Raw genomic sequence first — 89,288 nt, forward strand, 5'->3', positions numbered from 1 at the left:
TTCTTTTTCTCTTCCCGTCCGGGCGACTTGTCAGTCGTTGTTCCCGGTCAGTGGAGGCGCATTATAGGGAGTTCTCAGAAGGCCGCAACCCCTAAAATACAAATAATTTACCGACCGCTGAATCTTTCATCAAATGATGTTTAAAGCGACAATTCCTGGATACTTCTGAAGCCATATGCCTGTAAAACAGGCAGCAAACTTTGTGCCTCTGCAGTCATCGCCATGCAGTAGGCGACACACTCGATTTCCACATCGGCTTTTCTTTCAGGAATTGGCACATGAGAAGTTTCAATTAACCAATGCGCGCGCCTCGCAATCGCAGAACCCGAGTCGATCATACGCGTACCATCAGGCAAAACCTGTGACAGCTCTTGCGAAAGCAACGGGAAATGCGTGCAACCTAAGACCACCGTGTCTGGCGGTTCACGTAAGCGCAACCAAGGATGCAGGATTTTCTTCAACGCCGCTAACGAAACCTCTTCACCATGCAGCTTCGCTTCCGCAAGTTCTACCAGTTCCGCCGAACCCAGCATCAGAATCTGACAATCCGTCGCAAAGCGTGCGACCAGATCATGCGTATAAGGACGCTGAACTGTCGCACGGGTCGCCAGCAATCCGACCACACCATTACGCGTTAATTTAGCTGCAGGTTTGATTGCCGGGACAACCCCGACAACAGGACAACTGAATTTGGCGCGTAATGCGGGGAGAGAAACGGTGCTCGCAGTGTTGCAGGCGATGACAATAATAGAAAGGGGATGGCGTTTCGCAACAGCGGTGACAATCTCCACCACGCGCTCAACGATAAACTCTTCGGATTTCTCGCCGTAGGGGAAAGCCACATTGTCGAAGGCATATATATAGTGCAGGTCCGGCAACATCTGCCGGACCTCATCATAAACCGACAACCCGCCGACGCCAGAATCGAAAACCAGCACCGTCGGGCGGTCAGGAACTTGTGTTGTATCAGAAGGTATAGCTTCCAGTAAGGTTGTACTCACGTCCTGGTGTTTCGTAGCCATAAACCGTCTCGTAATCTTTATCAAAGAGGTTGGCAATTCTACCACGAACCGTCAGATGTGACGTTACCGGATATGACACAGCAAGATCCCAAAGACTCACACCACCCAGGCGTACATTTTCATTGGTGTTGTAATTCTTATCGTATCGTTCACCCAAATACTGATAATTGAGCGACCAGTCAAAATCAGCTACAGTCCAGTCGAGCTGATATTTCGCCTGTTGTTTAGCACGGCGTAATAAAATCTCGTTGGTCTCAGCATTGCGGGGATCTAAATATTCCAATGTGACCTGATGCCTCAACGGACCCGTATCGAAAGACCCGGTCCATTCAACACCCTTAATTGTTGCCTTATCGATATTGTAATAACCGAATTGCTGATTGTCGTAACTGATCATCTGATCGATGTCATTACGATAAGCAGACAAACGCCAGTTCAATGGTCCGGTCAGGCCTTCCAGCCCACCTTCCCATTCTTTACTTTCTTCAGGCTTAAGATCGGCATTACCGCCAAAACTGCCATATAACTGTCCCAGATTAGGCGCTTTAAACGCTGTTCCGTAAGACGCAATCAAACGGTAGCCGTCAATAAACTCCCAGGCAGCACTACTTTGCCAGGTGCCATGCGAACCAAACTGTGAATTATCATCATTACGCACTGCGCCTTCAAAAGTGAAATCGCTCACTTTTTGCTGAGCTGTCGCGTACACACCCGTGTTTCGTTGGGTATAGCCATCGGTAATATAGTTGGTGCCTGGCTGAGTACTGAGTTTCTGCCAGTCAGCGCCAGCGCTGAGAGTTCCCTGCCCTACCTGGAAGGTGTTTCCCCATTGCAGGTTGTATTGATCTGAATCGTCCAGCGTTGCAGAAGCGGAATAAGGACCATATTTCGGGTCATAATTGTAGTCTTTAGTATTGCTATAGCTTCCGCTGATTTGCGTCGAATAGATCCCTTGCTGGAAGCGCAACCCGGTATCGTAAGTCCGGCTGTACAACTGGCGTGTGTCAGGCAGCGCATCACTGTGTGCCGGATCTGCGTAACTGTATGTTCCGTCATAGGCCGTGCGGTTATCAAAACCGTATGCGCGGGCAAAACCGCTGAACTGGTCGTTGAACTGATGCTCAAGACCTGCCCAGAGCGTCTTACTCATGAAGCCATCACGATCAGGTTGACGCGGATCACCGTAATTATCCGGCAGATTCGCCACCACATCGGTACCTTTTGTATAGGTATAGTTCCCCGCTACCGTCAGAACAGTATTCTCACCGAGTTTCTGCTGCGTTGAGCCGTCATAAGCCTGATAGCCGTTTGAACCAATACCGGCTGTCAATGTCGTGCCTAATTTATCACGCGTGGTAATGATGTTAACCACACCCCCAATGGCATCGGAGCCATAAACTGCCGAGCGTGGGCCACGAATAAACTCAATACGCTGAACCAGAGAAATGGGAATCTGGCTGATATCCACCGCGCCGGAAATACCTGCCTGGTTAAGACGCACACCATCCATCAGCACCAATGTGTGGCTGGCATTCGTTCCGCGAACAAATAATGAGGTCTGCTGGCCCATTCCACCGTTCTGGGCAATATCCACGCCCGGTAAACGACGCAAAACATCAGCCACAGATTTTGACTGCCACCGGTCGATATCTGCGCGCGTGACGATATCCGTCGGCGCGAGTACTGAGGAAACGGGCTGTGGAAAACGGTTCGCGGTAACAACCAGGTCATCACCACTGTTTGTGGAAGTGCTGTCTTGCGCCCACCCTGAAAAAGCCGTGACAGATAATGCCGTCAGCAGCACATGCTTTTTAATTGTCATGAATCGAGCATCCAAACTTAATTGGCGGATGCCGCAGAGGATCACCGACGGTATTTCGCGACGACGATGATTAATGCGACGTAACATCGGCAGGTCTTCGGACTTAGGATTTGCAGGCTAATTAATTACGTCGTAATTAATTAAAAAATACCCGCACCGGGCGATGACTTCCCATCTCCTCTTCTCTCTTGTCTTTATATAAAGAGGGAAAGAGAAAGAAGAAACAGTGTCTGCATAATAAAGAATGCTATCGCCGTGATTTCCCCATACCGCTGCGCGCCAGTTCCGGATTCACACCGGATTCCCTTTTAACTCAGTCAATGAGGCCGAAGCGCAATCCTACGATCAACCCATTTGGAAATCCAGACATCCGTAACGTCAGGTATGTTTTACCGGAAGAAATGCAACAAAGGTGGACATAGGAGTGACTTTCCCTACAATCCCCGCAAAGTTTGTTCATTTACTTCCTGTTAGACGAGATAACCGATGACGCCTGAAAACCTGCCCATTGAACACTATGACGACCAGTTGGCGGAAAAGACCGCACGTCTCACGGCGATGATGTCGCCTTATAATGCGCCGCAGCCTGACGTTTTCCGTTCTCCTGTCAGCCATTATCGTATGCGCGCCGAATTCCGCGTCTGGCACGATGAAGGCGACCTGTACCACATCATGTTTGATCAGCAGACCAAAGCCCGTGTGCGTGTGGACCAGTTCCCGACCGCCAGCGAACTGATTAACCGCCTGATGCCTAAGCTTATTGCGGCCATCAAACAAGATCCGGCATTGCGCCGCAAGATCTTCCAGATCGACTATCTGTCGACCCGCAGTGGCAAAATCATTGCCTCGCTGCTTTACCATCGTAAGCTTGATGACGAATGGCAGCAGGCTGCTACCGCCTTGCGCGACCAGTTGCGCGCTGACGGGTTTGACATCCAGCTGATTGGCCGTGCAGCCAAAACTAAAATCATGCTCGATCAGGATTATGTCGACGAAGTCCTTCCGGTGGCGGGCCGCGATATGATTTACCGTCAGGTGGAAAACAGTTTCACCCAGCCAAACGCTGAGATGAACATTCAGATGCTGGAATGGGCGCTGAAGGCCACGGAAAACTCGACCGGCGATTTGCTGGAACTTTACTGTGGTAACGGCAACTTCTCGCTGGCTCTGGCACGCAACTTCCGCCGCGTTCTGGCGACAGAAATCGCCAAACCTTCCGTCATAGCCGCGCAATTCAACATTGCGGCGAACCATATTGATAACGTGCAGATTATCCGCATGGCGGCCGAAGATTTCACACAGGCGCTGAATGGCGTACGCGAATTCCGCCGTTTGCAGGATATTGATTTAAGCGGGTATGAATGCAACACCATTTTTGTCGACCCGCCGCGCAGCGGACTGGATGACGAAACTGTAAAAATGGTGGCAGGCTATGACCGTATTCTTTATATCTCCTGCAATCCGGAAACACTGTGCGCGAATCTGGAAACACTGAGCAAGACGCACCGCGTGACACGTCTGGCGTTGTTTGATCAGTTCCCGTATACGCACCATATGGAATCTGGCGTACTGCTGGAAAAAATCTGACAGCGGATGAAAAAAAACGGGCACCTTTTGAGTGCCCGTTTTTATTTCAGTCCGTTATCCACGATACTACAAATAGACCCGGAGATATTCTGACAGACACAGGATCGCCATTGCCTGTCCGTAAGGCATCGAGGTCAGCGCGATTTCACGATAGAAATCGAGATCATTCCCCATCGCCGTTCCGAATGACGTTTGCGTCAGCTCCCCTGCCGGGTTGATGTGTTTGATCACCCCCTGAATGGCTTTCTCCGCCACCGGCGCATAAGACGCATTGATATAGCGTTTACGCACGGCTTTCAAAATGCCATAGGCGAAACCGGCGGTCGCTGAGCTTTCAAGATAAGATTGCGGGTCATCAAGCAGCGTATGCCATAGACCGCTGTCATCCTGACATTTCGCCAGCGCACTGACCTGGCTTTCCAGCACCTGCAATAAATAACGGCGGGTTGCGTTGTTTTCCGGCAAATCCACCAGCTCGAGGAATTCCGGAATAGCAATCGTCAGCCAGCTGTTACCGCGCGCCCAACGGGCCTGGGCAAAGTTATGATGCCCGTCAAATGTCCAGCCGTGGAACCACAGACCGGTCTCGCGATCCATCAGATATTGCACGTGCATCAGGAACTGATACGTCGCTTCTTCGACAAACTCCGGACGATCCAGCAATTTGCCGATTTTCGCCAGCGGCAGCACGCTCATCATCAGCGTGTCATCCCACATTTGCTGGTGATTTTCGTTGTTATAAACGATGTGCTGCATCGCGCCTTTATCGGTGCGCGGCATTTCATACATCACCCATTCCGCCCAGCGCTCCAGATAGGGACGCCATGCCGCATTGCCGGTTTCCTCGTAGCGATACGCCAGCGTCAGGAACGGGCTCATGGTATTGACGTTTTTGGTCGGCGTGCCTTCCGCCAGACGCGCGGTAAACCAGTCGTCGATCACCGCACGCATTTTTTCGTCACCAGTCTGCTGATAATACTGATAGATACCGTAAAGCCCGATGCCGTGCGTCCACTCCCAGCCTGCCCAGCCTTTGGTATCAATCACGCGGCCATCGTCGAGGCGTAACAAGAATTCACCGGTTTTATCTTCGATATTCACCAGATTGTTGGTCACGTTGTGGATCAGCGATTTCAGTTCCCCGCGAGAAATGAAATGTTCCGGCTGTCGCAGCAAGGCACTGTGTTTAACTTCAAAAACTTTCATGGCGTTCTCCTGTGAATTCAAAATTTATAAACGTCCCTGGACCGGCATTTCAGCGGTATTTTCACGGGTCAGCTTTTCGGGAGGCGGGTTATTGCGATGCAGATAACCGATGTTGTTATTGCCCCACAGAGATTCGTATTTCATTCCTGTCAGCATTTCGACCGTAGCCCGGTCTTCCGGCGTAATTTGCTCCGGTACGATACGGTTAGCATCACGCATTTTCTGCGTTTCGCGGGTCAGCACACCGTGCGTTTTCTGATTAAGACGGAAGAACAGGGAGATGGTGAAACCGATACTGAGCATCAGCAATGACCCGATCACCAGTACACCAAGAATGGTATGACCGACTGCCGGAACCTGCTGACTTTGCCCGGAAACGAACCCGGCAAGTTGCAAGATAATCCCTACCAGCATCACCGCACCGGCCTGTGATGCTTTGCGGGTCAGCGTCATCACGCCGGCGAAAATCCCTTCGCGGCGCTGACCGGTAATGGTTTCATCAACGTCAGCGATATAGGTGTAGATATTCCACGGCACGTAGTTGATCCCGCCACGGCCAAGACCGGCCAGCGCGGAAATCAGCAGCAGTAATGACATCGAATCATTCATACCGGTGTAATACAGCACGCCGTACGAGATAGCGGCCAGCCCGAACAGGGAAACAGCCAGACGATAAGATGGTGCAGGACCAAAGCGGATACACAGCGGGATCATGCCAATTACCGCCACGAATTGCAGAATGGCCATCATGCCCATCAGGTTGGAGGCAATTGCAGCACTTTGCATCAGCACGAACACGACGTAATAGGTGAAGACGGCATTAAACACGTCCTGCGCGATATACCCGCCAAGGTATAACCCCAGATGTTGACGGAAAATCTTGATGCGCAGCGTCGAGGATAATTCCACTTTCAGACGTTTCAGGCTTTGCGCCAGCGTCAGTTGCTGACGTTCGCGCTCAATTTTCTTCGTGGCTTCAGATTTGAGCTCTTCCGGTCTTTCCCAGGTAAAGAAATACACCAGTGTCAGAACGAATGCGCAAATTACCGCAAAGACCAGGCTCGAATAGAAGAAGGAAATGGCATTATCTTTGCCGAAATGCTGCAACAGAATCCCCGGCAGGAAGGCCGCCAGAATCGCTGACAACTGTGCCAGAGCGATACGGGCGCCGGAAAATTTAGTTTTCTGTTTGAAATCATCGGTCATTTCCGGCACCAGTGTTTCATACGGCACCAGAATCATGGTGTAGACGATATCGAACAGCAGATAGGTCAGCAGATAATAGACATATCCCATGTCTCCCACCCACATGAAACTGTAGCTGAACACACAAGGAATACCGAGCAGGATGAAGAACTTGCGGCGGCCAAAACGCTTGCCGAGCCAGGTGTTGCCGAAGTTATCAGTGAGATACCCCATCAGCGGGCTCAGCACCGCATCGGCTACGCGCGCGGTGGCAAAAATAAAGGTCGCTTCAATGGGCGAAAGACCGCAAAACGTGGTGTAAAAATAGAGTAGCCACGCCGCAGTCAGAGCTGTCGTACCCGCCCCGAGAAAATCGCCTGACCCGTAAGCGATGTAATTAAAGAATCCGATTTTACGTGTTTTCATTGCCGTGTTGCCTCTGTTAAATCACCTATAGGCGTAGGCTGAATGCGAACGAAAATACTTCGTCCGGCCATGATTCAAATTAACGAGGAGCAGGAATGAAAACCTTTTGGTTTTTGCCACTCAAACGGACTTTATGGCAAAGAAATGAAGAAGTGGGCGATCAATATCTAAATATTGAACATAGGTTTGATATTAATGAAATGACAGTTCATTAAACGGACTGGATATAAAAAAAGGCAATCCGCAGATTGCCTCGTTGGCTTATGAGGAAGGACTACTGAGCGGAAGACTTACGTTTTTTCAGCTTCAGACCTATCCAGAAGATCAGTGCCACACAAATCAGCGACGGCAGGAAGTTTGAGCCCAGTTCAGGGTATTCCGCGCGCACGATGGTGCTGTACAGCAACAGACCCAGCAGGAAGCAGGCCGCGGCCAGAACCGGTAACCCTTTCGGCATTTCACCGCGGTGGTAACGAACGTGCAGGCAATACACCGCTAACACCAGCGAAATGATCGGGAAGATCGAAAACGTTACGACAGAACTGAATAACGCATCAAACGTGCCATTAATTGACAGCCCGGCAATCAAAGCCAAAACCAGAGTGCCATTATCCTGGTTCGGTTGTTCGGTCATCTTCTTTACCTCGGGTCATATTAGTGAGGGGGGTCACAGCCGTCCGTTCCTGCTGACGGCGATACCAGTAATATGCGCCTTTGGAAATCATCCGCAGCTGCAACACCAGGCGTTCCTCCAGCTGGCGTCGCTGTGCAATATCCACATCCAGCGCTTCCGCCCCGGCGTTGAAAACGATGATCACCATGGCCTCAGCCTGCGCTTCAGTAAAACTGCGCGGCATATGGTTTTCGAGTTGCAGATAGTCGGCAAGTTCCGCAATAAAATGCTGAATTTCACGGGCGACGGCGGCACGAAACGCCGATGACGTACCGGAGCGTTCACGTAACAACAGGCGGAATGCGTTGGGATTGTTACCGATGAATTCCATAAACGTGGAGACGGATGTGCGGATCACGCTGCCCCCTTTCGCAATGCGCTGGCGTGCCTGGCGCATCAGCTGACGCAGCATCAGACCACTTTCATCAACCATTGTCAGACCCAGTTCATCCACATCGCGAAAGTGCCGGTAAAAGGAGGTTGGCGCAATGCCTGCCTCGCGGGAAACCTCACGCAGACTCAGACTGGCAAAGCTACGCTCGGCACTAAGCTGGCTAAAAGCCGCCTCAATCAGTGAGCGGCGCGTGCGCTCTTTTTGTTGTGCTCTTACGCCCATAACCTTCATCCGGATAGTATTCTTCTTTTTGATTATTCGCCCGATATCGCTTCACTATACCAAAAATTTTAACGGTCGGAGCCAAAGATACAACAGCATAAAGTGGGTCAGAATGTTGCTGCATTACCATTAAATGACAACTGCATGTGGGGTAAATAGGTGTAATATGTTACTTTCTCGTTGTGATTTTGTATAAAAATAGGTTTCGAACCATGCCACAGCACTCACATTTTGATGCCATCATCATTGGCTCAGGCCCTGGCGGAGAAGGCGCCGCGATGGGACTGGTTAAACAAGGCGCCCGGGTTGCTGTCATCGAACGCTATAACAACGTCGGTGGCGGATGTACTCACTGGGGAACCATCCCTTCCAAAGCATTACGCCACGCCGTCAGCAGAATCATCGAATTTAACCAAAACCCGCTCTACAGTGATAACTCCCGCACTATGAGTTCGAGTTTCCCGGACATCCTGCGTCACGCCGATTCGGTTATTAATCAGCAAACACGTATGCGCCAGGGTTTCTATGAGAGAAACCAATGCCAGCTGTTTTCCGGAGATGCCAGTTTTGTGGATGCCAACACCATCAGCATCCGCTATGCCGATAACACACACGAACAAATTACCGCTGATAACATCGTGATTGCCTGCGGTTCGCGTCCTTACCGCCCTGCCAATGTCGATTTTGGTCATCCGCGCATTTACGACAGCGATCTCATTCTTGAACTGAGCCATGAGCCACGCCACGTGATTATCTACGGAGCGGGTGTAATCGGCTGCGAATATGCGTCGATCTTCCGCGGTCTTAACGTCAAAGTGGACTTAATCAACACCCGTGACCGCTTGCTGTCTTTCCTCGATCAGGAAATGTCAGACGCCCTGTCCTATCACTTCTGGAATAATGGTGTGGTTATCCGCCACAATGAAGAGTTCGAGATGATCGAAGGCGTGGAAGACGGTGTGATCATGCACCTTAAATCCGGTAAAAAAGTGAAAGCTGATGCACTGCTGTATGCCAACGGGCGCACAGGTAACACCGATAAACTGGGTCTGGAGAACATTGGTCTGGAAGCTGACAGCCGCGGGCTGCTGAAAGTGAACAGCATGTATCAGACTGCGCTGTCACATATTTATGCGGTCGGTGACGTCATTGGCTATCCAAGCCTGGCATCAGCGGCTTACGATCAGGGACGTATCGCCGCGCAGGCCATGATTCAGGGCGAAGCGAAAGTCCACCTTATAGAAAACATTCCGACAGGTATTTACACCATTCCTGAAATCAGTTCCGTGGGTAAAACCGAACAGGAACTGACAGCGATGAAAGTGCCCTACGAAGTGGGCCGCGCACAGTTTAAACATCTGGCACGCGCACAAATTGCAGGCATGAACGTGGGTAGTCTGAAGCTCCTGTTCCACCGTGATACCAAAGAAATTCTGGGAATTCACTGCTTTGGTGAACGCGCCGCCGAGATTATTCACATCGGTCAGGCCATCATGGAACAGAAAGGTGAAGGGAATACTATCGAGTATTTCGTTAATACCACCTTCAACTATCCGACCATGGCAGAGGCCTATCGCGTTGCGGCACTGAACGGCTTAAACCGCCTGTTTTAAGACTGCGGTTCGGTCCATGTAAGGCTGCATGTGCTCTTTGATGGCTTCCGCCAACTGCTCGTAACGCCCGCGCAGTGGCGAACCGGGACGATATACCAGCGCGATGGTGCGTCGTGGTTCCGGTTTGTCACACATCAGATACGTCACGCCGTCACGGCTGCGCTCATTGGGCACAGCCAGTGATGGCAGCAAGGTAATCCCGCTTCCCGCCGCCACCATATTGCGCAGCGTTTCCAGACTGGTTGCCCGGAAATGGGTATCTTCATCCGCGCCTGCCTGGAAGCAGAAACCGAGCGCCTGATCACGCAGGCAGTGCCCGTCTTCCAGCATCAGCAGTTTTTCACCGGCCAGATCGGCCATCGCCACACGATCGCGAGATGCCCATGGATGATCGTCGTAGATCGCCAGCCTCATCGGCTCATCAAACAGCGGCACTTCAATAAACGCTTCGCTCTCTTTCACCAGCGCCAGAATGGCACAGTCGAGTTTTCCGCTGTCCAGCTGAGCCAGTAACTGATGGGTTTGCGCTTCGTGCAGATACATTTCCAGCTTCGGGAAGGTTTTGTGCAGCGAAGGAATAATCTGGGGCAGCAAATAAGGCCCGACGGTCGGGATCAGCCCGATATGCATCGGCCCGGACATCGCTTCACCCTGTTGGCTCGCCATCTCTTTCAGAACTTTCACTTCACGTAACACCGTGCGCGCCTGATCCACCAGCAACAAACCGGCTTGTGTAAACAACACTTTGCGGCTGGTTCTTTCAAGCAACATAACGCCAAGTTCATCTTCCAGTTTACGAATCTGACCGCTTAACGTCGGCTGACTGACATGGCATGAATCTGCTGCGCGGCGAAAGTGACGGAACTCCGCCAGCGCTACCAGATACTCTAGATCGCGAATGTTCATTTTTCCTCCAGTCCCTAAAAGGCAATGAGATAGCTGTTAACGATAGATAAGATAGCAATCAACGATTATATCTATCAACCATTATTGTGAATAATGCCTCCCAGCGAAACGGCAATGCCGAAAATATTTTGTATTTTATTGATTAATTAAGAGGTTATTCATGTTTGCAAGCCAGGAAGGGAAACACGTACCGCACGTTACTTTTCACACCCGACAGGGCGACCAGTGGGTAGATCTCAGCAGCGAGCAGCTGTTTAAAAATAAAACAGTGATTGTGTTTTCATTACCGGGAGCCTTCACCCCGACCTGCTCTTCAAGCCATCTTCCACGTTACAACGAACTGGCTCCGGTCTTTAAAAACCACGGCGTCGACAGCATTCTGTGCGTTTCCGTGAATGACACCTTCGTGATGAACGCCTGGAAAGCCGAACAAAACGCGTCCAACATCACTTTCATTCCGGACGGTAACGGTGAATTCACCAAAGGCATGGACATGCTGGTTGAGAAAGCGGATTTAGGCTTCGGCCCGCGTTCATGGCGTTATTCCATGCTGGTGCGCAATGGTGTAGTCGAAAAAATGTTCGTTGAGCCAAACAAACCGGGTGACCCGTTTGAAGTGTCTGATGCAGACACCATGCTCAAATATCTGGCACCAGAATTTAAAGTACAAGAATCCGTGTCCGTATTCACCAAACCGGGCTGTCCGTTCTGTGCGAAAGCCAAACAAATGTTGCAGGAACGCGGCATTCAGTACGAAGAAATTGTATTAGGTAAAGACGCGACCACCGTCAGTCTGCGCGCCGTGACAGGGCGGGCGACAGTGCCGCAAGTCTTTATCGGTGGACGCCACATTGGGGGAAGTGACGACCTGGAGGTTTACCTCCATTCAGAAACAGAAGCGTTGTGCGAAGTCGCACAATAAGCGTCGGGAAACCAAACAGTAAAATCAGGCGGACTTCGGTCCGCCTTTTTTATTTTACGCTAAACGCGCTTTCGCATCGGCAATCGCCTGCGCGACCTGCTGCGGAGAAACGCCACCTTTGGCGGCACGTTTGTCGAGACAGGATTGCAGTTCAAGGATCGCGTAAACGTCATCGCCAATCACATTGCTGAATTTCTGCAAATCAGCCAGCGGCAATTCTTCCAGCGCCTTCCCCTGATTAATCGCTTCGACCACCGCTTCACCCACAATATGGTGTGCTTCGCGGAACGGCACGCCTTTGGCAACCAGATAGTCTGCCAGTTCGGTGGAATTGGCGTAGCCTTGCTGTGCAGCTTCTTTCGCACGCGGGCGTTTCACCTGAATGCCGTCCAGCACCAGCGACGCCATATTCAGGCAATCCATCCAGGTGTCGAGCGCATCGAACAGCCCTTCTTTGTCTTCCTGCATGTCTTTGTTGTACGCCAGCGGCAGGCCCTTCATGGTCATCATCATGCCAGTCAGTGCGCCTTGTACGCGGCCACATTTGCCGCGGATCAGCTCCAGCGCATCCGGGTTTTTTTTCTGCGGCATCAGGGAAGAACCTGACGTCACGCGATCGGACAAATCAATAAACGCCGCTTCGCCGGTGTTAAAGAAGATCAGGTCTTCGGCAAAACGGGAAAGGTGAACCATACTGATGGCCGCGTTGGACAGCAGTTCAAGAACATGATCACGGTCAGAAACGCTGTCGAGGCTGTTACGGGTCGCAGAAGCAAAACCTAACCAGCCCGCCAGCTGTTCGCGATCCATCGGATATGCCGTACCGGCCAGTGCGCCACAGCCCAGCGGGCTGACGTCCAGACGGGTCAGGGTATCTTTCAGACGGCTTTCGTCACGCGCCAGCATTTCAACATACGCCATGCACCAGTGCGCAAAGGTCACCGGCTGAGCGCGCTGCAGATGGGTGTAACCCGGCATCACCGCGTCCTGATTGGCTTCGGCGGTGGCGACCAGCGCCTGCTGTAAATGATGCAATGCATCGCCCAGTTCAACCACCTGCGCTTTACACCACAGTTTGATGTCGGTCGCGACCTGATCGTTACGGCTGCGGCCGGTATGCAGTTTCTTGCCAAGATTACCGACTTTGTCGATCAGTTTACCTTCGACCCAGCTATGAATATCTTCGGCGTCGCTGGCTAAAATAGCGCGGGGATTGGCACGGACTTCTTCCAGCAGCACGGTCAGCGCCTCTTCCAGCTGGATTTGCTCGTCAGCGGTTAATACGTTGACGGTCACCAGCGCTTTGGACCAGGCTACTGAGCCCACGATGTCCTGCTCTGCCAGCCGGTAATCGAAACGCAGTGAGTCATTGAGTTCTTTAAACCGCTGATCCGCTGCCTGAGTAAAACGTCCGCCCCAAAGTGCCATTTTCCTGCTCCTGAATTTTTTATGCAAAAGGGCGCACTATGCTGCGCCCTTGAAAAGGGTATACCGAATGCGCCGCCGGTGCGTTACGCCAGAATACGTGTGCCGATGGCGACGCCGTTAAACAGTGCCGGTAATTGTTCGGCATGACGCCAGCTGGCAATATCAACCGGACGTCCCAGAGAACGGGCGGCGTCCAGCGCAGCGTGAACTTTGACGATCATGCCATCGGTGATAATACCCTGCGCGATAAGCTGCTCGGCTTTCTCTGCGCTCATTTCCGGAATACGCTGACCTTTGCCGTCAAGAATGCCACTGACATCAGACAGCAGGATCAGATCCGCGCCCAGCGTGGCCGCCAGTGCAGTCGCAGCCTGATCAGCGTTAACGTTCATCAGCTCGCCGTTTGCGGTGATGCCGATAGAACTGACAATCGGCAGGTAGCCTGCGCCGTGCAGCGTGTTAATCAGCGCCGGGTTACCCGCTTCGGCTTTACCGACGAAGCCCAGTGATTCATCCAGTTGTGTAACGCTGACAGTACCGCCGTCTGCCAGAGACAGGCCAACGGCGTTGATATGATTTTTAACCGCCCACGCCAGCAGGGTTTTGTTAGCGCTGCCAGCAAGTGCGCCGGTGATAATGTCAATCTGATCAGCCGGAGTCACACGCAGACCGGCTTTTTTCACCACCGGCAGATTCAGCTTTTTCATCAGCTCGTCAACCAGGCAGCCGCCACCGTGAACAATAACCAGCGGGCGGTGATATTCCTGACGATAAGCCACTACCGCCATGAACAGGCGCTCGAGCGCTTCTTCATTGTCCAGCAACACACCACCTAATTTTATGACTAACGGATTCATAGCTGTTCGCGCCCCGACCGGTTGAGAATGTTAATTAATAACAATATATTTAATTTAATCTAACACCCCTGCGCGTCTGAATAAACGCTCAGGGGCGGTTGTTTTTTGTTTGCTGACAATCTGACGAAGTGTTAAAGCAGTGATTGTGTTTCCGGGAAGCCGAAACGGATATTCATGCACTGAACCGCCTGCGCGGACGCGCCTTTAAGCACATTATCCTCCGTCGCCACCACAATCAGATGTTCGCCTTTCACCGCAAAACCGATATCGCAAAACGGCAGGCCAACCACGTCTTTCAGCGCCGGAACGCCTTTGGTGTACAAACGCACCAGCGGTTTATCGTGATAGGCATTATGGAAGGCTTCCGCCACGTCCTGCTCCGTGACACCCGCGTTCAGACGGCAGGTGATAGTCGCCAGGATACCGCGCGGGAAGTTGCCCAGATGCGGCGTGAAAATCACCGGCACGCCAAGATGCTCGGCAATTTCTGGCTGATGACGGTGGCTGAAAAGTTTGTATGGCTGAAGGCTGACTTCGCAGAAGCTGTTGCCGAGCGTGGCTTTACGGCCTGCACCACTAACACCGCTGGTGGCGTTGATCACCGGCCACTGGCTGTCATTGAGCAAACCATTTTCGATAAGGGGTTTAAGCGCCAGCTGCGAAGCGGTCGGGTAACAGCCCGGAACGGCGATCAGCTGTGCATCTTTTAATTTGTCAGCCTGCCATTCGGCCAGGCCGTACACGGCTTTATCGAGCAGGTCGAGATGCTGATGCTCAAAACCGTAGAATTCGGTATAAAACTCAGGTTTGCTGACGCGAAAAGCACCGGATAGATCAAACACTACGCAGCCCGCCGCCAGAAACTGTGGCGCTAAATCGTGGCTGACTTCATGCGCGGTCGCCAGAAATACCACATCGACACCTTTCGCGGCTTCCGCCACGTCAGTCAGTGGCGAAACAGGCAAATCGACGATGCCTTTTAATTGAGGATGCAAATCAGAAAGTAATTTTCCTGCATCTGCACTTTGCGCTGAAACCGTTAAACCGGTTATGTTCATATGTGGGTGGCGATTCAGGTAAGCAGCGAGTTCGGCTCCGGCATAACCTGTGGCACCAACAATCAGCGTATTTAACATAGGGCTTGTTCACCTTCTCAATTTTTGGGTAGGGGCCGGATGAATTTTTTCCGGTTTCCTTACGCGCTGGCTTATTGTATTTTTATTCACAATTATTGCATGAATATGAATACTACCCTAACTAAAGGCTGTCAACAGTGAAGATGAAATTACCTCCTTTTATTGAGCTCTACCGGGCGTTAATCGCCACCCCTTCCATCAGCGCCACAGACGCTGCACTGGACCAGAGCAATGAGACGTTAATCAATCTACTGGCAGGCTGGTTCGGTGATTTAGGCTTCAAAGTCGAAGTGCAACCCGTGCCAGGAACACGCCATAAATTCAACATGTTAGCCAGTAGCGGTGACGGTGCAGGCGGGTTGCTGCTGGCGGGTCATACCGATACCGTTCCGTTCGATGACGGCCGCTGGACACGTGATCCTTTCACCCTGACCGAGCATGAAAATAAGCTCTATGGTTTAGGGACTGCCGACATGAAAGGTTTCTTCGCGTTCATCCTCGATTCATTGCGTGATGTCGATCTGACCAAACTGACTAAACCGCTGTATATTTTGGCGACCGCCGATGAAGAAACCACGATGGCCGGTGCCAGCTATTTCTCTAAAAATGCCAAAATTCGCCCTGATTGCGCGATCATCGGTGAACCCACTTCGCTCAAGCCGGTTCGTGCGCATAAGGGGCATCTGTCGAATGCAATCCGCATCACCGGTCAGTCCGGCCATTCCAGTGATCCGTCCCGCGGCGTGAACGCTATTGAACTGATGCACGAATCGATTACCCATTTAATGACGCTGCGCAATACGCTGAAAAGCCGTTACAACCACAGTGGTTTCGTGATCCCGTACCCGACCATGAACTTTGGTTATATCAACGGCGGCGACGCACCAAACCGTATTTGTGCCTGTTGTGAAATGCACATGGATATCCGCCCGCTGCCGGGTCTGACGCTGACCGACATTGATGGTCTGTTGAACGAGGCACTGGCCCCCGTCAGCGAACGCTGGCCGGGACGTATTGTGATTGAAGAACTGCATCCACCGATCCCGGGCTATGAATGTCCGCCGGATCACCCGCTGGTGCAGGTGGTCGAGAAATTACTGGGCGTGGAAACGGAAATCGTTAACTACTGCACCGAAGCGCCGTTTATTCAGGAACTGTGCCCGACGCTGGTGCTCGGACCTGGTTCTATCGATCAGGCGCATCAGCCAGATGAATATATTGATACTGCGTTCATTAAACCGACTCGTGAGCTGATTTCTCAGGTTGTTCATCATTTCTGTTATCACTGATACTGAATGAAGGATTGATGAAGAAACAATCAGGGCGCTCACGGGCGCCCTTTGATACTGTACAAAAGGTGGATTAGCCAAACTGATATCGCCGCTGTTGTAATTAAATTTCAGCGACATCGCCAAAAAGACCATTTTTCACGTGAGTGTTCAGGGGTTTTTGGGTTAAAACATGTGCTGCATTTAAAAAGTATGGCCAGGTTGGCAGGGTGAACGGGGCAAGAATGCCTGACGGGTGAAAGTTATTTACAGAATATAAAAATTAAACGAGAGAACGGGTCAGAGGTAATATGAACGAACAATATTCCGCAATGCGAAGTAATGTCAGTACTTTAGGTAAATTGCTGGGCGACACGATCAAAGATACGTTGGGAGAGCATATCCTGGATCGTGTTGAGAAAATCCGTAAGCTGTCGAAATCCTCCCGTGCCGGAAATGACGCGGATCGACAGGAGTTACTGTCAACGTTGCAAAACCTCTCAAACGATGAGCTGTTGCCTGTTGCCCGTGCTTTTAGCCAGTTTCTGAATTTAGCCAACGTGGCTGAACAATATCACAGCATTTCGCCGCACGGCGAAGCGGCCAGCAATCCTGAAGCGCTGGCGCAATTGTTCGATCGTCTGAAATCCAAAAACCTCTCTGAGCAGCAGTTACGGGATGCCGTTGACCAGCTTTCTATCGAACTGGTGCTGACCGCGCACCCGACAGAAATCGCCCGTCGTACGTTGATCCACAAACTGGTGGAAGTGAATAACTGCCTCAAGCAGCTCGACCATAACGATCTGGCCGATTACGAGCGCAAACAAATCATGCGCCGCCTGCGTCAGTTAATCGCGCAATCATGGCATACCGATGAAATCCGCAAAAACCGCCCTTCTCCGGTGGATGAAGCCAAATGGGGTTTTGCGGTAGTCGAAAACAGCCTGTGGGAAGGCGTGCCGGCTTTTCTGCGCGAACTGAACGAACAGCTGGAAACCTCACTGGATTACAAAATGCCAGTGGAAGCCGTGCCGGTTCGCTTCACCTCCTGGATGGGTGGCGACCGCGACGGTAACCCGAACGTAACCGCCGATATCACCCGTCACGTGCTGTTGCTGAGCCGCTGGAAAGCGACTGATCTGTTCCTGCGTGATATCGCGGTGCTGGTGTCAGAACTGTCGATGACCGAATGCACACCGGAACTGCGTGAACTGGCTGGCGGTGCGGACATCATCGAACCTTACCGCGAAATCATGAAACAGCTCCGTTCGCAGCTGACCAATACTCAGGTGTATCTGGAAGCCCGTCTGAAAGGCGAGCGTGTTGCACGTCCTCACGATTTGCTGGTGAAAAATGACCAGCTGTGGGCGCCGCTTTACGCCTGCTACCAGTCATTGCAGGCCTGCAACATGGGCATTATTGCCAACGGCCAGTTGCTGGATACACTGCGCCGCGTGCGCTGCTTCGGCGTGCCGCTGGTGCGTATCGACGTGCGTCAGGAAAGCACCCGCCACACCGACGCTATCGCCGAAATTACCCGTTATCTGGGGCTTGGCGATTACGAAAGCTGGTCAGAATCCGACAAACAGGCTTTCCTGATCCGCGAACTGAACTCAAAACGTCCGCTGGTGCCACGTCACTGGGAACCGAGCGCCAACACCAAAGAAGTGCTCGATACCTGTCAGGTGATTGCCGAAGCGCCGGAAGGCTCGATTGCAGCGTATGTCATCTCGATGGCGCGCACGCCGTCTGATGTGCTGGCCGTACACCTGCTGCTCAAAGAAGCCGGTTGTCCGTTCCCGATGCCCGTTGCGCCGCTGTTCGAAACGCTCGACGACCTGAACAATGCCGACGATGTCATGAAGCAATTGCTGAGCATCGACTGGTATCGCGGTTTCATTCAGGGCAAACAGATGGTGATGATTGGCTATTCCGACTCCGCAAAAGACGCGGGCGTGATGGCCGCATCGTGGGCGCAATATCGTGCGCAGGATGCTCTGATCAAAACCTGCGAGAAAGCCGGAATTGCCCTGACACTGTTCCACGGACGTGGCGGTTCTATCGGCCGTGGCGGCGCACCGGCACAGGCAGCGTTATTGTCTCAGCCTCCGGGCAGCCTGAAAGGTGGCCTGCGCGTTACCGAACAAGGCGAGATGATCCGCTTCAAGTTCGGTCTGCCGGAAGTCACTATCAGCAGTCTGGCGCTGTACACCTCTGCAATTCTGGAAGCCAACCTGCTGCCACCGCCTGAGCCGAAACAAGCCTGGGTGGATATCATGGAACAACTGTCTGACGTGTCCTGCAAAATGTACCGTGGCTACGTTCGCGAAAATAAAGACTTCGTGCCTTACTTCCGCGCCGCAACGCCGGAACAGGAACTGGCCAAACTGCCTCTGGGTTCACGCCCGGCGAAACGTAAAGCCAGTGGTGGCGTCGAAAGCCTTCGTGCCATCCCGTGGATTTTCGCCTGGACGCAAAACCGCCTGATGCTGCCAGCCTGGCTGGGTGCCGGTGCCGGTTTGCAGGCTGTGGTTGATGACGGAAAACGCGACGAGCTGGAAACCATGTGCCGCGACTGGCCGTTCTTCTCCACGCGAATCGGTATGCTGGAAATGGTGTTTGCGAAAGCTGACCTGTGGCTGGCGGAATACTACGATCATCGTCTGGTCGGGAAAGAATTGTGGCCGCTCGGTCAGCAGTTGCGCGATCAGCTGGCAAGCGACATCAAAGTCATTCTGGCGATTTCTAACGACGATCATCTGATGGAAGATTTGCCGTGGATTGCAGAATCCATCGCACTGCGAAACGTCTACACTGACCCGCTGAACGTCTTGCAGGCTGAATTGCTGCACCGTTCCCGCGAGCTGGAAAAAGACGGCAAGCAGGATGCCAACGTCGAACAGGCGCTGATGGTGACGATTGCCGGTGTGGCAGCGGGTATGCGTAATACCGGCTAGTTTTCGCTGACATCAGCCCAAGAAAAACCCGCGAATTCGCGGGTTTTTTGTATTCAGTGTCGGGCAAAAAGATTAAGCGCGAACCGGCACGGCGATGTCTGGACGCACACCCAGCGTGTGGCAAATCGCGTAACTCATTTCTGCACGGTTCAGGGTGTAGAAATGGAAGTCCTTCACGCCTTCGCGGCTGAGGATTTTCACCATGTCCATCGCGATATTGGCACCGACCATTTTGCGGGTTTCGGCGTCGTCATCCAGCCCTTCAAACTGGCTGTTCATCCAGTGCGGTACACGCACATTGGTCATCGTCGCAAAGCGGGTCAGCTGTTTGAAGTTAGACACCGGCAGGATGCCAGGCACGATTTCCACGTCAATCCCCTGACCGGCGCAGCGGTCGCGGAAACGCAGGTAACTTTCCACATCAAAGAAAAACTGCGTGATGGCGCGGTTCGCACCGGCATCGATTTTACGTTTCAGGTTAATCAGATCTGACTGCGCGCTTTTGGCCTCAGGATGCACTTCCGGATAGGCCGCGACGGAAATATCAAAGTCGCCCACTTCTTTCAGCAGATGCACCAAATCGGTGGCGTACATTTCCGGCTTGCCGCCGCCAGCCGGCAAATCGCCACGCAGAGCCACAATGTGGCGGATGCCACTGTCCCAGTAATCCCGTGCGATCTGACGCAGTTCATCGCGGCTGGCATCGATACAGGTCAGGTGAGGTGCCGCTTCCAGACCGGTACGTTCTTTAATGCCTTTGATGATGCTGTGCGTACGATCACGCTCGCCGGAGTTCGCGCCGTAAGTCACTGAGACAAACTTAGGCTTGAGGCTGCTGAGACGATCAATAGAGCTCCACAACGTATCTTCCATCTCGCTGGTACGAGGCGGGAAAAATTCGAAAGAAACGTTAATCTGACCCTGTAATTCAGCCAGATTCTGATTCAGCGCTTCGCGCTGGTTTGCGTGGAAAAAGCTCATAAACACTACCTCATGGATCACTGCGTTTTGATTATGGTTCGTTATAATGGACGTTTGGACGTCTAAACGTATAGATAGAAAATGACGGAAAGAGAACAAAGTGTCAACGTTAAAATGATGGCAGGGGATGATTAATCTTCACGCAAACTGAAAGAATTTCACGTTGCGAAAATGAGGCTGGGGGGAAGCTGAGGAAAGTTAGAGGTTTTTTACGCCTTCCCCTCATGGGAGAGGAAGGCGTAAGGAATTACAGAAGTTGCGTCAGACGATTAAGATCAGATTGCAACGCACCTGCGGTCACGTCACGCCCTGCACCCGGTCCGCGGATCACCAGCGGATTATCACGATACCAGCGACTTTCGATAGCGAACACGTTATCGCACGGCAGTAATGCGGCCAGAGGATGGTCGTCACGCACCGCTTCAACACCAACACGGGCTTTGCCATTGGCATCGAAACGGGCCACGTAGCGCAGCACCAGGCCCATTTCACGGGCAGCTTCCAGACGTTGCAGCATTTGCTGGTTCAGCGCCTCACCGTCTTCAAAAAACTGATCTACGGAACCGTTCGCGCAACTTTCCGGCACCAGCGATTCCACGCGAACCTGCGTCGGTTCGATGTCATAACCCGCTTCGCGCGCCAGGATCACCAGCTTGCGCATGACGTCCTGACCGGATAAATCATCGCGCGGATCCGGCTCAGTCAGCCCCTGCTGCCAGGCTAAATCCACCAGTTCGGTGAACGGCAGCGTGCCGTCAAATTGCAGGAACAGCCAGGACAATGTTCCCGAGAAAATGCCGCTGATGGCCAGAATGCTGTCGCCGCTGTCGCGTAAATCACGCACCGTATGATTAACCGGCAAACCAGCGCCGACAGTGGCGTTATACAACCAGTGGCTGTCAGTTTTGGAAAATGCATCGCGGATCTGACGGTATTTATTCGTGTCCGACGCGCCTGCCTGTTTGTTGGCACTGATGACATGGAAACCGTAGCTGGCGAAATCCAGATACTGATCGGCCAGTTCAGCGCTGGCGGTGACATCCAGAACCACTAAATCGTCATAAGGATGCGCGCGCATCCACAGGAACAGCGATTCTTCGTCATGCGCCTGCGATTCATCATCAAAGAAGGCCAGCGCACGGCTGGCATCCAGCCCTTCATAATTAAGCAGACTGCGCTTGCTGTCGACCACACCGGCCAGCACAAACTCGAAACCGCTGCGGGCAGAAATATTCTTTTGTTCACGGGCGAACAGTTCCAGCCAGCGTGAACCGATATTGCCTTTACCAAACAGCATCAGACCGATTTGCTTTTCAGCACGGAACAACGTTTTGTGCAGCCCCTGAATCAGGTGCGCGGTCGGGCCGATACGCAGTACAGCCACCAGACTGATACCGTCTTCGGCCTGCCAGATAAACTCCACTGGCTGATCTTTCATTTCCTGATAAAAACGGTGGCTGTGCAGCGGATTCTTGCACACGCCCGCCCCGACCAGCGCCACCAGCGCCAGCCCTTCACGCAGGGTCAGACGCGCCGGAAGGGCCGCCTCTTCGAGAATCTGCAACGCGCTGCCCGCCACTTCAGAGGTGTAGCAAAGTTGCAGCAGATTACGGTCAGGATGAATGCCGGTACACAGCGGTTTGATCTGCGCACGTTTAAGCAGCAGCTCAACATCTTTTTGTGCCAGACCAAAATCGTGGCCGGAAGGAATGACCATTTCGATCAGACAAATATCATCATGGCTGGTGACAATTTTCGCGCCGGTACCGGAAGCCAGCACGCGTTCAATACGCGTTGAGCCCTGCTCCGGCTGGTAACTGCAACGCAGTTGCAAATCAATATCGCTGCCGGAAACCGGCTGAAGGGTACGGGTGTGCAGAACCGGTGCCGCCAGACGCGCCAGTTCACTGGCTTCATCGAGACGCAATAACGGCAGCAGGCAGGCATCTTTCACTTTGCGCGGGTCGGCGCTGTAGACACCGGCCACATCACTCCAGATGGTCACACGGCTGGCATTAGCCAGTGCGCCAATCTGGGTGGCGGAATAGTCACTGCCGTTACGGCCAAGCAGTACGGTTTCACCCGCGTCACTGCGGGCGATAAAGCCGGTCACCACCAGATATTGCTGAGGATGCTGCGCGAGAAGTTGTTGCAGCAGCGGATACGAACGGCCTTCATCAACCTGAGGTTGCGCAGCGCGTTCAGCCCGCAGGAATTCACGGGCATCCAGCCAGGCGGCCGGTAATTCCAGCTTACACAGCACTGCAGACATCAGACGTGCAGACCAGACTTCGCCGTGCCCGACGACTTCAGCATAAATTGCATCGGTCATTTTGCCGTCAAGCAAAACAGCCAGACGTTCGAGATCATGAATAAAAGAAGCAATAAGCGGTTCGGCCATTTCCGGCGGCAACAGACCGGTTATCAAATCACTCTGATAACGGCGCAAAGCCTGCTGAACCTGATGCGCAGAAATTCTGTCTGTCTGGCTGAGCTTCAGCCAGCTGATCAGCTGGTTGGTTGTGCTGCCTGCTGCCGACACCACCATCATGTCGCCCGGCTTCGCATACTCGGCCATAATGCCAGCGACACGCAGATAACACTTCACGTCGGCCAGACTGCTACCACCAAATTTGTGCAACTGACGACTTCCCGCCGGCGCTGCAACCGCTATTGCATTCATACTTACCTCGTTGCCACTGACTGGAATGCATTTTCCAGATCAGCAATCAAATCTTCGCTGTCTTCAAGACCTACAGAAATACGGAGCAAGCTGTCAGAAATCCCGGCGGCTTTGCGCGCTTCCGGCGCCATGCCAGCATGTGTCATGGTCGCGGTATGAGAAATCAGGCTTTCGACGCCTCCCAGTGATTCTGCGAGGGTAAATAACTTCAATTCTTTCAGGAAATGGCGCAACTGAGCTTCATCTCCGTTAAATTCAAAACTGATCATGGCACCAAAGCCACGTTGCTGGCGGCAGGCAATTTCATGTCCCTGGTTTTCCGGCAGCGACGGATGATACAGCTTTTTGACCTGCAATTGTTTTTGTAAATAAGCAACAATTGCCAGTGCATTTTCCTGTTGCTGTTTCACGCGAACCGTTAACGTGCGCAAACCGCGCAATAACAGATAGCTGTCAAAGGCCGCAGCGGTAACGCCAATGTTGTTCGCCCACCAGGCGAGTTCTGTCGCATGTTCTGCGGTCTTAGATATTACCGTACCGGCGACCACATCAGAATGCCCGTTCAGATATTTAGTACATGAATGGACGACTAAATCCGCACCAAGCTGCAATGGATTTTGCAACGCCGGACTCAGGAAGGTGTTGTCCACCACTGTCAGGGCACCGGCGGCGCGGGACGCGTCGCAAATCGCCTGAATATCCACCACACGCAGCAAAGGATTGCTCGGCGTTTCAATCAGCACCAGCTTCGGTTTTTCTTTCAGCGCATCGGCCAGCGCCTGTGGATCACCCTGATCCACAAACAGCACGCGATACGCGCCACGTTTGCTCAGGCTGTCGAACAAACGGTAACTGCCGCCGTAGCAGTCGTGCGGCGCAACCAGTAAATCGCCAGGTTTCAGAAAGACCGTACACACCAGATGAATGGCTGACATACCGCTGCTGGTCAGAACCGCACCGGCGCCGCCTTCCAGATCAGCCAGCGCACGCTGGACAACATCCCGTGACGGATTGCCGCGACGTGAATAGTCATGGGCTCTTGGCTGGTTGAAATCTTCAAAGTTATAGGTACTGGAAAGGTAGATTGGCGGAACTACACAACCATATTGCTGATCATTGTTCAGGCCACTGCCCACGGCAATGGTGGCTTGCTTGTGCGTCATAATCGTTTCTTCCTGACGAATTGCGAAGGATGAGGATATAAAGAGTAACGTCCGGATTTATAGACGTCAATACATCTGGACATCTAAACTTCTTTGCGTATAGATTGAGCAACAGCGCAATACCCGCTAAAATTATGGCGTTAATGAAGATGTCAGGCAGATCTGTCGTGCCGGGAGACGTAAGCTCAAGGTAACAAAATGAACAGTGCCGCAGGGAAAAACGTGAAATGTCCCTGTTAAATTCCGACATTTACTTAGTGAGAACAGTGAAAATCGGGCATAATCACGCGGTTTTCAGAATTTTATTTTTTGATAAATTTAAGGTGTCCCATGGCTGAGTGGAACGGCGAATATGTCAGCCCTTACGCTGAACACGGTAAGAAAAGCGAACAAGTTAAGAAAATCACGGTATCCATTCCGCTGAAAGTCCTCAAAATTCTCACCGATGAACGCACCCGTCGCCAGGTAAACAACCTGCGTCACGCGACCAACAGTGAATTATTGTGTGAGGCTTTTCTGCACGCCTTCACCGGTCAGCCTTTGCCGAATGACGAAGACCTGCGTAAAGAACGCAGTGACGAAATACCGGAAGCGGCGAAGATCCTGATGCGTGAACTGGGTGTGGATCCTGATACCTGGGAATACTGATCGCAGCATCGCAAACAAAGATGTGCTGAAAGACCGTGCGGCTCCCGTCGCGCGTTTTTTCAGTATCTGCGCGAAGAAAGAGAGTGCGGGAACGGGCATTTTATCTGGCGGGACGTCAAACGACAGGTAACAAAAAAGGCGCCAAAGGCGCCTTTTTTTGCTCTCAAGCGAAGCTTATTTGCTGCCTGGAACGCTGAAACGCTTGTTGAAGCGGTCAACGCGACCACCGGTAGCCACTTCACGTTGCTTACCAGTGTAGAACGGGTGGCATTCGCCACAAACGTCCAGGTTCAGATCGTGACCCACAGTTGAGTGAGTTTTGATAACGTTACCGCATGAGCAAGTTGCAGTAACTTCTACATATTTAGGGTGAATACCTTGTTTCATGGAAAACCTCTTCTTAAGGCCGCGTCGCTATCCAACCCTGTTCTGTCAGACACCACGCGTAGTGGATGATAGGCTTTGAGTACGAAATGCACCAAAGGCGGCGAATCATACAGAATCTCTGACAACCGCGCAATCATGTTCATGCATTTCGAAAGACACAGTGTACACTATCTCGTCATTTTTTTATAGTCTGGACCCCCAATGCCTGTTGCCCACGTTGCTTTACCCGTCCCGCTCGCCCGTACTTTCGACTATCTGTTGCCGCCTGATATGCAGGTTTCAAAGGGTTGCCGGGTCAGTGTGCCTTTCGGAAAACGCGACGCCATTGGCATCGTCACTCAGGTCAGCGACTTCAGCGAATTTGGCCTGGAGAAACTGAAACCGGTGCGGGAAGTCCTCGACAGTTCCAGCCTGTTTACCCCTGATCTGTGGCGCATCTTGTTTTGGGCCGCCGACTATTACCATTACCCGATCGGCGAAGTGCTGTTCCATGCGCTGCCGGTATTGTTACGTCAGGGGAAAGCCGCTGAGCTTACACCGCTGTGGCAATGGTTCGCCACCGAGGAGGGGCGCGCGACGCCGCTCGACAGTCTCAAACGTGCGCCAAAACAACAGCAGGCGATGGCAGCACTGATGCAAAAACCGTTGTATCGTCATCAGGTTGCCGATCTTGATCTTACCGATACGGCCCTGCAGGCATTACGAGCCAAAGGGCTGACGGATTTACGCAGTATTGCGCCCGCCACGCACGACTGGCGCCAGGATTTCTCGGTGATCGGCGAACGTTTACGACTCAATACCGAGCAGGCCACCGCCGTCGGCGCGATCCGCAGTGAAGATCAGCAATTTTCCGCCTGGTTGCTGGCCGGTGTAACCGGCTCAGGTAAAACCGAAGTGTATCTGAGCGTGCTGGAAAACATTCTGGCGCAGGGTCGGCAGGCGCTGGTGATGGTGCCGGAAATCGGCCTGACGCCGCAAACCATCGCACGTTTTCGCGAACGTTTCAGTGCGCCGGTGGATGTGCTGCACTCCGGCCTGAACGACAGCGAACGCCTCGCCGTCTGGCTGCGGGCGCGCAATGGCGAAGCGGGCATCGTCATTGGCACCCGTTCATCGCTGTTTACACCGTTTGCGCGCCTCGGCGTCATTATCATTGATGAAGAACACGACAGTTCTTATAAGCAGCAGGAAGGCTGGCGCTATCACGCCCGCGATCTGGCGGTGTACCGCGCTCACGCTGAAAATATCCCGATTATTATGGGCTCGGCAACCCCGGCGCTGGAAACGCTGCACAATGTTGAACTGGGGAAATATCGTCAGCTCAAACTGACCAAACGTGCCGGAAATGCCAAACTCGCCCGTCAGAATTTGCTGGATTTAAAAGGGTTGCAGCTGAAAGTCGGGCTGTCTCAACCGCTGATCCAGAAAATGCAGGAACATCTGAAAGCCGATAATCAGGTCATGCTGTTCCTCAACCGCCGCGGCTATGCGCCTGCCCTGCTTTGCCATGAGTGTGGCTGGATAGCCGAATGTCAGCGCTGTGACCACTATTACACTCTGCACCAGAATCAGCGTCAGTTACGCTGCCACCATTGTGACAGTCAGCGCGCCGTGCCGCATCAGTGTCCGCATTGCGGCTCAACACAACTGGTCTCGGTCGGCGTCGGTACAGAACAGCTGGAAAACGAACTGGCGCCGTTGTTCCCGGATACGCCAATCACGCGCATTGACCGCGATACCACCAGCCGGAAAGGTTCGCTGGAACAGCATCTGAATGAAGTCCATCGTGGCGGCGCACGTATTCTTATCGGCACACAAATGCTGGCAAAAGGGCACCACTTCCCTGACGTTACGCTGGTGTCATTGCTGGATGTCGACGGCGCGCTGTTCTCGGCAGATTTCCGTTCTGCCGAGCGCTTTGCCCAGCTTTATACGCAGGTTTCAGGCCGCGCCGGACGTGCAGGCAAACAGGGTGAAGTCGTATTGCAAACTCACCATCCCGAACATCCGCTATTACAGGTGCTGTTGCAGCAGGGCTACGACGAGTTCGCCAGACAGACCCTGGCGGAGCGCAAAAGCGTCTTCCTTCCTCCTTATACCAGCCACATTATGATCCGCTCGGAAGACCACGATAATCAGCAATCTGCGCTGTTCCTTCAGCAGTTACGTAATCTGCTCGAATCCAGTCCGCTGAAAGATGATTCGCTGTGGATCCTGGGGCCGGTTCCTGCCTTACAAGCCAAACGCAGCGGACGTTTCCGCTGGCAGCTTTTATTGCAGCATCCTTCACGGCGCGTTTTGCAGCATCTGATCAAAAGCTCTCAGCCGCTGATTTCAAGTCTGCCGCAAGCCAAAAAAGTGAAATGGACACTGGATGTCGATCCGATTGACAGCTGATTCCAAAAGCGAATTTGCGTGAATAGTCAGGTTTTTTGCGTGATGCATCGAAAAAAGCATCTGGGTCACACTTTTAATGCAAATTAGGTAACAAATCCTACTCACATTCTGTTTAGAATGTGATGAGCTACACATCATGCGTAGCCAGGTGAGGAATGTTGATGTTGTTGTCTCAGTTTGATGCTGTTGCAAGGAGAGAGACGTTGGAGCACAAGAAAGAATTACCCGCCGCAACAATGAAAGATGTGGCTGAACAGGCAGGCGTTTCAACAGCAACCGTATCCCGTGCATTAATGAATCCGGAGAAAGTCTCCGCCGCGACTCGCCAGAAAGTTGATCAGGCCGTCATGGCCGTCGGTTATTCTCCTCATGCCCTGGCCCGCAACCTGAAGCGTAATGAATCACGCACTATTTTGGTGATCGTCCCCGACATCTGCGATCCGTTTTTCGCCGATCTGATCCAGGGGATCGAGCGCACGGCCGCCGAAAGCGGTTATCTGGTGTTGATCGGTGATTGTGCTCAGCAAAATCAGCAAGAGAAAACCTTTATCAATCTGATCATTACCAAGCAAATTGACGGAATGCTGCTGCTCGGCTCTGATTTACCTTTCGATGCCAGCAAAGAAGAACAACGCAATCTGCCGCCGATGGTGATGGCTAATGAATTTGCGCCGGAACTTGAACTGCCGACGGTCCACATTGATAACCTGACGGCCGCGTTCGAAGCTGTGCATTACCTTCTCAAGCTGGGGCATCAGCGTATTGCCTGCATCGCCGGGCCAAAGCATATGCCATTGTGCCAGTACCGTTCACAAGGTTATGTGCAGGCGCTGCGCCGCAACGGACTGAGCGTCGAGAGCAAGCTGACCATTCATGGTGATTTCAGCTATGAATCGGGGGCGCAAGCCGTCACCGAGTTGATGGCTCTGCCCGTGCCGCCGACGGCGATTTTCTGCCACAACGATGTGATGGCGATTGGTGCCATGTTTCAGGCCAAAAAAATGGGTCTGCGCATTCCGCAGGATTTGTCGGTTGTCGGCTTCGATGACATCAAGGCCAGCCAGTATACCGATCCTCCGCTGACGACCGTTGCACAGCCGAGATTCCAGCTTGGCCGTCAGGCCATGTTATTATTACTTGAGCAGTTACAGGGAAATCCGGTACAAAACGGTTCGCTGCTGCTTGATAGCGAGCTGGTGGTGCGGGAAAGCACTGCGGCCCCAAAAGCGTGAGTCCGATTTTATGCTGTTCAACAGTTTTAATTTCAGTAAATGTTCAGGGTTGAGTAACATGACGCACTTCTTCATTCATCACGACACAGCGAAACGATAGTGGCACAAAGAGACTATGTAAGCCGTGGGCGCTCAGGAGCGCGGCGGAAAAGTACCAGCCGGAGTAAAAAACGCAGTTCCACAACGATCTCCAAAACCATGGTGGTGTTAGCCGTTGCGGTACTGGTGGTGTTTGTCGGTGGCCTCTATTTTATTGCGCACAATAAACATGAAGAAGCGACAGTGTTGCCGACGCACGCTGTCCGTCCGGGTAATGGATTGCCACCTAAGCCAGAAGAACGCTGGCGCTACATTAAAGAACTGGAAAACCGCCAGATGGGCGTCACCACGCCGACAGAACCGACGGCGGGCGGACAGGTCGAATCCAAAACACAACTGACGCCTGAACAGCGCCAGCTTCTCGAACAGATGCAGGCCGATATGCGCCAGACACCAACACAGTTGTCTGAAGTGCCGTATAACGACCCGAATCAGGCCACGCAGGCACCGGCGCATACTCAACGTCAGGTTCAGCAACAGCAGCCGACGTACGCGCAGCAGCAACCGGTAACTCAGCCGCGCCAGGTTCAGCCACAGCCAACGTATACGCCGCAAACGCAGCCGGTACGTGCGCCTCAGGCCCAGGTGCAAACGCAACCCGTTCAGCCAAAACCGAAGCCGCAAGTGAAAGAGCCGGTGAAAGAAGCACCGAAACCGCAACAGCCAGCCACCATTACCCAGGCTGAGCCGGAAAAACCGAAAGCACAGGAAAAAACCCAGCGCTTTGTGGTTCAGTGCGGTTCGTTCAAAGGATCTGAGCAGGCGGAATCCCAGCGCGCCAAACTGGCATTCGAAGGTTTTGAAGGCCGGATCACTACCGGCGGTGGCTGGAGTCGCGTCGTCATCGGCCCGTACAACAGCCGTTCTGGTGCTGACAGCACACTATCGCGCCTCAAAGGCGCTGGCATCTCCGGTTGCATTCCCGTCGCAACCGGGGGTTGAAAACCCGTAATCCTTCCCCAATCTATACTTTCAATATGCCCCGTAAGTTTGTGAGACACGTTCAGTGTCCCGCAAACCTGCGGGGATCTTTTCCGTCTGCAACGAGGAACCGCTCGTGACAACAATTGTAAGTGTACGCCGCAACGGCAAGGTCGTTATCGGTGGTGATGGCCAGGCCACATTGGGAAATACCGTCATGAAGGGCAACGTCAAAAAAGTACGTCGCCTGTATAACGACAAAGTGATCGCGGGCTTTGCTGGCGGCACGGCTGATGCCTTCACGCTGTTTGAGCTGTTCGAACGCAAACTGGAAATGCACCAGGGTCATCTGGTGAAAGCCGCCGTTGAACTGGCAAAAGACTGGCGTACCGACCGTATGTTACGCCGTCTGGAAGCCCTTCTGGCCGTGGCCGATGAAAATGCCTCGCTTATCATCAGCGGTAACGGTGACGTTATCCAGCCTGAAAACGATCTGATTGCCATTGGTTCCGGTGGCCCGTATGCCCAGGCCGCTGCACGCGCATTGCTGGAAAACTCCGAGCTTGAAGCGCGCGACATCGTCGAAAAATCGCTGAGCATCGCCGGTGACATCTGCATCTACACCAACCAATTCCACACTATCGAAGAATTATCTTCTAAAGCGTAAGGATCGAAATTATGTCTGAGATGACCCCGCGCGAGATCGTCAGCGAGTTAGACAGTTACATCATTGGCCAGGATAAAGCGAAACGCGCCGTGGCTATTGCTTTGCGTAACCGCTGGCGCCGGATGCAGCTTGATGAAGCGCTGCGCCACGAAGTCACCCCGAAAAATATTCTGATGATCGGTCCGACCGGTGTCGGTAAAACCGAAATTGCCCGCCGTCTGGCGAAGCTGGCTAACGCACCGTTCATTAAAGTAGAAGCGACTAAATTCACGGAAGTCGGTTACGTCGGTAAAGAAGTGGATTCCATTATCCGCGACCTGACCGATTCCGCCGTAAAAATGGTGCGCCTGCAATCTATTGAGAAAAACCGTTATCGTGCTGAAGAACTGGCCGAAGAACGTATTCTGGATGTGCTGATCCCGCCAGCGAAAAACAACTGGGGACAACCTGACGAAGCGCAGGAACCTTCTGCTGCACGCCAGAACTTCCGCAAAAAACTGCGTGAAGGCCAGCTCGACGACAAAGAGATTGAAATCAGCCTGGCATCCGGCCCGATGGGCGTGGAAATCATGTCCCCTCCGGGTATGGAAGAAATGACCAATCAGTTGCAGTCGATGTTCCAGAGCATGGGTGCTCAGAAACAGAAACCGCGCAAACTGAAAATCAAAGAAGCGCTGAAGCTGCTGATCGAAGAAGAAGCCGCGAAACTGGTGAACCCGGAAGATCTGAAAGAACAGGCGATCGAGGCCGTTGAGCAACACGGCATCGTGTTTATCGATGAGATCGACAAAATCTGTAAACGTGGCGGCCAGAGTTCAGGCCCGGACGTCTCCCGCGAAGGTGTTCAGCGTGACCTGCTGCCTCTGGTGGAAGGCTGTACGGTGTCTACCAAGCATGGCATGGTGAAAACCGATCACATTCTGTTTATCGCTTCCGGCGCATTCCAGACGGCCAGCCCGTCAGACCTGATCCCTGAGTTGCAGGGTCGTCTGCCTATTCGTGTGGAACTGCAGGCGCTGTCGACTGAAGACTTCGAACGCATACTGACCGAGCCAAGTGCTTCGCTGACTCATCAGTACAAAGCATTGATGGCGACCGAAGGCGTAACCATTGATTTCACCGCTGACGGTATCCGCCGTATTGCGGAAGCCGCATGGCAGGTGAACGAAACCACCGAGAACATAGGTGCGCGTCGTCTGCATACCGTTCTGGAGCGTCTGATGGAAGATATCTCTTACGATGCCAGCGAAAGCAACGGTATCTCCATAAACATTGATGCAGATTATGTTAGAAGCCACCTTGACCAGCTGGTAGCTGATGAAGATCTGAGCCGTTTTATCTTATAATTTGCTCATACGTTCCGAAAGTGATCTTCAGGGAGGCGTTTGCCTCCCTGATTTTTTTAGATTTCGGACTGATTCTTCACCTGAGAAATCACCTATGAGCACAATCACGCCTTTCACTCCGACAACACCCGCCCGCGCCTGGCTCGAAAGCCTGCGCCCGAAAACCTTGCCACTGGCGTTTGCTTCTATCGTTATGGGTTCTGCCATTGCCAGCCTGCAAGGCGTTTTCCATCCGCTCATTGCGCTACTGGCGCTGCTGACTGCGGGCTGTTTGCAAATTTTGTCAAATCTGGCGAATGACTATGGCGATGCAGAGAAAGGCAGTGACACGCCGGAACGCGTCGGGCCCTTACGCGGCATGCAAAAGGGCCTGATTACCGCCGGGCAGATGAAGCGCGCGATTATCCTGACCATCGCGCTGACCATTATCTGCGGTACTGCGCTTATTGCCGTGGCCTGCCATAAGCCCAGTGACGTGGTCGGGTTTCTGATCCTCGGCTTGCTATCGATTGGCGCCGCCATTACCTATACCGTCGGCACACGACCTTATGGCTACATGGGACTTGGCGATATTTCCGTGCTGATCTTCTTCGGCTGGATCAGTGTCGCAGGGACGTTTTATTTACAGGCAGGCTATTTCGACTGGATCGTAATGCTTCCGGCGACAGCGACAGGTTTGCTGTCCACCGCGGTACTCAATATCAATAATTTGCGCGATATCGAAACCGACAGCGCCAACGGCAAGAATACCCTGGCGGTTCGCCTCGGGCCGGTTAACGCACGCCGCTATCACGCCATCATTCTGACCGCCGCCGTGCTGTGTCTGGTGATTTTCTCCGCCCTGCACCTGCCTCGCTGGACCGGCTGGCTGTTTATCCTGGCGCTCCCAATGCTGGCAAAACATCTGATGCGGGTGATGAAATCGACAACATCCACTGAAGTCCGCCCGTTGCTGGAACATATGGTAAAAACCGCGTTGCTGACTAACGTCTTGTTTGCAGTGGGTCTGTTGCTCAATTGAGTAAAGTTGGCCTGATGTGCGTTTATCAGGTCACTTTTCACATTTAACAATTGATGATTTTGCCAACATCCGCCGGAAAGGGATATACTGAACACTCATGCAGCAACCAGATGAAATCCTATGAAATACGATACTTCCGAACTTTGCGACATCTACCATGAAGAAGTGAATGTCGTTGAACCCTTGTTCTCCAACTTTGGCGGCCGTACTTCATTTGGCGGGCAAATCACCACCGTGAAATGCTTCGAAGATAATGGCTTGCTTTATGACCTGCTGGAAGAAAATGGCCGTGGCCGTGTATTAGTGATCGATGGTGGCGGTTCTGTTCGTCGCGCACTGCTGGATGCCGGACTGGCACGCCTTGCATTGCAAAACGAATGGGAAGGCATCGTGATTTACGGTGCTGTCCGTCAGGTTGATGATCTCGAAGAGCTGGATCTGGGTATCCAGGCGATGGCGGCTATCCCGGCTGGCGCAGGCAGTGAAGGGATTGGCGAAAGCGACATTCGTGTCAATTTCGGCGGCGTCACCTTCTTCTCCGGCGACCATCTTTATGCCGATAATACCGGTATCGTGCTGTCCGAAGACCCGCTCGATATTGAGTGATTTCCTTCTGAGCACAACAAAAAAGGACGCCTTGGCGTCCTTTTTTATTTGGAATATGAAGTAATTAAACTTCTTCCATTTTTCCCAACAATGCACGCAGACGATCCTGCCATACGTGTTGTTCTTCTTTCAGCTGCGCATTTTCACGCACCAGAGACTCATGGTTGCCGCTGGCCTGCTGAACTTCCTGAGACAGGGTGTTGTTCTGCTCTTTCAGTTCTTCGATTTCCATCTGCAACAGAGTAATGGTATCAATCGCTTGCTGAACTTTAGCTTCTAATTTCTCAAATACTTCAAATGACATTTTTCGGTCCCCTTATGTTCGCAAGGCGCACATCTTATGTTCTGCCGCATCGTCCGGACACGGCTCAAAGATTCCTGCACTCCGTCGATTTTTATAACGAATTCATCAGAGAATTGCGCAAAACCAGCGTGTGTCTTAACGGGTGATTGTATGTAGCCAGCTTTGTTCTGTCTACCCGCAACCCCTTTATCCACGCAGTCTGTTGCAATTTAACAGCGCCGGGTATCAGGAAATGCTTAAAAAGCAGCGTCACACACCAGAAATACTGTTTAATGCCGAATAACCTTAGCCGCTGCGCGGGAAGGCATGTTGATGTTCGTTTGTCACAAATGGCGGCTGAAAATGTTAAATCATGGACTTTTTGCGCTGCATCAAGTTCCAGCAATACGCGAAATCGCTCATTTTTATGACGCGACACACAAAATTTGATTTCGCTATTTCTCGTTTATGCTCGTTAACGATAAATTCACATTACGTTCTCATTTAATGATGAACGCCCAAATCCGATTACGTTCACAAACGACATAACAGAAAAATTATAACTAACCATTAACATCATCCTTAGCAGGATCAAACTATGAGCCAAACCATGAGTTCCACATTAAAAGGTCAGTGCATCGCTGAGTTTCTGGGTACCGGGCTTATCATTTTCTTTGGTGCGGGCTGTGTCGCAGCAATGAAACTTGCCGGGGCAACCTTTGGCCAGTGGGAAATCAGTATTATCTGGGGTCTGGGTGTGGCAATGGCCATCTACCTGACTGCCGCCATCTCCGGCGCACACCTGAATCCGGCCGTGACCGTCGCACTTTGTTTGTTTGCAAACTTTGAAGGACGCAAAGTTCTGCCTTACATCATTGCGCAGGTCGCGGGGGCTTTCTGCGCCGCCGCACTGGTCTACGGCCTTTACTACAACCTGTTCTTCGATTTTGAGCAAAGCCACAACATGGTGCGCGGCAGCGTCGAAAGTCTGGATCTGGCCGGTATTTTCTCTACCTATCCAAACCCGCACATCAGCGTATTGCAGGCGTTTCTGGTAGAAACGGTGATTACGGCCATTCTGATGGCGCTGATCCTCGGCCTGACCGATGACGGCAACGGCATTCCACGTGGTCCGCTGGCGCCATTGCTGATCGGTATCCTGATCGCGGTTATCGGTGCCTCCATGGGGCCACTGACCGGATTCGCCCTGAACCCGGCACGTGACTTTGGTCCGAAAGTCTTCGCCTACTTCGCTGGCTGGGGCAAGGTTGCCTTCACCGGCGCGCGCGATATTCCTTATTTCCTGGTGCCGATTTTTGGCCCGCTGCTCGGTGCTTCTCTGGGTGCCATCGCGTATAAAGCGCTGATCGGCCGCCATTTGCCAAATCAGATTAATGAGCCGGCAGAAGAAAAAGCACCTCAGCCATCCAAACAGCGTAAGGCCTGATCGGCTAAACTGTTCCACAGCTTACTCATTCGCAGGATGAATATTATGTCAGCAGATACGACTCACGAAAAAAAATACATTGTTGCACTCGACCAGGGTACAACCAGTTCACGCGCGGTAGTGCTGGATCACGATGCCAATATCGTCAGCGTGTCACAACGCGAATTCACCCAGATCTACCCTAAGTCAGGCTGGGTTGAGCACGACCCGATGGAAATCTGGTCTTCGCAAAGCTCGGTGCTGGTGGAAGTGCTGGCGAAAGCCGACATTAACTCCGATCAGATTGCCGGTATCGGTATCACCAACCAGCGCGAAACCACCATCGTGTGGGAAAAAGAAACTGGCAAGCCAATCTATAACGCGATTGTCTGGCAATGTCGCCGAACTGCTGACATCTGCGAAAAACTGAAAAAAGACGGTCTGGAAGAATACATTCGCCATAACACCGGCCTGGTTATCGACCCTTACTTCTCCGGCACCAAACTGAAGTGGATCCTCGACAACGTTGAAGGCTCTCGCGAACGCGCTAAACGCGGCGAACTGCTGTTCGGCACCGTCGACACCTGGTTGGTCTGGAAAATGACGCAGGGACGTGTTCACGTGACGGATTACACCAACGCTTCGCGTACCATGCTGTTCAACATCCATGATCTGCAATGGGATGACCGCATGCTGGAAGTGCTGGATATTCCACGTGAAATGCTGCCGGAAGTTCGCTCTTCTTCTGAGATTTACGGCCAGACCAACATTGGTGGTAAAGGCGGTACGCGTATTCCTATCGCTGGCATCGCAGGTGACCAGCAGGCGGCGCTCTATGGTCAGCTGTGTGTACAACCTGGTATGGCGAAAAACACCTACGGCACTGGCTGCTTCCTGCTGATGAATACCGGTACTGAAGCGGTCGCCTCTAAAAATGGCCTGCTGACCACCATCGCCTGCGGCCCGCGCGGCGAAGTGAACTACGCGCTGGAAGGGGCCGTATTTGTCGGCGGTGCGTCCATTCAGTGGCTGCGTGATGAACTGAAGCTGATCAGCGACGCAACTGACTCCGAATATTTCGCCATGAAAGTGAAAGACACGAACGGCGTTTACGTAGTGCCTGCCTTTACCGGCCTCGGCGCCCCTTACTGGGATCCGTATGCCCGCGGCGCAATCTTCGGTCTGAGCCGTGGTGCGAACAGCAACCACATCATCCGCGCGACGCTGGAATCTATCGCTTACCAGACCCGCGACGTACTGGATGCCATGCAGGCCGACTCGGGCGCTCGTCTGCAGGCACTGCGTGTGGACGGCGGTGCGGTGGCCAACAACTTCCTGATGCAATTCCAGTCAGACATTCTTGGCACCCGCGTTGAGCGCCCTGAAGTGCTGGAAGTCACCGCGCTGGGTTCTGCTTTCCTGGCAGGTCTGGCCGTCGGCTTCTGGAACGATCTGGAAGAAGTGCGCAGCAAAGCGACCATCGAACGTGAATTCCGCCCAAGCATTGAAACGACAGAACGTAATGTCCGCTATAAAGGCTGGCAAAAAGCGGTGGCACGCGTTCGTTCGTGGGAAGATCACGACGAGTAATCGCCAGATATTATCGCCAACACCCCTTTCTGAAACTCCCCATCCGGGGAGTTTTTTTATGCACCTTTCCCGTTGTGCTAAAATCTGCGCCACAGATGAGCCTCGCCTCACCGACCTCTTTTTTTCTTTCTACAGGCTTTCCAATGAAACGTGAATTAGCAATCGAGTTCTCCCGCGTGACCGAAGCTGCCGCGCTCGCCGGTTACAAATGGCTGGGTCGTGGCGATAAAAACCTTGCCGATAACGCTGCCGTTCAGTCCATGCGCATTATGCTCAATAAAGTCGATATCGACGGTACTATCGTGATTGGCGAAGGGGAAATTGATGAAGCGCCGATGCTGTATATCGGTGAAAAAGTCGGTACCGGCAACGGCGACGCGGTGGATATCGCGGTCGATCCTATTGAAGGTACACGCATGACCGCCATGGGCCAGTCCAATGCGCTGGCTGTGCTGGCAGTTGGCGACAAAGGTTCGTTCCTCAATGCACCCGACATGTACATGGAAAAGATCGCCGTCGGGCCGGGTGCCAAAGGCGCGATTAATCTCGAACTGACGCTGGCAGAGAATCTGGCCAATATTGCTAAAGCGCTGGATAAACCGCTGACCGAACTGACTGTAGCTGTTCTGGCAAAACCCCGTCACGACGACGCCATCCGCGAAATGCTGGCGTCAGGCGTGCGTGTGTTCGCATTCCCGGACGGCGATGTGGCGGCGACAATCCTGACCTGCATGCCGGAAAGTGAAGTGGATGTGCTGTATGGCATCGGCGGTGCGCCGGAAGGCGTGATTTCCGCTGCGGTGATCCGTGCGCTGGATGGCGATATGCAGGGCCGTTTGCTGGCGCGTCATGATGTGAAAGGCGATACACCGGAAAACCGTCGTATCGGCGAAGAAGAGCTGGCGCGCTGTAAAGCGATGGGGATCGAGGCCGGTAAAGTGCTGCTGCTGGATGATATGGCGCGTAACGATAACGTGATTTTCTCCGCGACCGGTATTACCAAAGGCGACCTGCTGGAAGGCATCAGCCGTCAGGGAAACATGGCGACCACCGAGACGCTGCTGATCCGCGGAAAATCCCGCACCATCCGCCGTATCCGCTCGACCCATTACCTCGACCGAAAAGACGCTGCGCTGCACGAATTTATTATCTGATCAACTTCCTTCCGGTCATCAAAAAGCAGGGCCATCAGCGCCCTGCTTTTGCACCATCAGGCAGTATGTCCTTCATGCTGGCTACGGTTCGACATCGGCCACCAGCACAGTAAAATCAGCAATGCCATCGCAAACATCAGTAACCCGAGGCTGAACTGACCAGTTTGCGGCAACATCGCCGACATCCATGCCACCAGCCCTGACCCCATATTCTGCAATCCGCCAACCAGCGCACCGGCCGCGCCTGCCAGATACGGGAAAGGCTCCATTGCACCGGTGGTCGCCAGCGGGAACAACATGCCAGCGCCAAAGAAAAACAGCGAAGCTGGCACCACCAGCGTCCAGATATTCATGATACCCAGCCAGCCCGGGATCCACATCGCCAGACCGGCCAGCAGACAACTGATGACCGAATGCCACATCAGTTGCTGGAAACTTTTCTCCGCCCGCCCGGCATACCAGGCACCAAAGAAGGCAGCAGGGATCGGCAGGATAAACAGTACGCTGACCATCACACCGCTCAGCCCGAGGACGCCGCCCATCAGCACACCGCAACTGGCTTCAAACACCGCCACACCGGCCAGTGCACCGACCAGCATCACCAGATAACGGCTGAAATTGGCGTCGGCCAGTAATAAACGCAGGCTACCCAGCATGTTGCGCGGCGGATGGTCGGCAGTGAATTCCGGACGAGTTTCCGGCAACCAGCGGTACATCGAAAACGCCACACCGGCGCACAGAATCAGCAGGAAACCAAAACTGGCCCGCCAGCCTAACCACGCTGACAGTGCGCCACCAATCACCGGCGCCAGCAGCGGGCTGATCAGAATGCCCATGTTCAGCAGGCTGTTGGCATGGCGTAACGCACCGCCACTGTAGAGATCACGCGGCATGGTTCGCGCCATTACGCCCGCCACACCGGTGCCCAGTCCCTGAATGGCCGCAAAGGCAATCAGCATCGTCAGACTGGTGGACATCATGGCGCCCGCCGCACCTATCAGGAAAATCATCAGGCCGGTCAGGATCACCGGTTTACGGCCAATATTATCGGAAAGCGGGCCGTAAACCAGCTGTGAGCCGCCGTATGTCAGCAGATAGGCTGCCATCACCCGCTGTACCGCGCCCGGTTTCACGGCCAGACTGGTAGCCATGTCCGCGATATTCGGCACATAAATGGTTTGTGCCATTTGCCCGACAGCCACCAGCAAAATGAGCATGATAAGCAGGTGGATATTTTCCAGATTTTTCATTTTTCAGTTCATTATCAAATAAGATTGGAAAAGTGCAGAACAAATAACCAGTAAATTCAGCCAGACTACAGCGGCGCATAAGTTAACAAATTAATATGAATAAGCGAGTGTTGTAGGAAACTCTTCTCAACCTGCACTGGCAGCAGCGGGAACCACATGTGTAACGCAAGGTGTACGAAAATCGATATTGGCTAACGGGTGATGAACAGGCTGATAACATTTAACCGATACGGGATTCGGAAAATTTGAAATAAAATCAGGACATAATTTTGCAATTCATATTTCGCACGACATGAAGAAATCAGAAACCACGGGAGTTTTTTATGGCTGATTGGGTGACAGGAAAAGTCAAAAAAGTTGAGCACTGGACAGACAATTTGTTCAGCATCACGGTCAATGCGCCCATCGATCCTTTTACCGCTGGCCAGTTCGCCAAACTTTCGCTGGATATTGACGGCGAGCGGGTGCAGCGCGCGTATTCCTATGTAAACCCACCCTCCAGCGGCGAACTGGAGTTTTATCTGGTGAATGTGCCGGAAGGAAAACTCAGCCCGCGGCTTCACGTGATGCAGCCCGGTGACGAAATCAACATCACCAAAGAAGCCGCCGGATTTTTCGTCATTGAAGAAGTGCCGGAGTGTGACACGTTGTGGATGCTGGCAACCGGTACCGCTATCGGGCCGTATCTGTCGATTTTGCAGGAAGGGCAAGGGCTGGAGCGGTTCAAAAATATTGTTCTGGTTCACGCGGCACGCTTTGCAGCGGATCTCAGCTATCTGCCATTAATGCAGCAACTGCAACGCCGTTATGAGGGCAAACTTCATATCCAGACCGTGGTCAGTCGCGAGGAGATTTCCGGTTCGCTGACCGGTCGCGTGCCTGCGTTGATTGAAAGCGGCGCACTGGAAGCGGCTGTCGGCCTTAAGATGCTGGCAGAGGACAGCCACGTGATGTTGTGCGGCAATCCACAGATGGTTCGCGATACCCAGCAAGTACTGAAAGACACGCGGGGTATGCGCAAACATCTCAAACGCAAGCCGGGCCATATGACCAGCGAGCATTACTGGTAAATCTGTTACCGCAAAACTAGCGGAATTTAACGTCGTCCGGTTCCGGGCCAAAGCGATTTGCGCCCGGTGTGCCGGTAAAAGCGCCGCAGTCGATCAGCAACATAATGAAAATCACCGATGGCGCGAGCCGGCCCAGAACCCAGCTCCACGTCTGCGGCATCGCCGCTGCCCAGTTACCCGCCACCAGCATCCACGCCAGCACAAACAGCAGCGCCCACCAGGCCGATTTATTGCGGTCATGCAATCTTTTCACCAACACTGCGGCAGTCGGCCACAGTAAAACCACCAGCGCGAATCCGGCGGACTGATAGGTAATCCATTCCTGTGCGGCAAAAAAGAAATCAACCACCATCAGAATCAACCAGCTAACCATCCAGAGCCAGAAATCGCGGCGGCCCAGGCGGCCGTTAAAAGAAAACAGTGCATGCTGTAACGTCATTGGCAGTCCGTTCCGTAAAGTACAAGAGGAGTAAAATATTAAAACAGGCGGAGTGTAACTCACGGGCAGCGATGACGAGAATCTTTACGCACTCCTTTTGACATTACCCCCCGTTCCCCGCTTTAATCGGACTGTTGAAACAAAATAAGAAACGCCCTATGACTGTTGCTCAATCCTTATTACGACTGGCGCTGCCCGCGCTGCTTATGCTCGCTTGCCAGAATAGTGCACTCGCCGATCCGCCGGTCGATCACTCTGGCGCAGAGGAGATGCCAAAAGCCCCGTACCTGCTTGCTGGCGCACCCACCTTTGAAACGACGTTGATCAATTTTCGCGCCAAATACAATGAAGCCAATCCGACCCAGCAGATTGGCGAGTTCCGGTCGATCAGTGATAAATCTCCAAACAGTTCCCTGACCCGAGCCGCCAGCAAGATTAATGAAAACCTGTATGCCTCGACCGCACTGGAAAAAGGCACCGGTAAAATCAAAACGCTGCAAATCACCTATCTGCCGATTCAGGGGGCTGAAGAAAAGGCCGCACGCACGCTGGCGATAAGCTATATGGCTAACCTGATGCGTCAGTTCGACGCCACATTATCCACCGAGCAAAGCGTGGCAAGAGTCGCTTCTCTGATCGAAAAAGGAAAAGGTCAGCAGTTTTATAAGCAGGAGGTAGGCGCGGTGCGTTTTGTCATTTCAGACAATGGCGAAAAAGGACTGACATTCGCCGTTGAGCCGGTCAAGCTGGCGCTTGCTGAGCCGTGAGATGACGGTTTTTAATGACAAAAAGCAAAGCCTTTATGACCAATGATCTCTATACTGTTGCACAGGTAATCTGCTTATTTGGCAGAAATTTTAATCGACACTCGCGTCCCCTTTTGGAGGAAAAAACATGCGACATCCATTAGTGATGGGTAACTGGAAGCTTAACGGCAGCACCCACATGGTTAACGAACTGATTGCTGCTCTGCGTACTGAACTGAGCACAGTTGTAGGTTGTGGCGTTGCAATTGCTCCACCAGAAGTTTACCTGTCACAGGCTAAACACGCTCTGGCTGGCAGCCGTATTGCGCTGGGTGCTCAGAACGTTGATGCTAACCTGTCTGGCGCATTCACCGGTGAAATCTCTGCCGACATGCTGAAAGACATCGGTGCGCAATACATCATCATCGGTCACTCAGAACGCCGCACTTACCACAAAGAAAGCGACGAGTTCATCGCGAAAAAATTCGGCGTGCTGAAAGAAGCGGGCCTGACTCCTGTTCTGTGCATCGGTGAAACCGAAGCAGAAAACGAAGCAGGCAAAACTGAAGCCGTTTGCGCTAAACAACTGGACGCGGTTCTGAGCACTCTGGGTGCGAAAGCATTCGAAGGCGCAGTCATCGCTTACGAACCTGTTTGGGCGATCGGTACCGGCAAATCTGCCACCCCGGCTCAGGCTCAGGCTGTTCACAAATTCATCCGTGACCACATTGCGAAACAAGATGCTGCGGTTGCTGAACAAGTTATCATCCAGTACGGCGGTTCTGTTAACGCTGCAAATGCTGCTGAACTGTTCACCCAGCCAGACATCGATGGCGCACTGGTTGGCGGCGCATCACTGAAAGCAGACGCTTTCGCTGTGATCGTGAAAGCCGCTGCTGAAGCTAAACAAGCGTAAGCCTGTTTCTTCTGCGCATAAAAAAACCCCGGCATGCCGGGGTTTTTTATTGCCTGTAACATGGCGATTAACGCCTGGAGATTTGGTCGAAAATTCCGTCTGTCGCAAAATGGTCTTTCTGCGCCTGAGCCCAGGTACCTGCAACCTGATCAATGGTGAACAGTTTCAGTTTCGGGAATTCAGCCGCGAATTTCTTCTCCACTTCCGGATCACGCGGACGGTAATAATTTTCTGCCGCGATAGTCTGGCCTTCCGGCGAGTACAGGTATTTCAGGTAAGCATCCGCCACTGTACGGGTATCACGCTTATCCACGACTTTATCAACCACAGAAACCGTTGGCTCCGCCAGAATCGATTCGCTTGGCGTGACGATTTCGAACTTATCTTTGCCGACTTCTTTTGTTGCCAGCAACGCTTCGTTTTCCCAGGCAATCAGCACATCACCGATACCACGTTCAACGAAAGTATTAGTTGCGCCACGTGCACCGGAGTCCAGCACTTCGACGTTTTTATACAATGCTTTCACGAAATCCTGAGCCTTCGCTTTGTCATTGTTGTTGTGATGCAACGCGTAACCCCAGGCTGCCAGATAGTTCCAGCGTGCGCCGCCAGACGTTTTAGGGTTAGGCGTAATTACCGATACACCCGGTTTGATCAAATCATTCCAGTCATGAATTTGTTTCGGGTTGCCTTTGCGCACCAGGAACACAATGGTGGACGTGTAAGGCGCAGAGTTGTCCGGCAGGCGGGTGATCCAGTTTTTATCGATACGGCCGCGTTCTGCAATAGCATCAACGTCATAAGCCAGCGCCAGTGTTACCACATCCGCTTCAATGCCATTAATTACTGACGTAGCCTGTTTGCCTGAGCCACCATGCGACTGGCGTACGGTGACGGTATCACCGGTTTTGCCCTGCCAGTATTTACTGAATGCCTTGTTATATTGTTCATAGAATTCGCGGGTTGGATCGTATGACACGTTCAGAATCTGAATATCTTTGGCAATTGCTCCGGTTGCCACCAACAGCAATCCCAAACCTGCAGCCCATTTACGCATCGTACTCTCCCGAAATAGTTTCTATGGATTTCATTTATTTGTTCGTTAAAGAGAGCGTGCCAGATAAAAACGAAACACATAAAGAATAAAAGGTTTTTTTCTATTACTTTATGGAATAAACAAAAAGAGTGGCGAAAAAAAACCTCCCGCAAAGGAGGTTCGTTTAAACACGCAATAAGCTGAATCAGAAAAGTTTTTTCGCCGTGTCGTACCAGTCTTCTTTAAATTTGCTTTTCTTGTTCTCTGGCGCGATACAAATCGAGATGAGTTCGTGAACCATTTTCTCGTTTTCAACACCCACGCAAAAACCGCCCTGAGAATAGTCACGATCTTCTTCCAGCAACAGGTCAACAGCATACGCACCCATGCGGGAAGCCAGGATACGGTCATAAGCGACAGGTGCGCCGCCACGCTGGATATGACCTAATACCGTGCCACGCGTTTCACGACAGGTTTCTTTCTCGATGTATTTAGCCAGTTCTTCAATGTCATCTAACTTCTCGGTGATGGCAACGATGGCATGTTTTTTGCCTTTCGCGATACCGGCTTTGATTTCAGCAACCAGATCATCACGTTTGAATTCAACTTCAGGGATAGCGATAAATTCGCAACCCCCGGCAATCGCTGCTGCTAAGGTCAAATCACCGCAATAACGGCCCATCACCTCAACAATAGAGATACGCTGGTGTGAAGAGGAGGTATCACGTAAACGGTCAATGGCTTCAACCACTGTACCCAGCGCCGTGAAGAAACCGATAGTGTAGTCAGTGCCCGCAACGTCGTTATCGATTGTGCCTGGCAGGCCGATGCAACGGATGCCACCTTCTTTGGTCAGCAGGTCTGCACCGGCATATGAACCGTCACCGCCGATAACCACAAGGCCATCGATACCACGGTCTTTCATATTCTGCAGCGCAACTTTACGCATTTCTGGATCACGGAATTCCGGGAAACGTGCTGAACCCAGGAAAGTACCGCCACGGTTGATCATATCGGAGACGCTGTAGCGATCCAGTTTGCGCATGCGGTTTTCATACATGCCGAGGTAGCCATCTTCAATACCGTAGACTTCCAAATCTGCAGATAAAGCGGCGCGGACAACGCCACGGATCGCAGCATTCATGCCTGGGGCATCGCCACCACTTGTCAGTACACCAATTTTTTTGATCATGACTACCTCTGAACTTGTAGATGCAATTTCTTAAGAATCTTGAGCCAGCCTGTTGGGCGAATTTTTTTATGCAGCCAAAAGGGCTTATTAGCGTTTGAGCCTATAGTATAACAAAACACCGGTGCTGAATTGATTCAAGTCAGCAAGAATACGCATACACCGCTCGGTACATCGCAATTTACTGATTCATACGGCTTTTACAAGATATTTCCAGTTCGTTACGGTCACATTTCCACCTTGTTAATTTCCTGTTCTGCAAATCCAACCCAAATTGAGGACAAAAAAAACCCCACCTTTCGATGGGGGAAGACAGGGATGGTGTCTATGGCAAGGAAAAACAGGGATCTTACTCGGTCGTGCTGGTACTACTCGTCTTCTGGGCAGAAGAGGGCTGTAATCCAGATAACTGCAATTGCATCTGTTTCATGCGCTGCTCATGTTTCTGGTTCAATACATCTTTTTGCTCAGGGGTCAGCAGATTAAACATCTGGTTGCGGATGCGGGCCATTTCGACCTGACGATCCACCTGCTCCTGAGCCATTAATTCAGCTTGTGCTCGCACGGCGGCCTGATCAAACTTTTCGGCGGTAACCAGCCTGTGCATCGTTTCTATCTGTTCTACATTTACATGGGGTAGATCTTTACGAGCCTGGTGCATCAGGTCACGCATTTGCTGGCGCTGTTGCTCAGTAAGATTTACACCATCAAACATGGTGTTGCGTTCCTGAGGCTTATCCAACATCGTGCTATCATGTTCTGCTGGCATCGCCGACACTGGTTTCGCACCATCTGCTAAAACGACACCTGAACTCAGCGTCAGAAGCGTGGCCAAACCGAATGAAGCTGCCTTAAACATCACATACTCCTAAAGTCTTTATCGCTTCATCGCGAATCATTGAAAAGCAGTCTAAACCTGCTGCTGCAAACAAGCGTCAGTGCTTGTAAAAGTACGTAAAGTCATGGAATAGCGGCAATTGATGACGTATTTTGCGTCTAGAGGTAAATACAATGAATAAAATTTTGTTAGTTGATGACGACCGTGAACTGACTTCACTTTTGAAAGAATTGCTCGAAATGGAAGGCTTTAATGTTGTAGTGGCTTACGACGGTGAGCAGGCATTAGAGAAAATAGATAATACCATCGATCTTCTGTTACTTGACGTGATGATGCCGAAGAAAAACGGCATTGAAACCCTTAAAGAATTACGCCAGCGCCATCAGACGCCAGTGATTATGTTAACTGCTCGTGGCAGTGAATTAGACCGTGTCCTCGGCCTCGAACTGGGTGCCGATGACTATCTGCCAAAACCGTTTAACGACCGCGAGCTCGTGGCACGTATCCGGGCCATGTTGCGTCGTTCTAACTGGAGCGAACAGCAGCAAACCAATGAGAACAACGGTTCACCGACGCTTGAAGTCGATGGCTTACAACTGAACCCCGGCCGTCAGGAAGCCAGCTTTAACGGTGAAGCGCTGGATTTAACCGGCACTGAATTCACCCTGTTGTACTTACTGGCAAAACATCTCGGACAGGTCGTTTCCCGCGAACATCTGAGTCAGGAAGTGCTGGGTAAACGTCTGACGCCGTTTGACCGTGCTATTGATATGCACATCTCCAATTTACGCCGTAAATTACCCGATCGTCAGGACGGACATCCATGGTTTAAAACCCTGCGTGGACGCGGTTATCTGATGGTTTCTGCTTCATGATAAACAGTCTTACGGCACGTATTTTTGCCATTTTCTGGTTCACATTAGCCTTAGTGCTGATGCTGGTATTAATGGTGCCGAAACTCGATTCACGCCAGATTACGCCGTTGCTTGATAACGAGCAGCGGCAAGGCCTGATGATTGAACAACACGTTGAAGCTGAACTGGCGACCGATCCTGCCAATGACCTGATGTGGTGGCGCCGGTTGTTCCGTGCCATCGACAAATGGGCACCGCCGGGTCAACGCTTGTTGCTGGTGACCAGCGAAGGGCGCGTTATTGGCGCTCAGCGCAATGAAATGCAGATCGTACGTAACTTTATCGGCCAGTCGGATAACTCAGATCGTCCAAAGAAGAAAAAATATGGTCGCGTCGAAATGGTGGGGCCTTTCTCCGTTCGTGATGGCGAAGACAACTACCAGCTTTACCTGATGCGCCCCGCCAGCAGTTCTCAGTCTGATTTTATCAACCTGATGTTCGACCGTCCGCTATTGCTGCTAATCGTCACCATGCTGATCAGCGCCCCGCTGTTGCTCTGGCTGGCGTGGAGCCTGGCAAAACCTGCACGTAAGCTGAAAAACGCCGCAGACGACGTTGCACGCGGCAATCTCAAGCAGCATCCGGAACTCGAAGCCGGACCGCAGGAATTCCTTGCGACAGGTGCCAGTTTCAACCAGATGGTCAGCGCACTCGAACGAATGGTAACAGCACAGCAACGGCTGATTTCGGATATCTCACACGAGCTACGTACCCCACTGACGCGCCTGCAACTGGCCACCGCGTTGATGAGACGTCGTCATGGTGAGGGTAAAGAGCTGCAACGTATCGAAAATGAGGCTCAGCGCCTTGATGGCATGATCAATGACCTGCTGGTGTTATCACGCAGCCAGCATAAAAATGAATTATCGCGCGAAACCCTGAAGGCCAGCGAATTGTGGGCGGGTGTGATTGACGATGCACAGTTTGAAGCCGAACAGATGGGTAAAACCCTTGAGGTCACGTCGCCACCTGGCCCGTGGAAACTGATCGGTAATGCTGCGGCTCTCGACAGTGCGCTGGAAAACATCGTCCGTAACGCCCTGCGTTATTCGCATCATCACATTGTCCTGAACTTCGCCCACGACAGTGAAGGGATCACTATCACCGTTGATGACGATGGCCCTGGTGTGAGCGAAGAAGATCGTGAACAGATTTTCCGTCCGTTCTACCGCACTGATGAAGCGCGTGATCGGGAATCCGGCGGCACCGGCCTTGGGCTGGCGATCGTGGATACCGCGGTTCAGCAGCACAGAGGCAAGGTAAAAGCCGAAGACAGCCCGCTGGGCGGCCTTCGTTTGATTATCTGGCTGCCGCTGCACCAGCGTTAAGATTCTGCTATTCTGCGTCCCTCTATCAGGGGGACGCATGCTTAACATTGTTTTATTTGAACCAGAAATCCCGCCCAACACCGGCAACATTATCCGCCTGTGTGCCAACACCGGATGTCAGCTTCACCTCATCGAACCTTTGGGCTTTGGCTGGGACGATAAACGTCTGCGCCGTGCCGGGCTCGATTACCATGAATTCGCCCATATAAAGCATCACGCCAATTATGACGCTTTCCTCAGCAGCGAAAATCCACAACGTCTTTTTGCCCTGACAACCAAAGGCACGCCAGCGCACAGCGCCGTGAGCTATCAGGATAATGATTTCCTGCTGTTTGGCCCTGAAACTCGCGGCTTACCGGCGTCTATTCTGGATAATCTGCCCGCACAGCAGAAAATTCGCATTCCTATGCGCGCAGAAAGTCGCAGCATGAACTTGTCGAATGCTGTTTCTGTGGTGGTTTATGAAGCCTGGCGTCAACTGGGATATCCGGGCGCATTGCTGAAAGAATAGCGGAATGGAAGTGAAGAAGATGGCATGCAAATTCATGCCATCTGAAAGCCCGTCAGATACCGTCGCCGAATTCAAAACCCTGCGCAATACCGTTGAAATGCTGATCCATATCCATGGAAGGACGCTCGCTTTCCGGACGCCCGACAATTCGCGCCGGAACGCCTGCAGCCGTGGTGTGCGGAGGAACTGATTGCAACACGACTGAGCCCGCACCGATTTTCGCACCAGCACCCACTTCAATATTGCCGAGGATTTTCGCACCGGCACCAATCATGACGCCTTCACGGATTTTAGGGTGGCGGTCACCGCAGGTTTTTCCTGTACCACCAAGCGTCACAGATTGCAGAATCGATACGTCATTCTCAACCACGGCCGTTTCACCGATGACAATCCCGGTGGCGTGGTCAAACATGATGCCGCAGCCAATACGCGCCGCCGGGTGAATATCTACGCCGAATGACACTGAAATCTGATTTTGGAAATAAATCGCCAGCGCTTTACGATCCTGCTTCCACAGCCAGTTACCGATACGGTATGCCTGCAGCGCGTGGAATCCTTTCAGATAGAGTAACGGGGTGGAATATTTGTCGACTGCCGCATCACGCTGATGCACAGCCAGAATGTCACGGGCAGCAGAGAGGATCATTTGTTCGTCGTTGCGATAGGCTTCTTCGACAACTTCACGGATCGCCATCGCAGGCATAATCGGATTGCCCAACTTGTTGGCCAGAATGTAGCTCAACGCGCCGCCCAGCGTTTCATGTTTTAGCAACGTCGCATGGAAAAAACTGGCCAGCATCGGTTCACACTCAGCCAGCGCTCTCGCCTCTGATTTAATGTTATTCCAGACCAGTTCTAATTCTTCTAGCGACATCACTTTTCCTTACGACTTTGCAAGTTCGGGTAATAAAAAGCCGCCCTGTCGGGAATACCAACAAGGTGGCTATTCTGCAGATGCCTTTCAGTGGCTGTGTTTTTCATCCTTGCTCGCACGGGCAAGCAAACTGATCGCCGCTTCACGCGCATCTTTACCGCAGTACAAGACCTGGTAAATCTGTTCAGTGATTGGCATTTCAACGTTATTACGCTGCGCCAGAGCCCGTACTTCTTTCGTATTGCGATAGCCTTCAACAACCTGACCGATGGTGTCCTGAGCAGTCTGAACATCCTTGCCTTGCCCCAGCATAATGCCAAAGCGACGGTTACGGGACTGGTTATCTGTGCAGGTTAACACCAAATCACCCAAGCCTGCCATGCCCATAAATGTGGCCGGATCAGCGCCTAAAGCGGAACCCAGGCGGGTCATTTCAGCCAGACCACGGGTAATCAGCGCGGTTCTTGCATTGGCCCCAAAGCCGATACCATCCGACATGCCGGCACCAATCGCGATAACGTTTTTAATCGCACCGCCCAACTGAACCCCGATAAAATCGGGATTGCTGTAAACACGGAAGCTTTTGCCACAGTGCAGCAATTGCTGCAGATCTTCGGCAAAACTGGCATCAGTGGCAGCCAGTGAGATTGCTGTTGGCATGCCTGCCGCCAGTTCTTTGGCGAATGTCGGCCCGGAAACCACCGCTAACGGAATGGCATCACCGAGTTCTTCGCGCGCGACATCCTGCAACAGACGGCCGGTTTCTGCTTCCAGCCCTTTCGTCGCCCATACCACGCGCGCATCAGGGCGCAAATGGGGTTTCAGCTGACGCAAAACGTCACCAAATACATGGCTGGGTACCACAACCAGCACATTACGGCTGGCCGCTAACGCGACAGACAGATTGGTTTCGAGCAACAGATTATCGGGGAACGGAACATCAGGAAGGAATTCCTGATTACAACGGGCACGTTGTAATGCGTTGATGTGGTCGGGATTATGTCCCCACAGCACAACGGGATGGCCATTTCTGGCAAGAGTAATCGCTAAAGCGGTGCCGTACGAGCCGGCACCGATCACTGTCATTGACGCATTGACGGTTTTCATCAGGCATCCTGATGCGGTTCAGCACCTTCGCCTTCAGCTTGCTGTTGCAGATAGTTCATGAACAGAGCGTCAAAGTTAACAGGTGCAAGGTTCAGTTGCGGGAAGGTACCGCGGGAAACCAGGCTGGTGATGCACTCACGGGCATACGGGAACAGAATGTTCGGGCAATATGCACCCAGGCAATGCGCCATCTGGTTGCCATCAATACCGGAGATAGTGAAGATACCACCCTGCTGAACTTCGCACAGGAACGCAGTTTCGTCGCCCAGTGAAGAAGTTACCGTCACACGCAAGACGACTTCATATACGCCTTCAGCCAGCTGGCTGGAAGCGGTATCAAGATCCAGTTTAACTTCTGGCTGCCAGTCTTGCTGGAAAACCTGAGGCGCATTTGGCGCTTCAAAAGAGATGTCTTTGGTGTAGATACGTTGGATCTGGAAAGCCATCTCGGTGTTATTTTGTTCTGACATGTGAGTAGTACCCTCGGGTTAATAGTCCTTTTAAACACTTAATGAAAAACAGCCGCCGCCTTTATTAACCCAGCATTGGGTCAAGGCCACCGCGTGCATCAAGTGCATGTAAATCATCACAACCGCCGACATGCTGCCCATCGATAAAAATCTGAGGAACGGTTGAACGACCGCTGCGGGCGATCATTTTTTCACGTTTATCTGCATCGCCGTCGATAGCGATTTCATCGAATGAAGCTCCTTTGCTATTAAGCAGAGCTTTCGCACGATGGCAATAAGGGCAGGTTGCCTTGGTGTAGATTTCAATTTTTGCCATGGGTTCCACCTCAGAGTCGTAAAATTGAGTGCCGTAGCAGTTGGCTTAATGTCTTATTTACCGCGCACTAAAGGCAGGTTTTCACTGCTCCAGCCGCTGATACCTTCTTTGAGTGTAAACACGCGCTCAAAACCAGCAGCAATAAGGCCTTCAGCCGCAGTGCGGGAAGTTTGTCCTGTGGCACAAACCACGATAACAGGCTGTGCTTTATGTTTGGTCAGCTCACCCAGGTTGTTGTTCTTGATGTCAGCAGACAAAACATTCTGTGATTCAGCGATGTGGCCTTTGCGGAATTCTTCACGCGCGCGAACATCGACAACGATGGCATCTTCTTTGTTAATCAGGCGGGTTGCTTCGCCACGGGTGATCTCTTTAACTTTAGAAAAACGTGTTTTAAAGGTGGTCACAATTACTGCAATCAGTAACGCAACCCACGCCAGGCTGAGAACCGGATGCGCACTGATGAATGGCATAATATCTTGCATGGGGTGTAGCAACTCCCGTCAGTTGGGGGAAAATTCAAGGCTTCAGAGTATACCTGCGCGTCGGAGCAAATACAGCCAGTAAGCGCGGGTGAATGCCACAATCTGCGGCACATCCTGGAAAATTAACACGGCTTTATGCCGAAAGTTAACCCTCACCCCGCCTCATCTTTGATCTCCTCGGGCTATTCACACACGGCGCTGGGGTAAAATCAGCCCGCCTGAGTGCATTTAGCCGCGCCTGTTCATGCCGTTGCAACTGGCGAGCCTATTGAGCATTTCATCTTTTAAACTGAGGTCAATTGACATGTCGAGCAACAAAAAACCGATGGTTCTGGTGATTCTGGATGGCTACGGGCATCGTGAAGAACAACAAGATAACGCAATTCTGAATGCCAAAACCCCCGTCATGGATAATCTGTGGGCCACTCACCCGCATACCCTTATCGCCGCATCCGGGCTGGACGTCGGTCTGCCTGATGGTCAGATGGGAAACTCCGAAGTAGGCCATGTCAATTTAGGTGCCGGCCGCATCGTGTATCAGGATCTCACCCGTCTGGACAAAGAAATTAAAGAAGGCGACTTCTTTAATAATAGCGTACTGACTGGCGCTGTTGATCGCGCAATCGCCGCAGGTAAAGCGGTTCACATTATGGGTCTGTTATCTGCGGGCGGCGTTCACAGCCACGAAGACCACATCATGGCGATGGTCGAACTGGCACAACGCCGTGGCGCGAAAGCCATTTATCTGCATGCCTTCCTGGATGGTCGCGATACACCACCACGCAGCGCTGAAGCGGCGCTGAAACGCTTCTCAGAGAAATTCGCACAAATCGGTACGGGTCGTATTGCGTCAATCGTGGGCCGTTATTACGCCATGGATCGCGATAACCGCTGGGATCGCGTGCAACTGGCCTATGATTTGATGTCACAGGCAAAAGGCGCATTTACTGCCGATAATGCACTGGCGGGTCTGCAGGCCGCTTATGCCCGTGATGAAAATGATGAATTCGTGAAGCCAACCGTATTGCAGGCAGCAGGTGAAGAATCCGCGGCCATCAATGACGGCGATGCACTGATCTTCATGAACTTCCGCGCAGACCGGGCCCGCGAAATCACCCGCGCCTTTATCAGTCCGGATTTCGATGGTTTTGCCCGCGAAAAAGTCATCAACTTCGGCGATTTCATCATGCTGACCGAATATGCTGCAGACATCAACGCAGCTTGCGCCTATCCACCGGCATCACTGAAAAATACGCTGGGTGAATGGCTGATGGCGCACGGCAAAACGCAGTTGCGTATTTCCGAAACTGAGAAATATGCCCATGTCACCTTCTTCTTTAACGGGGGCATGGAAGATTCGTTTGAAGGCGAAGACCGTATTCTGGTGAAATCACCAAACGTGGCGACTTATGACCTGCAACCGGAAATGAGCTCTGCTGAACTGACGGAAAAGCTGCTCGGCGCAATCAGCAGTGGTAAGTACGACACCATCATTTGTAACTATCCGAATGGCGACATGGTCGGTCATACCGGCGTTTACGACGCAGCAGTGAGTGCCGTTGAAGCACTCGATAAATGTGTTGCTCAGGTTGTGGACGCAGTGAAAGCCGTGGGTGGTCAGTTGCTGATTACCGCCGACCACGGTAATGCAGAACAAATGCGTGACCCGGCGACCGGTCAGGCACACACTGCACACACCAGCCTGCCGGTTCCGCTGATTTATATCGGCGGAAATGCACAAGCGGTTGAAGGCGGTAAATTATCTGATATCGCGCCAACTATGCTTTCACTGATGGGCATGGAAATTCCGCCGGAAATGAGCGGCAAGCCGCTGTTTATCGCGCGTTAATTTCTGTTAAAAACCGTCAAAAAAGGCGTACTGACACCCGTTGGTACGCCTTTTTTGTTTGTGCATCAGCGGGTTGATTAGTGTTACGATACGAAAAGGGACAGCCATATTGTCTATCATCCACGGTCGACAAGCGGAAAAAAGTTTGAGCAAATTCAATCATTTCAGCCTGATGAGAACCCGCCTTTCCGCTCAGGACAAGGCCGTATCTGCCTTCCCATCTCCAGCCTTACTACTTTGCGTTTCCCTGCTGTCTCTTTCTGTGAGTGTGCATGCTGACGACAATAAAGATCAGCTCAAAACCATTCAGCAAAACATCGCGGAAAAAGAGAAAAGCGTAAAACAGCAGAAACAGCAACGCGGCACGTTATTGCAGCAATTGCAGGCGCAGGAAAAAACCATCGCCTCAGCCAGCAGTCAGTTACGCAGCACTCAGTCAACCCTCGCCACGTTGGGAAAAGACATTTCCGGGCTGAATGCGTCCATTGATAAATTGCAAAAACAGCAAAAGACGCAGGAAGCTATTCTGGCAAAGCAGCTCGATGCCGCATTCCGGATCGGGCAGCATAAAGGCCTGCAATTACTGCTGAGCAGCGAAGAGAGCGCACGCAGCGAGAGGATCCTGGCTTATTTTGGTTATCTGAATGAAGCGCGACAGAAAACCATTGAGGACCTGAAACAGACCCGAGCCACGCTGGCTGAACAGCGTGTTTCTTTGCAATCGAAACAAACCCAGCAAAAAAGCCTGCTGAGTGAACAACAAACCCAGCAGCAGAAACTCGAACAGGCTCGTGCCGCCCGTAAGCAAACGCTCACGGCACTGGAGTCTTCATTGCAAAAAGATGAGCAGAGCCTGACCGAACTGCGCGCTAACGAATCCAGCCTGCAAAACAAAATTGCCGCTGCCGAACGTGCTGCCAAAGCACGCGCAGAAAAAGAAGCCCGCGAAGCTGCGGCAGTCAGAGCGAAAGAACAGCAGGCGAAGAAATCCGGTTCCACCTACAAACCGACCCAAAGCGAGCAATCTCTGATGGCCCGTACCGGCGGTCTGGGCAGACCATCAGGTCAAAATATGTGGCCTGTTAATGGTTCGTTGATACATCGCTTCGGCGAACAGCTGCAGGGTGAACTACGCTGGAAAGGGATTGTTATCTCAGCAAGAGAAGGCAGTGATGTCCGGGCGATTGCTGACGGACGCGTCATTCTGGCGGACTGGTTACAGGGATACGGTTTGGTTGTGGTTATCGATCACGGCAAAGGCGATATGAGTCTGTACGGTTACAACCAGGATGCACTGGTCAGCGTAGGCGACCAGGTCAGAACGGGCCAGGCCATTGCTAAAGTTGGGAACAGCGGCGGACAAGGCCAGCCATCGCTGTATTTTGAAATTCGTCGTCAGGGCCAGGCCGTTAATCCACAGCCGTGGTTGGGAAGATAGCATTGCGATATAACAAGTCCGTTTTAGCTGCCCTTTGTGGTACTGCGTTTTTTGCTTGTCAGGTTCAGGCAGCGAAATTATCCATCCTGATCGATGACTTTGGTTATCGCCAGCATGAGGAAAACCAGGTACTTCAGATGCCAAAAGCGGTATCGGTCGCGATTTTTCCCAACGCACCCGATTCGCAGATGATGATGAACAAGGCTCACCAGCAGGGGCGTGAAATTCTGATCCATCTGCCGATGGCGCCACTTAGTAAGCAACCGCTGGAAAAAGACACGCTGACACCCTCCATGAGCGCCGCAGAAGTGAAACGTATTGTCGATCAGGCGATCAGCAATATCCCTTACGCGATTGGCATCAATAACCATATGGGTAGTGCTATGACCTCCAGCCTGACCGGGATGGAAAATGTCATGCAGGCAATGAATGCCCACAACCTGTTTTTCCTCGACAGCATGACCATTGGTAACACTCAGTCAGTCAAAGCGGCTCAGGGCACCCGGGTGAAAGTCATTAAGCGCAATGTCTTTTTAGATGATGTGCAGAATGAAGCGGAAATCCGCCGTCAGTTTGAACGCGCAATTCAGCTCGCACGCAAGAATGGATATGCCATCGCGATAGGACACCCGCATCCGACGACAGTGAAAGTGCTGCAGCAAATGTTGCCGAATCTACCTTCCGATATCGTTCTGGTCAGGCCAAGTGATCTGCTGAACGAACCCCAGCGCAGCATACCCGCCGGTAAGGTCACGATTGCGCCCGTAAAATCATCACGTAAAGGCATCAGCGTCTGCCACCTCAGGCAACCTCTCCCGCAGATTTATGCCGACAGCATGTTTAAAATTCTCGGGGAAAGCCTGAAATCTTCACCCGCTGCGGCATTTGTTGAACGGCAGTATTCTGTGATAACAACTTTTACTAAAAAGTAGAAATCGCACTCATTGGCGGTTTCCTGATTATATTGGTGGTACGCATATATTTGGCATCACCAACTAACTTATTGATATCAATTGATTTCATAGCCAAACTAAAAAGTAGAGCTTCTGGGTTTTGCCTCATATAATGGGCGCTGTATATTTTTTTGACCGGACTGAGCAAGGGCGCTAACCGATGGGACAAGATCGATCTAAAATTCTGCTACTGGATAGTGGCAAGGAATGGGGAGGCGGGACTAACAGCATGTTAGAACTGCTGAAAAGAATCGATCGTGAAAAATTTGAAATCAGCTGCTGCTTTTACAACGATTACGCCCGGGACAACGGCGAAACTATCAGTCAGATTTTAAACTCACTGAATGTACCGGTATTTTTTATTCCGCAGGTTAAGCAACCTGCCTGGGCGAAAATAGCTAAAGAAGTATTAAGAACGCTGTTTTTCTTTAGCAGTAATTTGCGTCAGAAAGCCATTTACTCTATCGACAAAATCTGGCGTATTAATCCCAATATCCGCAAAATTCACTCCCTGCTTGAACTCGGTCAGTTTGACATTCTCTATATGAATAATCAGCCCAGCTCTAACGTCGAAGGCTATTATTCTACTGCCGGTTTACCCACAGAAATCGTACAGCATTGTCGAATTGAACCGGTGCTCAACCGGGAGGTTGTGCGCATCGTTAACCGGTTCTGCCACAGCATTATCTCTGTTTCTCAAGGCGTTCAGGAACAACTGCTCAAACGTGGTGTACGCAAAGAGTTATGTTTTACCGTTTTTAATGGCATTGATATTCATCAGCCATTGCCCGAAGGCACAAAAATCCGGGAAGAATTAGCCGCCGACAACGACACGTTCATCTTTGGCAGTATAGGTTCTCTGATTAACCGCAAAGCTCATCACTTCACATTACTGGCACTAGACAAATTTAATCGCGCATTTCCGGAAGCCAAATGGAAAATGGTATTTGTGGGTGAAGGCCCGAATTTACGCCGTCTCATTCAGCAAACTTCGGCTCTGAATATGATGGATAAAGTGGTATTTACAGGCTTCCAGAGCAATGCGCTGGAATATCTGTCCGCGTTTGATGCCTTTATATTAGGCTCAAAAAGTGAAGGGCTTCCGCGGGTCGTGTTGGAATCCATGCTGCTGAAAACGCCGGTGATTGGTTCGAATGTCACCGGTACAGCCGAACTGATTAAAAATGCAGAAACCGGCATGTTATTTGAGTATGGCGATATTGATATGCTCTTTAATCATATGAAAACACTGTATCTCAATGCCCATCTGAGAAATGAAATTGCAGAGCAGGCAAATCTGACTGTTCGCGAAAAATTTGCAATTGAAAAATATGTCTCAGGCGTTGAAACCGTTTTAAGCAGTGTGAAAAAGAAACAAGGCTGAATATGTTCAAATTTCTAAATCCAAAATATCGTCACATTCTTTCACGCCATAATTTGCCGTATGACGGGACCGTCATGGCAGGAAAACCAAAGAACAGCGTGACGTCTGTGGTGATCCCTTCCGCGGGGGCTGACTATATTGAAGAAGCTTGTCTGTGTGCAGAGTTTGCCGATAAATTTGCGACCGCATTACAGGAAATCGTGATTGTTACCGATCAGGCTGCCAGCCAGTTTCGCCCGTTACCGGAGAAAGTCCGGATCGTCACGCTTCACCCTGAAACCAAATCCGGTGATTATCGTTATAAACAAATTTATCTCAGCCGCCTGATCAAACTGATGGCGCCTTTGCAGGCCAGAACTGACGGTATTTTGATGATCGATTCCGATCTTAATTTGCTTAAAATGCCGGAAATTCAGTTACATGAAAATCATATTTATTCAAGTTTCCGTCAGGGCAAGATGATTGCCAAACTGGACGGTTGTGATCCTGAGATCATCCCGGCGTATTACAAAAACAGCGTGCGTCCTTATATTGTCGATCACGTGAACGGCGCTTTCTTAGCCGCCAGGCGTAAAACCTGGGAGCGTTTGTGCCCGCTGTGGATTATGTTTTTCATCGATACATGGAACATTCTGCCAGACAACCAGCCCCCGACAGATCAACTGCCTCTGGCGGCCATGCTGGATACGCTGGACATCAAAAGCGTCAATCTGGGCGACTGGATGAACTGGCCGGTATCGAAAAAAATTGGCGGCACACCGTCGGTTATCCCTAAAGAAGTGATCGGCGCTCATGGCGGCTTCCCGCTGACAGAATGGCAAAAGTATCTGGCTTCACCGGATAATGAACTGTTATTCAAAGGTCAGGATTACACCCGTAAAGTGCGTTATCTGACGGATGACGAGAAACAAATGGCCGGTCCTGCGGCGTAAAGACTGCGCCCGCTATCAGCAAAAGCCCGCTATTTTCAGCGGGCTTTTGCATTTTCAGAGCGCCAGATTACCAGTTAAGTATCACTTTGCCGGAATGCCCGGAGCGCATCGCATCAAACCCTTTCTGGAATTCATCAATCGGAAAATGGTGCGTAATCAGAGGTGTAAGATCTAATCCTGACTGGATCAGGGCGGCCATTTTGTACCAGGTTTCGAACATTTCCCTTCCGTAAATCCCTTTAATAAACAGTCCTTTGAAAATCACCTGATTCCAGTCGATTGCCATCTCGGTCGATGGAATGCCCAGCATCGCAATCCGGCCGCCATGGTTCATGGCGTTAAGCATGCTGCGAAATGCCGCAGGTGCACCTGACATTTCCAGCCCGACGTCAAACCCTTCCGTCATGCCCAGCTCATCCATCACATTCTGCAAGCTTTGCTGGCTGACATTCACCGCCCGCGTCACACCCATTTTGCGCGCGAGTTCCAGACGGTATTCGTTCATATCCGTGATCACCACATGGCGGGCACCAACATGTTTGCAGATGGCTGCCGCCATGATGCCAATCGGCCCGGCACCGCTGATCAGAACATCCTCGCCGACCAGATCAAACGACAATGCGGTATGCACAGCATTACCAAAGGGATCAAAAATGGCAGCCAGATCATCAGAAATATTGTCTGGGATTTTAAACGCATTAAAAGCAGGTAATACCAGATACTCCGCAAAAGCGCCCGGACGGTTTACCCCCACGCCCTGTGCGTTGCGGCACAAATGCGTACGTCCTCCCCGGCAATTACGGCAGTGTCCGCAGGTAATATGCCCCTCGCCCGACACCCGGTCACCGATACTGAAACCTTTAACTTCCTGCCCGATGCCCACCACTTCGCCGACATATTCGTGTCCGACCACCATTGGTACGGGAATGGTTTTTTGTGACCATTCGTCCCAGTTGTAGATGTGCACATCGGTTCCGCAAATGGCGGTTTTACGGATTTTGATCAGCAAATCGTTGTGCCCTAATTCCGGCACGGCCACATCCGTCATCCAGATGCCTTCTTCACGTTTGAGTTTTGCTAAAGCTTTCATCGACATTCCTCAGGCGATCACGCCAAGTTTTTTGCCAATACGGGTGAAGGCTTCAACGGCCTTTTCGATTTGTTCCGTGCTGTGCGCTGCTGACATTTGAGTACGGATGCGCGCCTGCCCCTGAGGCACCACCGGGTAAAAGAAGCCGGTGACGTAAATCCCTTCCTGCTGCAAAAGCGACGCAAACTCCTGAGCCAGACGAGCCTCGCCAAGCATCACCGGGATAATGGCGTGATCAGCCCCCGCCAGCGTGAAACCCGCGGCGGTCATTTTCTCGCGGAACAATTTTGAATTGCTGAGCAAACGCTCACGCAGTTCGCTGCCTTCTTCGAGCATGGAAAGCACTTTCAGGGAGGCAGAAACAATCGACGGTGCCAGGGAATTAGAGAAGAGATAGGGCCGCGAACGCTGACGCAACCAGTCGATCACTTCCTGACGCGCAGCGGTATAACCGCCGGAAGCCCCGCCCAGCGCTTTGCCAAGCGTGCCAGTGATGATGTCCACGCGCCCCATCACATCGCAATATTCGTGCGTTCCCCGCCCTTCGGCACCGACAAAACCTACCGCATGGGAATCATCGACCATCACCAGCGCGTCGAACCGTTCGGCCAGGTCGCACACGCCCTTCAGGTTGGCTATCACGCCATCCATTGAAAATACGCCGTCAGTTGCCACCAGAATATGACGGGCACCCTCATCTTTTGCCTGCTGCAAACGGGTTTCCAGTTCAGACATATCGTTGTTGGCATACCGATAGCGTTTCGCTTTGCATAAGCGAACACCATCGATTATTGAGGCATGATTCAGCGCATCCGAAATGATGGCGTCTTCTTCACCCAGCAGTGTTTCAAATAACCCACCGTTGGCATCAAAGCAGGAGGAATAGAGGATCGCATCGTCCATACCGAGAAAGTCAGCCAGACGATGTTCAAGTTCTTTGTGCGTATCTTGTGTGCCGCAGATAAAGCGGACCGAAGCCATGCCGAAACCGTGGCTGTCGAGACCGGCTTTTGCAGCACGGATCAGTTCGGGATGATTCGCCAGGCCAAGGTAGTTGTTGGCGCAAAAATTGATGACCGGACGGCCGCCAGCGACGGAGACTTCAGCCTGCTGGGGCGTGGTGAGAATGCGTTCTTCTTTAAACAGCCCTTCAACCCGGGCCTGCTCCAGCTGATCTTCCAGCTGGCGATAAAACGAAACAGACATACAGTATTCTCCTGAAATGACTCATTCACGGAATACCTTACTAATCTGCATATAAAATAACGATGGAAGTGCTCACAATATCTTTGTTTTGCAGCATAGTTCACGCCTTACGCTCTGAAACATAAGAATCCCTGTTATCGGACACCTTCCCAATGTGAGCTTCATAATGAAGTGTTATGATATTACCCAATATACAGGCTGTGCATGGTGCGCAGTTCTTCAAATGATTAAAGGTGAATCCCATGATAATCGTCACTGGCGGCGCTGGTTTTATCGGCAGCAATATTATTAAATCGCTCAATGATATGGGATACCGCGATATTCTGGTGGTGGATAATCTGAAAGATGGCACCAAGTTCGTCAATCTGGTGGATCTGGATATTGCGGATTATTGCGACAAAGAAGATTTTATCGCCAGTATCGTGGCCGGCGACGATCTGGGTGATATCGACGCCATTTTCCACGAAGGCGCATGCTCTTCCACTACCGAGTGGGACGGCAAGTACATGATGGATAACAACTATCAGTACTCTAAAGATGTCCTGCATTATTGTTTAGATCGCAGCATTCCCTTCCTTTATGCGTCTTCCGCAGCCACTTATGGTAGCCAGAGCACCAGCTTTGTTGAAGAGCGTAAATACGAGCAACCGCTGAACGTCTATGGTTACTCTAAGTTCCTGTTTGACCAGTATGTTCGCGAAATTCTGCCGCACGCTGAATCTCAAATTTGTGGTTTCCGTTATTTCAACGTTTACGGACCGCGTGAAGGCCATAAAGGCAGCATGGCGAGCGTAGCGTTCCATCTGAATAATCAGATCAAGGCCGGGGAGAACCCAAAACTGTTCTCGGGCAGCGAAGGCTTCAAACGCGATTTTATCTACGTGGGTGATGTGGCAGCCGTGAACCTGTGGTTCTGGCAAAACGGTGTTTCGGGCATTTTTAACTGCGGTACCGGACGTTCGGAATCCTTCCAGGCCGTGGCAGATGCTGTCGTGGCATACCACAAGTCTGGCGATATCGAATACATTCCATTCCCGGAAAAACTCAAAGGCCGTTACCAGTCCTTCACACAGGCCGACATGACGGCCCTGCGTAACGCCGGTTACGACAAACCGTTCAAAACGGTTGCCGAAGGTGTTACGGAATACATGAGCTGGCTTAACCGCACAGTTTAAGCCCTGCACATTGAGGAATGGATTAACGGTATGAAAATACTGGTAATTGGGCCGTCATGGGTCGGTGACATGATGATGTCACAAAGTCTTTATCGCACCCTGAAAGCTGCGCACCCCGACGCTCAAATTGACGTGATGGCACCTGCATGGTGCCGTCCTTTACTTGATCGCATGCCGGAAGTACATCAGGCGCTGGCCATGCCGCTGGGCCACGGTGCGCTGGAATTGGGCGAACGTCGTCGTCTGGGTATTTCATTGCGCAATGAGAAATATCAGCGTGCATTCGTTCTGCCTAACTCGTTTAAATCGGCGCTGGTTCCTTTCTTTGCCCGTATTCCGCAACGCACCGGCTGGCGTGGCGAAATGCGCTATGGTCTGCTCAATGATTTGCGGGTGCTGGATAAACCCGCTTTTCCACTGATGGTTCAGCGTTATGCTGCTCTGGGCTACGATGCCCGGCAAATCAAAACTGCCGCTGATCTTCCACAACCCATTCTCTGGCCGAAATTAGAGGTCGGCGACGCTGAAGTCACCGCAGTTAAAACCTCATTCTCTGTGGATAACACCCGGCCGCTGATTGGTTTCTGCCCTGGCGCAGAGTTTGGTCCGGCAAAGCGCTGGCCTCATTATCACTACGCGGTGTTGGCTGAAAAACTGATCAGCGAAGGCTATCAGGTGGTGCTCTTTGGCTCTGCAAAAGATAACGCAGCAGGTGAACAAATCCGCCTGGCACTGACAGAAAGCGCGCAACCTTTCTGTCTCAATCTGGCGGGGAAAACCTCATTGGATCAGGCGGTGGTGATGATTGCCGCCTGTCATGCGGTCGTCAGTAATGATTCAGGCCTGATGCACGTTGCCGCCGCGCTGGATAAACCGCTGATAGCACTTTACGGGCCCAGCAGCCCGGACTTCACACCGCCCCTCAGCCATCAGGCAAAAGTTATACGTCTGATCACTGGCTACCATAAAGTCCGTAAAGGCGATGCTGAAGAAGGCTATCACCAAAGTTTAATTGATATTCAACCCGGACAAGTTTATCAGGAACTCACCCAGTTGCTGAGCGCAAGGAAGGAGCTTTAATGCGGGTTCTCATCGTCAAAACGTCGTCCATGGGCGACGTTCTGCATACCCTTCCGGCGTTGACGGATGCTATGCAGGCCATTGCCGGGATCCGCTTTGACTGGGTCGTGGAAGAAGGATTTAGCCAGATCCCCGGCTGGCATCCTGCCGTTGATCGCGTGATACCTGTCGCCATCCGCCGCTGGCGTAAAAACTGGTTCGGCTCTGAAACCCGTCAGCAACGCTGCGACTTCAAACGCGAAGTTCAGTCTCAAACCTATGATGCGATCATTGATGCTCAGGGTCTGATTAAAAGCGCGGCACTGATCACCCGTGTCGCCAAAGGTGAAAAACACGGTCAGGATTGTAAAAGTGCCCGTGAACCATTCGCCAGCTGGTTCTACAATCAGCGTCATGAAATCGATAAAAAGCAGCACGCGGTAGAGCGTACCCGGGAATTGTTTGCGAAAAGCCTGGGCTATGAAAAGCCATCAGGCCAGGGAGATTATGCTATTGCAGCACGTTTCCTCTCCCATCTTCCTGCCGACGCGGGCCGGTATCTGGTGTTTCTTCATGCCACCACCCGCGCCGATAAACATTGGCCGGAAGAACACTGGCGTGAGCTGATCAGCATGTTCGGCGGGCAAGATATCCGCATCAAACTTCCGTGGGGGGCAGACCATGAACATCAGCGCGCATTGCGTCTGGCGGAAGGTTTCCCTTATGTCGAGGTGTTGCCCAAGTTGAGTCTGGAAAAAGTTGCTGAGGTTTTAGCCGGTGCGAAAGCGGTCATTTCTGTTGATACGGGGCTGAGCCATCTGACTGCCGCGCTGGATCGTCCAAATATCACGCTTTACGGACCGACCGATCCGGGATTGATTGGCGGGTATGGAAAGAATCAGTTTATCCTCAAAGCCGAGAACAATTCACTGGAAAACTTACCAGCCAAAACCGTCTTTGAGCGTCTGAGTGATCTGACCGCTGCGAAAGAGGAAGTGAACTGACCATGAGCTACGTGATTATTTTCATCTTGCTGTGGCCGTTCAAAATGCTGATGAAGCCTTTTCATCAGGGCAAAGGACGAAATCTGGTCATACAAACCGCCAAAATTGGTGATTTCGTCAATATCACGCCTTTACTGAAGCATTTAAAAAAATCAGATGTCTTGATCAGTAAAACGGTTTTGCCTTTGGCTGCACACGATTCGACGATCGATTCTATTTATCTCATTGAAGATTACAAAAAATCTTTAGTCAGTAAAATTGGTCTCGCCTTTCGCCTGCTCAACCGCTACGACAATATTTATCTGCTGCAACCTAACAGCGTTAACGGTTTCTATGCCGCCTTCTGTAATGCGAAGCATAAAGCCTTTCTGATCGCTTATACCCGTAAGTGGTATCACGGGATTTTTTATCAGACGGCCGACGTTGTTCGTTTGCATCAGAAAACCGATTTTACGCTGGAAAGTTATCTTAAGCTGGCAGACCCCAGCCTCAGTGCAGAAAGCTATACTAAACATGCCACCCTTCCCTTGTGGATACCTGAAAAAACCTTGCCGGAGCTGGCGGCAAGCAAGCAGGTCAAAATTGGTATCAGCATTTCGGCAGGCAATAAAGCTAAAACAATTCCGACAGCGGTATGGATTAAAATCCTTAATACCCTGGCTGGCCTTCCTTGTCAGTTTTATGTTTTTGGCCCGGAGAATGAGCAGAAATACCTTGATCAGTTGCTGGAAAAACTCAGTGCTCGCGAAAACATCATTAACCTGATCGGTAAGCTAAAATTGCATGAAGTCCCACATGCCATTTCTCAGATGGATATGTATATCGCCTCAGATTCTGGCAACGTGTATATCGCAGATGCGGTGAATATCCCAGTGGTATGTTTAGCGGGTCCCTGTGACTTAACCGAGCAGCATCCAACCTATGCGCCACTCATCCTGACGCCGGAAGATAAAAAACTCGCGCCTGAATCTTTTATTTTCTCAGCACCTTATCAATTCCGGCACAGTGCTGAAGAACTTTTTTCACTCAGTGATGCTCAACTGGAGAAAATACGTTCATTTGTTATAAGCAAAACAAGTCAGGTACAACACTATGTCTGACCATGAATATATGAGCTATCTCGAGCATAAAGAAGAGCTCGTGAACAATTTAGGGGATTCATCACTCCCGGTGGTCCATATCGCATTCGGAATAAATAATGCCTATGCCCGTGGTATGGGGGTCACTGTCTTTTCTGTTCTGAAAAACAACCCTGACTTAGCTTTTCATATTCATATATTTGGCAGTGCGCTCGATGAAATATCAAAATCCCGACTGCTTGAGCTGGCGGCAAAACATCCTCTGGCCATCACCTGTTACGTTTTTAAAGAATCTGCGTTCACTGATTTACCGCTGATGGGGCGCTATCCTCAGGCTATTTATTATCGTTTATTCACTCCCTACATCCTTTCTGGCGTCACATCAAAATTACTCTACCTTGACGCGGACACATTATGTTTAGGCAGTTATAAAGAACTGAGCGAGATGGATATCAGCCCTTATACGCTGGCAGCCGTCAATGATACGCAACGGGCAAGAAATAAACTTTGCTCACAGTTAAGTCTGACAAAGGGAAATTATTTCAACTCAGGATTCTTATACATCAATATCCCTCAATGGCTTGAGAAAAATACAACTGAGCGGATCATCCGGACACTTAGCCTTCAGGAAGGAGAATTTAAATTCCCTGACCAGGACGCACTTAATATTGTCCTGGAACAGGAAGTCCTGCTGCTTCCTAAAAGATATAATTTTGTCTGTGACATCATTTTAAATAAAGTGGGAAAGAGAGTTGATATCCCGAAAGATACCATCCTGATTCATTATACGGGTAAATGTAAACCCTGGCACCTTTGGGGAATGGGAGAACTGGCCGATATTTATGATCAATATTATGCGCAATCCCCATGGCACGCAGTCCCACATGACGTGCCGGTTTCCTATAAAGAGATGAAACGCTATGCCCAGGCACTCTGGCATAAGGGTCGCTATTTGACCAGTTTGCGCTGGATGACCAAATATATGAATAATAAGATTTTCAGGAAAAGCTCTTTATGAAAAGTAATCTGATGGCACAGATAAAAAAATCGTCTTTTGACGATAAACTTGCATCTTTACTATTCTTATTGATTACCATTTCCATTTCTTTCTTTATGTACTCTGGTGAAATAACCCGGAATTTCTTTTATATCGCAACGTATATTGCTGTCCTGTATTTCATCTACGTCACCCTGCGTGTTGATAAGAAAATTAAATTCTACCCGGTTGCCTGCACAATTCTACTTCTGGGTATCAGCAAGTTGCTTTGGGTTATGCTCACCGTAAACCATCAATATCCGCTCATTGCCTATCATTACCAAATTAGCGGTAAGAGACTCATATTAGCTTCATTTATTCTGTATGCCATTGAGCATAACATTCACAAATGGAAAATCCCTGCACTGACAGTGCGCACGGGGATAGCTATTATGACGATTCTTTTTATCGTTATATCCGTCATACGAATCATTGTTTATTTAAAGACAGGCGAAAGAATGAAAATAAATTCTGACGCCCCGACTTCCGGCGCCTATACATTTACTATTTTTTCTTTGCTGGTGATGTACAGTCTTAAATATCATGCGTTAAAGCATTACAGGCTCATTTGTCTGATTGTGATGACGCTGACTTTTGCGGTTCTCGCTGCCACAGAAACCCGCTCTGCAATAATACTCTTTATACTTATTAGTGCAGGCAGCATTATTTACGATTTTACCAAAAGCTCGCATACGTCTAAAATTATCTACGGTTTTGCCATTGCGGTCTTAATTATTGCCGCAGTGACTTCTGGTCATCCTTATTACAATAAAGTCCTCACCCGCTTCGATAATCTCCAAAACGAGGTTACCTCTTACAATGACGGGGAGCGTAATACTTCAGTCGGTGCGCGTTTCTCAATGTGGCGAGCCGGAGTGGATGCTTTCAAACATCACCCGTTTGGTCAGTCCGCCGACAGCCGCAATGCACTTGCCACCACGTTCATCGATGAGCATGAAGGTGGAAACCCGGAAGCGTTACGCAATCTTCAGTTCCATTTGCACAATGATATTATCGATACAATGTCATTACAGGGAATTTTAGGCGCATTGATTATGGTACTTTTCTTCGCCGTATTATTGCTCTATCCCTTCAGGCTGGTGCCCAAAGGTTACGAATTTTTATTACTGTCGGTCCCGGTAATTTACTTCAGCATGGGTGATACCCAGTTTTACAATCGCGAATCACCGTATTTTATTGTGCTGGTATTTGCCTACCTGATGATGCTCAGGATGAGGCCACATCCCCCGATAGAAAAACAATGATTTTTTCCGGGCTGTGAAACTTACACCGGCCCGGTTGATTGCCCTCCTTATCAGTGGAAATTGTGTGATATGCCCCTTACAACGACATCCGACAACATTAAGCTCAGCGCGATTATCCCTCTGTATAACGCAGGGGAAATGTTCCGAAACTTTATGGATTCGCTCGTCGCCCAGACGCTGACAAACTTCGAGATCATTATCGTCAATGATGGTTCGACAGACGGTTCCGAGTGCGTTGCGCAAGAATATGCTGAGAAATACCCGCATATTCGCGTCATTCATCAGGCTAACGGCGGCGTATCGCGTGCGCGTAATGCTGGCCTGGATATCGCCAAAGGTCAGTACGTCACTTTTCCGGATGCCGATGACATACTCTATCCGAACATGTACCAAACGCTGATTGAACTGTGTGAACAGGATGATCTGGATGTCGCACAATGCAATGGTGAACGTTATTTTGTCGGCTCAGAAAAAGTTAAGCCCATCATCCCCACCGATCGTTTAACGTCGACTGCCGTGCTGGATGGCCCGCACTGGCTTAAAATGGCGCTGGCAACAAACCGTTATTTGCACGTAGTGTGGTTAGGTGTCTATCGTCTGGAACTTATTAAAAAGCATCATCTGTATTTTGAACCCGGCCTGCATCATCAGGATATTCCCTGGACAACCGAATTCATGTTCAACGCACGCCGCGTGAAATACACCCAAGAGGTGCTTTATCGCTATTACATTCATGGTCAGTCAATCAGTAATCAAAAAAGAACCGGAATGAAAAACGTTGAATATCAACGGCATTACCTGAAAATTGCCAAAATGCTTGATGAATTAAATGAGCGATATAAAGGCCAGGTAAAAATCTATGCAGAGTTTCCGAGACAGGTCACCCGGGAAGCCCTGACGGTTTGTCATTCTGTTCGCCGCGAGCCTGTTCAGGCCGCTCAGAAAGCCATCATCGACGATATTTACACCTCCGGCACACGCAGGATAATGCTGCGTAACGCACGCGGACCGAAACAATGGTGGCAACTGTTACTGTGGCTGTATCGTCTCCATAACCTGCGTAAAAAACTCGGTTAAGTTGTTTCAGAAAGAGACGATTCCTTTATTCGTTTAAGTGGAATCTAACTATTTCATAAATGAAGTTATTTATCTTTCTATATCAGGAAGATAAATAACTTCACAGCATACGATTCTTCACCTAAAATCAACTCACTATATTCTACTATCAGATAATAGAATGCCTAATTCAGAAGCCAAATACGCAGCGTTCAGACCCCAAAGAATTCTTCTGGTGAAACTCCGTCATCATGGAGATATGGTGCTGACCACGCCGGTGATAAACAGGCTACGCGAGCATTACCCCGATGCTGAAATTGATGTGCTTCTGTATAAAGAAACTCGCCCTATTCTCAGTGAACATCCAGCGCTATCTCATATCCATGTCATTGACAGAACATGGAAAAAACAAGGTGTCCGCTATCAGTTACAACAGGAATATCAGTTACTCAAAGCTGTCCGCGACCGACATTATGATCTGGTGATTAATCTTGCCGATCAATGGCGCAGTGCTTTGATTTCCCGATTTAGTGGCGCGAAAGTTCGTTTAGGATTCGACTATAAAAAACGACGTTCTGCTTTCTGGCGGGCAGGTCATACGCAGTTAGTGACGACCGAAAATCACAGCATTTTGCATACTGTTGAACAGAATATGTCGATTTTGTCACCGCTTGGTATTTCCACCGATAACGCTCTGACATCAATGCATTATTCAGAAAGTGACAAGTCATTTTGTCAGCAATTACTTCTGAAAAATCAGGTGTCCGGCGAATATATTGTGATTCAGCCAACGTCCCGCTGGACGTTCAAATGCTGGGATGATGACAAATTCGCCAATGTGATTGATGGACTTGCTGAAACCGGCCTGACGATCGTGATGACCTCCGGCCCGGATAAGAAAGAGCTGGATATGGTGAGCAAAATCCAGGATCTCACGCACAATCCGCAGGTGATCTCTGTCGCCGGTCAGTTATCACTGACCCAGCTGGCTGCAATGATTGACGGTGCAAAACTCTTTATTGGGGTGGATTCTGCGCCGATGCATATGGCCGCCGCGCTTAATACGCCTTGCGTCGCCTTATTCGGGCCGACGAAAATGCAGCACTGGCGTCCATGGGGCAAAAATAATACCACTCTCTGGGCGGGGGACTACGCGCCGCTACCCGCACCCGATTCGATCGATACGAAAACTCAACAACGTTATCTGCATGCAATCCCTGTCAGTGATGTGATTGATGCAGCCAGGAGTTATCTGCATGACTAATGCCGCCAGTGGGAAAAACATCCGTTTAGCGATTGTCAGACAAAAATATCGCCCGGATGGCGGCGCGGAACGTTTTATTTCCCGCGCCCTGGAGGCACTGGATGACCAAAATATTGATCTGAATATTATTACCCGCCAGTGGGAAGGCAAGCCAAATCCGCAATGGAAAATTCACCTGTGCAATCCGGCAAAGTATGGCCGTGTTTCACGTGAGAAGGGTTTTGCCGCTGCTGCGCAACAATGTTGGAAACAGGAACATTTCGACATAGTGCAAAGCCACGAACGTATTCCGGGTTGCGACATTTTCCGGGCCGGCGATGGTGCACATCGTGTCTGGCTGGAACAACGGGCGCGTGTCATTTCCCCTCTTCAGCGTTTTCTTACAAAAATCAGCCCCTACCACCGCTATGTCCTGCAAGCCGAAGAAGAGATGTTCCACTCCCCGGCATTGAAAAAAATCATCTGCAATTCTGAGATGGTAAAACGCGACATCATCCGCTGTTACGGAGTTGATGAGAGCCGTTTTGAAGTGATCTATAACGCCATTGATTCCCAAAAATTCGTACCGGCGACAGATGCACAGCGCCTCGCTGCGCGTGAAATGCTTTCAATTCCTGCGCAGGCCGTGGCACTGATTTACGTAGGTTCAGGTTTTGAACGCAAAGGGCTGAAGCCTGCCATTGAAGCGATCGCTTGTGGCGATCGCTACCTCATTGTCGTCGGACAAGATAAAGACCAGAAGAAGTATGAATCTCTGGCGAAGCAATCAGGGTGCGCTGACCGGGTCCGCTTTGTCGGGGTACAAAACAATGTACTCCCTTATTACCATGCGGCCGATGGCATGATTCTGCCGACATTATACGACCCGTTCCCGAACGTGATTCTTGAAGCCATGGCCTGCGGATTGCCCGTTATCACCAGCGAAACCTGTGGTGGCGCAGAGTTTATTCTGCAGGGGCGCGAAGGCTTCGTTTGCGATGCGCTGGATGTGATAAGACTTAGCGAATACGTTAATAAAATTCCTTCCCGTCAGGAAAATGACCAGATGGGAAATGCGGCAAGAGAGCGGATTTTACCTTACAGCCCTAAAAACCTTTCAAAACAGTTGGTTACACTTTATCACTCATTACTGGTCTGAGGACGCAGGCGCTGACATGATGAGTCGATCACACTTATCTGATAACATGTGCCCATCTATCCGCCGGGACTATTTTCGCTCTATGAAATTGACTTTCCCTTATGCAACGCCTGATAAAAGATGAATATTTTTTATAATATAATCATATATTTAATTCAGCCATTGATTTGGATCCGTTTACTTTTGCGCAGCCGCAAGTCGCCCGCCTATCGTAAACGCTGGGCTGAACGTTATGGCTTCTGCAAAGGAAAGGTTGTCTCCGGCGGCATTATGCTGCATTCCGTTTCCGTTGGAGAAACGCTGGCAGCGATCCCTTTAGTCCGCGCATTACGTCATCGTTATCCTTCCTTGCCAATTACCGTCACCACCATGACACCGACAGGCTCAGAGCGTGTTCAGTCCGCTTTTGGCAAGGGTGTGCACCACGTCTATCTGCCTTATGATCTGGCCGGATCCGTAAATCGTTTCCTGGATGAGGTTAACCCCAAGCTGGTCATCATTATGGAAACCGAGCTTTGGCCGAACCTTATCAGTGCATTGCATCGTCGCAAAATTCCACTGGTTATCGCCAATGCCCGTCTTTCTGCCCGTTCAGCGAAGGGATACCAGAAGCTAGGCAAATTCATTCGCACCATTTTGCAACGCATTACACTGATCGCCGCACAGAATCAGGAAGATGGTGAACGCTTCTTGTCTTTAGGACTCAAACGCAACCAGCTTGCGGTGACCGGTAGCCTGAAATTCGATATCTCGGTCACGCCGGAACTGGCGGCAAAAGCCATTGCACTGCGCAGCCAGTGGGCATCACGCCGTCAGGTGTGGATCGCTACCAGTACGCATGAAGGCGAAGAAACTTTACTGCTGGAGGCGCACAAAGAGCTGCTGAAAGCGCATCCGAACTTGCTGCTGATTCTGGTGCCGCGCCATCCTGAACGTTTCCCGGTAGCTTGTGAGCTGACGCGCAAAGCTGGCCTCTCTTTCATTCAGCGCAGCTCAGGGGAAGTCCCTTCTTCGGCCACTCAGGTCGTGATCGGCGATACGATGGGCGAATTAATGTTGCTGTATGGCATTGCTGACCTGGCGTTTGTTGGCGGCAGTCTGGTCGATCGCGGAGGCCATAATCCCCTGGAAGCGGCAGCCCACGCAATTCCGGTGCTGATGGGACCCCATACCTTCAATTTCAAAGACATCTGCGCCAAGCTCGCTCAGGACGACGGTCTGATCACGGTCACTGATACTGCATCGCTGGTGAAAGAAATTTCTACACTGTTGACCGATGAAGACTACCGTTTGTATTACGGTCGCCACGCCGTTGAAGTTCTGCATCAAAATCAGGGGGCGTTACAGCGCCTGCTGCATTTACTGGAGCCTTATCTGCCCATCCGGAGTCATTAATGGCTGATAAAAAACGTTTATCCGTCGTGCTGATTGCCCGTAATGAGGCGGATTTATTGCCGGAATGCCTTAAGTCAGTAGACTGGGCAGATGAAATAATTCTGCTCGATTCCGGCAGCAACGATGCGACGCAGGATGTTGCCCGCCACTTCGGCGCTAAAGTATTCCAGAACACAGAGTGGCCGGGTTTTGGCAAACAGCGCCAGCTGGCGCAAAGTCATGCCACCGGTGACTACATTTTGATGATCGATGCCGACGAGCGTGTCACCCCTGAATTACGCCAGTCGATTGAAACCGTGCTGAATTGCCCGCAGGAAAATACCGTTTATAGCCTCGGACGCAGTAATCTGTTCCTCGGAAAATTCATGCGCCACAGCGGCTGGTATCCTGATCGGGTCAACCGCCTGTACCCTGCTACATTCTGCTACAACGACGATCTGGTGCATGAATCACTGAACACAGGCAATGCGACTGTCGTTGCTTTGCAAGGTGACCTGCTGCATCTCACCTGTCGCGACCTTTTCGCTTTCCAGCGTAAACAACTCAGCTATGCGCAGGCGTGGGCAGAGCAACGCCATCAGCAAGGCCGCCGTTGCAGTTTTTCCTCAATTCTTTCGCATACGCTGGGCGCATTCGTCAAAACCTGGATCCTGCGGGCCGGTTTTATGGATGGAAAGCAGGGGTTGATCCTGGCAGGCGTCAATGCACAATATACGTTCAATAAATATGCCGCCCTGTGGGCACTCAGCCACCAACTGCAAAAGTGAGCCGTCATGAGCACTAAGGCAATTTATCCCGGTACGTTCGACCCGATGACCAACGGGCATCTCGATATCGTCACCCGTGCGGCGCTGATGTTCGACCAGGTCATTCTTGCGATTGCGGCCAGCCCGAGCAAAAAACCGATGTTTTCGCTGGATGAACGCGTGGCGCTGGCGACCCAGGTCACATCCCATCTGGATAATGTTGAAGTCATTGGTTTCAGCGATTTGATGGCGAATTTCGCCAAAAATCAGGGCGCAAACGTGCTGGTACGGGGATTACGTGCGGTGTCTGATTTTGAATATGAGATGCAACTGGCAAACATGAACCGACATTTGCTGCCAACGCTGGAAAGCGTGTTCATGATGCCCTCAAAAGAATGGTCGTTTATTTCTTCTTCGCTGGTCAAAGAAGTCGCCCGCCACGGTGGGGATATCACGCCTTTCCTGCCGCAAATCATTACTCAGGCACTGATGGAAAAAATCAGCGCCTGAATCATGCGTTAGCGCTGACAGCGCGGGCAGAAAAACGTGGTGCGCTGAGCGTGTTTCTTACTCTCAATGGGCGTACCACATGCGCGGCAAGGCTCGCCCGTTCTGCCGTATACCTGCAGTTCCTGTGCAAAATATCCTGGCTTCCCATCTGACTGTAGAAAGTCTTTCAGCGTCGTCCCGCCCTGTTCAATAGAGCGCAGCAATACCGCTTTGATGGTTCTCACCAGCAATTCCGTCTCATCACGTTTGAGCGAATGTGCAGGTCTGTCAGGTGAAATACCGGCAACAAACAGGGATTCGCTGGCATAGATATTCCCGACGCCGACCACCAGTTTGTTATCCATCAGCCAGGGTTTGATTGGCGATTTCTTCGTACGGGATTTCTCAAACAGATAATCTGCGTTGAAATCCTCGCTCAGCGGTTCCGGCCCCAGATGGGCTAAGACATTACTGGCCGCCAGATCAGAAGACCATAACCAGGCACCAAAACGTCGCGGATCGGTATAACGCAGCACATGGCCGGTATCCATCACCAGATCAACGTGGTCATGCTTACCTGCTTCAGTTTCTTCCGGCAATACCCGCAAACTGCCGGACATGCCCAGATGAATGATAATCCATCCGGTTCGCAGCTCAACCAGCAGATATTTTGCCCGACGCTGCACACTCAGAACCGGCTGATCGCTTAACGCTAAGATCTCCGCCGAGACAGGCCAGCGCAGGCGCGGATTACGCACAATGGCATGCAGTATCGTGTGACCTTTCAGATAGGGTTCAATCCCTCTGCGGCTGGTTTCAACCTCAGGTAATTCCGGCATAATTTCCCCTTGAGCAAAATCGTGTTCAGAGTGTGTCGCAGACACCGACATCAGGCAAATAAAAGTCGCACTAAATGGAAATCACGAAATTCAGGCAATAAAAAACCCGGCCGGAGCCGGGTTTTAGCAATCCACTAAAATTATTTAATTTTAGCTTCTTTATAGATCACGTGTTGACGGACAACTGGATCGAATTTCTTCAGTTCCAATTTTTCCGGCTTAGTACGCTTGTTCTTCGTGGTGGTATAGAAGTGACCAGTACCAGCAGAAGAAACCAGCTTGATCTTCTCGCGAACACCTTTAGCCATGATGCAGTTCCTTAATACTTCTCACCGCGGGCACGCAGATCGGCCAAGACCGTCTCAATACCCTTCTTATCAATAACACGCATACCTTTAGCAGATACACGCAGAGTTACAAAGCGCTTCTCAGCCTCAACCCAAAAACGGTGGGAGTGCAGGTTCGGCAGAAAACGGCGTTTGGTCGCGTTCATTGCGTGGGAACGGTTGTTACCGCTCACCGGGCGCTTGCCAGTAACTTGGCAGACTCGGGACATGTCTATTCTCCAAAAATCAAATCAGCTCGAGCTTCGTATAGGGTATGGCCGCCTCGTCAGGCTTTTAGAGCCCATCTCAGCAAACTCCACTGAGAACCGACTCACTGTCGTCGGGTAAAAAACCAATTCATCAGGTCAGAAACCTGCTGAGATAGGCTCTTAACGCCAAACCCAAGATTCTCAAAGGTGGCGTAGTATACGCTCTGTAGCGTAAGTGCTCAAGTCCCGAACAGCTAAAGATCCCTAAGGATCTTCAAAAAACAAGGCTAAATCCAGCCGCGTTCGGCAAAAGATACCGTTTCTCCGTGGCCTACAACCAAATGGTCAAGGACACGAATTTCCAGCAACTGGCACGCTCGAATAATCTGTTCAGTCACTTTTCTGTCCATCAGACTGGGCTCAGCCCGACCGGATGGGTGATTATGCGCCAGAATTAGGGCTGCCGCATTAACCTTCATCGCACCACGAACAATTTCGCGGGGATACACTTCTACGTGCCCAATAGTACCAGCAAACATCTCCTCATGGCGAATAACGCGATGCTGGTTGTCGAGAAAAAGTACCAGGAACACCTCTCTTTCCCGAAAAACGAGTAAATTCTGCAAATATTCACGGATAACCTTGGGGCTGAGCATCGCATTTTCGGCACTCAGGTGGCGCAGATAGGCGCGGCGGGATAATTCGGACACCGCCACAAGTTGCGAAAACTTGGCAACCCCCATTCCTTTCGTGCGCGCCATGGCATCAAAATCCGCCATCAGTAACTGATGCAATGAACCGAACTCTTCCAGCAGATTCTTTGCGAGGTCCATCACATGCAATCCCCGGCATCCTGTACGCAGGTAAATCGCCAGCAATTCCTGATCCGTCAGCTCTTTCGCCCCTTGCTGCAATAATTTTTCGCGCGGTGGCATCACTCCCGGCCACTGGTTTTGCTGTTTCGTCATCCTGACTCCTTTTTTGCGGCGATTGTGTCACAGCATTCTCCCAGTCATAACGTCCGGTATGTCGGCTTGCGAGATGTTACGCAGAATTTTTATTACTCAACTTTCGACGCATCGCCAATAGCTGTCATCATTCCCCGTTATGCTAAAATGTCGCTTCTTTCAGCTTTCAACCAATCGGACAATGATGATGACGGGACTTTCCGGCAAACATATTGTGCTCGGTATCAGCGGTGGTATCGCTGCCTATAAAGCACCAGAACTGGTACGTCGCTTACGTGAAAGAGGCGCTGAAGTTCGCGTCGTCATGACAGAAGCGGCGAAATCTTTCGTGACTCCGCTGAGCCTGCAGGCTGTTTCTGGCTATCCGGTTTCTGACGACCTGCTTGATCCGGCGGCCGAAGCGGCAATGGGACATATCGAGTTAGGGAAATGGGCAGATTTAGTCATTATCGCGCCTGCCACAGCGGATTTGCTGGCTCGCATGAATGCTGGCATGGCAAATGATCTGCTGACGACGGTGTGTCTGGCGACAGCGGCACCGGTCGCGGTACTTCCTGCGATGAACCAGCAAATGTATCGTGCGGCCATCACGCAAGAAAACCTGCAAAGCCTGGCAGCACGGGGCACATTGTTGTGGGGGCCGGACAGCGGCAGTCAGGCCTGCGGCGATGTTGGCCCGGGACGTATGCTGGACCCGCTGGTGATTGTGGATATGGCCAATGCGCATTTCTCTTCGCGCAAGGATCTGGCGCATCTGAATATTATGGTGACCGCAGGCCCCACCCGTGAGCCGCTGGATCCTGTCCGCTTCATCAGTAATCACAGTTCCGGCAAAATGGGTTTTGCCATTGCCAAAGCCGCCGCTGAACGTGGTGCCAAAGTGACGCTGATAGCCGGGCCGGTGACGCAACCAACGCCTGCCCGTGTTCACCGTATTGATGTGGAAAGTGCGCTGGAGATGGAGCAAGCCGTCCAGCTTTCGGCAGCTTCTCAGCATATTTTTATTTCCTGCGCTGCCGTGGCAGATTATCGCGCAGAACGTATTGCTGATGAGAAGATCAAAAAGCAAGGCGATGAAATCACTGTAAAAATGATTAAAAACCCTGACATCGTCGCTGGCGTCGCGGCCATGACAGAAAACCGGCCTTACGTCGTGGGGTTTGCCGCTGAAACCCAGAATGTGGAAGAATACGCGCGGCAAAAAAGGATCCGTAAGAATCTGGATCTGATCTGCGCCAACGATGTTTCACTTGCCGGGCAAGGTTTCAACAGCGATTCCAATGCCTTGCATCTTTTTTGGCAGGACGGGGATAAAATCTTACCACTCAGCGATAAGTCCCTGCTTGGCCAACGTTTATTAGAAGAGATTGTCAGCCGTTATGATGAAAAAAATCGACATTAAAATTCTCGACCCGCGCATCGGTTCGACTTTCCCTTTACCGGCTTACGCGACACCGGGGTCTGCGGGTCTGGATTTACGCGCCTGTCTGGATGCTTCTGTAGAACTGAAACCGGGTGAAACCACTCTGCTGCCAACAGGTCTGGCTATCCATATTGGTGATGCTAATCTGGCGGCGGTGATTTTGCCGCGCTCCGGTCTGGGTCATAAACACGGCGTTGTACTGGGCAATCTGGTCGGCCTTATCGATTCAGATTATCAGGGCCAACTTATGGTGTCCGTCTGGAACCGTGGTCAGACAACATTTGTTATCGAACCGGGCGAGCGCATTGCTCAGATGGTGTTTGTGCCTGTCGTTCAGGCAGAATTCAATCTGGTGGAAGATTTTGACGCCAGTGAACGCGGCGAAGGGGGCTTTGGCCACTCAGGTCGCCAATAAGAACCTGTTCAGCACCGCTGATTTTGACGCGATATTGAACAGATCCTTATCACTATCAGACCGTAACAACACGAAGGGAACGAAATAAGCCGCAGGATCACAGCGATTCATGCGGCAGTTGTGCGGTTTCTCCATGATTTTAGCCGTTTTTTAGCAAGGGTCTATTCAGACATGGCAGAGAAAGAAACGACAAAAAGGAACAGGCGCGAAGAGATTTTGCAGGCATTAGCGCAAATGCTTCAGTCCAGCGACGGCAGCCAGCGGATCACGACTGCAAAGCTCGCCGCCAGCGTGGGTGTTTCAGAAGCAGCTCTTTATCGTCATTTTCCCAGTAAAACGCGGATGTTTGACAGCTTAATTGAGTTTATCGAAGACAGTCTGATCACCCGTATCAATCTCATCCTGCAGGATGAAAAGGATACGCTAAACAGAATACGTCTGATTTTACTGCTGATTTTAGGGTTTGCCGAGCGTAATCCGGGATTGACCCGTATTATGACCGGCCATGCCCTGATGTTTGAACAGGACCGTTTGCAGGGCCGCATCAACCAACTTTTCGAGCGGATTGAAGCGCAACTGCGTCAGGTACTGCGGGAAAAGAAAATGCGTGAAGGCAGCGGATTCATCAGCGATGAAACTCTACTCGCCAGCCAGTTACTGGCATTTTGCGAAGGGATGCTGTCACGTTTTGTACGCTCTGAATTCAAGTACAAACCGACTCAGGACTTCGATACCCGCTGGCCACTTATCTCTGCTCAGCTGCAATAAACGCGCAGGGACAAACGTCAAATCTAAAAAGGGCCGAAAGGCCCTTTTTTCATATTATGGCTGAATCATTTTCCCATTTTCATCCAGCATCGCGGTCAATAACGCTGTGCCGTCATCACCTACCCGAAATGCACCATAACGTGCACGGGCGAAACGTTCACCTTGTCCTTCCTGGAAAAAATACGCATTAGTTCCCACCATCAGTGTTCCGGCATTCATATGATAGTTAACCCGTAATTCATCGGGCTTCAGCGGGTCACCGCTATCAAACCGCGCCTGAGTGACCTGCCGGTGTTCATTAACTGCCACAATAATTTTGCCACTAACAGGAAAACAAGGCGTCTGTGGAAGAGAATTACAACCCTGACGTTGCTGGTATAACTCCTCTTGCAAAGATCGCGTGATGGCATAATTGAGAGCCATGTAATCCCCCTGCATCAAAGAACGCGGATCAACCGGCGCAAGCTGCAATATCATTACCGCGCCCTGTTTAAGCACCTGCTCTTTTTGCCAGATACCCGCATTCACTGCGATCAGTGCCAGCAGTATCACTACTCCTGACAGCCATTTCCTCAGATTACGGGTTTGCATAAGCTTCCTCCTTACACACGGGGATCAGTTTTTTGGCTGCAAAGGCCAGCGCCAGCAACACCACGCCGGTGACAAACATCAGAAGGGATTTCTGTAATAAGCTGACGCCGAGGAAGTAATACCAGTCGATAACATACAGCGCGAGGAAACAGCCGCTCGCGGCTAAAATCCCCTGATTTCCCTGATAACGCGCCATCAGGAATAGCCACAGCCCCAGGCCAATGCCCGGCGCATAAAAGGCTGCGGCGCCACACACAACCGCCGTCACCAGATACAGCATTGCTGATGGCGTCTTTTTCACCACAGTCTGATACAAACACACCAGTACTAAACCTGCGGCAATGCCTGCGCCAGTTCCTCCCGAAAGAGGAAAATACCCCGCTGGCCGCCAGAAAACATCGAAGAGAAGCGAGGTGTTAATGGCGGAAAAACACTGCAATATCAGGCCGGAAGGAATACCCCAGAGGAGAGGAAAAACAGCCTCAGCCCATGATGTGGCTTTTAAGTTAATTTGTTCTCTGATAATCCACAGCCAGAAAATCACAATGACAGCAACCAGCGCGGAAACCGCCCAAAAACGGGTGACCGGCGGTAAATACATCCCTGTCAGCAAATTGCCGGAAAGGATCAGCAAAAATGTCAGCGCCGTTATCGCCATAAAGCGGAAAGTACGATCGCGCATTGCCAGCGCCATCAACGCAAGCACCGGTAATGAACAGAGCGAGCCCACCAGGAAAGACATTTCCCAGTCAGGTTCAAAGAGAAGATAGAAACCAAAACAGAGGCCGCAAGTTGCGGCTATCGCCCACGCCAGCCCGATATGATGCTTACTCACGCCCTGCATACGCAAAAGCCCACCCGCAACAATTGCAAGGAGCAGAGAAGGGATAATCACCGTGGCTGCATTGGGGTCATTGAGCAGGTCGACAACATACAGCATCAGAATCAGCAGAAATAAAATAATCATCGCGGCAACCCAGCCACCGATACCCAGTGTCAGTCGCAGGTACCAGGGGAGATGAGAGGAGTGATCGTATTGCTGAATCTCTTCAATTTGCGCCTGACTAAGCAAATCATTTCGGCGTAGTTGTTCCGTCAGCACTGCCATTTCCGTGGAAGAAACCTCGACCGGCTGGCTCTCATAGAGTTTACGCCGCCAGTAGAGCATCAGGGCGCCACATCCCGCCAGCCATAAAGCCATCAGACAGCCCAGCATAAACAGGCCACCCACATCGTAAGAACTGTCGAACATCTGCATGATCAGCACACATCCCACTGCCGCTGCGCTGGCAGTTCCCAGAGTCAGCATGCAGAGATCAGGATAGCGATAACGATAAAAGAAGTAACTCACCACTAAGACTGCCAGCCATAAGGCGGTGACGAAGGGGTGAGGGGTATCGTATCCCCAACCGGATATATTTTCGGCAACAATGCAAGTCAGCACTAATAGCAGGAAACCAGCCATCACCCGGGAAAACCAGCGGCTGGCAAGCCAGGAGTGGGGATTGTGCTTAATGACCCGTATGGCCAGAACTTCGCGAATGATCAGGCACAACGTCTGCGCAATCAGATAGCTGTAGAGCGCAGTTGTGGGGAAATAGTCGAGACCGTCGAATACGGCGCTGTCCATCAGGGACATAGACACCGTGGCGTAATAGAGCTGAAACGTCAGATTGGCAAGTAACCAGGAGCAGAACCACAGACTGTTCTGTCGGGCGATTAAGGCTAAAGGCAGGAAAACAAACAGCCAGGCCCTGAACAGCTCCCAGCTGTCGGCCCCCGTCTGATAAATCTGGCCATAAAGGGCAAACAGAGCACCAAAGCCGAGACCCGCAGCCAGCAAGGCACTGCGTGCAACCCCGTCATACCAGCGCCACCAGACGACGACGGCAAGCGCAACGATCAGTAACTCGGCCAGCGCAAATTTTGCCATCTTTGGCATATCTGCCCAGTTCCAGGCGACAAAGAATACGGCACCGGCCACCAGTGATAACAGACCAAGCAGGGAGAGTAAGGGACCCAGAAATTTCCGCCATTCGGGATAACCCGGCCGGACGCCACAAAAGTCATAAATACGCTGACATGCGGCCGGCGTCAGGCTACCGCTTTTGACCAGACGCTCCGTCTGGCGACAGAGAAACTCTGCCGCCCGCGAAGGCATCCATTCTTTGCTGCCGGCTTCACTTTGTGTCATGACATCCCTGCCTTTGAGATTTTACCCGATATTAAACACCATACTCCTGCCGGTAAGCCCGCACAGCAGCCAGATGGTCAGCCATTTCCGCCTTTTCTTCCAGATACTCAATCAGGTCGGCCAGCGTAATAATTGAAATCACTTTGCAATGATAGTCGCGCTCAACCTCCTGAATAGCGGAGATATCTGCGCGTCCACGTTCCTGACGGTCCAGAGAAATCAATACGCCAGCCAGAGTGGCTTTGTTCGCGTTGATGATTTCCATCGATTCACGGATGGCGGTACCGGCGGTGATCACATCATCGACCAGCATGACACGCCCCTGCAAAGGGCTGCCGACCAGCAAGCCGCCTTCACCATGGTCTTTGGCTTCTTTGCGGTTAAAGCAGTATGGCACATCGCGCTCATGATGCTCAGCCAGTGCAACCGCGGTGGTCGTCGCGATTGGAATACCTTTGTAAGCCGGGCCAAACACTAAATCGAAATCAATTTTGGAATCCACCAATGCTTCGGCATAAAAACGTCCCAGTAACGCCAGATCACGGCCAGTATTAAATAGACCAGCATTGAAGAAGTAAGGGCTGATGCGCCCGGACTTCAGGGTAAATTCACCGAATTTCAAAACCTGTTTGTTCAGTGCGAACTCAATAAACTGGCGCTGATAGGCTTTCATTGATGGTCTCCTCTATAACGTCTTATTTCTTATTGTCAGCCCGCAGGCCATAAAAAAGGCGACTTCTCAGTCGCCTTAAAAAATTATTCCGCCAGCGCCGCTTTCTGCGCCTGGAAGATAGTGTCGATGCCCCCTCTGGCGAGAGCAAGTAAACCGAGTAACTCTTCGTGGCTGAATGGCTCACCTTCTGCGGTGCCCTGCACCTCAATCATGCGGCCATCTTCCATCATCACCACGTTCATGTCGGTTTCTGCCGCTGAGTCTTCGACATACTCGAGATCACACAGCGCTTCGCCTTTCACGATGCCTACGGAAACCGCTGCAACCATGCCTTTCATCGGATTAGCTTTCAGTTTACCTGCAGCTACCAGCGCATTCAGTGCATCCGCCAGAGCAACGCAAGCACCAGAAATGGACGCAGTGCGCGTGCCGCCGTCCGCCTGCAACACATCACAGTCGAGCGTAATGGTGAATTCACCCAGCTTTTTCAGATCCACCGCAGCACGCAGGGAACGGGCAATCAGACGCTGAATTTCCAGAGTACGACCGCCTTGCTTGCCTTTTGCGGCTTCACGCGCATTACGCGTATGGGTAGAACGCGGCAACATGCCGTACTCTGCGGTTATCCAACCTTGTCCCTGACCTTTCAGAAAACGCGGAACACCTTCCTCCACCGTCGCGGTACATAGCACTTTAGTATCACCAAACTCCACCAGCACGGAACCTTCAGCGTGTTTAGTGTAATGGCGGGTCAGTGTTACGGGGCGCACTTGTTGTGCATTTCGGCCTGCTGGACGCATGGATACTTCTCCGGGTCACGAATCATGTTTGGCTGCGCATTATACCCAAAAACATTCAGGTTGCATCAAGGCGGCAAGTGAATGAACTCCGCGAGCTTACTCAGGTAAGCGACCGGAATGAGTAAACGACACCAACGCAGAGGCAACCTGAAGGGTGACGGGGATACGGACTTCAGGAGGTTATACCTATCATGACTGGCATGGCACGGCTATAATTGCTGCATCTTTACATTAACAGGTACGCATACATGATCAGAAGTATGACCGCTTATGCCCGACGCGAAATTAAGGGTGACTGGGGCAGCGCAGCGTGGGAACTCCGCTCGGTAAACCAACGTTATCTCGAAACCTACATCCGTCTGCCCGAGCAATTCCGCAGCCTGGAGCCGGTTGTCCGTGAGCGCATTCGCGCCCGGCTTACCCGCGGTAAAGTCGAATGTAATCTGCGTTTTGATCTCGATCCTGGCGCGCAAAGCACGTTGCAGCTCAATGAAAAACTGGCGAAACAGCTGGTTGAAGCCGCGCAATGGGTGAAAATGCAAAGTGATGAAGGCGAAATTAATCCGCTGGAAGTCCTGCGCTGGCCGGGCGTGATGCTGGCTGAAGAACAGGATCTGGATGCCATCAGCACCGAGTTGCTGCTGGCACTGGAAACAGCACTGGACGATTTCATCAGCGCACGCGAAAGCGAAGGTGCCGCACTGAAAACGATGATCGAACAGCGTCTCGACGGTGTGAGTGCAGAAGTGGTAAAAGTCCGCGCCCAGATGCCAAATATTCTGCAATGGCAGCGCGAGCGCCTGGTCAGCAAACTGGAAGATGCGCAGGTTCAGCTGGAAAATACCCGTCTGGAGCAGGAACTGGTTCTAATGGCGCAGCGTGTCGATGTAGCTGAAGAGCTGGATCGACTTGAAGCGCACGTCAAAGAAACACATAAAATCATGAAGAAAGAAGAAGCCGTGGGCCGTCGTCTTGATTTTATGATGCAGGAATTTAACCGCGAATCGAACACACTGGCATCTAAATCTATCAATGCTGATGTCACGACGTCAGCCATCGAGCTGAAAGTGTTGATCGAACAAATGCGCGAGCAGATTCAGAATATTGAGTAAAGTTTCACGCGATCTCGCATTGTCTCACTAAGTCTCGTCAGGATAAAAAGGCCATTGTAAATCATGGCCTTTTTTGTTTTATATAGTCTCATGAAGTATCACTACAGCGCGTGTTTCGTGTGTACATAGACGTGTACATACCGGCATTAATGACACGCAGTTTATGTACACAGCAATGAGACAAGATAAGCATGGCGAAACTGACAGACATACAGATCAGAGCATGGATAAAATCAGGCGAACATTTTGATGGGCGATCTGATGGAGGTGGACTCTATTTATGCTTCCCTAAGAACTATGCAATACCGTTTTGGCGTTTTCGCTATCGCTTTGCAGGTAAACAGCGAGCAATGGTTATAGGAACGTACTCTAATCTGTCACTCGCTAAAGCGCGTGACACAGCAAAAGAGCTTTCAGCTCGTGTTGCACTGGGTTATGACGTATCAGGAGAGAAGCAAGAGCGTAAAGCAGAAGCACTGAAGAAGATGGAGGAAGAAAAACATGCTCTGCGTGTTTCAGAGTTGGCGGCTGAATACTTCGAGCGTCAAATCCTCAATCGCTGGAAGCATCCAGATATTCTGCGTCGTCGTATCGACAAGGATATCAATCCGACAATAGGGCACCTCAGAATCGAAGATGTCCGCCCCAGACATATTGACGACATGCTGCAAAAAATCGTCCAGCGTGGCGCACCTACAGTCGCTAATGATGTGTTGAGATGGACCCGCCGTATATTTGATTACGGAATAAGACGCCATATGCTGGAAACGAACCCTACTGGCGCTTTTGAAATTGATGATGCAGGTGGTCAGGAAAAAAGCAGAGAACGCTGGTTAAGTCGTGAAGAGCTTGTGAAGTTCTTACAAGCATTGCCAATGACAAAAGGTTTCTCACGTCAGAACGAGATTACAATGAAGCTTCTGTTAGTGTTCTGCTGCCGTAAGATGGAGCTTTGCGGTGCCCGCTGGGAAGAGTTCAACCTTGATGACGCTGTCTGGCACTTACCAGCAGAGCGGGTTAAAAATGGTGATGCGATCGATATCCCTATCCCTGCACCAGCGCTTGCATGGCTAAAAGAACTGCACCAAATGTCATGTAATAGCCAGTGGGTGCTTCCAGCCAGAAAGATGCAGCACCGGATGATCCCCCACATTCAGGAAAGCACATTGCCTGTGGCCTTGAGTAAGGTCAAAAGTAATCTCCCTGATATTCCAAATTTTACTATTCATGATTTTCGACGCACCGCGCGTTCACATCTGGCGGCGTTGGGCGTTGATCCGGTAGTTGCAGAGCGCTGCCTGAACCACAGAATCAAAGGCGTTGAGGGGATTTACAATCGATATCAGTATTTCGATGAGAGGAAGCAAGCACTAGAGCTGTGGGCTGGCTTGCTTGTTTCCTTAGAAAAGGGAGAGGACTATAACGTGACGCCGCTGAGAAAACATATAAATGTATGAAAGGCCGAAAATTAGCGTGCAATTAGAATAAAAAATTTATCATCAAAAGCATATTAACATTAATAAACTATAATTAGAGGAGAACATTTTGAAAGCTATTTATCATTATACGGGGCAAGCAGGATTATTAGGAATAATTGAAGGAAAAACTATACGCTGTACGAATCATAAATTCCTAAATGACCGAATGGAATATAATTATGCAGTCGATACACTAAAAAATCATCATGAGGATATAATACAAAAATTAAACGAAAATATGAAATCGGGTCTAGCAGAAGCTGACATTTGGGTTCAATTTTTTAAAGCCACATCAGATTTTGTAATTAAAAATATTCGTGATACATATGTAGCATGCTTTACTACAAAGCCAGACGACACAAATCACTGGCAAGCTTATGGTAACAAACAAGTCAGTTATGCAATTGAATTTGATGTTACAGAGTTGGAAAAGGCAATTAATATGTCAGGTAGAATAGAATATTCTTCTGAATTACATGAATATTTAGGAGGCCCAAGAGAAAATGATGAAGGAATACCTGGTGGATATCTACTTAAACATTTTAAACCTCGCATTATGTCAGTTTCATATGACCCTTCCCAGATCATTAATATAATTAATTATTCAGAATTTATTGAACTCACAAAAGTCTCCAAAAAATCTAACGATACTGGATCAGTAAAAAAAATAGAGGAGTTTACGTTAGGAATGATTAATAAAGCATTATTTGCATTCCCGACAACAAAGAAAAAAGAGTGGTCGCATGAGTCAGAATACAGAATTGTGCTATCTGAGTCTAAATCAGTTAATCCAGAAACAAAACTAAGGGAGTATGTAAAAGGAAAGGAAAAAATTATAAAGTGGTATGATGCAGGTGCATATCCAGTACCATTCGTTGAGTTTCCAATCAATCCTAAAATTATTAAAAAAGTAACATTCTTGGCTGCCGGTCACAATGAAAGAATCATTGAAGCCCTCGAACTTCTTAAAGGCTTGCATGGCCTTAATTTCAGAATAGAGGCATCTAAAAGCTGTTACTATAAAAACTAAGCATAGTTATACTATTATTAATCCAGCTGGAGATCGTACCGACTTAAATAAGGCCCAGCATTGGCATACATGATGTAAAACTTAGTGCCGAGAAATGGTATCTATTTTATAAACTCATCAAAATGCTGGTGCCATTCTCAATCACCAGCATTTATTTTTTAATATACCTTGTATTCAAATTCTGGGAACTCTAACTTTATTTTCTGTAACCTAGCGCAACTTATATCAGAGATAACATTGCAGCCATATTTTCTGGCGATATGTGTTTCTGGGATTTGACTATTATTCTCCATTAAAATAGTTTTCCTTGTCCCGTTATCGTTACTATTTAGGATAGCTGATGCGTGTGCCGTTGTAGCAGATCCAGCAAAAAAATCTAGGATAACGGCATCAGATTGTCCAATAACATCAAGGATTGCCATTATATAACTTAAGGGTTTCGGTGTATCAAAAATTTTATCACCAAATAGCTTTGTTATTTCATTAGTAGCTCTTTCAGTGTAAAAGGCAGTATTATCCCAAAAAGATCTCACTTTCCTTCTTTTGTCAGTTGATGAGTAATTTTTAACATAAACGACCCCCTTTTTACTTGCATATAACTGCCAAGAGCGTTCACGCGCTGTCTCCTTACCCCATAACCAACGACGCTCTATTCCTTTAGAATCAATCGGGAAAGCCGGTTGCAGACCCATACCCGGCTCGACAAAAACTTCCCCAGTAGATGGATTGAAAAATAAAGGGTAAAACATATTCGGACGATCTGTTCTTAAGCTGGCTTCGCCTTTTTTTCTAAACAACCCATCCACTTTATACTCACCATGCTCATCCTTTTTATCGTAAATGCTAGTATCATCTAAGCACCCATTTAATTTGGCCAATGAAGATTTTCCATAAAGCATTAGATATTCGTGAGTTGATGCAATGTTTTTATTACTACCTTTGCCATTTTTTGAACGGCAAACTACAATATTACCAATGAAGTTATTCTCACCGAAAATATTGTCCATCAATATTTTTAAATATGCAAACTCATAGTCATCTATACTAATGGCTATCACACCTGTTGGCTTCATAATTTCTCTGGCAGCGACTAATCGAGGAAGCATAAACATCATCCACGCACTATGGGTCCCAAAAAAATTAGACGAGTTTGATTTTCTATTGTCATGATATAAAAATTTATTACCAGTATTATAAGGTGGGTCAATGTAACAAACATCGACAACATCATTTATACTAGATGCTAGCTTAGCCAAGCTATAAATATTATCCCCGGCAATAAGTGTACTGCTGGAAATATTATCAAAATCCAACTTTGGATATAAACCTATCAAACTAGAATCCAATAAATCCTCAGAGAAAGACAACCCTAACTTCCCCCCTACATTATTAATTTCATTACTTAACTTAATCATTAGCAATCTTCCTCACTTCTTTTAAAATCAATTATACTATTTTTTATCGAAAGTGAATAGACACACTTGAAAATAATATCAGAGAAATAAAACGTCATGCTGCCATATATAATTGAAAATCAAATTAATTATACATAACACTAATGAATATAAACGCAAATTAAATTTAAAAACACTCTATAATAAAGACCTGCTTTTCATGGCCGATATTTATTAGGTTGAGAATATTTTCCCTAACTAACCATTTAAAAAATCATGTATCACCTAATTGCACTCATCTTAATCTTGGGAAAACTCTAGACTGTGTACCTTAACCTTACTGTGCGGCTAAGGGAGACGGAGAAAAGTACTCTTAAATCTGAAACCGATCCTCTTTGATTTTTTTAGGCGATCGACATATTCCCAGTGGCTTTTCTTTCGCTTCACCGAGACTGAGTTGTACAAAAAAACAGTGACGGGACACATCCTAATACTCTTCCATCTCCTTATCTGCTATGGCATCCTTTAGCCAGCATATGTAGTGGCACACTGAATTTGGCCACCTGAATAGAGGTGATATCATCACCTCACAGTAAAAACAGGTGGCATTATGACCGGACGTAACAGACGCAATTTTAGCCCCGAGTTTCGCCTCGAAGCTGCCCAGCTTGTACTCGATCAGCATTACACCGTTGCCGCCGCTGCTACGGCAATGAACGTCGGCAAATCCACAATGGACAAATGGGTTCGACAACTGAAAGAAGAGCGAGCGGGAAAATCACCCACTGCTTCACCCATGACACCTGAGCAGATTGAAATACGCGAGCTAAAGAAAAGACTTCAACGCGTTGAAATGGAAAGGGATATATTAAAAAAGGCTACCGCGCTCTTGATGTCAGACTCCCTGAACAATTCTCATTAGTTGAGAAACTCAGGGCGCGGTTTCCTGTTGCCGTTGTGTGCAACGTGTTTGGGGTTCATCGCAGCAGTTATAAATACTGGCGGCAGCCCAGGAAGCCTGACGCCACGAGAGTGGCATTACTGAGCCTTGTGCGTGAAGTTTATCGCGAAAGTAACGGCTCAGCAGGAGCGCGAAGCATTGCCGCGATGGTCACCACCAAAGGTATAAAACTGAGCCGCTGGCGGGCAACAAAGCTAATGAAAGCGCTCAATATTATCAGCTGTCAGCAACCTGGCCATCGTTATAAGAAGGCGTCTAAGGAACACATTGAGATCCCTAATTATCTGGATCGCCAGTTTGCTGTTACCGAGCCTAATCAGACCTGGTGCGGTGATGTGACTTATATCTGGACGGGAAAACGCTGGGCTTATCTGGCTATAGTACTCGATTTGTTTTCCCGTAAACCGGTTGGCTGGGCGATGTCATTTTTCCCTGATTCAGCACTGACAGGTAAAGCCCTGTCGATGGCCTGGGAAGCACGGGGAAAACCGGCTAATTTACTGTATCACTCGGATCAAGGCAGTCACTATACCAGCAGGAATTTCAGGCAGTTACTGTGGAGATATCAGATAAAGCAAAGTCTGAGTCGCCGGGGAAATTGCTGGGATAACAGCCCAATGGAACGGTTCTTCAGAAGTCTGAAAACAGAGTGGGTACCGGATAATGGCTACGCTAATTTTAGCCAAGCCAGCACGGCAATAACGAATTACATCACAGGATATTACAGCCAGCTCAGACCTCATCAATATAATGGTGGTTTGACGCCGAATGAATCAGAAAGATTGTTTTGGAAAAACTCTAAAGCCGTGGCCAGTTTTTGTTGACCACTACA

The 89,288-nt window shown here is 50.7% G+C and carries 82 protein-coding genes and 1 riboswitch; of the genes, 46 read left to right on the forward strand and 36 right to left on the reverse strand.

The features are described 5' to 3' along the window. Window positions 1-140: 140 nt before the first annotated feature. Both murI and btuB read right to left on the reverse strand, forming a co-directional pair. Window positions 141-1,022: a glutamate racemase gene (gene murI, locus EX31_RS14130; protein WP_037035310.1), complete on the reverse strand. Its 882-nt coding sequence runs from the start codon at window positions 1,020-1,022 to the stop codon at window positions 141-143. After that, entirely contained in the window at window positions 967-2,844 is a 1,878-nt protein-coding gene (btuB, locus tag EX31_RS14135; protein WP_013577559.1) for a TonB-dependent vitamin B12 receptor BtuB, read from the reverse strand. Before btuB ends, murI begins: the two co-directional genes overlap by 56 nt. Window positions 2,845-2,914: 70 nt before the next feature. Further along, window positions 2,915-3,190: riboswitch (cobalamin riboswitch) on the reverse strand. A gap of 140 nt (window positions 3,191-3,330) precedes the next feature. On the opposite strand from btuB, the gene trmA reads away from it, so the two are divergent. Beyond that, window positions 3,331-4,431, forward strand: coding sequence for a tRNA (uridine(54)-C5)-methyltransferase TrmA (gene trmA / locus EX31_RS14140; RefSeq protein ID WP_037035311.1), 1,101 nt, complete (start codon window positions 3,331-3,333; stop codon window positions 4,429-4,431). 66 nt (window positions 4,432-4,497) lie between these two features. Here the strand turns inward: trmA and EX31_RS14145 are convergent, their stop codons facing one another. The 4 genes from EX31_RS14145 to fabR all read right to left on the reverse strand — a co-directional run bounded on the left by EX31_RS14145 (window position 4,498) and on the right by fabR (window position 8,537). Further along, window positions 4,498-5,637 carry a beta-galactosidase BglB gene (locus EX31_RS14145; RefSeq protein ID WP_037035312.1) on the reverse strand — a complete coding sequence of 380 codons (1,140 nt, stop codon included), beginning with the start codon at window positions 5,635-5,637 and terminating at the stop codon, window positions 4,498-4,500. Between the two features lie 24 nt (window positions 5,638-5,661). Next, window positions 5,662-7,248, reverse strand: a complete 1,587-nt coding sequence (locus EX31_RS14150; RefSeq protein ID WP_013577562.1) for an MFS transporter — start codon at window positions 7,246-7,248, stop codon at window positions 5,662-5,664. Between the two features lie 274 nt (window positions 7,249-7,522). Further along, complete coding sequence (locus tag EX31_RS14155) at window positions 7,523-7,882, reverse strand: YijD family membrane protein (RefSeq protein ID WP_013577564.1); 360 nt, start codon at window positions 7,880-7,882, stop codon at window positions 7,523-7,525. Then, the gene (gene fabR, locus EX31_RS14160; protein ID WP_013577565.1) at window positions 7,857-8,537 is read right to left on the reverse strand and encodes an HTH-type transcriptional repressor FabR; all 681 of its coding nucleotides are present in this window, start codon (window positions 8,535-8,537) and stop codon (window positions 7,857-7,859) included. The genes EX31_RS14155 and fabR overlap by 26 nt, the downstream gene beginning before the upstream one ends. A 212-nt stretch (window positions 8,538-8,749) precedes the next feature. Here fabR and sthA point away from each other — a divergent pair, with 212 nt between their 5' ends. Next, window positions 8,750-10,150: a Si-specific NAD(P)(+) transhydrogenase gene (gene sthA, locus EX31_RS14165; RefSeq protein ID WP_037035313.1), complete on the forward strand. Its 1,401-nt coding sequence runs from the start codon at window positions 8,750-8,752 to the stop codon at window positions 10,148-10,150. On the opposite strand, the gene oxyR is transcribed toward sthA, so the two are convergent. Then, window positions 10,133-11,056, reverse strand: coding sequence for a DNA-binding transcriptional regulator OxyR (oxyR, locus tag EX31_RS14170; protein WP_013577567.1), 924 nt, complete (start codon window positions 11,054-11,056; stop codon window positions 10,133-10,135). The two genes, sthA and oxyR, sit on opposite strands and share 18 nt — an antisense overlap. 160 nt (window positions 11,057-11,216) lie before the next feature. On the opposite strand from oxyR, the gene EX31_RS14175 reads away from it, so the two are divergent. Next, entirely contained in the window at window positions 11,217-11,978 is a 762-nt protein-coding gene (locus EX31_RS14175; RefSeq protein WP_013577568.1) for a glutathione peroxidase, read from the forward strand. A gap of 54 nt (window positions 11,979-12,032) precedes the next feature. Here EX31_RS14175 and argH read toward each other — a convergent pair whose 3' ends face one another. The 3 genes from argH to argC all read right to left on the reverse strand — a co-directional run bounded on the left by argH (window position 12,033) and on the right by argC (window position 15,399). After that, complete coding sequence (gene argH, locus EX31_RS14180) at window positions 12,033-13,406, reverse strand: argininosuccinate lyase (RefSeq protein WP_013577569.1); 1,374 nt, start codon at window positions 13,404-13,406, stop codon at window positions 12,033-12,035. An 83-nt stretch (window positions 13,407-13,489) separates the two neighbouring features. Then, on the reverse strand, window positions 13,490-14,263 hold the full coding sequence (gene argB, locus EX31_RS14185) for an acetylglutamate kinase (protein WP_013577570.1): 774 nt from the start codon (window positions 14,261-14,263) through the stop codon (window positions 13,490-13,492). A 131-nt stretch (window positions 14,264-14,394) separates the two neighbouring features. Next, the gene (gene argC / locus EX31_RS14190) at window positions 14,395-15,399 is read right to left on the reverse strand and encodes an N-acetyl-gamma-glutamyl-phosphate reductase (protein ID WP_037035314.1); all 1,005 of its coding nucleotides are present in this window, start codon (window positions 15,397-15,399) and stop codon (window positions 14,395-14,397) included. 137 nt (window positions 15,400-15,536) lie between these two features. Between argC and argE the strand changes: the two genes are divergently transcribed. Further along, window positions 15,537-16,688, forward strand: a complete 1,152-nt coding sequence (argE, locus tag EX31_RS14195) for an acetylornithine deacetylase (protein WP_037035315.1) — start codon at window positions 15,537-15,539, stop codon at window positions 16,686-16,688. Between the two features lie 290 nt (window positions 16,689-16,978). Then, window positions 16,979-19,624: a phosphoenolpyruvate carboxylase gene (gene ppc / locus EX31_RS14200; protein ID WP_013577573.1), complete on the forward strand. Its 2,646-nt coding sequence runs from the start codon at window positions 16,979-16,981 to the stop codon at window positions 19,622-19,624. A 72-nt stretch (window positions 19,625-19,696) separates the two neighbouring features. Here the strand turns inward: ppc and metF are convergent, their stop codons facing one another. The 3 genes from metF to metB all read right to left on the reverse strand — a co-directional run bounded on the left by metF (window position 19,697) and on the right by metB (window position 24,451). Next, window positions 19,697-20,605 carry a methylenetetrahydrofolate reductase gene (gene metF / locus EX31_RS14205; RefSeq protein ID WP_013577574.1) on the reverse strand — a complete coding sequence of 303 codons (909 nt, stop codon included), beginning with the start codon at window positions 20,603-20,605 and terminating at the stop codon, window positions 19,697-19,699. Window positions 20,606-20,852: 247 nt separating this feature from the next. Then, window positions 20,853-23,288 carry a bifunctional aspartate kinase/homoserine dehydrogenase II gene (locus EX31_RS14210; RefSeq protein ID WP_037035316.1) on the reverse strand — a complete coding sequence of 812 codons (2,436 nt, stop codon included), beginning with the start codon at window positions 23,286-23,288 and terminating at the stop codon, window positions 20,853-20,855. A 2-nt stretch (window positions 23,289-23,290) separates the two neighbouring features. Continuing rightward, complete coding sequence (gene metB, locus EX31_RS14215; protein ID WP_013577576.1) at window positions 23,291-24,451, reverse strand: cystathionine gamma-synthase; 1,161 nt, start codon at window positions 24,449-24,451, stop codon at window positions 23,291-23,293. A gap of 330 nt (window positions 24,452-24,781) precedes the next feature. On the opposite strand from metB, the gene metJ reads away from it, so the two are divergent. Beyond that, window positions 24,782-25,099: a met regulon transcriptional regulator MetJ gene (gene metJ, locus EX31_RS14220; RefSeq protein ID WP_004392248.1), complete on the forward strand. Its 318-nt coding sequence runs from the start codon at window positions 24,782-24,784 to the stop codon at window positions 25,097-25,099. A gap of 174 nt (window positions 25,100-25,273) precedes the next feature. Here metJ and rpmE read toward each other — a convergent pair whose 3' ends face one another. After that, a complete protein-coding gene (gene rpmE / locus EX31_RS25365; protein WP_013577577.1) occupies window positions 25,274-25,486 on the reverse strand; it encodes a 50S ribosomal protein L31 in 213 nt (70 codons plus the stop codon). A gap of 201 nt (window positions 25,487-25,687) precedes the next feature. Between rpmE and priA the strand changes: the two genes are divergently transcribed. The 7 genes from priA (at window position 25,688) to rraA (ending at window position 33,775) form a co-directional block, all read left to right on the forward strand. Beyond that, on the forward strand, window positions 25,688-27,883 hold the full coding sequence (gene priA, locus EX31_RS14225; RefSeq protein WP_015690597.1) for a primosomal protein N': 2,196 nt from the start codon (window positions 25,688-25,690) through the stop codon (window positions 27,881-27,883). 203 nt (window positions 27,884-28,086) lie between these two features. Continuing rightward, window positions 28,087-29,115 carry a DNA-binding transcriptional regulator CytR gene (gene cytR / locus EX31_RS14230; RefSeq protein WP_015690598.1) on the forward strand — a complete coding sequence of 343 codons (1,029 nt, stop codon included), beginning with the start codon at window positions 28,087-28,089 and terminating at the stop codon, window positions 29,113-29,115. A gap of 99 nt (window positions 29,116-29,214) precedes the next feature. Continuing rightward, the gene (ftsN, locus tag EX31_RS14235) at window positions 29,215-30,156 is read left to right on the forward strand and encodes a cell division protein FtsN (RefSeq protein WP_071823634.1); all 942 of its coding nucleotides are present in this window, start codon (window positions 29,215-29,217) and stop codon (window positions 30,154-30,156) included. A 115-nt stretch (window positions 30,157-30,271) separates the two neighbouring features. Continuing rightward, the gene (hslV, locus tag EX31_RS14240; RefSeq protein ID WP_015690599.1) at window positions 30,272-30,802 is read left to right on the forward strand and encodes an ATP-dependent protease subunit HslV; all 531 of its coding nucleotides are present in this window, start codon (window positions 30,272-30,274) and stop codon (window positions 30,800-30,802) included. Between the two features lie 11 nt (window positions 30,803-30,813). Continuing rightward, window positions 30,814-32,148, forward strand: coding sequence for an HslU--HslV peptidase ATPase subunit (gene hslU, locus EX31_RS14245; protein WP_013577582.1), 1,335 nt, complete (start codon window positions 30,814-30,816; stop codon window positions 32,146-32,148). A 94-nt stretch (window positions 32,149-32,242) separates the two neighbouring features. Continuing rightward, window positions 32,243-33,169: a 1,4-dihydroxy-2-naphthoate polyprenyltransferase gene (locus EX31_RS14250; RefSeq protein ID WP_037035317.1), complete on the forward strand. Its 927-nt coding sequence runs from the start codon at window positions 32,243-32,245 to the stop codon at window positions 33,167-33,169. 120 nt (window positions 33,170-33,289) lie between these two features. Beyond that, window positions 33,290-33,775, forward strand: coding sequence for a ribonuclease E activity regulator RraA (gene rraA, locus EX31_RS14255; protein ID WP_013577584.1), 486 nt, complete (start codon window positions 33,290-33,292; stop codon window positions 33,773-33,775). Window positions 33,776-33,839: 64 nt separating this feature from the next. Here rraA and zapB read toward each other — a convergent pair whose 3' ends face one another. After that, window positions 33,840-34,079 (reverse strand): septal ring assembly protein ZapB, encoded by a 240-nt coding sequence (zapB, locus tag EX31_RS14260; protein ID WP_013577585.1) that lies wholly within the window; start codon window positions 34,077-34,079, stop codon window positions 33,840-33,842. Window positions 34,080-34,656: 577 nt separating this feature from the next. Here zapB and EX31_RS14265 point away from each other — a divergent pair. The 3 genes from EX31_RS14265 (at window position 34,657) to glpX (ending at window position 38,228) form a co-directional block, all read left to right on the forward strand. Further along, window positions 34,657-35,505, forward strand: coding sequence for an MIP/aquaporin family protein (locus tag EX31_RS14265; RefSeq protein ID WP_013577586.1), 849 nt, complete (start codon window positions 34,657-34,659; stop codon window positions 35,503-35,505). Window positions 35,506-35,550: 45 nt separating this feature from the next. Continuing rightward, window positions 35,551-37,074 (forward strand): glycerol kinase GlpK, encoded by a 1,524-nt coding sequence (gene glpK, locus EX31_RS14270; protein WP_037035318.1) that lies wholly within the window; start codon window positions 35,551-35,553, stop codon window positions 37,072-37,074. A gap of 143 nt (window positions 37,075-37,217) precedes the next feature. Further along, window positions 37,218-38,228: a class II fructose-bisphosphatase gene (gene glpX, locus EX31_RS14275; RefSeq protein ID WP_013577588.1), complete on the forward strand. Its 1,011-nt coding sequence runs from the start codon at window positions 37,218-37,220 to the stop codon at window positions 38,226-38,228. 56 nt (window positions 38,229-38,284) lie between these two features. On the opposite strand, the gene emrD is transcribed toward glpX, so the two are convergent. Continuing rightward, a complete protein-coding gene (gene emrD / locus EX31_RS14280; protein WP_037035319.1) occupies window positions 38,285-39,478 on the reverse strand; it encodes a multidrug efflux MFS transporter EmrD in 1,194 nt (397 codons plus the stop codon). Between the two features lie 323 nt (window positions 39,479-39,801). Between emrD and fpr the strand changes: the two genes are divergently transcribed. Beyond that, window positions 39,802-40,548: a ferredoxin--NADP(+) reductase gene (fpr, locus tag EX31_RS14285; protein WP_037035320.1), complete on the forward strand. Its 747-nt coding sequence runs from the start codon at window positions 39,802-39,804 to the stop codon at window positions 40,546-40,548. A 16-nt stretch (window positions 40,549-40,564) separates the two neighbouring features. Here the strand turns inward: fpr and EX31_RS14290 are convergent, their stop codons facing one another. After that, on the reverse strand, window positions 40,565-40,987 hold the full coding sequence (locus EX31_RS14290) for a DUF805 domain-containing protein (protein ID WP_037035321.1): 423 nt from the start codon (window positions 40,985-40,987) through the stop codon (window positions 40,565-40,567). A gap of 158 nt (window positions 40,988-41,145) precedes the next feature. Between EX31_RS14290 and EX31_RS14295 the strand changes: the two genes are divergently transcribed. Together EX31_RS14295 and tpiA are read left to right on the forward strand one after the other, a co-directional pair. Next, a complete protein-coding gene (locus tag EX31_RS14295; protein WP_013577592.1) occupies window positions 41,146-41,754 on the forward strand; it encodes a DUF1454 family protein in 609 nt (202 codons plus the stop codon). Between the two features lie 127 nt (window positions 41,755-41,881). Continuing rightward, the gene (gene tpiA / locus EX31_RS14300; protein WP_037035323.1) at window positions 41,882-42,649 is read left to right on the forward strand and encodes a triose-phosphate isomerase; all 768 of its coding nucleotides are present in this window, start codon (window positions 41,882-41,884) and stop codon (window positions 42,647-42,649) included. A gap of 67 nt (window positions 42,650-42,716) precedes the next feature. Here tpiA and EX31_RS14305 read toward each other — a convergent pair whose 3' ends face one another. The 3 genes from EX31_RS14305 to cpxP form a co-directional block, all read right to left on the reverse strand. Next, window positions 42,717-43,706 carry a sulfate ABC transporter substrate-binding protein gene (locus EX31_RS14305; RefSeq protein ID WP_013577594.1) on the reverse strand — a complete coding sequence of 330 codons (990 nt, stop codon included), beginning with the start codon at window positions 43,704-43,706 and terminating at the stop codon, window positions 42,717-42,719. Between the two features lie 184 nt (window positions 43,707-43,890). Continuing rightward, window positions 43,891-44,877 (reverse strand): 6-phosphofructokinase, encoded by a 987-nt coding sequence (pfkA, locus tag EX31_RS14310; RefSeq protein ID WP_013577595.1) that lies wholly within the window; start codon window positions 44,875-44,877, stop codon window positions 43,891-43,893. A 346-nt stretch (window positions 44,878-45,223) separates the two neighbouring features. Further along, complete coding sequence (gene cpxP / locus EX31_RS14315; protein ID WP_037035326.1) at window positions 45,224-45,733, reverse strand: cell-envelope stress modulator CpxP; 510 nt, start codon at window positions 45,731-45,733, stop codon at window positions 45,224-45,226. Window positions 45,734-45,885: 152 nt separating this feature from the next. Between cpxP and cpxR the strand changes: the two genes are divergently transcribed. The 3 genes from cpxR to trmL are packed head-to-tail and all read left to right on the forward strand — an operon-like array spanning window position 45,886 to window position 48,465. Further along, window positions 45,886-46,587, forward strand: a complete 702-nt coding sequence (cpxR, locus tag EX31_RS14320; RefSeq protein WP_013577597.1) for an envelope stress response regulator transcription factor CpxR — start codon at window positions 45,886-45,888, stop codon at window positions 46,585-46,587. Further along, on the forward strand, window positions 46,584-47,954 hold the full coding sequence (gene cpxA, locus EX31_RS14325) for an envelope stress sensor histidine kinase CpxA (protein WP_037035328.1): 1,371 nt from the start codon (window positions 46,584-46,586) through the stop codon (window positions 47,952-47,954). Before cpxR ends, cpxA begins: the two co-directional genes overlap by 4 nt. Before the next feature lie 37 nt (window positions 47,955-47,991). Beyond that, window positions 47,992-48,465, forward strand: coding sequence for a tRNA (uridine(34)/cytosine(34)/5-carboxymethylaminomethyluridine(34)-2'-O)-methyltransferase TrmL (gene trmL / locus EX31_RS14330; RefSeq protein WP_013577599.1), 474 nt, complete (start codon window positions 47,992-47,994; stop codon window positions 48,463-48,465). Between the two features lie 52 nt (window positions 48,466-48,517). Here trmL and cysE read toward each other — a convergent pair whose 3' ends face one another. The 5 genes from cysE to EX31_RS14355 form a co-directional block, all read right to left on the reverse strand. Continuing rightward, window positions 48,518-49,339, reverse strand: coding sequence for a serine O-acetyltransferase (cysE, locus tag EX31_RS14335; RefSeq protein ID WP_013577600.1), 822 nt, complete (start codon window positions 49,337-49,339; stop codon window positions 48,518-48,520). 87 nt (window positions 49,340-49,426) lie between these two features. Continuing rightward, complete coding sequence (gene gpsA / locus EX31_RS14340) at window positions 49,427-50,446, reverse strand: NAD(P)H-dependent glycerol-3-phosphate dehydrogenase (RefSeq protein WP_013577601.1); 1,020 nt, start codon at window positions 50,444-50,446, stop codon at window positions 49,427-49,429. Next, on the reverse strand, window positions 50,446-50,916 hold the full coding sequence (gene secB / locus EX31_RS14345; RefSeq protein ID WP_013577602.1) for a protein-export chaperone SecB: 471 nt from the start codon (window positions 50,914-50,916) through the stop codon (window positions 50,446-50,448). Before secB ends, gpsA begins: the two co-directional genes overlap by 1 nt. Before the next feature lie 64 nt (window positions 50,917-50,980). Then, window positions 50,981-51,232, reverse strand: coding sequence for a glutaredoxin 3 (gene grxC, locus EX31_RS14350; protein WP_013577603.1), 252 nt, complete (start codon window positions 51,230-51,232; stop codon window positions 50,981-50,983). 53 nt (window positions 51,233-51,285) lie between these two features. Then, window positions 51,286-51,717: a rhodanese-like domain-containing protein gene (locus tag EX31_RS14355; protein WP_013577604.1), complete on the reverse strand. Its 432-nt coding sequence runs from the start codon at window positions 51,715-51,717 to the stop codon at window positions 51,286-51,288. A 304-nt stretch (window positions 51,718-52,021) separates the two neighbouring features. On the opposite strand from EX31_RS14355, the gene gpmM reads away from it, so the two are divergent. The 5 genes from gpmM to EX31_RS14380 all read left to right on the forward strand — a co-directional run bounded on the left by gpmM (window position 52,022) and on the right by EX31_RS14380 (window position 58,273). Beyond that, on the forward strand, window positions 52,022-53,566 hold the full coding sequence (gpmM, locus tag EX31_RS14360) for a 2,3-bisphosphoglycerate-independent phosphoglycerate mutase (protein ID WP_037035330.1): 1,545 nt from the start codon (window positions 52,022-52,024) through the stop codon (window positions 53,564-53,566). A 145-nt stretch (window positions 53,567-53,711) separates the two neighbouring features. After that, window positions 53,712-55,004: a murein hydrolase activator EnvC gene (envC, locus tag EX31_RS14365; protein WP_015690600.1), complete on the forward strand. Its 1,293-nt coding sequence runs from the start codon at window positions 53,712-53,714 to the stop codon at window positions 55,002-55,004. Window positions 55,005-55,006: 2 nt separating this feature from the next. Continuing rightward, complete coding sequence (locus EX31_RS14370) at window positions 55,007-55,936, forward strand: divergent polysaccharide deacetylase family protein (RefSeq protein WP_081925189.1); 930 nt, start codon at window positions 55,007-55,009, stop codon at window positions 55,934-55,936. A gap of 181 nt (window positions 55,937-56,117) precedes the next feature. Beyond that, window positions 56,118-57,341: a glycosyltransferase gene (locus EX31_RS14375; RefSeq protein ID WP_037035334.1), complete on the forward strand. Its 1,224-nt coding sequence runs from the start codon at window positions 56,118-56,120 to the stop codon at window positions 57,339-57,341. A 2-nt stretch (window positions 57,342-57,343) separates the two neighbouring features. Beyond that, the gene (locus EX31_RS14380) at window positions 57,344-58,273 is read left to right on the forward strand and encodes a hypothetical protein (RefSeq protein ID WP_037035336.1); all 930 of its coding nucleotides are present in this window, start codon (window positions 57,344-57,346) and stop codon (window positions 58,271-58,273) included. A gap of 67 nt (window positions 58,274-58,340) precedes the next feature. On the opposite strand, the gene tdh is transcribed toward EX31_RS14380, so the two are convergent. Beyond that, window positions 58,341-59,363: an L-threonine 3-dehydrogenase gene (tdh, locus tag EX31_RS14385; protein ID WP_013577610.1), complete on the reverse strand. Its 1,023-nt coding sequence runs from the start codon at window positions 59,361-59,363 to the stop codon at window positions 58,341-58,343. A gap of 9 nt (window positions 59,364-59,372) precedes the next feature. Further along, window positions 59,373-60,569, reverse strand: coding sequence for a glycine C-acetyltransferase (kbl, locus tag EX31_RS14390; protein WP_013577611.1), 1,197 nt, complete (start codon window positions 60,567-60,569; stop codon window positions 59,373-59,375). 242 nt (window positions 60,570-60,811) lie between these two features. Between kbl and rfaD the strand changes: the two genes are divergently transcribed. The 12 genes from rfaD (at window position 60,812) to coaD (ending at window position 73,296) form a co-directional block, all read left to right on the forward strand. Further along, window positions 60,812-61,744: an ADP-glyceromanno-heptose 6-epimerase gene (rfaD, locus tag EX31_RS14395; protein ID WP_013577612.1), complete on the forward strand. Its 933-nt coding sequence runs from the start codon at window positions 60,812-60,814 to the stop codon at window positions 61,742-61,744. A 30-nt stretch (window positions 61,745-61,774) separates the two neighbouring features. Then, window positions 61,775-62,824, forward strand: coding sequence for an ADP-heptose--LPS heptosyltransferase RfaF (rfaF, locus tag EX31_RS14400; protein ID WP_037035337.1), 1,050 nt, complete (start codon window positions 61,775-61,777; stop codon window positions 62,822-62,824). Beyond that, window positions 62,824-63,807, forward strand: coding sequence for a lipopolysaccharide heptosyltransferase RfaC (rfaC, locus tag EX31_RS14405; RefSeq protein WP_037035338.1), 984 nt, complete (start codon window positions 62,824-62,826; stop codon window positions 63,805-63,807). The genes rfaF and rfaC overlap by 1 nt, the downstream gene beginning before the upstream one ends. Before the next feature lie 2 nt (window positions 63,808-63,809). Further along, window positions 63,810-64,907, forward strand: coding sequence for a glycosyltransferase family 9 protein (locus EX31_RS14410; RefSeq protein ID WP_037035340.1), 1,098 nt, complete (start codon window positions 63,810-63,812; stop codon window positions 64,905-64,907). Continuing rightward, window positions 64,900-65,904, forward strand: coding sequence for a glycosyltransferase family 8 protein (locus tag EX31_RS14415; protein WP_037035342.1), 1,005 nt, complete (start codon window positions 64,900-64,902; stop codon window positions 65,902-65,904). The genes EX31_RS14410 and EX31_RS14415 overlap by 8 nt, the downstream gene beginning before the upstream one ends. Beyond that, on the forward strand, window positions 65,901-67,187 hold the full coding sequence (locus EX31_RS14420) for an O-antigen ligase family protein (protein ID WP_037035344.1): 1,287 nt from the start codon (window positions 65,901-65,903) through the stop codon (window positions 67,185-67,187). The genes EX31_RS14415 and EX31_RS14420 overlap by 4 nt, the downstream gene beginning before the upstream one ends. A gap of 69 nt (window positions 67,188-67,256) precedes the next feature. Then, window positions 67,257-68,264, forward strand: a complete 1,008-nt coding sequence (locus EX31_RS14425) for a glycosyltransferase (protein WP_037035346.1) — start codon at window positions 67,257-67,259, stop codon at window positions 68,262-68,264. 160 nt (window positions 68,265-68,424) lie between these two features. Next, on the forward strand, window positions 68,425-69,507 hold the full coding sequence (gene rfaQ / locus EX31_RS14430) for a putative lipopolysaccharide heptosyltransferase III (protein ID WP_013577619.1): 1,083 nt from the start codon (window positions 68,425-68,427) through the stop codon (window positions 69,505-69,507). After that, on the forward strand, window positions 69,500-70,645 hold the full coding sequence (locus EX31_RS14435) for a glycosyltransferase family 4 protein (RefSeq protein WP_037035349.1): 1,146 nt from the start codon (window positions 69,500-69,502) through the stop codon (window positions 70,643-70,645). Before rfaQ ends, EX31_RS14435 begins: the two co-directional genes overlap by 8 nt. 120 nt (window positions 70,646-70,765) lie before the next feature. Next, a complete protein-coding gene (gene waaA, locus EX31_RS14440) occupies window positions 70,766-72,040 on the forward strand; it encodes a lipid IV(A) 3-deoxy-D-manno-octulosonic acid transferase (RefSeq protein ID WP_013577621.1) in 1,275 nt (424 codons plus the stop codon). After that, on the forward strand, window positions 72,040-72,807 hold the full coding sequence (locus EX31_RS14445) for a glycosyltransferase family 2 protein (protein WP_037035350.1): 768 nt from the start codon (window positions 72,040-72,042) through the stop codon (window positions 72,805-72,807). Before waaA ends, EX31_RS14445 begins: the two co-directional genes overlap by 1 nt. A gap of 6 nt (window positions 72,808-72,813) precedes the next feature. Next, complete coding sequence (gene coaD, locus EX31_RS14450; RefSeq protein WP_013577623.1) at window positions 72,814-73,296, forward strand: pantetheine-phosphate adenylyltransferase; 483 nt, start codon at window positions 72,814-72,816, stop codon at window positions 73,294-73,296. An 8-nt stretch (window positions 73,297-73,304) separates the two neighbouring features. Here the strand turns inward: coaD and mutM are convergent, their stop codons facing one another. The 4 genes from mutM to radC all read right to left on the reverse strand — a co-directional run bounded on the left by mutM (window position 73,305) and on the right by radC (window position 75,617). After that, window positions 73,305-74,114, reverse strand: a complete 810-nt coding sequence (gene mutM, locus EX31_RS14455; RefSeq protein WP_013577624.1) for a bifunctional DNA-formamidopyrimidine glycosylase/DNA-(apurinic or apyrimidinic site) lyase — start codon at window positions 74,112-74,114, stop codon at window positions 73,305-73,307. Window positions 74,115-74,254: 140 nt separating this feature from the next. Further along, the gene (gene rpmG / locus EX31_RS14460; protein WP_004392084.1) at window positions 74,255-74,422 is read right to left on the reverse strand and encodes a 50S ribosomal protein L33; all 168 of its coding nucleotides are present in this window, start codon (window positions 74,420-74,422) and stop codon (window positions 74,255-74,257) included. Window positions 74,423-74,433: 11 nt separating this feature from the next. Further along, window positions 74,434-74,670, reverse strand: a complete 237-nt coding sequence (rpmB, locus tag EX31_RS14465; protein ID WP_004931195.1) for a 50S ribosomal protein L28 — start codon at window positions 74,668-74,670, stop codon at window positions 74,434-74,436. A gap of 266 nt (window positions 74,671-74,936) precedes the next feature. Next, window positions 74,937-75,617, reverse strand: a complete 681-nt coding sequence (gene radC, locus EX31_RS14470; protein ID WP_013577625.1) for a RadC family protein — start codon at window positions 75,615-75,617, stop codon at window positions 74,937-74,939. 184 nt (window positions 75,618-75,801) lie between these two features. On the opposite strand from radC, the gene coaBC reads away from it, so the two are divergent. The 3 genes from coaBC (at window position 75,802) to slmA (ending at window position 78,223) form a co-directional block, all read left to right on the forward strand. After that, window positions 75,802-77,019 (forward strand): bifunctional phosphopantothenoylcysteine decarboxylase/phosphopantothenate--cysteine ligase CoaBC, encoded by a 1,218-nt coding sequence (gene coaBC, locus EX31_RS14475; protein WP_013577626.1) that lies wholly within the window; start codon window positions 75,802-75,804, stop codon window positions 77,017-77,019. Further along, window positions 76,997-77,455, forward strand: a complete 459-nt coding sequence (dut, locus tag EX31_RS14480) for a dUTP diphosphatase (RefSeq protein ID WP_013577627.1) — start codon at window positions 76,997-76,999, stop codon at window positions 77,453-77,455. Before coaBC ends, dut begins: the two co-directional genes overlap by 23 nt. Window positions 77,456-77,626: 171 nt before the next feature. After that, window positions 77,627-78,223, forward strand: coding sequence for a nucleoid occlusion factor SlmA (gene slmA, locus EX31_RS14485; protein ID WP_013577628.1), 597 nt, complete (start codon window positions 77,627-77,629; stop codon window positions 78,221-78,223). Between the two features lie 54 nt (window positions 78,224-78,277). Here the strand turns inward: slmA and EX31_RS14490 are convergent, their stop codons facing one another. From EX31_RS14490 to rph, 4 genes are all read right to left on the reverse strand, one after another. After that, entirely contained in the window at window positions 78,278-78,814 is a 537-nt protein-coding gene (locus EX31_RS14490; protein ID WP_013577629.1) for a GDYXXLXY domain-containing protein, read from the reverse strand. Further along, window positions 78,801-81,008 carry a DUF2157 domain-containing protein gene (locus tag EX31_RS14495; protein ID WP_037035353.1) on the reverse strand — a complete coding sequence of 736 codons (2,208 nt, stop codon included), beginning with the start codon at window positions 81,006-81,008 and terminating at the stop codon, window positions 78,801-78,803. Before EX31_RS14495 ends, EX31_RS14490 begins: the two co-directional genes overlap by 14 nt. A 31-nt stretch (window positions 81,009-81,039) precedes the next feature. After that, window positions 81,040-81,681, reverse strand: coding sequence for an orotate phosphoribosyltransferase (gene pyrE / locus EX31_RS14500; protein ID WP_037035354.1), 642 nt, complete (start codon window positions 81,679-81,681; stop codon window positions 81,040-81,042). A gap of 83 nt (window positions 81,682-81,764) precedes the next feature. Further along, window positions 81,765-82,481, reverse strand: a complete 717-nt coding sequence (gene rph, locus EX31_RS14505; protein ID WP_013577632.1) for a ribonuclease PH — start codon at window positions 82,479-82,481, stop codon at window positions 81,765-81,767. A 248-nt stretch (window positions 82,482-82,729) separates the two neighbouring features. Here rph and EX31_RS14510 point away from each other — a divergent pair, with 248 nt between their 5' ends. The 3 genes from EX31_RS14510 (at window position 82,730) to EX31_RS14520 (ending at window position 86,101) form a co-directional block, all read left to right on the forward strand. Then, the gene (locus EX31_RS14510; protein WP_013577633.1) at window positions 82,730-83,593 is read left to right on the forward strand and encodes a YicC/YloC family endoribonuclease; all 864 of its coding nucleotides are present in this window, start codon (window positions 82,730-82,732) and stop codon (window positions 83,591-83,593) included. Window positions 83,594-83,784: 191 nt separating this feature from the next. Beyond that, complete coding sequence (locus tag EX31_RS14515; protein WP_037035355.1) at window positions 83,785-85,050, forward strand: tyrosine-type recombinase/integrase; 1,266 nt, start codon at window positions 83,785-83,787, stop codon at window positions 85,048-85,050. 88 nt (window positions 85,051-85,138) lie between these two features. Beyond that, window positions 85,139-86,101 (forward strand): DUF2971 domain-containing protein, encoded by a 963-nt coding sequence (locus EX31_RS14520; RefSeq protein ID WP_037035358.1) that lies wholly within the window; start codon window positions 85,139-85,141, stop codon window positions 86,099-86,101. A 158-nt stretch (window positions 86,102-86,259) separates the two neighbouring features. Here EX31_RS14520 and EX31_RS14525 read toward each other — a convergent pair whose 3' ends face one another. Further along, entirely contained in the window at window positions 86,260-87,516 is a 1,257-nt protein-coding gene (locus EX31_RS14525) for a site-specific DNA-methyltransferase (RefSeq protein ID WP_037035360.1), read from the reverse strand. 589 nt (window positions 87,517-88,105) lie between these two features. Between EX31_RS14525 and EX31_RS14535 the strand changes: the two genes are divergently transcribed. Then, window positions 88,106-89,280, forward strand: a protein-coding gene (locus EX31_RS14535) for an IS3 family transposase (RefSeq protein WP_156106971.1) whose coding sequence is annotated in 2 segments (ribosomal slippage) — window positions 88,106-88,364 and window positions 88,364-89,280 — 1,176 coding nt in all. Because the reading frame shifts where the segments join, the coding sequence is not laid out codon by codon here. Window positions 89,281-89,288 lie beyond the last annotated feature (8 nt).

It is taken from the genome of Rahnella sp. WP5, assembly GCF_000745615.1.
In the GTDB taxonomy this organism is placed as follows: Bacteria; Pseudomonadota; Gammaproteobacteria; order Enterobacterales; family Enterobacteriaceae; genus Rahnella; species Rahnella aceris.

Coding starts and splice junctions, on each gene's coding strand:
- coaBC (WP_013577626.1), top strand. CDS start 75,802: ATGATGACGGGACTTTCCGGCAAACATATTGTGCTCGGTATCAGCGGT.
- EX31_RS14145 (WP_037035312.1), bottom strand. CDS start 5,637: ATGAAAGTTTTTGAAGTTAAACACAGTGCCTTGCTGCGACAGCCGGAA.
- coaD (WP_013577623.1), top strand. CDS start 72,814: ATGAGCACTAAGGCAATTTATCCCGGTACGTTCGACCCGATGACCAAC.
- argC (WP_037035314.1), bottom strand. CDS start 15,399: ATGTTAAATACGCTGATTGTTGGTGCCACAGGTTATGCCGGAGCCGAA.
- EX31_RS14410 (WP_037035340.1), top strand. CDS start 63,810: ATGAGCTACGTGATTATTTTCATCTTGCTGTGGCCGTTCAAAATGCTG.
- glpK (WP_037035318.1), top strand. CDS start 35,551: ATGTCAGCAGATACGACTCACGAAAAAAAATACATTGTTGCACTCGAC.
- rpmB (WP_004931195.1), bottom strand. CDS start 74,670: ATGTCCCGAGTCTGCCAAGTTACTGGCAAGCGCCCGGTGAGCGGTAAC.
- trmL (WP_013577599.1), top strand. CDS start 47,992: ATGCTTAACATTGTTTTATTTGAACCAGAAATCCCGCCCAACACCGGC.
- argH (WP_013577569.1), bottom strand. CDS start 13,406: ATGGCACTTTGGGGCGGACGTTTTACTCAGGCAGCGGATCAGCGGTTT.
- EX31_RS14150 (WP_013577562.1), bottom strand. CDS start 7,248: ATGAAAACACGTAAAATCGGATTCTTTAATTACATCGCTTACGGGTCA.
- emrD (WP_037035319.1), bottom strand. CDS start 39,478: ATGAAAAATCTGGAAAATATCCACCTGCTTATCATGCTCATTTTGCTG.
- kbl (WP_013577611.1), bottom strand. CDS start 60,569: ATGTCTGTTTCGTTTTATCGCCAGCTGGAAGATCAGCTGGAGCAGGCC.
- argB (WP_013577570.1), bottom strand. CDS start 14,263: ATGAATCCGTTAGTCATAAAATTAGGTGGTGTGTTGCTGGACAATGAA.
- cpxR (WP_013577597.1), top strand. CDS start 45,886: ATGAATAAAATTTTGTTAGTTGATGACGACCGTGAACTGACTTCACTT.
- metF (WP_013577574.1), bottom strand. CDS start 20,605: ATGAGCTTTTTCCACGCAAACCAGCGCGAAGCGCTGAATCAGAATCTG.
- EX31_RS14355 (WP_013577604.1), bottom strand. CDS start 51,717: ATGCAAGATATTATGCCATTCATCAGTGCGCATCCGGTTCTCAGCCTG.
- rfaF (WP_037035337.1), top strand. CDS start 61,775: ATGAAAATACTGGTAATTGGGCCGTCATGGGTCGGTGACATGATGATG.
- dut (WP_013577627.1), top strand. CDS start 76,997: ATGATGAAAAAAATCGACATTAAAATTCTCGACCCGCGCATCGGTTCG.
- EX31_RS14420 (WP_037035344.1), top strand. CDS start 65,901: ATGAAAAGTAATCTGATGGCACAGATAAAAAAATCGTCTTTTGACGAT.
- gpsA (WP_013577601.1), bottom strand. CDS start 50,446: ATGAAAACCGTCAATGCGTCAATGACAGTGATCGGTGCCGGCTCGTAC.
- rfaD (WP_013577612.1), top strand. CDS start 60,812: ATGATAATCGTCACTGGCGGCGCTGGTTTTATCGGCAGCAATATTATT.
- tpiA (WP_037035323.1), top strand. CDS start 41,882: ATGCGACATCCATTAGTGATGGGTAACTGGAAGCTTAACGGCAGCACC.
- EX31_RS14515 (WP_037035355.1), top strand. CDS start 83,785: ATGGCGAAACTGACAGACATACAGATCAGAGCATGGATAAAATCAGGC.
- pfkA (WP_013577595.1), bottom strand. CDS start 44,877: ATGATCAAAAAAATTGGTGTACTGACAAGTGGTGGCGATGCCCCAGGC.
- oxyR (WP_013577567.1), bottom strand. CDS start 11,056: ATGAACATTCGCGATCTAGAGTATCTGGTAGCGCTGGCGGAGTTCCGT.
- metB (WP_013577576.1), bottom strand. CDS start 24,451: ATGACGCACAAGCAAGCCACCATTGCCGTGGGCAGTGGCCTGAACAAT.
- mutM (WP_013577624.1), bottom strand. CDS start 74,114: ATGCCGGAATTACCTGAGGTTGAAACCAGCCGCAGAGGGATTGAACCC.
- EX31_RS14380 (WP_037035336.1), top strand. CDS start 57,344: ATGTTCAAATTTCTAAATCCAAAATATCGTCACATTCTTTCACGCCAT.
- fabR (WP_013577565.1), bottom strand. CDS start 8,537: ATGGGCGTAAGAGCACAACAAAAAGAGCGCACGCGCCGCTCACTGATT.
- ppc (WP_013577573.1), top strand. CDS start 16,979: ATGAACGAACAATATTCCGCAATGCGAAGTAATGTCAGTACTTTAGGT.
- priA (WP_015690597.1), top strand. CDS start 25,688: ATGCCTGTTGCCCACGTTGCTTTACCCGTCCCGCTCGCCCGTACTTTC.
- trmA (WP_037035311.1), top strand. CDS start 3,331: ATGACGCCTGAAAACCTGCCCATTGAACACTATGACGACCAGTTGGCG.
- EX31_RS14445 (WP_037035350.1), top strand. CDS start 72,040: ATGGCTGATAAAAAACGTTTATCCGTCGTGCTGATTGCCCGTAATGAG.
- secB (WP_013577602.1), bottom strand. CDS start 50,916: ATGTCAGAACAAAATAACACCGAGATGGCTTTCCAGATCCAACGTATC.
- EX31_RS14415 (WP_037035342.1), top strand. CDS start 64,900: ATGTCTGACCATGAATATATGAGCTATCTCGAGCATAAAGAAGAGCTC.
- EX31_RS14495 (WP_037035353.1), bottom strand. CDS start 81,008: ATGACACAAAGTGAAGCCGGCAGCAAAGAATGGATGCCTTCGCGGGCG.
- murI (WP_037035310.1), bottom strand. CDS start 1,022: ATGGCTACGAAACACCAGGACGTGAGTACAACCTTACTGGAAGCTATA.
- hslU (WP_013577582.1), top strand. CDS start 30,814: ATGTCTGAGATGACCCCGCGCGAGATCGTCAGCGAGTTAGACAGTTAC.
- fpr (WP_037035320.1), top strand. CDS start 39,802: ATGGCTGATTGGGTGACAGGAAAAGTCAAAAAAGTTGAGCACTGGACA.
- EX31_RS14155 (WP_013577564.1), bottom strand. CDS start 7,882: ATGACCGAACAACCGAACCAGGATAATGGCACTCTGGTTTTGGCTTTG.
- rfaQ (WP_013577619.1), top strand. CDS start 68,425: ATGCCTAATTCAGAAGCCAAATACGCAGCGTTCAGACCCCAAAGAATT.
- glpX (WP_013577588.1), top strand. CDS start 37,218: ATGAAACGTGAATTAGCAATCGAGTTCTCCCGCGTGACCGAAGCTGCC.
- pyrE (WP_037035354.1), bottom strand. CDS start 81,681: ATGAAAGCCTATCAGCGCCAGTTTATTGAGTTCGCACTGAACAAACAG.
- radC (WP_013577625.1), bottom strand. CDS start 75,617: ATGACGAAACAGCAAAACCAGTGGCCGGGAGTGATGCCACCGCGCGAA.
- slmA (WP_013577628.1), top strand. CDS start 77,627: ATGGCAGAGAAAGAAACGACAAAAAGGAACAGGCGCGAAGAGATTTTG.
- cysE (WP_013577600.1), bottom strand. CDS start 49,339: ATGTCGCTAGAAGAATTAGAACTGGTCTGGAATAACATTAAATCAGAG.
- EX31_RS14250 (WP_037035317.1), top strand. CDS start 32,243: ATGAGCACAATCACGCCTTTCACTCCGACAACACCCGCCCGCGCCTGG.
- EX31_RS14490 (WP_013577629.1), bottom strand. CDS start 78,814: ATGCAAACCCGTAATCTGAGGAAATGGCTGTCAGGAGTAGTGATACTG.
- cpxA (WP_037035328.1), top strand. CDS start 46,584: ATGATAAACAGTCTTACGGCACGTATTTTTGCCATTTTCTGGTTCACA.
- waaA (WP_013577621.1), top strand. CDS start 70,766: ATGAATATTTTTTATAATATAATCATATATTTAATTCAGCCATTGATT.
- EX31_RS14525 (WP_037035360.1), bottom strand. CDS start 87,516: ATGATTAAGTTAAGTAATGAAATTAATAATGTAGGGGGGAAGTTAGGG.
- zapB (WP_013577585.1), bottom strand. CDS start 34,079: ATGTCATTTGAAGTATTTGAGAAATTAGAAGCTAAAGTTCAGCAAGCG.
- EX31_RS14510 (WP_013577633.1), top strand. CDS start 82,730: ATGATCAGAAGTATGACCGCTTATGCCCGACGCGAAATTAAGGGTGAC.
- EX31_RS14435 (WP_037035349.1), top strand. CDS start 69,500: ATGACTAATGCCGCCAGTGGGAAAAACATCCGTTTAGCGATTGTCAGA.
- gpmM (WP_037035330.1), top strand. CDS start 52,022: ATGTCGAGCAACAAAAAACCGATGGTTCTGGTGATTCTGGATGGCTAC.
- rpmG (WP_004392084.1), bottom strand. CDS start 74,422: ATGGCTAAAGGTGTTCGCGAGAAGATCAAGCTGGTTTCTTCTGCTGGT.
- rph (WP_013577632.1), bottom strand. CDS start 82,481: ATGCGTCCAGCAGGCCGAAATGCACAACAAGTGCGCCCCGTAACACTG.
- EX31_RS14305 (WP_013577594.1), bottom strand. CDS start 43,706: ATGCGTAAATGGGCTGCAGGTTTGGGATTGCTGTTGGTGGCAACCGGA.
- EX31_RS14175 (WP_013577568.1), top strand. CDS start 11,217: ATGTTTGCAAGCCAGGAAGGGAAACACGTACCGCACGTTACTTTTCAC.
- tdh (WP_013577610.1), bottom strand. CDS start 59,363: ATGAAAGCTTTAGCAAAACTCAAACGTGAAGAAGGCATCTGGATGACG.
- metJ (WP_004392248.1), top strand. CDS start 24,782: ATGGCTGAGTGGAACGGCGAATATGTCAGCCCTTACGCTGAACACGGT.
- sthA (WP_037035313.1), top strand. CDS start 8,750: ATGCCACAGCACTCACATTTTGATGCCATCATCATTGGCTCAGGCCCT.
- EX31_RS14210 (WP_037035316.1), bottom strand. CDS start 23,288: ATGAATGCAATAGCGGTTGCAGCGCCGGCGGGAAGTCGTCAGTTGCAC.
- grxC (WP_013577603.1), bottom strand. CDS start 51,232: ATGGCAAAAATTGAAATCTACACCAAGGCAACCTGCCCTTATTGCCAT.
- EX31_RS14375 (WP_037035334.1), top strand. CDS start 56,118: ATGGGACAAGATCGATCTAAAATTCTGCTACTGGATAGTGGCAAGGAA.
- EX31_RS14425 (WP_037035346.1), top strand. CDS start 67,257: ATGCCCCTTACAACGACATCCGACAACATTAAGCTCAGCGCGATTATC.
- btuB (WP_013577559.1), bottom strand. CDS start 2,844: ATGACAATTAAAAAGCATGTGCTGCTGACGGCATTATCTGTCACGGCT.
- rraA (WP_013577584.1), top strand. CDS start 33,290: ATGAAATACGATACTTCCGAACTTTGCGACATCTACCATGAAGAAGTG.
- EX31_RS14265 (WP_013577586.1), top strand. CDS start 34,657: ATGAGCCAAACCATGAGTTCCACATTAAAAGGTCAGTGCATCGCTGAG.
- EX31_RS14290 (WP_037035321.1), bottom strand. CDS start 40,987: ATGACGTTACAGCATGCACTGTTTTCTTTTAACGGCCGCCTGGGCCGC.
- rpmE (WP_013577577.1), bottom strand. CDS start 25,486: ATGAAACAAGGTATTCACCCTAAATATGTAGAAGTTACTGCAACTTGC.
- rfaC (WP_037035338.1), top strand. CDS start 62,824: ATGCGGGTTCTCATCGTCAAAACGTCGTCCATGGGCGACGTTCTGCAT.
- cpxP (WP_037035326.1), bottom strand. CDS start 45,733: ATGTTTAAGGCAGCTTCATTCGGTTTGGCCACGCTTCTGACGCTGAGT.
- EX31_RS14295 (WP_013577592.1), top strand. CDS start 41,146: ATGACTGTTGCTCAATCCTTATTACGACTGGCGCTGCCCGCGCTGCTT.